The sequence below is a fragment of the Oceanicola sp. 22II-s10i genome (assembly GCF_002210105.1).
Lineage (GTDB): Bacteria > Pseudomonadota > Alphaproteobacteria > Rhodobacterales > Rhodobacteraceae > Pseudooceanicola.
In genome coordinates this window covers 276,820-387,995 of record NZ_AQQU01000002.1, presented here as the reverse complement: position 1 = coordinate 387,995, position 111,176 = coordinate 276,820, and the positions used below count along the sequence as shown (strand labels likewise).

The following is a 111,176-nucleotide window of genomic DNA, read 5'->3' as shown; positions in this document are numbered from 1 at the left end:
GGCTCCCGGTGTCGGGGGACACAGCCTCCCCGGTCCGAGAAATGCTCTCGGTCTTTGTCATCGCACTGTCCCCTCGTTGGGTCTGTCGCGGGCCTCAGCGCCCCGCGCTCTCCTGCCTCAGGGCGCGCAGCCCACGGGCCATCTCGCGCCAGATCTCGGCCGCCGGGTCCTCGCCCTTGGCCTCCACCCGCGCATCCGGCAGCATCGGGAAGGTCACCAGCGACACCTCCCAGAGCTCCACTTCGGTCAGGAGCCTGCGGCCCCCGTCATCCTTCACCGCGCGCTTCGTCCGGTATCCGATCGACAGCCCGTCGATCGCCCCGGCGGCCAGCAACGCGATCGCCTCGCGCCCGCGCCCCACGCTCTCCAGCACCCGGCCCTTCACATACAGACCGCGCCCGTCCTCGCGCACCTCGTCCCAGACCCCGATGGGCTGCGTCGGATCGTGCTGCCACAGCATCTTGACCCGCCGCCCGGCCCCCGCCAGCGCCGCCAGCGACACCGTGTAGGCCCCCTTGCCCACGACATCGCCGCCCTGGTCCGCCGCGCCGAAGACCGAGGCATAGCCCTCGATCACATGCCCCTCGCGCACCGCCAGCCCGTCGCCGAGCGCACAGAATTTCCGTTCCAGTTCCATCACCACCTCCGCCTCAGGGCACCTGTTCCAGCACCGACTGGAACGCCTGCGCCAGGATCACGCCAACGACCCCGTAGACCGTCAGCCACAGCCGCCGCTCCAGCCGCTCGATCATCTCCTCGATCTTGTCCAGCCGCCGTCCGAGGCTCTCCATCTGCACCCGGCTCAGCCGCTCATGCGCCTGCAGCCGCAGCCCCGGCGCGCAATCGAAGGACGCCCCGACCCAGTCGCCCGGCCCCCGCTCCTCACTCATCGGCCACCTCCACCGGCAGCCCCAGCAACGCCCGCTTCTCCCGCGCGCTCAGGAAATCCGCACCCGCGACGCGCGACCACTGCGCATCCCGCTCGGCGGCCAGAGCCGGCACCTGGTCGAGGTCGGGCTTCAGCTCCAGCACCTCGCCCGCAAAGCCCGACAGCCATTCCCCGACCCCCGCCGTCACCCGCGCCACCAGCGGCAAAACGGTCAGCCGATAGAACGCCCGGTGCGCCTCCTGGTAATTCGCATAGGTCGCCTCGCCCGGTATCCCCAGCAGCATCGGCGGCACTCCGAAGGCCAGCGCGATCTCGCGCGCCGCCGCCTCCTTGGTCTTGTGAAATTCCATGTCCGACGGGCTGAACCCCATCGGTTTCCAGTCCAGCCCGCCCTCCAGCAGCATCGGCCGCCCGGCATTCCGGGCGCCCTGGTGATGGCTCTCCATCTCGCTCACCAGCCGGTCGTATTGCTCGGTCGTCATCGACGACTGCCCCTCCGGCCCGCGATAAACAATCGCCCCCGACGGCCGCGCCGCATTGTCCAGCAAAGCCTTCGACCAGCGCGACGCCGCGTTGTGCACGTCCAGCGCCTGCGCCGCAGCCTGCAATGGGCTGAACCCGTAGTGATCGTCCTGCGGATGAAAGCTCTTCAGGTGACAGACCACCGCCCGTCCGCCGCTCACGTCGAACCGATGCTTCCGCCCGCCTACCGCGTATTCATAGGCCACCGGCCAGCCATCCGCGCCGGGCACCAGGCTCATCCGGTCGGACCGCAGCACATGCAGCTCCTCCGGCACACCCTCTTCGCCGACCGCCTCCAGGTACCCGTTCCCGGTCAACAGCAGCTGGCCATACAGCGCTTCGAACAGCGCCGCCCGCCCCTGCGCCGGGTTCGGCGCACGCATCAGGTCCAGCACCGGATGCATCTCGAACCGCTGCCGCGCGTCCTGCAGCACCAGCGGCAGGGCCGCCGCCGCCTCGGCGATCATCTTCACCGCGCGGAAGCCCACCGGGTTGCCCGCGAATCCCGTGCGGGTCAGGGTGGCGACGTCCCGCGGGCTCCACGCCACGCGCCCCGAGCCCGCCCAAGCCACCTTGCCGGTCGCGCTGGCCTTGACCTCGGGCACCGCAGCCTCGGCCCGCCGGAAATAGTCGATGACACCCATCCGCTTCTCCTGACCCGTTCCGGGCGGGGGCACTCTGGCCCGCCGCTCCGTTCCTCCGTCCACGCCCCTTTCGAAGCGCGCAGACAGGTTTTCGCCAAATTCGATTAAAAAGCTCCTCGACCACCGCACGGTGCCCGTTGCGCGCGCCTCACAGCGCCCGCACCCGCGGCTGCATCCAGTTCCCGCCGGGCACGATCATCAGCTCATGCAGCGCCCAGACCAGCGCATCCAGCCGGTCGGGCGACCCCTTGCCCTGATAGCCGCCGACCGCCATGGCGCACATCTGCTCCTCCAGCGCGCCCAGCCCCCGCGCATGGAACACCCGCCCCTGTTCGTAGAGCGCCGCCACCGGCTCCGCCCGCGCCGCCTTCCCGCGCGAGGCATGGACCTTGCGGAACGGCACCACCGGATCGACCTGCCGCACCACGCTCTCGACCAGATCGCCGCCCTGGTTCACCTCCGCCACCAGCCGCTCGGCCCCGTGCCGCCGCATCGCGTCGATCGCCGCCTCCGCCCATTTCGACGGCGTCGCGGCCCCGAGGCTCGCATCCTCCAGCACATAGGCCCGCCAGTTCCGCACATCCCCGCGCATCGTCACGCCCGCCACGACGATCCCGCATTCGTCCGACCCCTTGTGCCCCGTGACCGGCGGATCGACCGCCACAACCACGCGGTCCAGTTCCGGCACGATGTCGACGCAGGCACGCTCAAGCCCCGCCGCCGTCCACATCGCCCCCTCGGAATCCTCCAGCAGCAGCCCGTCCAGCTCCTGCCGCCCCAGCCGCGTCCCCTCGTAGCGCGCCCGGACCTCGGCCAGGAACGACTCCGCCAGGTTCGCCCGGTTCGCCTCGGTCGGTGCATGGGTCACCGCCGTCGACGGCGCATCCAGCAGCGTCTTCAGCACCCGCACGTTCCGCGGCGTCGTCGTGACGCAAACCCGCGGCTCCTCCCCCAGACGCAGCGCGAACTGCAGCATGTCCCAGGCATCCTGCCCCCGCCGCCACTTCGCCAGCTCGTCCACCCATGCCCCGTCGAACTGCGGCCCGCGCAGGCTCTCGGGATCATGCGCCGAGAACACCCGCGCCTCCGCCCCGTTCGGCCAGACCAGCCGCTTGCGCACGCTCTCCCACTCCGGACGCCGGTCCGGCGGCGAACAGGCGATGATCCCGCTCTCGCCGAACACCATCACGTCGCGCGCCTGCTCGATCGTCTCCGCCACCAGCGCCAGCCGCCTGCACCGCCCCGGATCGCCCGGCCGCGCGCCCTCCACCTGCGCCCGCACCCACTCGGCCCCGGCACGCGTCTTGCCCGCACCGCGTCCGCCCAGGATCACCCAGGCCCGCCAGTCGCCCTCGGGCGGCAGCTGGTGATCCAGCGCCCAGAACTCGAACAAAAAAGGGAGAGCCATAAGCTCTCCCTCATCCAGCCCGTTCAGGAACTCATCCTGAATGCTGACATCGGCGGAGGCGATCCAGCCTGCACCGGATCGAAGCCCGTGCCCCGTCGAGGTCGAGGACATACTGTCCCTCGCCTCCGCCTTGCCGTCGTTTGAAGTCATGAAGTTTCGCCTCCACATCGCCCGCCTTCCCCAGGAACTCGCGCACGCTCCGGACCGTCGCCAGCGCCTCTTTCGGCGCTCCGACGTCCCCGTCCCGCGCGCGGTCCTGAAGTCCGCGCATTTCGACCATCAGGTCCTGCAGCTGAAGCCGGACCGTCTCGACCTCCCAACCGAGCCGCTCCTCTTCCTTCGCCAGTTCACTTGCACTCATCCACTCACGCCCCCTTTGCGCTGGTCTGCCCCCCGGCGACGAAAACGAAAAAACGGCCTCGGGGTGCGAACCCCGGGCCGTTGCCCATTTCCTCCAGCGTGCCACAAGTCCTACTTCGGACCGTTCGCAAAGTCAAGGAAATCAAAGTTAACGGGCGCCGCCAAGCGCCCGTATTATTTACACTTTCTTAACTTCCAGGCCGGCGCACGAGCCTCACTGGTTGGCGCGTTCCGCCTCGATCCGCCGCCACTTCGCGACGTTCTCGTTGTGCTCTTCCAGCGTCCGGGCAAAGGCGTGACCGCCCGTGCCATCGGCCACGAAGTAGAGGTAATCCGTCTCCGGCGGATTGACCGCCGCCTCAAGGCTCGCACGGCCCGGATTGGCGATCGGCGTCGGGGGCAGCCCCGGAATAACATAGGTATTGTAAGGCGTTTCCGCCCGAAGCTCACTCTGCCGCAGCCCGCGCCCCAGCACGCCCTGACCCTTGGTGATGCCGTAGATCACCGTCGGGTCCGTCTGCAACCGCATCCCGCGATGCAGGCGGTTGACGAAGACGCTGGCCACGATGCCCCGCTCCTCCGCGACCCCGGTCTCCTTCTCGATGATCGAGGCCAGAATCAGCGCCTCTTCAGGCGTCGCTATCGGGATCCCCGCGGCGCGCGCCTCCCACGACCCGATCAGCAGCGCCTCCTGCGCGGCCTCCATTCGGGCCAGCAACTCGCCCCGGTCGGCCCCGTCGCTGACCTCGTAGCTGTCCGGCGCGAGCATCCCCTCGGCGGGAACCTCGGCCACCTCGCCCGTCATCACGTCGAACCGCTTGAGCGAATCCACGATCTGCCAGCTGGTCACGCCCTCGGCCACCGAGATCCGGAACCGCGTGTTCGGATCCTCGCGCACGGCGGTGTATTCCGCAGGCGCCTCGGCCTCGGCCGGGTTGAATTCGACCGTCTCGGTGAACTGGTTCGTCGCCGGATCGAGCTCGCGGACCTCAAGCAGCGACCGCGTCACGCCGATGCGATAGACGATCTCGGTCCCGCAGGTGCTGGCCCCGCCCCGCGTGACGATATCGACGATCTCTTCCATCGTCGCACCGGCGGGGATCAGGAAGGCCCCGGCCTTCAGCTGACCGGTCTTCTCGGTGTAATCGGCCCCGAGGCGAAAGATCATGCCATTCTTGATCGCGCCCTGGCCTTCCAGGTCTGCGCTGACGCGCGACATGTTCGATCCGCTCGGAACCCGCAGGCAGATCGCCTCGCTCAGCGGCCCCTCGGCGCGGTATTCATTCTGCCCCCAGATGATGACGCCGCCCATCAGAAAGACGGCGACGATCAGCATGGTCAGGGCGTTGGAGGCAATTGCCCGCCACATCTACCGGACTTTCCCGAACACGAGGCTCGCGTTGGTGCCACCGAAACCAAAGCTGTTGGACAGCGCGATGTCGATCTTGCGCTCCTGCTTGGCGTTCGGGGCAAGGTTCAGCTTGGTCTCGACCGCCGGATTGTCGAGGTTGATGGTCGGCGGCGCCACCTGATCGCGGATCGCGAGGATCGAGAAGATCGCCTCGATCGCGCCCGCAGCGCCCAGCAGGTGCCCGGTGGCCGATTTGGTCGACGACATGGTCGCCGCGCCCGCTGCCTCGCCCAGCAGACGCTCCACCGCGCCCAGCTCGATCACGTCGGCCATGGTCGAGGTGCCATGCGCGTTGATGTAGTCGATCTCGCCCGCCGAGATACCGGCGCGCTGCAGCGCCGCCGTCATCGACCGGAACGCCCCGTCGCCATCCTCGGACGGCGCGGTGATGTGATAGGCGTCGCCCGACATGCCATAGCCAAGGTACTCGCCATAGATCTTGGCCCCGCGCGCCTTGGCGTGCTCGTATTCCTCCAGCACGACGATGCCCGCGCCCTCGCCCATGACGAAACCGTCACGGTCCGCGTCATAGGGACGGCTGGCCTTGGTCGGATCGTCCTTGCGCTTGGTCGACAGCGCCTTGCAGGCGTTGAACCCGGCGATCCCGATCTCGCTGATGCTGGCCTCGGCCCCGCCCGCGACGACGATATCCGCATCGTCCCACTGGATCATCCGCGCGCCATCGCCAATCGCATGCGCGCCGGTCGAACAGGCGGTCACGGGTGCATGGTTCGGCCCCTTGAACCCGAACCGGATCTGCACCTGACCCGAGATCAGGTTGATCAGCGCGCCCGGAATGAAGAACGGGCTGACCCGGCGCGGCCCGCGCTCCTTGATCAGCACGGCGGTGTCGGCGATGGAGTTCAGACCACCGATCCCCGACCCGATCATCGTGCCGACGCGCAGCTTCTCGGCCTCGCTCAGATCGGCGATACCGGCGTCATGCACGGCCTGAATGGCGGCGGCCATGCCGTAGAGGATGAAATCGTCGACCTTCCGGCGCTCCTTCGGCTCCATCCAGTCGTCGGGATTGAAGGTGCCGCCGGTGCCGTCGCCATAGGGGATCTCGCAGGCGTAGTCGGTCGCCAGGTGGCTCGCATCGAACCGGCTGATTGTCCCCGCCCCGGATTGCCCGGCCAGCAGACGCGACCAGGTTTCCTCGACCCCGTTGGCCAGCGGAGATACCATCCCCAGCCCAGTTACGACCACACGACGCATGTTCTGCCCTCTCCCCGGCCTTTATCGAAACTGCTCATACCGCGCATTGCGACACCGGGGCAAGACCGCAGCCCCTGACGCCACATCACGGGAAAGGCAACGCCAAACGGCGCTCAGGACATCCCGAGCGCTTCCTTGTACATCTCCAGCACCGCCTCTTCCTCGGCGATGTCGTCCTTGTCGCGCTTGCGCAGCGCGATGACCTTGCGCATGACCTTGGTGTCGTAGCCGCGCGCCTTCGCCTCGGCCATGACCTCCTTGACCTGCTCGCCAAGGTCCTTCTTCTCGGCCTCCAGACGTTCGACCCGCTCGATGAACTGCCGCAGCTCGTTCGCCGTCACGCGGTAATTCGCTTCGCCAGCGCTCTCGATCACATCGTCCTGCATGTCACTCTCCTGCCGTGCTGCTCAGGGTCTTTCCCCTACCCGCAGGCCCGCCGTGCCGCAAGCCTCACGCGCTGGACGCGGCGCGCATTTTCGCTTAGGCGCGGGCGAGGCAGGCAGCGACAGGAAGGATGCCATGGAAATTCTCGTCTGGATCGGCGCCGCGATCTCGCTCATCGGGCTCTGCGGGCTCGTCCTGTCGATCGTCAGGGTCAACCGCGCCCGCCGTGCGGGCCTGAGCGACGAGGCCCTGCGCGCCGCCGTGCAGAAGGTCCTGCCGCTGAACCTCGGCGCCCTGTTCCTGTCGGTGATCGGGCTGATGCTGGTGATCCTCGGGATCTTCCTCGGCGGCTGAGCCGCGACCGCCTCAGCCGTTCAGGTCCGCGAAACTCCGCCCGTCCTTCTGCAGCTGCACCACCAGCGGATGCGGCGACCACAGGTCGGGGGCGACCGGGGCCAATGCCTTCATCGCCCGCACCAGCGTGAACAGCCCCATCATGTCCGCCGCGTTCATCGGCCCGCCGAGGGTGCGCGGGAACATGTAGCCGTGCACCATCGCCACGTCTATCGCCAGCGGCCGCGCCGCCACCTTGGCGTCCAGCAGGCGCGCGCCCTCGTTCACCATGGCGGCCAGGATCGAGGTCCAGATTTCCTCGCCCGACCAGGGGTGCCCGACCGGCGCCTCGCCGCCGCGCGCCTCGGTCACGAGGCTGGCCAGCGCCGCCGCCTCGGTCTCGTGGTCCGCGCCCTGCCCCGGCTTCAGCCCGGCCCGCGCGATCAGGCTGGACAGTCCGTCCTGCCGCCCGCGCCGGTCCTGCCGCGCCGCATGCGCATCGGCATCCATGTCGCCGAGCAGCCGGTAGACGCCACGCCCCATCCCGCGACGCTTCAGCGCCGCGTCGATGGCCTCGGGCTCCGCCCCCAAACGCACCAGCTCGTCCGCCGCGTCGAACAGCGCGCCGGCCATCGCCATGCCCACCATCCCGTCCGAGGGCTTGGTGCGGATGGCAAAGCGCCCGATCTGCGCCATCATCTGGCGCGCCCGCTGCCCCGCCGCACGCTCGGTGTCGTCCCGCACGGCCAGCTCGGCCAGGTGCACCGGCCAGGGCCGGCTCGGCAGATGCAGCCCAAGCACCCGCGGCGCCAGCGCCTCGGGGGCCAGCGCGGCCACGTCCAGGTGGCGCGTCGTGCTCAGCACCACCGCCCCTTCCCCGGCCAGGCCGGACAGGGCGGCCAGCGCGGCACGCTTGGTGTCCTCGGCATCCGCCGACAGGTCGAACAGGACTTCGGCCTCGCGCAGCGCGGCCTCGTCGCCCGAGGCGGCGAGGTTCTGCATCGCCCGGTCGGGATCCGCCCCCGGCACCGCAGGGCGTTGTGCGATCGTGTCCCGGACCACCTCGCAGAACCGCGACCGGACCGCCGCGTCCGGTTCGAACAGGATGACGCCCGCACCGCTCTGCACCAGTTGCGCCACCAGACGTGCCGAGCCGAGCCCTGTGCCGCGTAGCCCGACCCGGCTGACCTGCGGCCCGGAGATGCCTGAATTGACACGGGTTTCCGCCACCAGGGCATGGCGCAGCCCGCGTGAACGTTCGCTAGTCAGCAGTTCGTCGAACAAATCCGCCTCGAGCGCCGCGCCCGAGGCATAGGGGAACAGCGGCGCGGCCTCCAACGCCTGCAGGATCGCCCGTTCCGCCGCACCGCCGCCCGGCGGGACGAGCTTGCGGCGCGCGGTCAGCACCGCCTGATAGGCGGACAGGTCCCCGAACCCGTCCGTGCGGTCGCAGGTCCGGACCCAGTCGTCCCCCTGCGCAAGCTCCGATGCCAGCGCATGCGCCGCCGCCTCGGCCATTTCCGCAGGCAGGATCCGGTCGAACAGCCCCTCCGCCGTGTCGGAGTCCACCGCGTGGACACGACCGCCGATCAGCATGTCGACCGCGGGCCCGGCCCCGACGAGGCGCGGCAGGCGCTGCGTGGCCCCCGCCGAGGGACAGAGGCCGATCAGAGCCTCGCGCAGCGCGATTTCGGATCCCGAGACGGCCACCCGCGCGTGACAGGCCAGCGCCAGTTCAGCCCCCGCACCCGCCACATGACCCGAGATCAGGGCCACGACGGGCTTGCCCATCCCCTCGATCCGGTCGGCCAGCGCGCGGGGCGCGGGATCGGCCAGCCCGGTATCATATTCGCGCGGATTGACTTGGGCGGGAAAGCCGCCCGCAGCAGTGCCAAGGACCACGGCCCGCACCGCCGGATCGCCATCGGCCTGCCCGAGCGCGGCAAAGAGCGCCTGACGCATCTGCGCCGATAGGATGTTCACCGGCGGATTGTCGACGGAGATCACCGCGACCGCGCCATCCCTGCGGATCCTGACGGTTCTTGCCACTGTGCTGCCCAGCCGAACCGCATCCACCCACCGGATGCGACCCGGCCCCCTGATTGTCATTGCCCGCCACCCGGCAGGATCGCCGCAGCCTAGACCAGACGCAAGCGTCGGGACAATCGCAAGCGCGCCAAACCATTGTTGCCAAAGCGTGAACTATGTCGCGCAGGCAACGCTTGGCCGACGCCGGACCCGGCGGAAGGTATGGGATTACACCGGCAGGTTGTCGAACTGCGCCTCGATGGCTTCGTTCGTCAGCTCTTCCTGCAACTGGCGCAGGTGCTGCGGGATGCCGTTGCCACGCAGGCCGAATTCGCTCACCACGTGGTGCAGGTCGGACAGATGCTGGTGCCGCGTGCCCGGACGCGCCCCGGCGATTGCGGAAACGACATGCTCAGCCCTAGTTTCAAGGTCCGTCATTGGAATGCTCCTCCTGCCGGTCCGGCGCCCTTGCGCCGCCCGGTCATGCGTTTACGCTGTGCGTTGACAGCGACGACCCCTCCTCAGAAAGCCGCCGCTCCTCCAGCGGGCGATGACGCCCCCGTGATCTGACTACACGCGGAGCGGGATTCGGACAACGACGCATCGGGCACGACACACTTTTGTCGCGGCTTTCCGCGACGCGTGCACGCTGCACGGGCAGCTTTGCGCCAATCGCCCCCGTAACTGGCAAACAGAGCTTGCAACACATTCGCTTTATCATATATGTCTTGAGCAACAAACCGAGGGATCGCCATGAAACCTGATGTCACCGCCTTTTTCGACGAAGCCACCAACACGATTTCCTACGTGGTGCGCGACCCGCAGGGCAGCGCATGCGCCGTGGTCGATTCCGTGCTGGACTTCGACTATGCCTCGGGCCGCACCGACACCCGGTCGGCCGATGCGATCATCAAGTTCGTGCGGGACAACGGGCTCGACGTGCAGTGGCTGCTGGAAAGCCATGTCCACGCCGACCACCTCTCGGCCGCGCCCTACATCCAGGACAAGGTCGGCGGCAAGATCGGGATCGGCGACAACATCCGCATCGTGCAGGACACCTTCGGCAAGGTCTTCAACGAAGGCACCGAGTTCCAGCGCGACGGATCGCAGTTCGACCGCCTGTTCGTCGAGGGCGACAGCTTTCACATCGGCCAGCTGCGCGGCGACGTGCTGCACACCCCCGGCCACACCCCTGCCTGCCTGACCTATGTCATCGGCGACGCGGCCTTTGTGGGCGACACGCTGTTCATGCCCGATTTCGGCACCGCCCGCTGCGACTTCCCCGGCGGCTCCTCGCAGACGCTCTACAACTCGATCCAGAAGATCCTCGCCCTCCCGGACGAGACGCGCATCTTCGTCGGCCACGACTACAAGGCGCCGGGCCGCGACGAATACGCCTGGGAAACCACCGTCGGCGAGCAGAAGGCGCTGAACGTGCATGTCGGCGCGGGCAAGTCGGCCGAGGATTTCGTCAAGATGCGCGACGCACGTGACGCGACGCTGGCGATGCCCAAGCTGATCATCCCCTCGCTGCAGGTGAACATGCGCGCGGGGCAGATGCCCCCGGCCGACGAACAGGGCAACGTCTTTCTCAAGGTGCCCGTGAACAAACTCTGACCGATCCGGCCGGGGCCACCCCGCCCCGGCCGGATCCCTGACACCCTCGACAGGACAACACATGAACCCCGACTGGATCATGGGCCTTTCCGGAGGCCTCCTCATTGGTATTGCCGGAGCGGTCTTCCTGCTCGGCAACGGACGCATCATGGGCGCGAGCGGCATCATCGGCGGGCTCGTCGACGGCTCGGGCCGGTCGAACGCGATGGAACGGATCATGTTCGTCGCGGGCCTGTTCCTCGCGCCCCTCGCCGTGACGCTGTTCACCGGCGCGCCTGAAACGCATGTCACCTCGAACGTCTGGGTGATCGTCGCGGCGGGCCTGCTGGTCGGCGTCGGCACCCGGATCGCCAACGGCTGCACTTCGGGCCACGGGGTCTGCGGCATCTCGCGCTTCAGCTTCCGCGGGATCATCGCGACCGTGTTCTACATCCTCGCGGGCGGGCTGTCCGTCGTCCTGTTCCGCCACGTTCTGGGAGTGATCTGATGCGCAACCTCCTCGCCCTTCTCTCCGGCAGCCTGTTCGGGATCGGCCTGCTGATCTCCGGCATGACCGACACCACCAAGGTTCAGGGCTGGCTGGACATCTTCGGCGCATGGGACCCGACGCTGGCCTTCGTCATGGGGGGCGCCATCCTGCCGATGACGCTGGCGTGGTGGCTGACCAAGCGGATCCGCCCGCTCGTCGGCGGCAGCTTTCCGCCCGCCACCCTGCCGGAAATCGACCGCCGCCTGGTGATCGGCTCGGTCCTGTTCGGCGCGGGCTGGGGGCTGGCCGGGCTGTGCCCCGGCCCCTCGGTCGCCTCGCTGTCCTACGGCGGCACCGGTGGCATGATTTTCCTCGCCGCGATGCTGGCAGGCATGATGATCGCCCCGCCGCTCAAGGCGCGACTGGACAGCCCGGTGCCCGCCGCATAAGGCTTTCGTTCATGGATATCAGACCCGTCACCCCCCGCTACGCCGTCACCCCGCAGATCGCCATCGAGGATATCGCGGCGATCAAGGCCGCCGGTTTCACCCGCGTGATCTGCAACCGCCCCGATGCCGAGAACCCGCCCGAACTGCAGGCGGTCGCGGTCGAGGCGGCGGCAAAGGAGGCGGGGCTGGAGTTCGTGAACCTGCCCCTGACCTACCCCACCATGACGCCCGACACGATCGCGGCGCAGATGGCGGCGATCGAGGGCGGCGACAAGGTGCTGGCCTACTGTGCCTCGGGCACCCGCTGCACGACGATCTGGGCGCTTGGCCAGGCGACGGCGGGCGAGGACGTGGACGGCATCATCGCGACGGCGGCCAAGGCGGGATACGACCTGTCCAACCTGCGCCCGCGTCTGGACGACCTCGCGGGCTGACGCGGGAGGGGACAGCGGGACGGCTGTCCGGGCATGCCCGGTCGGGTGAGCCTTGTGTCCATCCCGGCTGGGAACGCCACTGGTCCTGTTGGCATTGCTCCACATTGTGGCTTCCCCTGCGGGCGCGCCGCGCGGCGATCCGTGTTGTGCGCGCCAATTGCCCTATTCCGACTTTGCACTTCGGGGCTGGCCACTGCGCCCTGAGTTGCCCCCCGTCCGTCGCCCCGCGGTAAGCAGCCCCTGTCCATGCTCCCCATGCTCGGCGGCGTCCCTGCCCCGGCGCCCGGCCCTCTGACCGGGCCCGGCCCGAAGCTTCGCCGTTCCCGCCGCGCGGGCGCGCGCCCCGCGACCGGACGCCGTCACTCAGGATCGTCCGGCTCCGCCAGAGGCGCGATCCCGTATCCCCCGCCGAACCCCTCCCCCAGCCCGTCGGGCAGCCCCAGATCGCTGAGGTCGGGCAGATCGTCCAGCGGCGCGACCGCCTCCGATTCAGGCAGGCCCGCAGGATCCGCCATGGCAGGCGGCGGCGCGGGCGGCGCGCGGCCCTGCGCCGTGGCCACCGGGGGCGGCGCCCCGGCATCGGCCAGATCGCCATCGGCCGTGGCCTCGGCAGTCACGGCACCGCCCGGCAGGCGGACGGCGCGAAAGCCGTTGATCTGCCCCAGACGCACCGTCATCACCTTTTGCCGCTGCGGGGTTTCCAGCACGGTTTCCGACAATGCGCTGCGCGGGACCGGGATCACGTCCCCCGGCCGCAACGCGGCCACCCGTGCATAGGGCATCCTGACCCGGTGCAGCACCGCGTCCAGACGCGCAGGGGCGCCAAGCACCGCCGCGCCAAGCGTCCCCGCGCCATCCCCGCCATCCCCCGTTCCGGTGTCGGCCGCGACCACCGGTTCGGGCAGGCAGAGGCTGACCGCCCCCTCGCGCAGGCCGGCCACGTCGAAGCTCATGCGGATACGCAGCACCTTGGATGCGTCGAGCGCGAGGCCGACCATCCGGGCGTTGTCCATCATCACCCCGAAGCGATAGCCGGTGAACCGCGCCTCGTCCGCTGTGCCCGCCAGCGCCCCGGCCAGGTTTTCGAGCGCGCGGTCGATCAGCGGCGCCAGCAGAGCCGCCTCGGTCCGGGTCGGACGGCGCGGGTCGACGGGACGCTTCAGCACCCGGCCCATGGTCAGCATCTCGGCCACGCCCGCGACCACCGGCAGGGACAGCGACATCACCCCGACCGCGCCGCCGGGCCCCTCGAGCAGCAGCAGCATGTCGTCGTCGTCCAGCCCAGCGACCAGATCGTCCGCCGACACCTCGGAGGTTTCGACCCCCGACACGGCCAGAGCAAGCCTCGCGGCCTCGTCCGCCGCGCGGGCGAAGGCCAGCCTGAGCGCGCGATCGGGCGACATGGCGCGGGCCTGCCGGACCTCGCGCCCGGCATCCGCCTTTCGGCGCAGAACCGCGCTGGATGTGTTGCCGTCCATATTCTCCGCCACCGTCCGAACGGGGATCGGCCGCGACCTTAGCCCGCGGTTGGTTACCAAGGGCTTTAGCCCGGCCTCATTGCGCGGCCATGGCGCTCCGGTCCGGCAGGGTCACGCGGAAGGCGGCGCCGCCCTGCCCCGGCAGATAGGTGATCGTCCCGCCGAGCCGGGCCATGATCTCGCGGCAGATCGCCAGCCCCAGCCCGGCGCCGCCGGCCTTGTGGTGTCCGACGCGGCTGAACTTCTCGAATATCAGGCCCTGCATGTCCTGTTCGACGCCGCTGCCGTTGTCGATGAAATCGACGCTCACCGTCCCGTCGCGCCGCCGCACGACGATGCGCAGCACCGGCGCCTCGGCGTCGCAGTATTTCTGGGCATTGGCGATCAGGTTGATAAAGACCTGCGACAGGCGGTCCATGTCGGTCTCGATCTCGACCAGTTCGTCGCCCCTGTCGCGGCGGATCGCCAGCCGGTCGCCCTGCCGTCCGGCCGAGACCGCGTGGCTCAGCGCCTCTTCAAGCGTCCCGCGGCGGAAGTTCAGGCTGACCTGCCCGTTCTCCAGCACGCTGAGGTCCAGCAGGTCGTCCAGCAGGCGCGTCAGGCGGATCGCCTCGTCGTGGATGATCGAGGCATAGCGCCCGCGCTCCTCCGGCGTCAGGCCGTCGGTGTCGCGCAGGATCTCGGAAAACGCCCGGACCGAGGTCATGGGCGTGCGCAGCTCGTGGCTGATCTGGGACAGGAAGGCGTCCTTCTGCACCGAGATCTGGGTCAGCTTCTCGTTCACCTCGCGCAACTGGCGTGCGGTGCGGGTCAGTTCCTCGGACTTGGCTTCCAGCTGGCTGGAATATTCCATCATCTGGGCGCTTTCGTCGGCCACCGCCATCAGCTCCTGCACCGACACGCCGGTGCCGCCGACGATCTGTCCCACCATGGCATGGGCCGTCGCAGCGCCCACCGACCCGGCCAGTTCCCGCTCCAGCCGCTGCAGGAAATCCGCGGTCGGATCGGGCAGATAGCCCGCCAGCCCCTGCCGCCGCGCCTCGTCGTGGAACAGCGCCTGCGCATCGGAGGGGCCAAGGATGCGCTGCGCCATGATCATCAGGTCCTCGGCCTGCGCGCGCCCGCCCTGCCAGCCCTGCGGCGCGCGGGAATGGTTGAAGACGTTGACGAACTGCGCGCCCTGCAGCCGTTCCATCGGCGAGGGGAAGGTGAAGATCGACACGACGAAGAACGCGCCCGCGTTGAACAGCATCGACCAGAAGACCCCGTGGACCAGCGGGTCCACCCCGTCGAGCCCGAACAGACCGTGCGGGCGCAGCCACGAGACCCCGAAGGGTCCCTCGGCCAGCACGCCCGCGCTCAGGATCACATCGGCGCCGAAGCTCGGCAGGAACAGGCACCAGAACCACATCACCGCCCCGACGCCGAGCCCGGCGAAGGCCCCGATCCGGGTCGCGCCGCGCCAGAGGATCCCGCCGACCAGCACCGGCAGGAACTGCGCCACGCCCGAGAACGAGATCAGGCCGATTGCCGCCAGCGCCGTGCCGCCGCCCGAGATGCGGTAATAGACATAGCCCAACAGGACCACCCCCACGATGGAGACCCGCCGCGCCAGCATGACGACGTGCCGCACATCGCCCGAGATCGACGCGCCGTCGCCGGTAAGGCGCAGCCAGATCGGCATGACGATATGGTTCGACACCATCGTCGACAGCGCGATCGAGGCGACGATCACCATCGAGGTGGCCGAGGAGAAACCGCCGAGGAAGGACAGCATCGCCAGCCCGTCCCGGCCCTGGCTGAGCGGGACGGTCAGCACGAAGAGGTCCGGGTTCGATCCCGCGGGCATCAGGTCCAGCCCCACGACCGCGATCGGCACCACGAACAGCGACATCAGCATCAGGTAGGCCGGAAAGGCCCAGGACGCGGTGCGCAGATGCGCCTCCATGTCGTTCTCGACCACCAGCACCTGGAACATGCGCGGCAGGCAGAGGAAGGCGGCGGCGGAGAGGAAGATCAGCCCGCCCCACCGGCTGCCGTCCGTGTGCCAGTAGCCGAGCGACGAGGCGTCGATCCGCTCCATCGTCGCGGCCAGCCCGCCGCCGACGCCCCAGACGACGAATATGCCGACGGCCAGAAGGGCGATCAGCTTGACCACCGCCTCGACCGCGATGGCCATGACGACGCCGTGGTGCCGCTCGTTGACGTCGAGGTTGCGGGTGCCGAACAGCACGGTGAAGAACGCCAGCCCCGCCGCGACCCAGAGCGCGGTCGACACGTTCTCCTCGGGCCGGGGGCGGAAACCCGGTTCGGCGGCGAAGATCGAAAAGCTCTCCACCACCGACTGCAGCTGCAGCGCGATGTAGGGCGTCGTGCCGATCACCGCCAACAGCGTCACGCAGACGCCCAGCGCGTTGGACTTGCCGTAGCGGGACGAGATCAGGTCGGCGATCGATGTGATGCGCTGGCTGCGCCCGATCCGCACCATCTTGCGCACCAGCCACAGCCAGCCGATCATCACGAGGCTGGGACCGATGTAGATCGTCAGGTATTCCAGCCCCGACCGCGCCGCGTAACCGACCGCCCCATAGAAGGTCCACGCCGTGCAGTAGATCGACAGCGACAGCGTGTAGACCAGCGGCGAGCGCAGCCAGTGCGCCTGTCCGCGCATCGCCACCCGCTCGGCCATGAAGGCCACGGTGAAGAGCACGGCCACGTAGCTCAGGCAGACGGCGATCAGGACGTTGAGCGAGGCCATCAGCGCCGCTCCTCACCGGGCAGCGGGCTGCGTGGGGCCTGCGGGTCGATCAGCTCCTCGGGCCGGTTCAGCGACAGCAGCGCCCCGGCGATCACCAGCGCGAACCACAGGCCGAAGATATAGAGGATCGCGAGCGACATCGGCACCGTGCTGCCGCTGCTGTCCCCCCAGAACAGCGGGACGAGCATCAGGATCAGCCCCGCGACAGGCAGCAGGCGGCTGAGGTCGGCCAGACGGCGCCGGCGGTAGGTCCGGCGTTCGTAGAACAGCGGTCCCGGCGCGTCCGGCATCGGCTCACCCCCCCGCGAGGTCGCGCACCGCCTCCAGCACCTCGGCGTTGGAGAAGGGCTTGGTCATGAAACGGGATGCGCCCGAGGCCTCGGCCATCTCGCGGTCGCGGGACTGGCCGCGCGCGGTCAGCAGCAGGATCGGCAGGTCGGCTGTGCCGCTTTCGGCGCGCAGGTCGCGCAGGATGTCATAGCCGGAGCGTCCCGGCAGCATCACGTCGAGGATCACGAGGTCCGGTGCACGGCGGCGGACGGTTTCCACGGCATCGACCCCGTTGGAATGCACCGCGACGCGCCAGCCGTCCCGAGACAGGATGAACCCGATGGCTTCGATTATGTTCGGCTCGTCCTCGATCACCAGAACGGTCTTGCTCATCCGGTCCTCCCCTCCCATCCGAGCGGCGCAGAACGCCTATTGGTAATTTTGTTATCCATCACACAATCGTCACTGTCAAAAACGGAATTCCGCATTGCGGGAAAACATTCGACCTACGCCCCCTCGGCCGTGATCGACGGCTCGCGCCGACCCCGGCAGCCGTCCAGCGGACAGATCCGGCAGGTCACGCCGACCCGCCGTGCGCCCTCGGGCGTTTCGACCGGGTCCGGCAGGATCAGCATATGCGCTTCGAACAGCGGCTCCACCCCCGCCGACAGTGGCCCGAGCGGCTCGGCCACCGCATGGGCGATGAAGCGGCCCTCGGACCGGCCGGCAAGGCGCAGGCGCTGGCGGATCGGGACGATGGGCCGGGTCAGTGCCTGGAACAGGGGCCAGTAGGGACAGGCCGCGCCGAAGCGGGGCAGCGGGAAGGACGGCAGCGGGCGGCGGAAGGTCAGCGTGCCCGAGACATCGCAGATCACGAGGCCGAAGGGCCCGCCCATGGGCGCGGTCAGCGCGTCGGGCAGCGTCGCAAGGCGGCGCATCATGCGCCCGGTGCCGACACCGAAACGGCCGGCCAGCGCCGCGGGGTCCAGCCGCTCCATCGCCGCCGCAGCGGTGGCGACCGCCTGAACGGGCAGTTGCGCCGCATCCTCGGCATAACGCTGCAGGATCACCCGCGCCATCGACTGGGCCGAGGCCGAGGTCAGGTCCCGCCCCTTCACGGCGCGGTCCAGCATCTCGTCCACCGTCGCCTCGCCGCCACGCTCCAGTTCCGGAATGTGGAACCCGCGCGCGGACAGGAACGCCTCCACCTCGTCCTGCGGGGCATTGAGCGTGGTGTCCTTGCGCTGCCCGGCATCGAGCTCCGCCACCAGCCGCTGCGCCCCCTCGGCCAGTCGCTGGGCGTCCTCGTTGATGTTGCGGTGAAAGCGGTCGCGCCATTCCGGTTCCAGCCCCTTTGTGTCGACGAGGATCGAGGCGGTGGAATGGATGGCCGTGACGGTCGACAGGACCTCGTGCAGCGAGGCGGCCAGGTGCGGGTCGTGGGTCAGCCGGTCGGTCAGCGCCTCGACCGTCTGTTCCAGCCCGGCGATGGTGCGGTGCTGGTCGGCGGCCAGCGCGGCCCATCCCGGAAAGCGGCCCGCCAGTTCCTCCACCCCGTCCAGTTCCGCGCCGCTGGCGGGCCGGTCGGCGGCGGCTTCGCGCAGGGTCGCGATCAGCGCAGCCTCGGCGCCTTCGGTCAGCAGCGACGGCTCCACCTCCAGCGCGGCGGCGATGTCGAGCAGCAGCTTGCCGCCGATTCTGCGGCGGTTGTGTTCGATCAGGTTGAGGTAGGAGGCCGAGATACCCGCCTTGCGCGCCAGATCGGCCTGACGCATCGCGCGGATCATGCGGCGTTCGCGGATACGGCTGCCTGTCAACGCGGATCTCGGCATCGGAAAATCCCTTGCGATTCAGCGCCTTTCTGCGGCGCACGAAAAAGTTATTTACGATGTATACACTCGCATTGTGCAGTTGTTTACAAAAAAATTGTTTACCCTAAGGCATTTGTTGATTGGTTTTCACGACCTGCGCGATAGTGCCTTTGCACGAACGTGCGATCCGGGCTGCGTGAGGAGATGCGTCCGGGATCACCGTAACGGGAGGATATCAATGTCCAACAAATTCACACGCCGCGGCGTGCTCAAGACCGGTGCCGGGGCCGGGGCCGGCCTTGCGCTGCCGACCATCTTTACCGGCAACGTCTGGGCTGCCGCGCACTCGGGCTACACCAACGCGCCGCAGGGTTCGTCGGTCACGCTCGGCTTCAACGTTCCGCAGACCGGCCCCTACGCTGACGAAGGTGCAGACGAACTGCGCGCCTTCCAGCTGGCCGTCGAGCACCTGAACGGCGAAGGCGACGGCGGCATGATCTCGACCTTCAGCTCCAAGACGCTGCAGGGCAACGGGATCATGGGCAAGAAGGTCGAGTTCGTCACCGGCGACACGCAGACCAAGTCGGACGCGGCCCGCGCATCGGCCAAGTCGATGATCGAAAAAGACGGCGCCATCATGATCTCCGGCGGCTCGTCCTCGGGCGTGGCCGTGGCCGTTCAGGGCCTCTGCCAGGAAGCCGGCGTCATCTTCATGGCGGGTCTGACCCACTCCAACGACACCACCGGCAAGGACAAGAAGGCGAACGGCTTCCGTCACTTCTTCAACGCCTACATGTCGGGTGCCGCGCTGGCACCGGTGCTGGAAAAGCTCTACGGCAAGGACCGTGCGGCCTACCACCTGACCGCCGACTACACCTGGGGCTGGACCCAGCAGGAGTCGATCCAGGCGGCGACCGAGGCGATCGGCTGGAAGACCATCAACAACGTGCTGACGCCGCTGGCGCAGACCGACTTCTCGTCCTACATCGCGCCGGTCCTGAACTCGGGCGCAGATGTTCTGGTCCTGAACCATTACGGCGGCAACATGGTCAACTCCCTGACCAACGCCGTGCAGTTCGGCCTGCGTGAAAAGCAGGTGAACGGCAAGAACTTCGAGATCGTCGTCCCGCTCTACTCCGAGCTGATGGCGAAAGGTGCCGGCAAGAACATCGCAGGCATCGTCGGCTCCCAGAACTGGGACTGGAAACTCGAGGATGAGGGCACCAAGGCCTTCGTGCAGTCGTTCGGCACCAAGTACGGCTTCCCGCCGAGCCAGGCCGCGCAGACCTGCTACGCGCAGACCCTGCTCTACGCCGATGCCGTGGAACGCGCCAAGTCGTTCAACCCCTGCGCTGTTGCAGAGGCCCTGGAAGGCTACGAGTTCGACGGTCTGGGCAACGGCAAGACGCTGTACCGCGCCGAAGACCACCAGTGCTTCAAGGACGTGCTGGTCGTGCGTGGCGCCGAGAACCCGCAGGACGAATTCCACCTGGTGGAGATCGTCGAGGTCACGCCCGTGGGCCAGGTCACCTACGCGCCGGACCATCCGATGTTCGCAGGCGGCGCCCTGGGCTCCTGCAACCCCGGCGCGTAAGCACCGGACCGGGAGGGCGCGCCCCTGCGCCCTCCCCTTCACATTCCCCTGTCGCAGCCATCTGACGCGGGCGCCATCGGCGCGCGCGATGCATTTCGGGATCGAGAGACATGGACGCCATAATCCTCCAATTGTTGAACGGGCTCGACAAGGGCTCGGCCTATGCGCTGATCGCCCTTGGTCTGACGCTCATCTTCGGCACGCTCGGTGTCGTGAACTTCGCGCACGGCGCGCTTTTCATGATCGGGGCGTTCTGTGCCGTCACGCTCAGCAAGCTGTTCAACATCAGCTATGAGACCGTCGATCCGACCCGCAAGGACTTCCTCGGCAACCCGCTGAAGATCAAGGAGCCCTACCTCGAACACTGGTTCGGGCATGACCTGGGCGCCACGCTGATCGACTGGGCGGTGCCACTCGCCATCCTGTTCTCCATCCCGATCATGATCGCCGTCGGCTTCATCATGGAGCGGGGGCTGATCAAGCACTTCTACAAGCGCCCGCATGCGGACCAGATCCTCGTGACCTTCGGCCTTGCCATTGTCCTGCAGGAACTGATCAAGCACTACTACGGTGCCAACCCGCTGCCGACGCCCGCGCCCGCAGCCCTGACCGGGTCGTTCGATTTCGGCGCGCTGATCGGGTTTGATCCGAACGTGGTCATCTATCCCTACTGGCGTCTCGTCTACTTCGCCTTCGCGGCGGTCGTGATCGGCGCGGTCTTCGCCTTCCTCCAGTTCACCACCTTCGGCATGGTCGTCCGCGCCGGGATGGCGGACCGCGAGACGGTGGGCCTTCTCGGGATCAACATCGACAAGCGCTTCACCATCATGTTCGGGATCGCCGCCGCCGTCGCGGGCATGGCCGGCGTCATGTACGCGCCGATCAACTCGCCCAACTACCACATGGGCATGGACTTCCTCGTGCTGTCCTTCGTGGTGGTGGTCGTCGGCGGCATGGGCTCGCTGCCCGGCGCCGTCGCCGCGGGCTTCCTGCTCGGTATTCTCGAAAGCTTCGCCTCGATGAACGAGATCAAGTCGCTGCTGCCCGGCATCGACCAGATCATCATCTACCTCGTCGCGATCATCATTCTGCTGACCCGTCCGCGTGGCCTCATGGGCCGCAAGGGCGTGATGGAGGAATAACCCATGCTTGGCCTCGACAAGAAAGACTTCACCCTTCTCCTCGTGGTGGCCGCGCTGGTCCTTCTGGCGCCGTTCATCCTGAACCCCTTCCCCGCAGACAGCGCGATGGCGCAGTTCAACGCGGGCTACCCCGACCTGATGCAGCGGTTCGTGATCTTCGGGATCTTCGCGATCGGCTTCAACATCCTGTTCGGCCTGACCGGCTACCTGTCCTTCGGCCACGCGGCCTTCCTGGGGGTCGGCTCCTACTCGGCGGTGTGGATGTTCAAGCTGCTCAGCATGAACGTCATCCCGGCGATCATCCTCGCCGTCATCGTCTCGGGCGTGTTCGCGCTGGTCATCGGCTTCGTGTCGCTGCGCCGGACGGGGATCTACTTCTCGATCCTGACGCTGGCCTTCGCGCAGATGTCGTTCAACCTGGCCTACTCGGTGCTGACGCCGATCACCAACGGGGAAACCGGGCTGCAGATCACCCTGAACGACCCGCGCATCCTCGGCGTCTCGGCCACGGCCGAAGGCGGGATCCCGGTCACCAATCTGTTCGGGCTGGAGATGCGCGGGACCGAGGTTCTGAACATCGGGCCCTGGGCGTTCCAGTTCAACAACGGCTACTACCTCTGCGGCGTCATCATGCTGATCGCCTTCTACATCTCGATCCGCATCTTCCGGTCGCCCTTCGGCCTGATGCTGCGCGCGATCAAGGCGAACAAGACGCGGCTGAACTACACCGGCCTGAACACCCGTCCCTACGCCCTCGCGGCCTTCGTGATCTCGGGGATGTATGCCGGTCTGGCCGGTGGCCTGCTCGCCTCCATGGACCCGCTGGCGGGTGCGGAGCGGATGCAGTGGACCGCCTCGGGCGAGGTCGTTCTGATGACCATCCTCGGCGGTGCCGGGACCCTGATCGGTCCGGTCGTCGGCGCGGGCTTCATCAAGTATTTCGAGAACATCTTCTCGAAGATCAACGAAAGCGTCCTGCACGGCTGGTTCAGCTTCCTGCCCGAAGGCATGGAAAACGGCGTGGTCTGGGTGACCGAGCACTTCGTCGGCCCCGGCTGGCACCTGACGCTGGGCCTGCTGTTCATGCTGGTCGTGACCTTCCTGCCCGGCGGCCTTGTCGAAGGCGGCCAGAAGCTGGCCGGTCTCTTCCGCCGCAAGTCGAAATCGGAGGCCCCGGACGGGGCCGCCCAGAAGCACCCCGCCGAATGAGGAGACAGCACCATGGGCATTCTTGAGATCAAGAACGTCAACAAGCGCTTCGGCGGCCTCAAGGCGCTGACCGACGTGAACCTGAGCGTGGCCGAGAACACCGTCCACGCGATCATCGGGCCGAACGGCGCGGGCAAGTCGACCCTGCTGAACTGCCTTGTCGGCAAGCTGATCCCGGACACCGGCAGCGTCATGTTCGACGGGCAGTCGGTGCTGGGGCGCACCCCCTACGAGATCAACCAGATGGGGATCTCCCGCGTGTTCCAGACACCCGAGATCTTCGGCGAGCTGACCGTCATGGAGAACATGATGATCCCCTGCTTCGCCAAGCGGGACGGGTCGTTCGAGCTGAACGCGATCACCTCGATCGCCTCGCAGAAGGACGTGCGCGAAAAGGCCGAGCACATGCTGGAGAGCATGAACCTGGCCGAGAAGCGGAACATGCACGCGGCGTCCATGTCGCGCGGCGACAAGCGGCGGCTGGAAATCGCGATGTGCCTCGCGCAGGAACCCCGGCTCTTGCTGCTGGACGAACCGACAGCGGGCATGGCGCGCGCGGACACCAACAACACCATCGACCTGCTCAAGCAGATCAAGGCCGAGCGCGACATCACCATCGCGATCATCGAACACGACATGCACGTTGTCTTCAGCCTGGCCGAGCGGATCACGGTGCTGGCGCAAGGCACCCCGCTGGTCGAGGACATCCCGGCCAACATCAAGGGCCATCCCAAGGTGCGCGAAGCCTACCTCGGCGAAACGCAAGTGGCGTAAGGAGACGATCAGATGAACGTCAAACCCGACTTTTCCAAGGGCAAGAACTACGCCGAAACAGCCCCGGCCTTCCTGTCGGTCTGGAACGTGGAGGCCTATTACGGCGAGAGCTACATCGTCCAGAACGTCAGCTTCAACGTGCACGAGGGCGAGATCCTCGCCCTGCTGGGCCGCAACGGCGCGGGCAAGACCTCGACCCTGCGCGCCATCGCCCGGATGGACGCACCGCAGGTGACGCATGGCGAGGTCTGGCTGGACCACAAGCCGCTGCACATGATGAAGAGCCACGAGGCGGCGCAAGCGGGCATCGGGCTCGTCCCCGAGGACCGGCGCATCATCCCCGGCCTGACGGTCGAGGAGAACCTGAAGCTGGCCCAGATCGCGCCGCCGATCGGCTGGTCGATCCAGCGCCTGTACGAACTCTTCCCGCGCCTCGGCGAACGCCGGATGCAGGAAGGCGTGACGCTGTCGGGCGGCGAACAGCAGATGCTGGCGATCGCCCGTGCCCTCGCCCGTGACATCAAGGTGCTGCTGCTGGATGAACCCTACGAGGGTCTGGCGCCGGTCATCGTGGACGAGATCGAAAAGACCCTGCGGATCATCAAGGAACAGGGGATCACCACGATCCTCGTCGAACAGAACGCCGTGCGTGCGCTGGAACTGGCCGACCGTGCCGTGATCCTCGACACCGGTTCGGTCGTCTTCGACGGCTCCGCCGCCGAGGTTCTGGGCAATGCCGACCTGCGCGCCGAGTATCTGGCGATCTGATCCCGGCCCGGCCTGCCGGTTGCAATCCGGCGGGCCGGGGTATTTGTTGAAGACCTCAGTGAAAAGTTTCACGCGAAAGGGAGGCGCGTCATGAACGAAGCCAGCAACCCGAAACTCTATCCGCCGTCGAACGACTTCGTGTCCAAGGCCCATGTGGATTCCGCCAAGTACGATGCGATGTACAAGGCGTCGATCGAGAATCCCGACACATTCTGGGCCGAGCAGGCGCGCGAACGGCTGGACTGGATCGAACCCTTCACCAAGGTCAAGAACACCACGTTCGAACTGGGCCGCGTCGACATCAAGTGGTTCGAGGACGGCGTCCTGAACGTCGCCGCCAACTGCATCGACCGCCACCTCGCCACGCGCGGCGACCAGACCGCGATCATCTTCGAACCCGACGACCCCGAAACGCCCGCACAGCACATCACCTACAACGAGCTGTCCGAGAAAGTCAGCCGGTTCGCCAACGTCCTGCTGAGCCAGGGCGTGATGCGCGGCGACCGCGTCATCATCTACCTGCCGATGATCCCCGAGGCCGCCTATGCCATGCTGGCCTGCGCGCGGATCGGCGCGATCCATTCGGTCGTCTTCGCGGGCTTCTCGCCCGACGCGCTCGCCAACCGGATCAACGACTGTCAGGCCAAGGTGGTCATCACCGCCGACACCGCCCCGCGCGGCGGCAAGCGGACGGCGCTGAAATCGAACACCGACGCGGCCCTGCTGCATTGCTCGGATAAGGTGCGTTGCCTCGTCGTCAAGCACACCGGCGACCAGACCACGTGGATCGCGGACCGTGACGTCGACGTGAAGGCGATGATGGAACAGGTCGCCCCCGACTGCCCCGCCCGTCCGATGAACGCCGAGGATCCGCTGTTCATCCTCTACACCTCGGGCTCCACCGGCAAACCCAAGGGCGTCGTGCATTCGATGGGCGGCTACCTGCTCTATGCCGCGATGACGCAGAAGCTGACCTTCGACTACCACGAGGGCGATGTCTTCTGGTGCGGCGCGGATGTGGGCTGGGTCACCGGGCACACCTACATCCTCTACGGTCCGCTGGCCAACGGCGCGACCACGCTGATGTTCGAAGGCGTGCCGACTTGGCCCGACGCCAGCCGTTTCTGGCAGGTGATCGACAAGCACAAGGTCAACCAGTTCTACACCGCCCCGACCGCGATCCGGGCCCTGATGGGTCAGGGCACCTCCTTCGTCGAGGGGCACGACCTGTCCTCGCTCAAGGTGCTGGGCACCGTGGGCGAACCGATCAACCCCGAGGCGTGGAACTGGTACAACGACAACATCGGCAAAGGGAAACTGCCGATCGTCGATACCTGGTGGCAGACGGAAACCGGCGGCCACATGATCACCCCCCTGCCCGGCGCGACCCCGACGAAACCCGGCTCGGCCACGAAACCGTTCTTCGGCGTCAAGCCGGTGGTGCTGGATCCGACCGCCGGCACGGTCATCGAGGACACGGAATGCGAAGGCGTTCTCGCCATCGCCGACAGCTGGCCCGGCCAGATGCGCACCGTCTGGGGCGATCACGAACGGTTCGAGCAGACCTATTTCTCGGACTACAAGGGCTACTACTTCGCCGGTGACGGCTGCCGCCGCGACGCGGATGGCTACTACTGGATCACCGGCCGGGTCGACGACGTGATCAACGTCTCGGGCCACCGGATGGGCACGGCCGAGGTCGAATCGGCCCTCGTCGCCCATGCCAAGGTGGCCGAGGCCGCGGTGGTCGGCTATCCGCACGACGTGAAGGGTCAGGGCATCTACTGCTACGTCACCCTGATGAACGACGTGGAACCCTCGGACGACCTCAAGAAGGAACTCCGCAACTGGGTCCGGACCGAGATCGGCCCGATCGCCAGCCCCGACCTGATCCAGTGGGCCCCCGGCCTGCCCAAGACCCGGTCCGGCAAGATCATGCGCCGCATCCTGCGCAAGATCGCCGAAAACGACTACGGCGCGCTCGGGGACACCTCGACACTGGCCGATCCGTCGGTGGTCGACGACCTGATCGAAAACCGCATGAACCGCTGATCCGGCGGCACATGCGAACCGGACGGGCGGGCCATCAGGTCCGCCCTTCGTTTTTTTGCCCCCGCGATGGAACCGGTGACTATGTGCCAATACCGCAACGTCACCGGCGATTCCCTGCGGACGGCACGGCGTTTCCGGGAACCCTGCCGACTTTCTCCAGTTGCTTACACGGGCAGGACGAAGACGCAGACGAAAGGAACGAGCCATGACAGAGCGGGCATACCTCGCCGGTCTACTCGCGATCTTGATCGCGATCCCGACGGGATCACCGGCCGCCAAGGCACAGGCGGACGTGTCACATTCGACCGTTTCAGCCGAAACGACGGAAGACGGCGCCGCCTTGGCGTCAGTCTCGCAGGAGGCCACGCTGACGGTCGGAGACCTGATCGGAGCCACCGTCAATTCGACGGCCGGCGACAACATCGGCGTGGTTGACGACGTCGTGCAGATGCGTGGCGAGGTGCTGGCGATCATCGGGGTCGGCGGGTTCTTCGGCTTTGGCAGCCGCGATGTCGCCGTGCCGCTGACCGAACTGGCGCTGCGCGACGACCGGCTGACCGCACCGGGCTACACCGAGGTGCAGCTTGAAAGCATGCGCGACTTCGACGCCGGTCAGTCCGAACGGCTGGACCGCGAAACCGCCATCCGGCTCGGCCAGTCCTGATTGGGGGGCCGCCGGCCCCGCGCCCCGGTTTGACGCATGTCGTCGCTTTCCATGGCCCTTTGCTTGGCCTATAAGCGCGGGCACAGGGCCCCCGAGAGGGTCCACGGCAAGCCAAGAGGACTTCATGAGCAAACAGTCGCACGACGCCGACGTCGCCTTCATCGAGGCCCTCGCGGCCGTTCTCAGACAGAACGACCTGAGCGAGATCGAGGTCAAACGCGAGTTCGGCGAAGACGACAGCATCAACGTCCGCGTCAGCCGCCAGGCCGCCGTCGTTACCACCATCGCCGCCCCGGCCGCACCCGCGGCTCCGGCAGCACCCGCCGCTGCGGCCCCGGCAGCCGCCGCCCCGGCCCCGGCCGAGGATCCCGCCAATCACCCCGGCGCCGTGACGTCGCCCATGGTCGGCACCGTCTACCTGCAGCCCGAACCGGGCGCCCCCGCCTTCATCAAGGTCGGCGACACCGTGTCCGAAGGCGACACGCTGCTGATCATCGAGGCGATGAAGACGATGAACCAGATCCCCGCACCGCGCTCCGGCACGGTCAAGCGCATCCTCGTCGAGGACAAGTCGGCGGTGGAATTCGGCGCGCCCCTCGTCATCCTCGAGTAAGGCGGTTCCGATGTTCGACAAGATCCTCATCGCGAACCGGGGCGAGATCGCGCTCCGCGTCATCCGCGCGGCGCGCGAGATGGGCATCCGATCGGTCGCGGTCCATTCGACCGCCGATGCCGACGCGATGCATGTCCGCATGGCCGACGAAAGCGTCTGCATCGGGCCGCCCGCCTCGTCGGAAAGCTACCTGCACATCCCCTCGATCATCGCCGCCTGCGAGGTCACGGGCGCACAGGCGATCCACCCCGGCTACGGCTTCCTGTCGGAAAACGCGGGCTTTGTGCAGATCGTCGAGGATCACGGCCTGACCTTCATCGGCCCGCGCGCGGAACACATCCGCATCATGGGCGACAAGATCACCGCCAAGGACACGATGAAGGCGCTCGGCGTGCCCTGCGTGCCCGGATCCGACGGCGGCGTGCCGACGCTGGCCGACGCGAAACGGATCGGGGCCGAGATCGGCTATCCGGTCATCATCAAGGCCACCGCCGGCGGCGGCGGACGCGGCATGAAGGTCGCGAAGACCGAGGCCGACATCGAACGCGCCTTCACCACCGCGCGGGCCGAGGCCAAGGCCGCCTTCGGCAACGACGAGGTGTATATCGAGAAATACCTCACCACGCCGCGCCATATCGAGATCCAGATCTTCGGCGACGGGCGCGGCCATGCCGTCCACCTCGGCGAACGCGACTGCTCGCTGCAGCGCCGCCACCAGAAGGTGCTGGAAGAGGCGCCCGGCCCCGTGATCACCCCGGAACTCCGGGCCGAGATCGGCGCCACCTGCGCCCGCGCCGTGGCCGAGATCGGCTATGCCGGCGCGGGCACGATCGAGTTCCTCTACGAAAACGGCGAGTTCTACTTCATCGAGATGAACACCCGCCTGCAGGTCGAACACCCGGTGACCGAGGCGATCTTCGGCGTCGACCTCGTGCGCGAACAGATCCGCGTGGCCGAAGGCTACCCGCTCTCCTTCACCCAGGACGACCTCACGATCAACGGCCACGCGATCGAGGTCCGGATCAACGCCGAACGCCTGCCCGACTTCGCCCCCCGTCCGGGCCGGATCACGCATTTCCACGCGCCCGGCGGGCTCGGCGTCCGCATGGACAGCGCGCTCTACGACGGCTATTCGATCCCGCCCTATTACGACAGCCTGATCGGCAAGCTGATCGTGCACGGCCGTGACCGGCCCGAGGCGCTGGCCCGCCTCCACCGCGCGCTTGGCGAGCTGATCGTGGATGGCGTGGAAAACACGCTTCCCCTGTTCAGCGCGCTGCTGGAAGAACCGGACATCCTGACCGGCAACTACAACATCCACTGGCTGGAACACTGGCTGGAACAGAATCTCCAGAAGGCCTGACGGGGCCCCGGCTTCTTCTGGTCTGAAATACCTTCGGGGGGCAGACATCCCCCCGCCCCTCCCCCCCTTCCCGCGGTCGCGGCGCACAGCGCGAGACGGGCGCGCAAGGGCCCGGCGAGCCCCCTCGCCTTCCCCTGATGTTCATGGCATCCTGACCCCGGACAATGCCATGAAAGATCACGACGGTCTCACCCCGAACCTGCTGCTGCACGCCTATACGGCGGGCATTTTTCCCATGGCCGAAGGCCGCGACGATCCCGAGATATTCTGGGTCGACCCGCGCCGCCGCGGCATCTTCCCGCTGGATGGGTTCTGCATCTCCCGCTCGCTGGCCCGGACCCTGCGCCGGGGCGATTACCGCGTCACCGTCAACCGGGACTTCGCGGGCGTGGTGGATGGCTGCGCCGACCGGCCCGAGACATGGATCAACGCCGAGATCGCCCGCCTCTACGACGCGCTGCACGATGCGGGCCATGCACATTCTGTCGAGGTCCGGGATCTGAACGGCGACCTGATCGGCGGCACCTACGGCGTCGCCATCGGGGCCGCCTATTTCGGCGAGAGCATGTTCTCGCGCCGCCGCGACGCGTCCAAGATCGCGCTGGCCTGGCTGATCGACCGGCTGAACCGCGCCGGGTTCACCCTGTTCGACACCCAGTTCCTGACCCCGCACCTCGCCTCGCTCGGCGCGATCGAGATCTCGCGGGCGGACTATCAAGCCCGCCTGCGCGACGCCCTGTCACGGCATGCGGATTTCAACGCGCCCGCCCTGCCCCGCGACGGTCAGAGCGTGCTGCAGCGCAGGACCCAGATGTCATAGCGGAAATGGTCCAGCGCGTTCAGCGCGGGGGCCGAGGCGATCATCCAGCCGCTGAACACCGGGTCGGTGCCCTTGGAGGGTTCGGAGATCACCAGATAGGCAAAGGCCTCGCCCTCGGGGTTGTCCTCGGGGTAGCGGCATTCGCGCAGTTCCACGACCAGCTTGCCGATCTGCACCGACCCGCCCGCGATCATGTCGAACTCGGACACCTGCCCGTTGATCTTGTCCAGCGCCTTGAGTCGCGCGCCAAGGCCCGTCGAGGTGCGCAGCTCCTCGGTGGTCGCGCCTTCGATCTCGTCCTGCACCTGTGCGGCGACGGGCAGCGCCAGCAGCAGCGCGATCAGGAAGGCGGCCAGGTGTCTCATTCCGACGACCCGCCCGAGGAGACGAATTTCAGCAGCAGCGAGATCAGGCTGACCGCGCCCTGCGTGTCCAGAACCTCGTCCCCGGCCTCCAGGTAGAACGGCGATCCGCCCGGCGACAGTTCGAGGAAGTTCCCGCCGAGCAGCCCCTCGCTCGCCACGATGACGGCGCTGTCGTCAGGAATGCGGATCGCCTCGTCCACGCTGAAGGTGGTGATGGCGCGGTAGGTGTCGGGGTTCAGGTCCACGCCCGTCACCGTGCCGACCTTGACGCCGGCCAGCCGCACGTCCGTCCCCACGCCGATCCCCTCGGCCGAACGGAAGGCGGCGGTCAGCGGATAGCCCGTCGTGCCCGACGACAGCCCCGCGATCTGCGCGGAGTAGATGCCGAACCCCACGGCCAGCGCCAGAACGGCGCCGCCGACGATGATCTCGGTGGTATTCTCTGCCATAAGCTGCGGCCCCTTATTCGGGGCTCCACGCCTCGTAGTCGCGGCGTTCGGCCGGGGCTTCGCGGCGGATCGAGCCCGCGGGTGCATAGGCCAGCGGCGTGCCCGTCAGGTTTTCCTTGTGCGGCTTTTCCCAAGCCTTGTGGGTCAGCGGCTTGTCGGTCGGCACCTCGTCGAACGTGTGGTGCAGCCAGCCGTGCCAGTCGGCGCTGACGCGCGACGCCTCGGCCTCGCCGTTGAAGATCACCCAGCGACGCTTGCCGTCCTTGGACCGGTAGAAGATGTTGCCCTCGTCATCCTCGCCCACCTTCACGCCCTTGCGGGCGGTGTAGAGCTGGGTGTTGAGGGTCGAGCCGTTCCACCATGTCGCGGCGCGCAGAAGAGTGTTCAGAAGCCCCATGGGACACCTCCGGGAATTGCCCCTCCGATATGGCGTATCGGGGGGGCGAGGTCCAGCCCTCAGCGGCCGGGTTCGTCCGAGCCGGCGATTTTTGCCGTCACCTCGATCTCGATCCGGTAGACCGGGTCGATGAGGCCGGCCTCGAACATCGTGGCCGCCGGGGGGTGTGCGCCGAAAACCTCGGCCAGCACCGGCCAGCAGGGCTCGAACTCGGTCCGGTCGGGCAGGATGTAGTGCACGCGGACGACATCGGACCACTGCGCGCCAGCTTCGGCCAGGGCCTTGCCGATGGTGTCCAGCGCCGCGCGGCACTGGTCGACTACGGTGGCGCCCTGCCCCACGGTGCCCGCGACGTGAACCCAGCCATCCGCCGTCACGACGGCGCGGCAATAGGCCATCTTGGGCTCGAAGGCGCTGCCGGAATGAATGCGTCTGTGTGTCATCTCGGTTGTCTCTCACTGGTTGGATGCGCCGCAGCTAGACCCGGTTTTCGCGCCGAAAGCCAGAGGCTTCCGTGCGGGGTGGATCCGGAAACGACGCGGGCCCGCGCAGTGCTGCGCGGGCCCGTCGGGTGTCACGTTGCGCGCAGGCTTCAGCCCGCGCTCGCCTCTTCCTTCTTGGCGTCGGCGTAGATCATCAGCGGCTTGGCTTCCGAGGTCACGGCCTCTTCGTTCACCACGACCTCTTCCACATTCTCCATACCCGGCAGGTCGAACATGGTGTCCAGCAGGATATCCTCGAGGATCGACCGCAGGCCGCGTGCGCCGGTCTTGCGGGCGATGGCCCGCTTGGCGATCGCGTTCAGCGCGTCGTCGGTAAAGGTCAGCTGCGCGTCTTCCAGTTCGAACAGGCGCTGGTATTGCTTTACCAGCGCGTTCTTGGGCTGGGTCAGGATGGTGACCAGCGCCTCTTCGTCCAGATCCTCGAGCGTCGCCAGAACCGGCAGGCGGCCGACGAATTCCGGGATCAGGCCGAATTTCAGCAGGTCCTCGGGTTCGAGTTCCTTGAACAGCTCGCCCACGCCCCGGTCGTCATTGTCCCGCACATCGGCGCCGAAGCCCATGGCCGAGCCCTTGCCGCGCTGCGCGATGATCCGGTCGAGGCCCGCGAAGGCGCCGCCACAGATGAACAGGATGTTGGTCGTGTCCACCTGCAGGAATTCCTGCTGCGGATGCTTGCGCCCGCCCTGCGGCGGGACGGAGGCGACGGTGCCTTCCATCAGCTTGAGCAGCGCCTGCTGAACGCCCTCGCCCGACACGTCGCGGGTGATCGAGGGGTTTTCCGACTTGCGGGTGATCTTGTCGACCTCGTCGATATAGACGATGCCGCGCTGCGCGCGTTCGACGTTGTATTCCGACGCCTGCAGCAGCTTGAGGATGATGTTCTCCACGTCCTCGCCAACATACCCGGCCTCGGTCAGCGTGGTCGCGTCGGCCATCGTGAACGGCACGTCGAGGATCCGCGCCAGCGTCTGTGCCAGCAGGGTCTTGCCGCAGCCCGTGGGGCCGATCAGCAGGATGTTCGACTTCGCCAGTTCGATATCGCCGGATTTCGACGAGTGGTTCAGACGCTTGTAGTGGTTGTGCACCGCGACCGACAGGACGCGCTTGGCCTTCATCTGGCCGATCACGTAGTCGTCCAGCACGCCGCAGATGTCCTGCGGGGTCGGTACACCGTCCGAGCTTTTCAGCCCGGTCGATTTCGTTTCTTCCCGGATGATGTCCATGCAGAGTTCGACGCATTCGTCGCAGATGAACACCGTGGGGCCTGCAATCAGCTTGCGCACCTCGTGCTGGCTCTTGCCGCAGAAACTGCAGTAGAGCGTGTTCTTGCTGTCGCCACCCGAGTTGTTCGCCATCTCGCACCTATCGCCCGTTTGCGGGCATTGTCGGTTAGGGGCCGGGGCCCGCCTTTGCCTGTGTTGCCGTACAGACTAGGACAGGCCCCCTGTCACCACAATGTCAAAAATGCCCCTGTCCCGGATGTGATCCGGGCGGCATCAGCTGTCGCCGTCGCCCGGTTTGATCCGGTTTTCGACGATTTCGTCGATAAGTCCCCATGCCTTGGCATCTTCCGGGGACATGAAGTTGTCACGCTCCAGCGCCCGTTCGACCGTTTCGAGGTCCTGACCGGTGTGCTTCACGTAAATCTCGTTAAGCCGTTTTTTCAGCTTCAGCGTCTCTTCGGCGTGGATCATGATGTCCGTCGCCTGACCCTGATAGCCGCCCGAGGGCTGGTGCACCATCACCCGGCTGTTCGGCAGCGAGAAGCGCATGCCCTTTTCGCCCGCCGTCAGCAGGAGCGAGCCCATCGAGGCCGCCTGCCCGATCACGAGGGTCGAGACCTTGGGCTTGATGTACTGCATCGTGTCGTAGATCGACAGGCCCGAGGTCACCACGCCGCCGGGGCTGTTGATGTACATGCTGATCTCTTTCGACGGATTTTCCGCCTCGAGGTGCAGCAGCTGCGCCACGATCAGCGAGGACATCCCGTCGTGCACCGGACCGGAGAGGAAGATGATCCGCTCCTTCAGCAGCCGCGAGAAGATGTCATACGCCCGTTCGCCCCGGCTGGTCTGTTCGACGACCATCGGAACGAGGTTGTTCATGTAGAATTCTGCCGGATCTCTCATCGCGACCTGCCCTTTTGCCACCTGATCCCTACCGATCAGTTCCTAAAGGAGTCTTAGTCACGCATATCCGGGGCTGCAAGGGCACGGGGGCGAATGTTCCTTGCGTCCGTGTCCTAGCGCCCGCCAAGCGCGCTCAGCGGAACGCGGTAAAGCTCCAGCGCGCCGATGGAAACATCGACAACATCGCCGCGCAGGACACTGAAAACAGGCCCGTTTCCGTTGGACGACACGGCGCGTGTGCCCTCCATGCGGATGGTCCGGGTCCGGCCGGGCAATTGCACCGTGATCTCGTGCACACCGCGGGCGATGCGCCGTGCGGAATAGCGACAGGTCTGGTTGATGATCCCGATCACGAACCGGCAGTCCAGCGTGCCGGACACCGGGCGGTCGGGATCGGGCCCGCCGGGGCGGTCCGGGCGCGCGGCGGGGGCAAGGTAGCGGGACGAGGCCCAGCCGACGCTGCGCGGACGGTCGGGGCGGTAGACCTCGCACCAGGCCGATCCGCTGCCGAAGGACCGGCACCCGAGGCTGGCGACCACGTCGCCCTGATCCAGCGTGAAGAGCACAGGGTTCGCGGTGGACGGACCCTGTCGCACGTTCAGCGTGTCCCCCGCGCGCAGGCCGGTGACACGCATGTAGGTGACGGTCCCGCCCTGCGGCGGCGGCGGGCTCGGCGGTCGCGCGCTGTCGATGCCGACGGTCAGGCTGTAGCGGGCGGTTTCGTTCCGCCGCGCTGCATCGCGGTCAAGGAAAACCCGGACGACATAGGTGCCTGTCGCCGGAAGGACCCCTGTGTACCGGCTGACCGAGGACGCGCGACCGCCGTCCAGCGTCATGGCCCGCCCCCTGCCGTCGGGCGCCTCGATGCTGAAGCGGAGCGCGGTGTTGCGCGAGGTGAGGTTCAGGTCGATCTCCTGCCCCCGCCGCGCGCCGATCCGGTAGGCGTCGATCTGCCGCCCCGAGACGCGGCCGGTGACGGTGGCCTGGCTGGTGCCCGACTGGAATCGGATGTCGCTGCTGCGGGTCTGAGCATGGGCCGCGGGCATGGCGGCCAGTCCCGAGAGTGCGACGGTGATGGCAAGACACAGGAATCGCAGGCGCTGGACGGGCATCGAAGCCTCCGGAAATGGCGCGGCCGTATCGGCGCTGAGGCAAGGATACGGCCGCACCGGTGAGTCCGGCAAGCGGTTCAGCCCGTGGCGTCGCGCGCCTTCATCTCGGCGATCGCCTGTTCCATCTTTTCGCGGTCCGGGCGCGGGCCGTAGGGATGGCTGGCGGACAGGCCGCCACAGACCGGGATCGCCTGCCCGTTCACGTAGCTGGCCAGCGGCGAGGACAGCCAGAGCACGGTCGAGGCGATCTCCTCAGGTTCGCCGCCGCGCTTCATCGGGGTCATGGACCCGATCCGCAGCGCCGTGCCGGTGGCCTTGGCATAGTCGTAGATCGGACGGGTCATGCCGGTCTCGATCAGGCCGGGACAGATGGCATTGACGCGCACCCCGGTCCCGGCCAGCTGATAGGATGCCGTCTGCGCGAGGTTGATGACCCCGGCCTTGGACGCCGAATACTGCGCCGGGCCTGCATTCGCCCGCATCCCGGCGACCGAGGCGGTCAGCACGATCGACCCGCCGCCGCGCTTCTGCATCGCGGGCGTGGCGTGTTTCACGGCCAGCCACGGGCCGATCAGGTTCACCCGCAGCACCTCGGTCCAGATCTCGGGCGAGACCTCGAACAGCGATCCCGGCCCGCCGGTGATACCGGCGTTGGCGTGGAAGATGTCGAGCCCGCCGAACAGCTCTTCGGCCTTTGCGACAGCGGCGGCGACATCCGCCTCCGATCCGGCGTCCATGCGCATCGCCTCGGCCCGGCCGCCAGCCTCTCGGATCTCGTCGGCGACCGCCTCCACCGCCTCGGCCATGTCGCAGCACAGCACCCCGGCGCCGGCCTCGGCCAGCATCCGCGCCGTGGCGCGCCCGATGCCCGATGCGGCGCCGGTGACGACGGCGCCCTGCCCGCTCAGATCTATGTTTATCCCGGTCATGGGAATTCCCTCCCTTTCTTCCTCGATTTATGCTGCAACCTGCCGATGACATGCGGCCCGGCGATTGGTAAAGACTAAGCGATGGATACGACGGCCAAACAACTGCCTCAGGCGCAGGACGACGCTTCCGATACCTCCGACAGGTTCCGGCGCAAGCGGGATACGATCCTCGACGCGGCGGCGGTGATCATCAACGAACGCGGGCTCAAGGGTCTGACTTTCGTCTCGGTTGCCGAAGCGGTCGGGCTGAACACCACCTCGGTCACCTATTACTTCAAGCGCAAGGAGATGCTGGCGGCGGCCACCATCGAGCGCACCATCGAACAGCTCGGCGAGATCATTGACAGCGCCGGGCAGGAACCGACGGCGGAGCTGCGGGTCAAGAGTTTCGTGCGGCGGTATCTGGAACTGGCCGGCGCCACCCGGCTGGGACAGGACCGGCCGACCGCCCTGCTGTCCGACCTGCGCGCGCTGGAGGAGCCGCAGCGCACCGATCTGCTCGAGGATTACCGGGTCAGGGTGCTGAAGCCCGCGGCGCAGTTCTTTGACCGCAGCCCCACGGGCGACGGGCCGGGGCTGAACTTTGCGCGCGCCCACATGATGGTGGATGCGCTCTACTGGTCGCGAGCCTGGCTGACGAAGTATTCCGTGGGCGACTACGAACGGGCGGGCCAGCGGCTGATGGACCTGTTCGCGCGGGGAATATTGCCCGACGGGGCCGACTGGACGGTGCGCGCCCCTGTGGCCGAGGTGCCGGACCACCCCGAAGGTGCAGACATCACGCCCGAAACCTACCTGCACGCGGCCACCCGGCTGATCAACGAACGCGGCTATCGCGGGGCGTCCGTCGAGCGGATCGCGGGTGAGCTGAACGTCTCGAAAGGCAGCTTTTACCACCACTTGCAGGGCAAGGATGATCTGGTGCTTGAATGTTTCCACCGCGGCTACGGGCGATTCAGCCAGGCGCAGCGGCGGGCGATCAACCTGCCGGGCAGCCATGCCGACAGGATCGCGGCCTGCATCGGCGACGTGCTGTCGATCCAGTTCGACGCGGAATTCCCGCTGGTCCGCATCACCGCGCTGCAGGCCCTGCCCGCCGACCTCAGACGGATCGTGCTGGACCGCTCCGACCGGATCGCGATGCGCTTTGCCGGCATGATCTCGGACGGGATCGCCGAAGGCTCCATCCGCCCGGTCGATCCGCTGATCGCGGCGCAATGGGTCACGGGGCTTATGAACTCGGCCAGCGACATGCGGCTCTGGGCCGAGGAGCGTGCGGACCGCGCGACGGCGATCCGGCTCTATTCCCATTCCATCGCACACGGGCTGTTCCGGCCGCTCTGAGCGGTCACTCGGCCGCCAGTTCCGCAGGCGCGCTGCCGGCCTGCTGCTCGGGCGGAAACACCACCCTCTCCGCCTTGGTCGCGAATTTCAGGGTGCCGTCGTCGATCCTGCCCCGCCGCAGCACCTTTCGGTCGTGCATGTAATCCTGCTTGGCCAGCCAAGGCGCCTCGGTCCCGCTCTTGGGCGAGCGGGCCTTGGCGCGCAGGACGTAGCCGCTGGTGAAGGGCGTCGAGGTGTCGATTTTGGCGAAATCCCCGGACGTGGCGGGCGCGCGGACCTGCGCATAGCCGTTGCGGTCCATGAACTTGAGCAGGCGGCAGGCGAATTCGGCCACCAGGTCGACCTTCAGCGTCCAAGAGGCATTCGTATAGCCCCGGAAATACACGAGGTTCGGGATGTTGGCGTACATCATCGACTTGTACATAAGCTGCCTGCCCGGCTCGACGCGCTGGCCGTCGACCTCCATCCGCATCCCGCCGAAATGGTCGAGGTCCAGCCCCGTCGCGGTGACGATCGTGTCGACCTCCACCTGCCGTCCGTCGGTCATCAGGATGCCGGTCGGGGTGAACCGCTCGATATCGCCCGTCACGATCTCGGCCTTGCCGGAGCGCAGCGCCGCGAACATGTCGCCGTCGGGCACGAGGCACAGGCGCTGCTGCCATGGCATGTATTTCGGCGTGAAATGGGTCTGCCAGTCGGGCACCTTGCCGCCGAGCTGCTTGCCGACCAGACCGATCAGCATCCGCCGCGCCGCCTTGATGTCCTTGGCAAACTTGCGCCGCATCAGCGCACCGCGGAAGATGATCCGCCAGCGGGCCAGCGAATAGCCGGTCCTGCCCGGAAAGAACCGTTTCAGCCGGTTCCCCCAGACATCGACAGAGGGGCGCGTGGCGATATAGGTGGGCGAGCGCTGGACCTGCACCACATGCGCGGCCGTTTCGGCCAGCGTCGGCAGCAGCGTCACCGCCGTCGCGCCCGAGCCGATGATCGCGATCCGCCTGCCCGCGTGGTCGTAGTCCTGCGGCCAGTGCTGGGGGTGGATGATCGTGCCGGTGAAATCCTCGTACCCGGCGAAGTCAGGCAGGTAGCCCCGGTCGTATTTGTAGTAGCCCGCCGCCATGAACAGGAAGCGGGTGCGGATCACCGTCTCGCCCTCCGGCGTGGCGCAGGTCAGGGTCCAGAGGTTGTCGGCGCTGTCGTAGACCGCGCTCAATACCCGATGTTCGAATCGGATCAGCGGGGTCAGCCCGTTCTCCTCCGCCGTCTCCTCCACATATTCGCGGATCAGGTGGCCGTCGGAAATCGCCTTGGCGTGTTTCCACGGTTTGAACGCATAGCCCATCGTGTGCATGTCACTGTCCGAGCGAATGCCGGGATAGCGGAACAGGTCCCATGTGCCGCCGATGGCCTTGCGGCGTTCGAGGATGGCAAAACTCTTGTCCGGGCAGCGATGCTTGAGATACCGCGCCACGCCGATGCCCGACAGGCCCGCACCGATGATGAGAACGTCCAGAACTTCCTGCGCCATCTGCATACCCGATCTTCGAAAACCTGTCCCTGCATAACCCCTGCGATCCCTCATGGGAACCACCCTTCCACGTTGCAGCGCAGCGAAACATGCGCTTTTCATCCTTTCCAACCCGCCATAACGTGGAGGAAACGCGAAGGGAGGACACGCGCATGCCCGAGGCCAAGGTCAACGGAATTACCATCTACTACGAGGATCACGGGCCGCAGGACGGCAAACCGATCGTTCTAATCTCGGGCGTGGGCACCCAGATGACCCGCTATCCCGCGCCTTTCGTCGAAAAGCTTCAGGCGCGCGGTTACCGGGTGATCCGCCTCGACAACCGCGACATCGGGCTGAGCCAGAAATTCACCGAGGCCGGCATCCCCGACTTCAAGGCGGCCACGGCGGCCAAGAAGGCGGGCACAAAGGCCGACCTGCCCTACCAGCTGTCTGACATGGCGGGCGACGTGGCCGGGTTGCTGGATCACCTCGGGATCCCCGCCGCGCATATCGTCGGCTCGTCCATGGGCGGGATGATCGCGCAGCTCGTGGCGATCGAGCATCCGGAGAAGACGCTCTCGCTCACCTCGATCATGTCAAACACCGGCAACCCCGACCTGCCCGGCGGCACGCCCGAGGCGATGGCGGCGCTGACCACGCCCAAGCCCGATCCGGCCAAGGATTTCGACGGCTTCGTCGCCGCCAGCATGAACACCGCCCGCGTGATCGGCAGCCCGTCGTGGCCGCTGCCCGATGACGTGATCCGCGCCAATATCGTCAGCGACTACGAACGCTCCTTCCACCCGACCGGCTTCTCGCGGCAATACGGCGCGATCCTCGGCACCTACGACCGCCGCCCTCACCTGCAGAAGCTCGACGTGCCGACGGTGGTGATCCACGGCGTGCAGGACCCGCTGGTGCCCGTGGCCGGTGGCCGCGACACGGCCGAGAACACGCCGGGCGCTGAGCTGGTCGAGATCGACGGCATGGGGCACAACATCCCGCCGCAGATCTTCGACCGGGTCATCGACGCGATCGAACTGGCCGCGCTCAAGGCGCCCGCCCCGGCATGAGCACCGGGGCGACGGTCGGGATCGTCGGCGGGTCGGGCATGCTCGGCCACGCCATCGCGACGGGCTGGCTGTCGTCCGGCGCGGTTTCTCCGGATCGGCTCTGGATATCCAACCGGAGCGGGTCGCGCGCAGGGTTCGAGGACTGGCCGGACGTTACCGTCACCGCCGACAGTCAGGCGCTGGCCGACGCCTGCGACGTGATCCTGCTCTCGGTCCCCCCGGCGCTGGCCGGAGGGATCGGGATCAGCGCCCCCGACAGGCTTGTCGCCTCGGTCATGGCGGGCGTCACGCTCGACCGCATCGCGGCATTGACCGGCACCACCCGCGTCGTCCGCGCCATGTCCAGCCCCGCCGCCGCGCTGCGGCTGGCCTATTCTCCCTTCGCCGCCTCCGGCGCCACCGAGGACGACAGGACGATGATCCGCCACCTGTTGTCGGCCATCGGCACGACCGACGAGGTGCCGGACGAGGCGCAGATCGACCTCTTCACCGCCATGACAGGCCCCGTCCCCGGCTTCGTCGCCTTTTTCGCCGCCTGCATGCAGGGCTACGCCACGGACCGGGGCGTCGCGCCCGAGGTGGCCGAACGCGCCGTCCGCCAGCTTTTCCTTTCCGCGGGGCAGATGATGGCCGATGGCCCCGCCCCCGACACCCACGTCCGCCAGATGATCGACTACGCGGGCACCACGGCCGCGGGCCTGCTGGCCATGCAGGAGACCGACATCGCCGAGGCCATCGCCAAGGGCCTCGACGCCGCCGTCGCGCGCACGCGGGGCATCGCGGGATAGCCCGCGGCGCCCGGCGGCCACTTTCCGGACCGCGAAAGGCGCAATCCGTGATAGCCTGACCCGGACGGAACCATGGGGGTGTGATGTGACCCAGTTTGCCGAGTTTGGTTCGCGGGAAAAGGACGGATGGTCGGACCCCGGAATCGTTGAAGCCTACGTCCGGCATTTCGCGCCGATCACCGATGCGGTCGGCACCGGGATGGCCCGCCGGTTCGTCCAGCCAACGGATACCGTGCTGGACCTGTGCTGCGGACAGGGCACGCTGACCGCACAGCTTGCGGCGACAGGCGCCGCGATCACCGGGATGGACTTCTCGCCCGAGATGCTGGCACTGGCGCGCCGGGCCGCACCCGAGGCCGAGATCGTGGAAGGCGACGCGATGGCGATGCCCTTCGCCGATGCGTCCTTCGACCGGGTGCTCTGCAATTTCGGCATGATGCATATTCCCGACCAGCCCAAAGCGCTTTCGGAAATCCGCCGCGTCCTGAAGCCGGGCGGCGGTTTTGCCATGGCCACGTGGGTCGGTCCCGCCGCCTCCCCCGCTTTCGCCGCCGTCTTCGGCGCGCTGAAGACCCATGCGGACTTCTCCGCCGCGCCGCCGCAGCCCGACCTCTTCGCCTTCGCGGATGCCGGTCAGGCCAAGGGCATGCTGGAGGCGGCGGGACTGGAGATGACCGGACACGAAACGCTCGACCACGCCTGGGTCATCGACAGTCCCGGCGAGCTGTTCGAGATTTTCCTGACCGCGACCGTGGGCGCGGGGATGCTGATCCGCAGCCAGACCAGCGAGACGATACAAAAGGTCGCCGACGCCATCGCGGCAACGGTCGCTGAAAAGCACGCCGACGGCGATGGCTACACCGTCCCCGTGCCGGTCGCGCTGATTTCCGCGACGCCGGCCTGAGCGGGTTCAGCCCTTCTTGGTGATCTGACGGATCAGCCCTTCCTGCGCCACGTTGGCGACCAGCCGCCCGTCCTGCGTGAAGATGCGCCCGCGCGCAAAGCCGCGCGCATTCCCGGTCCAGGGGCTGTCCATGACATAGAGCAGCCATTCGTCCATCCGCATGTCGTCATGCATCCACAGCGCGTGGTCGAGGCTGGCCACCATCAGGTCGCGGCGGCCAAAGCTGACCCCGTTCCGGGTCAGCGAGGACCCGATGATCCCCATGTCCGAGGTATAGGCCAGCGCAGCGCGGTGCAGCGCGGGATCGTCTGGCATGGCGATCCGCGCACGCATCCACGAATGCTGCTGCAGGATCTTGCCCGCGTCCTGGAACGGCGGGCGCGGCTCGCAGGGGCGGACCTCGATCGGACGCTCCTTGCGGAGGAACTTGCCATAGCCCTCGGGCAGGTTCGCCGCGTATTTCTCGGCCAACTGCTGTTCGTTCAGCAGGTCGTCGGGCGGCGGGACGTCCGGCATCTCTTCCTGGTGATGCAGGCCCGGCTCGGACACCTGGTAGGAGGCGGCCATGTTCAGGATCGGCTGGCCGTTCTGGATCGCCACCACGCGCCGGGTGTTGAAGCTGCCGCCATCGCGGTCCCGCTCGATCCGGTAGAGCACCGGCTGGGCGGCGTTGCCGGGGCGCATGAAATAGGCATGCAGCGAATGGGCCGCGCGGTCCGGATCGACCGTCCGCGTCGCGGCGGCCAGCGCCTGCCCGATCACCTGCCCGCCAAAGCTGCGGCCGGTGCCTTCGGGCGTGGCGATGCCGCGAAAGAAGTTCTGCTCGATCTGCTCGACGTCGAGGATCCGGGTCAGTTCGTCGTCACCCTCGGGGGCGCGGTTCGCGATGTCGCTCATCTGGAGGCTCCGTCATATTGCACTGCAGCACGGGACGCAGGCTTCGTCTGCCAAAGACGCGAGGATTGCAAGGGTATTTCACGCCTTTGCAGCAGGCAACAGACGCGTGGGAAGGGTTATTGACCCTTCGGTAGAATACCGCGATCCTGCGGCTCACGTCTGGAGGAGACACCATGAGCGACGACATTCTCAACCTCGGCGGCCGCCCCGCCCTGATCACCGGCGCGGGCCAGGGCGTGGGCCGCCAGATCGCCCTGCATCTGGCCAGCCACGGCTGCCCCGGCGTGGTGGTCAACGACTACCACCTCGACCGGGCCGAGGCCGTGGCCGAGGAGGTGCGCGCGCTCGGCGGCAAGGCACTGGCGGTGCAGGCGGACGTCACGGACCTGGAGGCGGTGAAGGCGATGGCCGCCAGGGGGGCCGAGGCCTTCGGCAATATCGGCATCCTCGTCAACAACGCGGGCAACATCGGCGTCAGCCCGACCGAGGACGCGCGCCAGCCGTTCTGGACCACCGGCCCCGAGGCATGGAACAGCTTCATCGGCGTGAACTTCTACGGCGTGATCAACGCGACCTCCGCTGTGATCCCCGGCATGATCGACCGGCAGGGGCCGGGGCGGATCATCACCATCATCTCCGAGGCCGCGCATTTCGGCGACTCGGGGCTCGAGATCTACGCGGGCGCCAAGGCCGGCGCCGCGGGCTTCATGCGCGGCTGCGCGCGGACGCTGGGGCGTCACGGGATCACCGCGAACTGCATCGCCATCGCCTTCACCGCCACCCCCGACGTGCGCAAGAAGTACGAGGCCGATCCGGAGCGGCTGAAGCGCATGATGCAGCGCTACATCGTGCGGCGTCCGGGCGAGCCGCAGGACATCGCCAACATGGCGCTGTTCCTCGCCTCGGACGCGTCCGAATGGATCACCGGCCAGACCTACTCGGTCTCCGGCGGCTTTCACCTCGGGATCTGAGACATGAGCACCCTGCCCCCCTCCCGCCTGCCGGCCACCATCACGTCCCGCCTGCGCCTTCCGGTCGTCTCGGCCCCGATGCTGCGCATCTCGGGTCCGGCGCTGGTGACCGCCTGCTGCAACGCGGGCGTCATCGGGTCCTTCCCGACGGTGAACGCGCGCACGACCGACCAGCTTGTCGACTGGGTCGCCGAGATCCGCGCGGGGCTGTCCCCCGACGCCGCGCCCTGGGCCGCGAACCTGATCATGCGCAACCCGCGCGTGCAGGAGGATGCGAAGATCATCGCCGATGCGGGCGTCGAGATCGTCATCACCGCCGTCGGCTCGCCCAAGCCGGTGATGCCGCTCTTGAAGGAAGCCGGCACGCTGGTCTTCGCCGACATCGCCACGCTGCACCACGCCAAGCGCGCGGTCGAGGCGGGGGTCGATGGCCTCGTCCTGCTGTCGGCCGGCGCCGGCGGCCAGACCGGCTGGGCCAACCCCTTCGCCTTCGTCCGCGCGGTGCGGTCCTTCTACGACGGGCCGGTGATCCTGTCGGGCGGGCTGACCGACGGCCCCTCGATCCGCGCGGCGCGGGTGCTGGGGGCGGATCTCGCCTACATGGGCACCCGCTTCATCGCCTCGGACGAAAGCATGGCCGAGGACGGCTACAAGCAGATGCTCTCCGACTGCTCGCTCGACGACGTGGTGACGACCAAAACCTTCACCGGCCTCGACGCGAACTTCCTCAAGCCCGCGATCCTTGCCACCGGCCTGACCCTCGACGACCTCGACGAGACGATGACCCAGGCCCGCGCGGCGGAGATGTACGGCGCGGGCGGCACCGAGCGTCCGAAACGGTGGAAGAACATCTGGGCGGCCGGGCATTCCGTCTCGGGCGTCACCGGCACCCGCCCGGTGGCCGAGATCGTGGCCGAGATGGCCGCCGAGTACGACGCAAACTGATCCCCGCTTCATCTGGCCGGATAAACTCCCGCCGGAGGCTTGGACTGCGAGGGGTCGATCCCCTCGCAGTCCAACACCCGCGCGACGCCGGAGGCGGCGCAAACGAAATGGGTCGGGAGGGGTGTGACCCCTCCCGACCCATGCCTCCGGCGGGAGTTTATCCGGCCAGATGAAGCGGGTGGAGGCACCAGGCCTCAGGCTGCGGAGTGCTCCATCAGCGGGTGGTGACAGGCGACCGTGTGGCCCGGCGCGATCTCGCGGATGGCGGGGACCTCGTCGGTGCAGCGTGCCGTGGCGAAGGGGCAGCGGGTGCGGAAGCGGCAGCCCGACGGCGGGTTCACCGGCGAGGGCAGTTCGCCGGGGATCAGCTCCACCCGGTCGCGCAGGGCGTCGGGGTCGGGTTCCGGGACCGCCGCAAGCAGCGTGCGCGTGTAGGGGTGCACCGGCTTGCGGTAGATGGTCTCCGCATCCGCCAGTTCGCAGAGCTTGCCGAGGTACATCACCGCGACCCGGTCCGAGACGTGCTTCACCACCGCGAGGTCGTGGCTGATGAAGAGCATGGTCAGGCCCAGTTCGCCCTTGAGCTTCTCCAGCAGGTTCAGCACCTGCGCCTGAACCGAAACGTCGAGCGCCGAGACCGCCTCGTCGCAGACCAGCAGTTCCGGCGAGAGGATCAGCGCGCGAGCGATCGAGATCCGCTGGCACTGGCCGCCCGAAAACTCGTGCGGGCGGCGCTCCATCGCCTGGTCCGGGTTGATGCCGACGAGGTCCAGCATCTCGGCCACCTTGGCGGTCTGCTCCTCCTTCGTGCCGATGCCTGCGATCTCGAGCGGCGCCGCCACGATGTCGCGGATCGTCTGGCGCGGGTTGAGCGAGGCGATCGGGTCCTGGAAGATCATCTGGAACTTGCGCCGCGCATGCTGGAGCGCGGCGCCGCGCAGCGTCGTCAGCTCCTGCCCGTCCAGACGGACCGAGCCGGAGGTCGGACGCGGCAGCTGCATCACGGCGCGGGCGGCCGAGGACTTGCCGCAGCCGGACTCGCCCACGAGGCCCAGCGTCTCGCCGCGCTTCACATGGGCGGTGAACTCCGTCACTGCATGCACCTTGGCGCGGCGGCTCAGCGGGTATTCCACCGTCAGGTTGTCGATGGAGAGGAAGCTGTCGATGTTCGGTGTCGGCGCGTTCATGCGGCGGCCTCGGTGTTGAGCGGTTTGATGCAGGCCCACTGGTGGTCGGCGGTGCCGGTCAGCTCGGGCACCGCGCGGTTGCAGGCGTCCTCGGCATGGCGGCAACGGGGCGCGAAGGGGCAGCCCGGCGGCGGGTTGATGAGGTCGGGCGGCCGCCCCTCGATCGCGTCGAGCTTGCGGTGCGGCGGATCGGTCACCCGCGGGATCGAGCTGAGCAGCGCCGCCGTGTAGGGCATCCGCGTTTCGGAGAACAGCGACCGGACCGGGGCCTTCTCCACGATCTTGCCGGCATACATCACCGCCACGTCGTCACAGCGCCCGGCGACGACGCCCATGTCGTGGGTGATCAGGATCATCGCCATGTTCCGCTCGCGCACCATGCGCTGCAGCAGGTCGAGGATTTCCGCCTGCACCGTCACGTCGAGCGCGGTGGTCGGTTCGTCGGCGATCAGCAGGTCGGGTTCGCAGGCGATGGCGATGGCGATGGCCACCCGCTGGCGCATGCCGCCCGACAGCTGGTGCGGATACTGATCCACGCGGACGTCGGGCTGCGGCAGGCCGACGGCCTTGAGCAGGTCCACCGCCTTGGCCCGCGCGTCGCGCTTGGACATCTTCAGGTGGAACATCAGCACTTCCATGATCTGCTTGCCGATGCTGAGCGTCGGGTTCAGCGCCGTCATCGGATCCTGGAACACGATGGCCATTTCCGGCCCCCGCATCCGGCGGAGCTGGTTTTCCGTCATCGCCGTCAGGTCCTTGCCGTTCAGCAGGATCTGGCTGCCCGGCCCGGTCATCGAGGTGCCGGGCAGAAGCCGCATGATCGAGCGCGACAGGACCGACTTGCCGGAGCCGGATTCGCCCACGACCCCCAGCGTCTTGCCGCGTTCGAGGGTGAAGCTGACCCCGTCCACCGCCTGCAGCATGCCGCGGCCGGTGGCGAAGGCGGTGCGCTGGTTGCGCACGTCGAGAATGATCTCTCCCATCGGGTTCCTCCTCAGATCGCGCCTTCGCGGACATCCGCGAGACGGCGGCGGATCGCGTCGCCCACCAGGTTGAACGACAGCACCGTCAGGAACATGACGATGGTCGGATACATCGAGATATGCGGGCTGACGCTGAGGTGCTCACGCCCCTCGGCGATGATCCCGCCCCAGGACGGCGTCGGCGCCTTGACCGACAGGCCGAGGAAGGACAGCGCGCCCTCGATCACGATGGCGATCGGGATGTCGATCAGGATGAAGGCGATCAGCGGCCAGATGATGTTGGGCAGGACTTCCTTGGTCAGGATGCGGAAGTCGGACGCCCCCATGGCCCGTGCCGCCAGCACGAACTCGCGCCCCGCGTAGTTCAGCGTCGCCGCCCGCGTGATCCGCGCGGCGGTCGGGATGAACAGCAGCCCGAGCGAGAAGCAGACCATGAAGAGCGAGCCGCCGAAGACCACGGCGAAGAGCAGCAGGACGACGAGGCCGGGGATCGCCAGCCAGCTGTCGATGGCGATGCCGATGACTTCGTCCGCCCAGCCACGGTAGTAGCCGGCGATCATGCCGAGGATCATCCCCGCGCCCACGCCGATGAACGGCGCGGCGAAGCCGACGGTCAGCGACACCCGCGCGCCCCAGATGATGCGGCTGAGCAGGTCGCGGCCCAGCACGTCGGTGCCGAGGGGGTGACCTTCGACCGGCGGGGACTGGAGGTAAACCCAGTCGATTTCATCCGCCGGCGGCAGGCCCCAGAACGGGGCGCCGATGGCGGCGATAGCCACGATGATCAGCCAGACCAGCGGGATCCAGAAGAACAGGCCGAACTTGTTCCGCTTGCGATACATCGCGATGGCGGCGGCGTGGCGGTCCTGCTGCGCGGGGGCCGTGGCCGCCGCGCGCTTGCCGGAGGATTGCGAAAGCTCAGCCATGTGCGCCTCTCGTGCGGACCCGCGGATCGAGCCAGGCATAGGCGATGTCCACGAGGAAGTTTGCGGTGACGAAGGCCAGCGCGAAGAAGGTCACGCAGCCCTGGATGACGATGAAGTCGCGGGTGTAGACCGCGTGGATCAGCAGCCGCCCGACGCCGGGAATGCCGAAGATCTGTTCGATGATGATGGTCCCGCCGAGCAGGCGCGCGACCTGCAGGCCCAGAAGCGTGATCATCGAGAAGGACGAGGGCCGCAGCGCGTGCACCAGCAGGATGCGCAGGTTCGACATCCCCTTGGCGCGGGCCAGCGCGATGTAGTTTTCCTGAAGCACCGCGATCATCTCGACCCGCAGCGTCCGCATCAGGATGGTCCATTCGACCAGCGCCAGCGACAGCGCGGGCAGGATCATCGGCCTGAGGTTCTGCCAAAGTCCCTCGGACAGCGGCTCGTAGCCCGTGGCGGGCAGCCAGCCGAGGTGCAGCGAGAAGAAGTAGATCAGCAGGATCGCCGTCATGAACGACGGCATGGAAACGCTGGCGAAGGCGATGGTGCCGATGATCCTGTCGCCCCGCCCGTTGGGCCGGAAGGCCGAGATCATGCCGGCTGGGATCGCCAGCAGCAGCGCCAGTATCTGGGCCAGGATCATCAGTTCGAACGAGACCGGGAAACGGTCGGTGATCGCCTCCCACACGTCTTCGTCGCTGATGTAGGAGGTGCCCCAGTCACCGGTGAAGATGCCGGTGACCCATTCGACATAACGGATCAGGACCGGGCGGTTCAGGCCCAGTTCCTCGCGGATTTCCTGAACCTCCTCCTCGGAGCTGTCCATGCCCGCGATTTCATAGGCGACATCGCCCGGCAGCACGTTCACCAGAAGGAACGTGATCAGGGTCACGACCCCCAGGACGATCAGTAGTCTCTGGAACCGCTTGATCAGGTAGTTCATCGCCTCTCCCCCGGCATGTCGTCCGGCCTGTTGTCAGGGCACCGGCGGCGAGTCCCGTCGCCGCCGGCCATCTTTCATCCGCGCGTCACTGGTCCAGCCAGGCGCGGGTCACATTCACTGCGCCGCCATAGGGTTCCGGCACGTTCTTCACGTAAGTCTTGGTGAAGGCGTAGTAGCGCCCGCCCCCGCGATAGAGGATGCGCGCCCGCTCGTTCATCCGGGCGACCATCTGGCATTGCAGGTCCATCCGTTCCTCCAGCGTCGTGGCCGTGCGCATCTTGTCGCCAAGCTCGGTCAGCTGGTCGTCGTCGAAGCCGGTCAGGTTGTAGGACGTGTCGGGCCGCGTGTAGCTGTAGAGCTGCGGGCCGATGTCCGGCGCGTCGCCGATCCGCCAGCCGGTCAGGTCGAAATCGCCCCCGTAGGTGCGTTTCACAAGCGTCGTCTGGTCGACCGGCTGAAGCTCCAGCTCGATCCCGGCGGCACGCGCGGTCTGCTGGTAGATCTCGCCCAGTTCCCGGCCGCGCGGGGTGGTGGTGTGGATCATCACCAACTTGATCGGATCCTGATCGCCGGTCTCGTCACGGTAGGCCTGGATGTATTCCTTGGCCTTGGCGATGTCGAAGTCGCGATAGTTCACGTCGCCGCATTCGACATTGCCGCCCAGCGGATGCTCGATGTTGGGCCGGGTGTCCTGCCAGCTGATCTTGGTCACCGCCGCCTGGTTCCACGCGTGGGCCACGGCGAAACGCAGGTTGTCGTTTGCCAGCTGCTTGCCCGGCTTGCCGTTCAGGTTGATCGTCGCGCCGCCTGCCCCTTCGGACACCAGCGTCACGAGGTCGGGGTCCTTCTGCGCCTGGATGATCGTCGGACCGCGGTCGGACCAGATCACGTCCACCTCGCCCGATTGCAGCGAGGCGAAGCGGGTCTGGGTGTCGGGCAGGATGCGGAATTCGATCTTGTCGAGGTTGATCTCGTCCGCGTTCCAGTAGTCGGGGTTCTTCTCCATGACCAGACGGTCGCCCGACCGCCATTCGACCAGCTTGAACGGGCCGGTGCCGATTGGCTTGCGCTGCTGTTCACCGGCCTCGACCTGTTCGGACGAGGGGATCATCGACACGTATTGCGTCGCCGACAGCCACGGCAACAGGGCCGCCCAGGCATGTTTCAGGTGGAATTCGACGGTGTAGTCATCGACCGCGACGACCTCGTCGACCACCGAGATGTAGTTCCGCGACCGCGACTTGTTCTCGGGATCCAAGATGCGGTTGAAATGGTGCGCGACGTCCTCGGACGTGAAGTCGGACCCGTCGTGATACTTGACGCCTTCGCGCAGCTTGAACGTCCAGACGGTGCCGTCGTCATTGGCGCTCCACTCGGTCGCCAGCAGCGGTTCGGGCTGGCCCGTCTCGTGGTTCCAGCCAAGCAGCGGTTCCTCGATGGTCATCAGGACGGTCTGGTCGGTGGCCCCGGCCGCGCCGGATTCGACCGGATCGCCGCCTTCGAAATCTGTTTCGATGGCGACATGCAGCGTGCCGCCCTTCTTCATCTCGCTGTCCTGCGCATAGGCCGGTGCCGCCAGCGCCATGCCGGCAGCCAGCGCCGCCGTCGCAGTCGCCGTGCGCAGGTGCGCAGCAGGCAAGATCATGATCTTCCGCATTGGTTTCCTCCTCCGTTGTGCGCGGGTTTCTCCTCAGAACCCGCAGGATCAGCGTAGGGAAATGGGCGTCGCCTGTATACCCGTGGGGGTGGTTTCAAAGCCGCCACCCGGAACACAATGTTGCGGGTGGCGGCAGTTTTCGAGAGTGTGAAAAGTCTTTTGAAACCGAGGGATAGAGACCGCCGCGCTGGTCAGCGCGGCGGTGCGATCCCGGCCCGTCACGGGTGTCGGATCACTCTTCGACCCAGGCCCGCGTCACGTCCACCACGCCGCGGTAGGGCGGCGGCACGTTCTTGACGCGCGGGTTGGTGAAGGCGTAGTAGCGCCCGCCGCCCCGATACTCGATCGAGCCGTCGTCGTTCATCATCGAGACCATCTGGCACTGAAGCTCCAGACGCTCTTCCATCGTGGTCGCCACGCGCATCTTGTCGGCCAGCGCGTCCAGTTCCGGGTTGTTGAACCCGGTCAGGTTGTAGGACGAGCCGATCTTGGCATAGGCGTAGAGCTGCGGCCCCATGTCGGCACCGTCCGCGATCCGCCATCCGGTGATGTCGAAATCACCCTTGAAGGTCCGCGCCACCAGCGTCGACTGATCGACCGGTTCCAGCGTCAGGGTGATGCCGGCCGCCTTGGCCGTCTGCTGATAGATCTCGCCCAGTTCACGCCCGCGCGGGGTGGTGGTGTGGATCATCACGATCTCGGGGACTTCGGTCTTGCCGGTTTCCTGCAGATACTGCGCGACGTATTCCTTGGCCTTGGCGATGTCGAACTTGCGATAGTTCGCCTCGCCGCAGTCCTTGGCGGCCCCAAGCGGGTGCGTGACCGCCGGACGGGTGTTCTGCCAGGAGATCTTGACCAGCGCGTCCTGGTTCCAGGCATGCGCCAGCGCCTTGCGCAACGTGGCGTTCGACAGCGGTTCCTTCTTGCCGTTCATCAGGTTGATGGCGGCCCCTGCCCCGTCGGTCGTCAGCGTGACGATCTTGGGATCGTTCTGCGCCTCGACGATGGTCGGGCCACGGTCGGTCCAGATCACGTCCACTTCGCCCGACTTGAGCGAGGCATAGCGGGTCTGGGTGTCCGGCAGGATGCGGAAGTTGATCTTGTCGAGGTTGATCTCGTCCGCGTCGCGGTAGCCGTCCCACTTTTCGACCACGATGCGGTCGCCCGAGGCCCATTCCACGAACTTGAACGGCCCGGTGCCGATCGGGTTGCGGTTCTCGTTGTCGGACTCGACGTTCTCCTTGGAGCGGATCGGGCCGGACATGGAGGTCGTCGCGAGATACGGCAGCAGCGCCATCCACGGGTGCTTCAGGTGGAATTCCACCGTCATCGGATCGACCGGGACCACCTTGTCGATCGAGGCGATGAACGACCGCGAGGACGACTTCATCTCGGGGTCGAGGATGCGGTTGTAGTGATAGGCCACGTCTTCGGAATCGAAGTCGCTGCCATCATGGAACTTGACGCCCTCGCGCAGCTTGAAGGTCCAGACGAGGTTGTCGTCGCTCACCGACCATTCGGTGGCCAGCAGCGGTTCCGGCTGGCCGGTTTCCGAATTCCAGCCCAGGAGCGGTTCGTAGATGGTGCGCGAGACGATCTCGCCGGTCTGGCCAAAGACGCCGCCCTTGACGGTGTCGAAGCCGCGCACATCGGTTTCGATGGCGACGTTCAGCGTGCCGCCTTTCTTGACTTCCTGTGCCGAGACAGCCGGTGCAGCCGCCACCAGCGCGCTCAGCGCAACCCCGGTGAGTGCGCCCATGATGCGCCCGGACTTCGGCAGACGAAGTGTCCGCATTTCGGTGATCCTCCCTGATCGTTGTGCCCCGTTGTTCGCTGGGGTCTGTGCGAATTGTGACGCCATTTGGCTTCTGTGTGAATACCCAATCTTCGAAACTCGGGCCAACCGCGGCATGTGACTTTGCGCAGCCGGCGGCGAGGGGAGAGGCGCCGGACAGGCCGGATCCCGCTTGCGAACTAAAATTCCGCATATGTGCAATGACTTGATAAGTAACGCGTTAACGGCGTCCAGCGCCGAGGCGACGTCACGTCACCCTGCGCATCTCGCAAACGTGTTCCCGGACGCGCCATCGCCGCAACGCAGAAAGCGTGAAACTGTCATACAAATTTCGCGCGACCATACCGGATCTTTGAAAATCAGATTCAGACGGTCGCGCGCCGTTTCCGGCTCAGGGCGTCATGATGTCGAATCCGCCATCCGGCTGGTCGTGCAGCGCGATCCAGCGCGTCACCAAGGCCCTGTCGCCCTCGACCGAGGCCCCCTTCTCGACCGCATCGTCCAGCGAGAGATCCCCCGCGACGAGCGCGTCCAGAACCCCCTGCGCGATGGTCAGCGTGGCGGCGGCGGTGGCGGACTGCGCCCCGACCCGCGCGAATTCCGTTTGCCGCGCGACCGAGACCAGCACCTCCGTCCCGCCCATCCGGATGTTCAGCGCGAAATCCTCTCCGCGCGCGCGGTCGGGGTTCAGCTGGGCCGCCAGCGCGTCGAACCAGTCCACCGGCTCCATCATCGCGCCGAGATCCGTGTTCCGCCGCCGCGCCTTCAGCCGCGGGTCCACCCCGCGCTCCAGCTCCTGCGCGCCGGTGAGGTAGATGTTGCGCATGATCCCGCTTTCGTGGCGGAAGCCCTGGTGGCGGTGCACGCCGGCCAGCAGGGTCTTCGCCGCGTCACCGCCCTGCCCCGCAAAGATCAGGTGGTTCAGCAGCGTCGCGGCCCATTGCAGCTGATCCGCGGCAATCGCCGCGCGCGCCTTGTCCAGCACCGCATCGGGCCCGCCCATGGCCTCGACCATGTGGGTCCCGAGGTCCTCGGGCGGCAGCGGTTCGAGCTGCGTCGGCACGCCATCGAAAAAGCCGAAATAGCGCTGGTAGACGGCCCGGACATTGAAGCTGAGCGACCCGTAATAGCCCCGCGCATGGAACCGGGTCGACAGCCAGTCGGGTTCTTTCACCAGATGCGAGATCTCGTTCGGCGTATGCCCGAGGTTGGCCAGCCGGATCGCCTGGTCATGGGTGTATTTGTACATGTCGCGCTGTTCGTGCAGGTAGCCGCGCAGGGCCTCCCCGCCGAAGACCGGCCAGTTGTGGACGTTGATCAGATACTCCGCCTCGTCCGCGAACATCTCGATCGCCCGGTCGATCGTCCGCGCCCAGAGACGGCCGTCCCGCACCTCGGCCCCGCGCGGCGGGATCAGGTTGTGGAAGGTCTGGTTGCAGACCTCGGCCATGCACAGCACCTTGTAATCCGGCATGTAGAAGGCGAATTCCGCCGGCGCCTCGGTCCCGCTTGCCATCAGGAAGCGGAACCGCACGCCGTCGATCACCCGCTCCTCGCCGGTTTCGCGGATCAGCTCGGTCGGGCGGGCAAAGGTCTGGGTGCCCCGCGCCAGCGCCTTGCCGATGCCGCCGTCCACCGCCCCCTCTGGGCCGGTCGGCAGGAAGTTCCCGAACTGGTAGGTCGCGCGCCGCCGCATCGGCGTGCCGCCCATCACCCCTTCGGACGCGACGTATTCGAGGAATTCGTCGGGCACGTAGATCGGCGGCGGGTTCGCGCTGTCCGCGATCACCCCCTGCAGGCCGCCGTAGTGGTCCGGGTGGCTGTGCGTCACGAGGATCGCCGCGACTGGACGTTCGCCCAGCGTGTCATTCGCCAGCTTCAGCGCCGCCGCGCTGGTTTCCGCGACGGTCAGCGGGTCGACGATGATCCATCCGGTTTCGCCCCGGATCAGCGTCACGTTGGCATAGTCGCAGGCCCGCGCCTGGTAGACGCCGTCGCAGACCTCGAACAGGCCCGAGATCGCGTTCAGCTGCGCCAGCCGCCAGAGCGAAGGATTGACCGTCGGCGGGCAAGGCGCATCGAGGAAATCCCAGTTGTGGATGTTCCACGCGGTCGAGCCGTTGCGCGTCTCGATCCGGCCCTCGGGCAGCGGAGCAAGGAACCCGCGCCGTGCCGCTTCGAAATCCGCCTGGTCGCCGATCGGCAGGCGCTCCGCCACTTTCGCATTCGCCCGTGCCGTCGCCTCCGACAGCGCCTCGGTCAGTTTCTGCTCCATCCCGCCCCTCCTCTGGCCTTGGCCGCAACACCGCGGCACGGACACTGTGGCATCGGACTCCGCCATAGGGAACCGCCCCCGCGTTCGGACCGCGGAATGGTTCCCTCGCCGGCAGGATCCGGCGCTCCTCGGACGTGGTCGGGCCAACGGGACGGGGACGGCGCGGGGCCCCGGCGGACCTGCCGCGTTTTGGGGCTGTTCCGAAAACCGGGCCATTTCCGGATTGGCGAACGCGGACAGTATGTCAGGGACGCTCTCCCCGGCCGATCCGACTCTCAGCACCACATTCGGGACGACCGCCCGAGACCGTCGCAGGCATGCGAGGCGGCCCTGGACAGCGCCTGCCACCGGTGATCAACGGCTCATCATCAGTGGCGCTTTCCGGGATGAGCTTCTCAACGAGACGCTATTCCCGTCGCTGACCAATGCCAGCCGGCAGGTCCTGGCATGGCAGCACGACTACTATCACCACCGCCCTCCCTCCTGCCTGGGGAATATCCCACCAGTCGAGTTCGTGGCTAAGAAGGGGCCGGCAATGCGCGCCGCATGGACCCAAGAATTAACCTGCGGACTTTCCGCTAATTCGGAGGAGAGTTGGGTCACCGGGCACATTCGGCCCTATCGGTAAGCGGGACCGACCATCGCAGTGACGCGGGAAGTGGCGGACTCTGCACGGGACGATGAGGGACCAGCTGACGGACCGACCGAAGCAGATCTCAGAAATGCCGGGAAGTTCAGGCAGTTACTTGCCGTAAATGGTGCGGTCGAGAAGACTCGAACTTCCACGGGTGTTACCCCACAGCGACCTCAACGCTGCGCGTCTACCAATTCCGCCACGACCGCACGTGATCAGGTAGTGCGGGGCCGTATAGCCGCCCTGTATCGCGATGTGAAGGGGCAAAACGCGGGGCCAATGGCAGATTTTTCCGGGCACCCGAAGCAGACCGCCGGCCCCCTCGGGGACCGGCGGAAAAGCGGGGCGGAGGGGCCCGGAGGCCCCGCACGATCACTGCAGCGAGAAGCTGGGCAGCGCCGCCGGTGTCGATGTCGCGGGGGCCGTGCCGGGGCCGCCGCTGACGGCCGCGCGCAGCAGCTCCACCCGGTCGGTCTGGCCCGGCACGAAGACCGGCGCGGCGCCGCTGTCCAGCGCCGCCAGCGCGTGGTCATACCAGCCGCTTGCCCGGTCCGCCGATTGCGCGGCGCCAAAGCCCTGCGACAGGTGATGGCCGACCAGTTCCGCATAGGGCGCCTGCCCGGCAGCCGTCAGCAGCAGCGCCGCGCCGAGCGCCACGTCCAGCTTGTCCCGACGATACCCTGTGTAGAGGCAGATCGTACCGGTGCTCTGCAACTGCTCGATCGTCATGTTCGCGCCCAGCACGAACTTCTGCGTCTCGGCCAGCACCTGCGGCGCGGGCTTGGTGTCCAGCGCCGCCACGTAGGGGGCCAATGCGGGGCCGAAGGCGTCGCACTGCTGTTCGATCTGCGCGGTCGAGAGGCCCTGAACGGATTTCACCATCTCCTCGCCCTGCGCGATGGCGTAGGTGCGGGTCAGGCAGAACTGTTCCGACAGCGCGAGCTCGGGGTCGGTCATCGTGCCCGCGGTGATGAAGCCGCCGTTGGAACTGGTCAGCAGGTTGACCTTGGAACAGTAGCTGGCCAGCGAGGGCTGGTCCGCCACGCCGCCCGCCATCGGCAGGGCCATCAGCCCGCCCGCCGGTGCGGGGGCGGCAGGGGCCGCCGGAGCCGGCGCCGGGGCCGCCGCCATCATCGCGGGCGGCTGGAGCGGCGCTGCGGGCGCAGGGGCCGGTGCGGGCGCAGGGGCCGCGGCGAGCATGCCGCCGCCGCCACCACCGGCCAGCGGGTCGGTCATGGAGCAGCTGGACTGGTGGCACTGGAACATCGCGGGCGTCGCGGTGTTCGACAGCTGCGCATTTCGCATGTAGCGGAATTCATTGCGGCGGTAGCCGTCGGGCTGGCTGGCGAAGACCAGCACGGCGCACTGGGTCTGGCCGCACCAGAAGCTCGACCCGGTGACGGCGGTGTCGATCACATAGTCGTTGCGCCCGTCGCCGTTCAGCTCGGCCAGCTGGATGAAGCCGGTCCGCTGCAGCAGCTGTTCCGCCGAGGGCTCGGAGCTGTCGGCGATCTCGTCGATGGCGTTCGACACCTCGATCGGCAGGCCGGCATAGCCGGTGGTCCGCGCCGTCTGGGTCCCGAACTTCTGATCGCGCCAGACCACCAGCAGGCTGCGGACGCCGTTCGGGTCGCGCTGCATCGCCTTGATGACGTCCGGCCCGCCGATCTGTGCCCGGCTGTAGGAGCTAAGGAGGTGATCGCGTTCGAACGTGGTCAGGTTCCCGGTGGCGGGCCAGCCGAGATAGCCCTGGTAGGCCGCGACGGCGGAGCGCGACCGCGACCCCATCACGCCATCCGGCGTGCCCGCGTTGAAACCGAAGTAGTTCAGCGCCGTCTGCGTCTCGCGGTTGGCGCTGCGCGCGGCGGTGTTGCGGTTGGTCGAGGAGGACGAGGAGTAGGTGCGCTTGCGCTGCTGGCCTGCCCCGCTCATGATGGCGCCGCCGATGATGCCGCCGACGATCGCAGCCCCGAGGTCGCTTGCCATGGACTGAACCGGGGCGCCGGCAATCAGGGTTGCGGCAATCGCGGTCTTAATGGACTTGGAGAACATACCCGAAAATCCCTATCTATCTCTTTAATGGACTCAGGTTACGCGACGAAAATGAATCAGGCGAATGAATTGACGCATCCCGGCGCGGAAAATGCGCATCAGCCGGTGGAATGGATCACCTCGACCGGTCTGGTGTCCTACGAGGACGCGCTGGCGGCGATGGAGGCCCGCGCCGATGCCATCGCGCGCGGCGAGGCGTCCGAGGCGATCTGGCTGCTGGAGCATCCGCCGCTCTACACCGCCGGGACCTCGGCGCGGCCCGAGGACCTGATCGAGCCGGACCGTTTCCCGGTCTACGAGGCGCGGCGCGGCGGGCAGTACACCTATCACGGGCCGGGGCAGCGGATCGTCTACGTGATGCTGGATGTCGGCAAACGTGGCCGCGACGTCCGCTGCTTCGTCCGGCAGCTCGAGGACTGGGTGATCGCCACGCTGGCCGAGTTCAACCTGAAGGGCGAAATCCGCCCCGGCCGTGTCGGCGTCTGGATCGCCCGGCCGGACAAGACCCCCCTGCCCGACGGCACCCCGCGCGAAGACAAGATCGCGGCGATCGGCATCCGGCTCAGGAAATGGGTCAGCTTCCACGGGATCTCGATCAACGTCGAACCGGACCTGAGCCATTTCGGCGGGATCGTCCCCTGCGGCATCACCGGGCATGGCGTCACCAGCCTTGTCGATCTCGGCCTGCCGGTGACGATGGACGATCTGGATGTCGCGTTGAAACGTCAGTTCGGTCCGGTGTTCGGCTGAACCGCTACGGACCCGCGCGGCGCTTCTCGGCCAGTTCCGAGGCCAGTTCGCCGTAGAGCGCGCGGCGTTCCTCTTCGGAGAGGAAGGCGCCGATCTCGACCGTGCGGCCATTGCCGGTCAGCGTGACATACCACGGCACCTTGCCGCCGGTCCGGTGCAGCTCGGCGCGGGCCCAGTAGGTGTTGCACAGCCATTCCTGCCGGGACCCGTCCGGGTTGCGGCGGCGGAGCGCGGTTTCCTCGGGCCCGATTTCCAGCGTCTCGACGATCTCGCCAGACCGGTAACTCAGCCGCAGCCCGAACCACAGCGCCGCCAGCGCGGCGAGGCCGAAGGGCAGCAGCCCCCACAGCAGCACCGTCCCGATCATCGCGAAGAGCGGCACGGTCAGCAGGGTGAAGAACAGTCCGATTACAACGGCGAAACCGCCCATGGGCAGCGACCGGTGCGGCCAGAGCGTCAGGTGACGGCGGCTGTCGCTCCATTCATAGGGCAAGGGCTCAGGCCCTCCGCCACGACAGCAGGGCCAGCGCGATGAAGGCCACGGCGGCAAAGGCCATCGCGGGCGCCTCGACCGCGTGCAGGGGCGCGAGGATGGCCAGCGGGTCGCCGGGGCCGCCCAGACCGGGGGCGAAGGCGTCCGAGGTGCGGGAATGGAAGGGCGCGATGGCGGTGACGTAGTAGATCAGGAACAGCACCACGACCGGCAGCGTCGGCATGGGCCGCCCGTGCCGCCGCATGTAGCGCAGGATCGCCGCCCCGCCCGCGCCGAGCGCCACGACGATCAGCGCGAGGACGCCGGCGGTGAACAGCCCCGCCCCCTGCGCCCCGCTGGGATCGACGCCAAGCGCCATCGACATGCCGATGTCGAAGATCGCCACCGGCGCAAAGGCCGCGGCCGCCCCGGCGAACAGCGCCGCCGTCATCAGGCGCCGGTCCACCCGCGCCGCCCACAGGACGGCCAGCACCGGCACGCCGATCAGCCAGACCGCACGCAGGACGGGGGCCGCGGCGGCCATACCCTGTGCTCCGCTCATGTTCCTGTCTCCGTTTCCGTCATTGAAAGCAAAAGGGCCCCGGCGCTGTGCCGGGGCCCCTTCTGGTCCGTGTCGGGGATCAGGCCCGGCTCAGTGAGCGTGGCCCTTGTCCCAGTCCTCCTGCTTGGGGAGGATTTCGAACGTATGCTCCGGCGGCGGGGACGGCAGGGTCCACTCCAGCGTGTCGGCATATTCGTTCCAGTAGTTGTTCTCGGTCACTTTCGCACCGGCCCGCAGCGAATAGATCACCACGCCGAAGAAGAAGATGAACGAGGCGAACGACAGGAAGGCGCCGAGCGAGGAGACATAGTTCCAGGTCGCGAAGGCTTCGGGGTAGTCGATGTAGCGGCGGGGCATCCCCTGACGGCCCAGGAAGTGCTGGGGGAAGAAGGTCAGGTTGGCACCGATGAACATCGCCCAGAAGTGCAGCTTGCCTGCCCATTCCGGGTAGTGACGGCCGGTCATCTTGCCGAAGTAGAAGTAGATGCCCGCGAAGATCGCGAAGACGGCGCCCAGCGACATCACGTAGTGGAAGTGCGCCACGACGTAGTAGGTGTCGTGATAGGCGCGGTCGATACCGGCCTGCGACAGCACCACGCCGGTCACGCCGCCGACGGTGAACAGGAACAGGAAGCCGAAGGCCCAGAGCATCGGCGTCTTGAACTCGACCGAGCCGCCCCACATCGTCGCGATCCACGAGAAGACCTTCACCCCGGTCGGAACCGCGATGACCATCGTGGCCAGCATGAAGTAGGACTGCTGGGTCAGCGACATGCCGACGGTGTACATGTGGTGCGCCCACACGACGAAGCCGAGCAGACCGATCGCGATGATCGCCAGAACCATCGGCAGGTAGCCGAAGATCGGCTTCTTGGAGAAGGTCGCGATCACGTGGCTGATGATGCCGAAACCGGGCAGGATGATGATGTACACTTCCGGGTGGCCGAAGAACCACAGGATGTGCTGGTAGAGGATCGGGTCACCGCCGCCCGACGGATCGAAGAACGTCGTGCCGAAGTTCCGGTCGGTGAGCAGCATGGTGATCGCGCCTGCGAGGACCGGAAGGGCCAGCAGGATGAGCCATGCGGTGACGAAGATCGACCACGAGAACAGCGGCACCTTGAACAGCGTCATGCCGGGGGCGCGCATGTTCAGGAAGGTGGTGATCATGTTGATCGCGCCGAGGATCGACGAGGCACCCGAGACGTGGACCGCGAAGATCGCGAGGTCCATCGACATGCCGCCTTCTGACGTCGAGAGCGGTGGATAGAGCACCCAGCCCACGCCGGACCCGAGTTGTCCGTTGCCACCCGGAGCGAGCAGCGACGCGACACCCAGCAGGGTGCCGGCGAAGTACATCCAGAACGACAGGTTGTTCATCCGCGGGAACGCCATGTCCGGCGCGCCGATCTGCAACGGCATGAAATAGTTGCCGAAACCGCCGAACAGGGCCGGGATCACGACGAAGAACATCATCAGGACGCCGTGATAGGTGATCATCACGTTCCAGAGGTGTCCGTTCGGGGTACAGGGCGCGTCGGAGGCGAAGAAACGTGCGCCCTCCAAGCACATGTACTGAACGCCCGGCGACATGAGCTCCATGCGCATGTAGACGGTGAACGTGACCGAGATCAGACCCGCGATCGCCGAAACGACGAGGTAGAGGATCCCGATGTCCTTGTGGTTGGTCGACATGAACCAGCGGGTAAAGAACCCGCGGTCGTCGTGATGATCATGGCCGTGAATGGCTGCGTCCGCCATGCCCTCGCCTCCTGCTGGATGTCCTTGGATCGGAAAGCCAGAGGGAGTCGGGCCATCCGAATTATGCGTGTTCTAGAATGCCAAGGGCTTGTGGGCAATGCACGGATTTGATGCAGATCAAGTTATTCTGTCGCACCTTGCCGCCCCGCCGCGGGAACCGGGCCGCCCTGCCGCGGGTTCGCCTGTGCAACCGGGAGGACGCATCATGATCCGCAAGGGCACCGAGGTGACGTGGAAATGGGGCAACGGCAGCGCCACCGGCAAGGTGGTGGAAAGCTTTGCCCGCAAGGTCACCCGCACGATCAAGGGCGAGGAGATCACCCGCGACGGTTCTGACGACGACCGCGCCCTGCTGATCGAACAGGACGACGGCGACCGCGTGCTCAAGCTGGTGTCCGAAGTGGATCGGGCCTGAGCCATGGGCCTCGTGTTCTATCCCGACACCCGCCCCGGCATCTCGCGCCGCCGCTGCGGGCGCGGGTTCAGCTACACCGCGCCGGACGGCACCCGGATCGACCGCGGGCCCGAGCGGCAGCGGCTGGAGGCGATGGCGGTGCCCCCCGCCTATGACAAGGTCTGGATGTCCCCGCGCGAGAACGGGCACCTGATGGCAACCGGTTTCGACGCGCGGCTGCGCAAGCAGTATCGCTATCATCCCGACTGGTCCGCGCAGCGGTCCGCCGCCAAGTATGACCGGCTGGCCGAGTTCGGGGCCACCCTGCCCCGCATCCGCGAGGCGCTGAAACGCGATCTGCGCGAACCGCCCGGCGACATGGACTTTGCCCACGCGGCGGCCCTGATGCTGATCGACCGGCTGGCAATCCGCGTGGGCACCGAAGCCTATGCCGAGGAGAACGGCACATACGGCGCCACCACCCTGCGCCGCCGCCACCTGCGGGTGAAGGACGGCGTGCTGCACCTGAGCTACACCGCCAAGGGCGGCCGCCGCCAACGTCAGGTCATCCGGTCCCGGCGCCTGCAGAAGGCTCTGCAAAAGGCGCGCGACCTGCCGGGGGCAGAGCTGTTCACCTGGGTCGCGGAGGATGGCACGGTGCGCAGCGTGGGCTCCGGTTCTCTGAACGCCTACCTCGCCCGGATCGGTGGGGATGCCGGGTTCACGGCCAAGTCCTTCCGCACATGGGCCGGCACCCTCGCCGCGTTCGAGGCGCATTTGGACGATCCCGAGGGCACCATCGCCGCAATGACCGGCGCGGCCTCGGATCGGCTGGCGAATACGCAGGCGGTGTGCCGGACCAGCTACATCCACCCCGATGTCATCGACCTCGCCGGCAGCGGCGAGCGGTTCCGGCTGGCCCGTCCCCGCCGGGGGCTCAGCCGCACGGAATCGGCTCTGTTGCGGTTTCTGGAGTAAGTCGGTCCGCGGAGCGTTGAACGCGGCCCGAGGCGTGCGACCTGACACATTCCGGGATATTCTTGCGGCTCACTCACAATGGTACCCTGTGACCGGAAAGGCAGGTGTACGATGACAGACTTGCAGTCCATTGCGGACCACTGGGGTAAGGGTGACGTATACGCCCGCATACTCGATCAGATGGCGCTGGCCGGGATCAACCCCGACACCGTGACGCTCGAACAGCTGGCGCCCGTCGATCATTTCCACGCCCGCGGCTTCCCCGCCACGGTCGAACTTGCCGATGCCCTGCCCATAAAGCGCGGCGACCGGCTGGTCGACATAGGGTGCGGACTTGGCGGTCCCGCCCGCTACATTGCGAAACGCTTTGACTGCCACGTGGACGGTGTCGACATCACCGCCCCGTTTGTCGAGGCGGCCAACAAGCTGAGCGTTCTTGTCGGCATGACGGGCGCCGTGACCTGCGTGACTGGCGACGGACAGGCCCTGCCCTACGGGGATGCCATGTTCGATGGCGGCTACTGCCAGCATGTGCTGATGAACGTCGCGGACCGGGACGCGTTCTTCCGCGAGGCCCACAGGGTGCTGAAGCCCGGCGCCTTTCTCGCGCTGACCGAGCACGGGCTGGGCGAAACCGGCGACCCGCATCACCCCGTGCCGTGGTCCGAGGATGGCAGCGGCGCCTACCTGATGCGCCCGGACGACACGGTGGCCGCATTGGAGAAGGCCGGGTTCACCGGGATCACGGTGACGGATACGGGCGAGAAGTACCTGCAGGGCTACAGAACCGCCATCGAGCTTGCGGAAAAGGGCCAGGCGCCCGTGTTCGGCACGCACATACTGCTGGGCAAGCTCGCCCCGCAAATTGTACGCAACGCCGCCCGCAACATCGAAGAACGGCGAACCCATCCAGTCCAGATCGTCTCCCGCAAGGCTGGCTGAACGCCTCACGTGCCGACTTTCACTGCATCGCGGCTCGGCGATCCAGGCGCCCGGCCAATGAAAAAGGCCGCCCCGAAGGACGGCCTGTTCCCCGTGTCCGGCAGCGCCTCAGTTCGAGACGGCGCCGTTGGCGTCGGTGGCGAGGTAAGCCGCGACGTCTTCCTGATTCTTCCGCATCTTGAAGGTCATCTTGGACTTCGCGCCCTTGTCGCCGAGATACTCCTGAAGGAACTCTTTCGGGTCCTCCATGTATTCGGCGATGTTTTCGGCGGTCCAGACGAGGCCCTTTTCACCGGCGGCAACGATATCGTCACCGTATTTGAAGTCTTCGCCCGTGCCTGCGGTGCGGCCGATCACGCCATAAAGGTTCGGCCCGGTCTTGCCACCCTTGACGATGACGTCATCGGCGCTGGCGATGGTGTGGCAGGATTTGCACTTGCCGAATTCCTTCTCGCCCTTTGCGACATCGCCCTCGGCGAAGGCCGGGGCGGACAGGGCGACGAGGGCGGCGATTGCGGTGACTGCGAATTTCGAGGTCATGATGACTCCTCCACTCAGATTAAGCGCGTCTGCGCCGTTCTAGCCGAAGGCACCGGGGCGCGACAGGTGGGACGGGCCGCGCAATTGTCGCAGGCCCGGCCGGAGCGTCGCGCTCAGCCGCAGAGGCGCGACTTGACCATCGGCCCGACTGAGCCGAAGTCCATCTGCCCGGTGTAGCGCGACTTGAGCACGCCCATCACGCGGCCCATGTCGCGGACCGTCTCGGCGTTGATCTCGGCGATCGCCTTGTCCACGGCGCAGACGACCTCTTTCTCGTTCAGCTGGCGCGGCAGGAATTCCTCGATCACCTTGATCTCGCCCAGTTCGTTCTCGGCGAGGTCGATGCGGCCGCCCTCTTCGTAGGCGCGCGCGCTTTCCTGGCGCTGCTTCACCATCTTGCCGAGAATCGCCAGTACTTCGGCATCGCCGACACCGTCCTCGCGGCCCTCGCCGCGCGCCTCGATGTCCTTGTCCTTGATTGCTGCATTGATAAGCCGCAGCGTGCTCAGCCGTTTGGCGACACGTTCCTTCATGGCCTCCTTGAGGGCCGTGTTGATCCGTGTGCGCAATTCCATCGGTCCCATCCCCTGGATCGAGTGACAAGATGCCTTTCTACCCAAACGCACGTCCCAAAACAACTGTTCCCGTGCGGCAGCAGCGCTTATTGCTGCGACGCGGCATCACGGCGCCTTGAAGCCTTGACCCCTATCGCCTGCGACACTAGGTTCGCGCCAATTTGCCGCCAGCTAGGACTCACCCCATGCCGTTTTCCCACGGACAGAAACCGACCGCCTGCCTCGCACTGGCCGATGGCACCATATTCTATGGCAAGGGCTTCGGCGCGACGGGCGAAACGCAGGCCGAACTGTGCTTCAACACCGCGATGACCGGGTATCAGGAGATCATGACCGATCCCTCCTACGCCGGGCAGATCGTGACCTTCACCTTCCCGCATGTCGGCAATGTCGGCGTGAACCCCGAGGATGACGAGACGGGCGATCCCGTCGCGGACGGCATGGTGGTCAAGTGGGACCCGACCGAGCCGTCGAACTGGCGCTCGGCCGGGCGACTGTCCGACTGGCTGGCCGCGCGTGGCCGGATCGCCATCGGCGGCATCGACACCCGTCGCCTGACCCGCGCGATCCGCCAGCAGGGCGCGCCGCACGTCGCGCTGGCCCACGATCCCGAAGGCAACTTCGACCTCGAGGCGCTGGTCGCCCGCGCCCGCGCCTTCCCCGGCCTCGTCGGCAAGGATCTGGCCAAGGGCGTGACCTGTGCCCAGTCCTATCGCTGGGATGAAATGAGGTGGGCCTGGCCGCAGGGCTTCGTCCGGCAGGACAACGCCCGGCACAAGGTCGTCGCGCTGGATTACGGCGCCAAGCGCAACATCCTGCGCTGCCTCGCCTCGGTGGGCTGCGAAGTGACCGTGCTGCCCGCGACAGCGACCGCGGAAGAGGTTCTGGCGCACAACCCGGCGGGCGTGTTCCTGTCGAACGGCCCCGGCGACCCGGCGGCGACCGGCGAATATGCCGTCCCGATGATCCGCGAAGTGCTGGAGCGGACCAGCCTGCCCGTCTTCGGCATCTGCCTCGGCCACCAGATGCTGGCGCTGGCGCTCGGTGCGCGGACGGTCAAGATGAACCACGGCCACCACGGTGCGAACCACCCGGTCAAGGATCTGGAGACCGGCAAGGTCGAGATCACCTCGATGAACCACGGGTTCGCCGTGGACAGCCAGACCCTGCCCGAGGGCGTCAAGGAAACGCACGTGTCGCTGTTCGACGGATCGAACTGCGGCATCCGTGTCGAAGGCCGCCCGGTGTTCTCGGTCCAGTATCACCCCGAGGCGAGCCCCGGCCCGCAGGACAGCTTCTACCTGTTCGAACGCTTCGTCGCCTCGATGGACGCGGCGGCCTGAGCCGCAGGCGCCGCGCAAGGTTAATCGCCGGCCCGGCGATTAACCCTTTGTTTACTCGTCGTTAGCCGCAGATTAATGCACTCCGTGCACTCTCCCGTCGTATCGGCAGGAGGGTATATTGGCGTCGTCGGACCCCGAGTCTCTGGACTGGCACGACGGCCTGCACCGGGCGGCGCCGTCCCCTGCTGTCATGCAGGCCCAATCATCGGCGGCACTGTCCGCCTCGCCGTCACTCCATGCTCCGGGTGACGCGGCAACGCTGCGCGAACTCTTTGCCTCGGGCCGGATTGGCGAAACCCGGATGCTGGACCTCGCGGCACGGGCGCTCGGGACCAGCCGCATATCGCTGCATCTGACACCACCGGACCCGGCCCTGTCCGGCCTTTTGCCGCTGCGCGACTGCCTGCGTCACGCGATGGTCCCGGTGCGGCGGGATGCGCGCGGTCTGACGCTGGCCACCGCCTATCCCGAAACCGCGTCACGGCTGACAGACATCCTGAGCAAGGATATCGGGCCGGTGCGACTGGTCTTTGCCCCGCGCCAGGACGTGCATGACCACCTTTCCGCCGTGCATCGCGACCGGATGATCGCGCGCATCGCCGCCCGCCCCGCGCCGGAGTTCAGCTTTCGCAGCCATGCGCCCGGCCGTCTGGCCCTTGCCGCGCTCCTCTTCTGCGCGGCGCTTCTGTGCGTGATGGCCGTCGCTCCGGGCGCCGTATTCGGCGCCATATTCCTCTGGGCCGTCGTCACGCTCGTCGTCGCCATGACGCTCAAGACCGCCGCCGCCATCGCCCGGCTGACCACACAGGCCCGCACTCCGCCGCCGGTCCCGCCGCTGATCCGCCTGCCGCTCGTCTCCATCCTCGTGCCGCTCTATCGCGAACGTCGGATCGCGGAACACCTGATCCGCCGGCTGGAGGCGATCGAATACCCGCGCGGACGGCTCGACGTCCTGATCGTGTTGGAGGAAACGGACGAAACCACGGCACAGGCCGTGGCCGAGGCACAGCTGCCACCGTGGATCCGCGTCGTCACCGTGCCTGACGGCGCGCCCCGGACAAAGCCGCGCGCGATGAACCATGCGCTCGACTTCTGCCGGGGCGAAATCATCGGCATCTACGACGCCGAGGACGCGCCCGATCCGGATCAGATCCTCAAGGTCGCCGCCCATTTCGCCGCGGCCCCGCCCGAGGTCGTCTGCCTGCAGGGTGCGCTGGATTACTACAACCCCCGCCAGAACTGGATCGCGCGCTGCTTTACGGTCGAATACAACACGTGGTTCCGACTGCTCCTGCCCGGCATGGGGCGGCTCGGCTTCGGCCTGCCGCTTGGCGGAACCACGCTGTTCATCCGGCGCGCACCGCTTGAGGAGGTCGGGGCATGGGACGCGCATAACGTGACCGAGGATGCCGATCTGGGCTTCCGGCTCTGCCGCATGGGCTACCGGACCGAGGTCATCGACACCACGACACGGGAAGAGGCGAACTGCCGCCCCCTGCGCTGGATCAGGCAGCGATCGCGCTGGATCAAGGGCTACTGCGTGACCTACCTCGTCCACATGCGCCGGCCTCTGCGGCTGTTGCGTGACCTCGGCCCCTGGCGGTTCGCGGGCTTTCAGGCGCATTTCGTGACAGCCCTGTCACTGGCCTTCTGCGGCCCGATCATCGCGTCGGGCTGGGCGCTTTCGCTGGGCCTGCCGCATCCCGCAAAAGGCGTGATAGACACGGGCTGGATCACGGGACTGAGCCTGCTGTTCATCGTGACCGAGGCGCTGAACCTCGGGCTGGCGCTGATCGGCACCCGCCGGGCGGAACACCGGCACCTCTGGCCCTGGGTGCCGACGATGGTGTTCTACGCGCCGCTGACCTGCATCGCGGCCAGCAAGGCGCTGGCGGAACTGATCGTCGCGCCGTTCTACTGGGACAAGACAAGCCACGGCCTGTCCCTGCCCGAGCGCGGGACCAGTACCGGGGCCGGCGATCAGACGACCGGCGACACGCCGCCGGAATCGAGCTTGAGCCGGGTCACGAAGGCCTTGGAGATGTGATCGCGCAGCGCGTCCCCGGCCGCGGTCTCGTCGCGGTTGGCGATGGCGGTCACGATGGCCTCGTGTTCGGCCAGCGCCACCGAATCCCTTCCCTGCGCGGCCAGAGATGTCGTGGCCAGCAGCGCCATCGACCGGTGGACGAGGTCCAGCTGCTGGACGAGGAAACGGTTGTGGCTGGCCAGATGCACCTGCTTGTGGAACCGCCGGTTGGCACGGGCCAGCGCCCCCGGATCGCCGAGCAGCGCGCGGTCGGCCTCGACCATGTCGGACAGCACGCGGATCTCCTCGGCCGTGGCATGACGCGCCGCCAGCTTGGCCGCCAGCGCCTCAAGCTCGGCCCGGACGACGTAAAGCTCGGCCAATTGGTTGTGATCGAGCGAGGCGACGATCAGCGACCGCCCGTCGCGGGTCAGCAGGGACTGAGTTTCCAGCCGCTGCAGCGCCTCGCGGATCGGGGTGCGCGACACACCGAAGCGGTCGGCCAGTTCGCTTTCCACCAGCCGGTCGCCGGGTTTGTAGTCGCCCACATCGATCGCCTCGAGGATCAGCGAATAGGCATCCGTCTGCTGCGGCTTCATGGCCCGAGGCTTTCCCGTCGTGTCCTTCATCGCGCGACAGTAGACGCCCCCCGCCGGTTTCGGCAAGCGGCGCCTTGTCCCACCCTTGTCCCACCCCGTGCCGGCCCCTAGTGTCGCGCCATGACCAACGCGCCGCTCTCCATCGACCTCGCCCCGCAATTCGCCCATGTCGAGACTTGGGTCTTCGACCTCGACAACACGCTCTACCCGCCCGAGGCGCGGCTCTTCGACCAGATCGAGGTGCGGATGACCGACTGGGTGATGACCACGCTCGGCGTCGACCGGGACGAGGCGGACCGCCTGCGCGGGCAGTACTGGCGCGACCACGGCACGACGCTGGCCGGTCTGATGCGGCTGCACGACGTCGATCCCCTGCCCTACCTGACCCATGTGCACGAGATCGACCTGTCCGGTCTGGCCCGCGATCCAGACCTCGCCGCGCGCATCCGGGCGCTGCCGGGGCGCAAGATCGTCTATACCAACGGCTGCGGCCCCTATGCGGAACGGGTGATCGAGGCGCGCGGGCTGACGGGGCTGTTCGACGCGGTCTACGGGGTGGAGCACGCGGGCTTTCATCCCAAACCGGACCGGACGGCCTTCGACACGGTCTTCGCGCTCGACGGGCTGGATCCGAAGCGGGCGACGATGTTCGAGGACGATGCCCGCAACCTCGCCGCCCCGCACGAGATGGGGATGCGCACTGTGCATGTCGCCCCGGCGGCGGCCCCGGCCCCGCACATCCACCACCACACGGACGACCTGCCGGGCTTTCTGGCGCGGATCATCTGACGCAGGCGACAGGGTGTCGCGCCGGGGCGCCGTGTCGCGTTGAGCGCGGGCGGCCAAGGCATATCTGGGCTGCATCTTATGTCCTGAGGCCCCCATGTCCCACGCCATCGCCCCCGCCGCCCCGCGCGGCATCCTCTACCGCCTTCCCGTCCTCGGCCGCATCGCCCGCGAGCTGTACGCGGATTTCGAGGGCAACGTCTGGTATCTGCTGGTGATCCTGCTGACCCTCGTGGTGCTGGCGGTGAAGACCTGGGGCATCATGGCGCTGAGCCTGATCGCGCTGGCACTGGTCCCGGTGATGTTCACGGTCCTGATCCTGATCACGGTCGGCAAGTAGCACGGAACGGCTGCGCCGACCGGGACGCTTTGCCGCTTTCGCCCGCCCCGCCGCCGCCCTAGATAGAGCGGCAGGAGGCGTCACGATGGACCAGCATTTCGACATCGTCATTTCCGGCGGCGGCCCCGCCGGCCTGACCGCGGCCTGCCTGTTCGGGACCGAGGGGTTCCGGGTGCTCTGCGTCGACCCCGCCCCGCCGGTGACCGAGGAAGGGGCCGCGGGCGCGGACATGCGCACGACGGCCTACCTGCAGCCCGCCCGCGCGCTGCTGGAGGATGCCGGGCTCTGGCCTGCGCTGGCGCCCCATGCGGCGCCGCTCCGGATCATGCGGATCGTGGATGCGGGCGGCGCGGAGCCGGTGGCGCGACAGGTGCGGGATTTCGATTCAGCCGAACTGGGCGGCGCGCCCTTCGGCTGGAACCTGCAGAACTGGCTGCTGCGGCGTGAGATGGTGGCCCGGATCGAGGCGCTGCCGAACGTGGATTTCCGGCCCGGTTGCGCGACGGTGTCGCTGTTCACCCGCACCGCCGAGGCGCGCGTCGGGCTGTCCGATGGGTCGCGCGTGCGCACGAAACTGGTCATCGCCGCCGACGGCCGCGGCTCGCCGATGCGCGAGGCGGCAGGGATCGGGATGAAGGTGACGCGCTACGGGCAGAAGGCCCTGGCCTTTGCCGTGACGCACCCGATCCCGCACGAGAACGTGTCGACCGAGATCCACCGCTCCGGCGGGCCGTTCACGCTGGTGCCACTGCCCGACCGCGACGGGCGGCCCTCATCGGCCGTGGTCTGGATGGAGGACGGGCCGGAAGCTGTGCGGCTGGCGGGACTGGAGACCGGGGCCTTCGAGGCGGCGCTGTTCGAGCGGTCCTGCGGAATCCTCGGGCCGCTGAAGCTGGAAACGCCCCGCGCGGTCTGGCCGATCGTCACGCAGGTGGCCGAGCGGATGGCCGGCGAGCGCGTCGCGCTGATGGCCGAGGCCGCGCATGTCGTGCCGCCGATCGGCGCACAGGGGCTGAACATGTCGCTCGGGGATTTGCGGGCGTTGCGGGACCTCGTTGTCGCGCATCGCGACGATCCGGGCGCTGCGGCGGTGCTGGAGAGCTATCACGCCGCGCGGCACCGCGAGGTCGTGATCCGCGCCACCGGGATCGACGCGCTGAACCGCGCGAGCCAGGTCCATGCGCGGCCTTTGCGCGACTTGCGGGCGGCGGGGCTGGCGGCGCTTTACGGCTCGGCCCCGGTGCGGAAGATGCTGATGCAGATGGGGCTGGGTGCGCGCGGGGCCGACGCAGTCTGATCGGCCCGGTCGCGATCCAGATGTGCGCCTGCGGCGCGCGCCTTTACTTGTCTGCCGACGAGGGGGCTTTGCCCCCTCGAACTCCCCCAAAGTATTTGTGACCAGAAGAAGCAGGGGACCTGTGCTCAGCCCAGGGGGCCGGGCAGACGTTCTTCGGAGAGCATGACGTTGGCGTCGACGCTGGCGACGCCCGGCAGGGTCATGATCCGGCGGCGCAGGACGCGTTCGAAATCGGCGATGTCGCGGGCGGTGACGCGGAGGCGGTAGTCGTAGAGGCCGAGGATGTGCTCGACCGACTGGACTTCGGGGATGGCCGAGACGGCGCGTTCGAAATCGTCCATGCTGGCGCGGCCACGGGTGGCGATCTTGACGCCGAGAAAGACCGTGACGCCGAAGCCGAGGGCCGCGAGGTCGAGGTCGACGCGGCGGCCGGCAAGGATGCCGGCCTCTTCGAGGCGGCGGATGCGGCGCCACGTGGCGGGCTGCGACAGGCCGAGGCGGCGGCCGAGGGCGCCCGCGGTCTGGGTGGCGTCGTCGGAGAGCGCGCGCAGGATGGCGCGGTCGCGGTCGTCGAGTGCGATCATATCGGCAGGGTCTCGTCGTGCTTGAGGCGCGCGATGTGCATCAGCGCCTCGACATCGGTGATATGCGGCAGGGTCAGGATGCGGTCGCGGTAGATCTCCTTGTAATGGGCCATGTCGCGGGCGATCAGGCCGAGGCGGACATCGACCTGGCCGAGGAAGGTCTGGATCTCCAGCACCTCGGGCACCTGCCTTGCGGCGGCGAGGAAATCGTCGAACGCGCGGGGCTGCGTCTTGTCGAGGGTGAGGCGGAGCGAGACCTCGACCTCCCACCCGAAGGCGCGCCAGTCGATCACCGCGCGGGTGCCGCGGATCACCCCCGCCTCGCGCAGCCGTTCGAGGCGGCGCCAGCATGTGGCGGCGTTCAGGCTCGCGCGGTCGGCCAGTTCGGCCGAGGTCGCGGCGGGATCGGCCTGAAGGTGGCGCAGGATGCGGCGGTCCGCATCGTCGAGCATGATTGTTGACATGTATGGCTATCCGGCGAATGGATTTCGCGCTATGTCGCGTATTTCCTCAAGAATTGCAAACCAAATCGCGCCATTCCGCCTATCCTGCGCGCCAGAACCGCCCCGGACCTGTCGAGGGTGGCAACATAGGAAGGAACAGACCATGCGCGTGTATTACGACCGCGATTGCGACATAAACCTGATCAAGGACAAGAAAGTGGCGATCCTGGGCTATGGCTCCCAGGGCCACGCCCACGCCCTGAACCTGCGCGACAGCGGCGCCAAGAACCTCGTCGTCGCCCTGCGCGAAGGCTCCGCCTCCGCCAAGAAGGCCGAGGGCGAAGGCCTGAAGGTCATGGGCATCGCCGAAGCCGCCGCATGGTGCGACCTGATCATGTTCACCATGCCGGACGAACTGCAGGCCGAGACCTATCGGAAATACGTCCACGACAACCTGAAGGAAGGCGCCGCGATCGCCTTTGCCCACGGTCTGAACGTGCATTTCGGCCTGATCGAGCCGAAGCCCGGCGTTGACGTCATCATGATGGCGCCCAAGGGCCCCGGCCACACCGTGCGCGGCGAATACACCAAGGGCGGCGGCGTGCCCTGCCTCGTGGCCGTGCACAACGACGCGTCGGGCAAGGCGCTGGAGCTGGGCCTGTCCTACTGCTCGGCCATCGGCGGCGGCCGCTCGGGCATCATCGAGACCAACTTCCGCGAGGAATGCGAAACCGACCTGTTCGGCGAGCAGGCCGTCCTGTGCGGTGGTCTGGTCGAGCTGATCCGCATGGGCTTCGAAACGCTGGTCGAGGCGGGCTACGAGCCCGAGATGGCCTATTTCGAATGCCTGCACGAGGTGAAGCTGATCGTGGACCTGATCTACGAAGGCGGTATCGCGAACATGAACTACTCGATCTCGAACACCGCGGAGTACGGCGAATACGTGTCGGGCCCGCGGGTCCTGCCCTACGACGAGACCAAGGCCCGGATGAAGGCGATCCTGCGCGACATCCAGACCGGCAAGTTCGTGCGTGACTTCATGCAGGAAAACGCCGTCGGCCAGCCGTTCTTCAAGGGCACCCGCCGCCTGAACGACGAGCACCAGATCGAGCAGGTCGGCGAGAAGCTCCGGGCGATGATGCCCTGGATCTCGGCCGGCAAGATGGTCGACAAGTCGAAGAACTGAGTTTTACGCGCTGCGGGCGGCCGGATGCCGCCCCGGCCCCGGACTCACGCGTCGACGCCGCCTTTCAGACGGAAGGCGGCGTCGATCTTTTTGGCGTCGGTGCACCATTTCTGTTTGGGCGTTTCGCTGACCAGCGTCCAGACGGCCGTGCGCTCCTCGGCATGGACGAGGATGCGGTCGGGCGCGCGGTCCACGATCTCGGGCGGCAGCAGGTTGAGGAAGATCAGCAGGGCTTCGGCGGTCAGGCACATGTTCAGGTCTCCTGTGCGGTGTGGCCTCCCCTGCCCCAAGCATGCGCCCTGATGTCCCTTGCGCCGAGTCATTCCGCGACATGTTGTGTGTTTGTCAGCGTATTTACCAAGCAATCATGAAAATTTGCTCAATTTACAGCCATGACCGCAGTGCGGGAGCCAGTCATCGGATGCAACCCCGCCAGTCGGGGCGTTATGTTGTAACACCAAAGCAGCACCCCATATCCCGGCGATGACCGAAACCGTGACCCTCAGACAGGGACTGCCGGACGAGATGCAGTTCCTGCTTCGGGCGCATCCGCGCGAAACCTGGCCGGATCACCCGAACTTCGCCCGCTCCGTCCAGAACTGGATGGGCGCCCATGCCACGTTCCGCACACTGGCCTCCTATGTCACGGAGGACACCGCGCGGTTCCTCGACAAGGAGATCGACGAACGGACCTATGCGCACACGCTGGCGAAATACGGCCATATCCTGATCCGCAACCTGCATGGGCACCACACGTGGGAGGACCGCACCTTCTTCCCGGAGCTCGGCGCGGCCGAGGGGCGGCTGCAGCGCGGGCTGGACATTCTGGAGGCGGATCACGAGGCGCTGGACGCGACGCTCGACAGTTTCGCGCGCGGGGCCAACCGGGTGGTGCAGCTGGCGCAGCTGTCGCCGGTGGATGTCGCGCGCGAGGTGCCGGGGGTCGAGAAGGACGCCGCGACGATCGCGGCGCTGCTCGACCGGCATCTGGCGGACGAGGAGGACCTCGTCGTGCCGATCATCCTCGAGCACAGGTTGCGCGGATAACGGCGGGGGCCCTCAAGGGGCCCCTGCCGCACCGTGTCAGGCGGCCTCGACCGCCGCGCAGAGTGTGGCGACGACGTCTTCCATCAGCCGTTCGTCGTCGCACTCGGCCATGACGCGGATCAGCGGCTCGGTCCCCGACTTGCGGATCACGAGGCGGCCGTTCTTGGCCAGCCGCGCCTCGGCCGACTTGATCGCGGCGCGGACGCTGTCTGTCGACAGCGGATCGGTGCCGGCGGCGTAGCGGACGTTCTGCAGTTTCTGCGGAACGCGGTCGAACTGGCGCGCGAGGGCCGAGGCGGGCTTTCCGCTCTTCACCATCGCCACGATGAACTGCAGCGCGGCCATCAGGCCGTCGCCGGTGGTGGCGTAGTCGGTCATCACGATGTGGCCCGACTGTTCGCCGCCGAGGTTGAAGCCCCCGGCACGCATCCGCTCCACGACGTAGCGGTCGCCGACCTTGGTCCGCTCCAGCCGCAGGCCACGGGCGCGCAGGAAATGTTCCAGCCCGAGGTTCGACATCACCGTCGCAACCAGCGCGCCGCCACTCAGGCGGCCCTCTTCGGACCAGCGGGCGGCCAGCAGCGCCATCACCTGGTCGCCGTCCGCGATATGGCCGTTCTCGTCGATCAGGATCACCCGGTCCGCGTCCCCGTCGAGGCAGACGCCGAGGTCCGCGCCATGCGCGACCACCGCCGCCGCCGCCGCCTCGGGCTTGGTGGAGCCGCATTTCTCGTTGATGTTGAACCCGTCCGGCGTGGTGCCGAGCGGCACGACATCGGCGCCGAGCTCCCACAACAGGTCCGGCGCGGTGCGGTAGGCGGCGCCGTTGGCGCAGTCCACGACGACCTTGATCCCGTCCAGCCGGATGCCCGTCGGCAGGGTCGATTTCAGGCGCTCCATGTAGCGGAAGCGGCCTTCGTCGATCCGCTTGGCGCGGCCTATGTTGCGGGCCTGTGCGGGTTCGACGCCCCTGGCGACCAGTGCCTCGATCTCGGCCTCGGCCTCGTCCGACAGCTTGAACCCGTCGGGGCCGAAGAACTTGATCCCGTTGTCCGCCGCCGGGTTGTGGCTGGCCGAGATCATGACGCCGAGGTCGGCGCGCATGGACACGGTCAGCAGCCCGACCGCCGGGGTCGGCACGGGGCCGAGCAGCAGGACGTTCATGCCGGTCGAGGTGAGACCGGCGGTCAGCGCGTTCTCGAACATGTAGCCCGACAGGCGCGTGTCCTTGCCGATCACCACCCGGTGCGCCCGGCTGTCGTCGCGGCGGAAGTAACGCCCCGCCGCCGCGCCGATGCGCAGGGCGATGTCGGCGGTCATCGGGGCGGTGTTGGCCTGCCCGCGAATGCCGTCCGTGCCAAAGAGTTTACGAGTCATTGTCCTGCCCTGCCCCCGCGTGCCAGATCGCCTGCTGCACCAGCAGCGCCTGCCGCGTTTCCGCCGTGTCGTGCACACGCAGGATTTGTACCCCCTGCGCCGCGCCATGCAAGGCCACGGCGAGCGATCCCGGCATTCTGGCGTCGGCCGCCTCGGCCCCGCTCAGCGTCCCGATGAACCGCTTGCGCGACGCGCCCAGCAGGACCGGCAGCCCGAAGGAATGCAGGGTGGTCAGGTTGCGCAGCAGGTCGAGGTTGTGATCCAGCGTCTTGCCGAAGCCGATGCCGGGGTCGACGATGATGGATGCCTCGCCGACACCGGCCTTCAGGGCCGCCTCAATCCGCTCGGCCAGATGCGCGTGCACCTCGGCCACCACGTCCGAATAGCGGGCGTGCTGCTGCATGGTTTCCGGATCGGCGACCGAATGCATCAGGCAGACCGGCACGCCCCTGTCGGCCACCAGCCGCGCCATGTCGGGATCGTAGCGCAGCGCGGTGACGTCGTTCACCATGTCCGCCCCCGCCTCCAGCGCGGCCTCGGCCACCTTGGCCTTGCGGGTGTCGATCGAGATGGGCGTCGTGATCCCTTCGGCCCGGATGGCGCGGATCACCGGGGCGGTGCGGGCGATTTCCTCGTCCACGGGCACCTCGCGCGCGCCGGGGCGGGTGCTTTCGCCACCGATGTCGATGAACGCGGCCTCAGCCGCCATGTCGCGGGCGCGGGCCACGGCATCGGTCAGGGCAAGGTGCCGGCCCCCATCCGAGAAACTGTCGGGGGTGACGTTCAGGATGCCCATGATCCGGGGCCCGTCCATCGGCACGCCGCAGACCGGCACGCGGGGGGCCGAGAACGCGGCAGGTGTCTCCGACGCATCCACCGCCTGTCCCCCCAGGGCGAGTCCGTCGCGCCACCAGACCGCCGCGCTGCCTGCCAGCGGCTGTGCTTCGGCGGGGCGCGGCGTATGCGTTTGCGCCAGCGGGCGCAGCAGGTCGCTCAAGGCCCGACCTCCGCCGTCACCGCGCGGACCGGCACCGGGGCCAGCGGGGCGCGGTCGCCCACGACGACCAGTTCCCGCGCGCCCATCAGGCCCGCGAACCATGCCGCCAGCGCGGCGGTGTCGCGGACAGAGCCGTGCGGCCCCTCGGGCGCGTCGAGCACGATCTTGGACGGCGCCCAGACCGAGATCTGCCCGTGCTTCATCGCCCAGTCGAGTTCGGTGCGGGTGTTCACCACCACGCAGCGCCGATCCCGCCCGGCCAGCACCCAGGCCTGTTGTTCGATGGCCAGCAGGTCGATCCGCCGCTGCGCCAGCTTCGCCGCACTTTCGGGCTGAGGCACGGGCGGCAGGCCCACGGTCAGGATCACCGGCGCCCCGCCCGCCGCCAGCCGGTCCAGCCAGCCGCCGAGTGCGGGCGACATCACCGCGTCAGCCGACAGATGCACGACGACCGGATGCTGCCCCGCCTCGTGCGGTTCATCCGCCGCAAGCGGCGCATCCTCGTGCGAGCGGACGATTTCCACCCCGAGCGCGCCGGGGCCGCGGTCCAGCTTCTCGATCCTGACGTAGACACGGACCGCCAGATCCTCCTGCAGGATCCGGTGCGCGATGTTCTCGGCCAGCGTTTCCAGCAGGTTCAGGCGTTCGGCATGCAGCTCGGCCGCGATCGCCTCGGTCACTTTGTCATAGGACAGGATGCGGTCCACGTCGTCGGCCAGATCGTCGTCCGGCCGCGCCACCTCGACCACCACGTTGAAGCGCAGGCGCTGCGTCGTGCCGCGTTCGGCCTGAAACGCCCCGATCTCGACCTCGGCCACGTGATCGCGCAGCGAGATCCGGTCGAGCGGGTCCTCGCCGGACAGGGCCACGGCGCGTTCGTAGGGATGGCCGAAAGCCTGGGAAATGCGGTCGCTCATGCCGGTCCGTCCTTGTCGCGACCCATACCTGCCACGTCAGGCGCGGCCTATCAGGACAAAAGGCGGCAGGCCAGCCGCCATTTGCGGCGACCGGCGGACGTCGATGCGCTCAGTTCGACGAGACGCGAACGTGGCGGCGATAGAAGTGGTGCACGCCGATCGACGCGGTCAGCGCGAACTTGCGCGCCCAGGACGGCGAGACGTGGGCGGTGTGATAGTAGGTCGCCCCGTCGGTAAGTGCACGCGGCGCGCCCGCGACCATCGCGGCGGCGACCTTGGCCACGCGCTGATAGGCGCGCGGTTCGGCGATCACCTCGGCATGGCCGTCGCAGGTGTAGGTGAACTGGCACGCGTACTTGCGCCCGGTGCCCTGGTGGATCACCCCGCAGATCGAATTCGGAAACGCCGGGCTGTCGACGCGGTTCATGATGACCTCGGCCACCGCGAACTGGCCCTTCACCGTTTCGCCGCGCGCTTCGAAGTACAGCGCCTCGGCCAGGCAGGCCCATTCGGAGTCACCGGTCGCGCGCGGCTGCTTGGACAGCCATGCGCGGGAATATTCGATAATCGGACGGCCCATATCCAGCCGATCGCCCGCCGGGGCGTTCAGCATGGCGCTGAGCGTATTGTTCGGAAGCGCGAGGAGCGCCTTACGCTCCTGACCGAGGGCCGCAGCGATCGGGCTCTCTTCGGCACGCACAACTCCGGCAAGCGCACACAAAATGAGCACCGCACGTATGATGGACATAGCAGCAAAATCCCTTACCTCACGCCTCCCCCAGAAGGCGCACGGCGACCACGCCTAGTCCAAAATGTCGTTCAGATCCACCCAAGGGCAGGTAACACCCTTTCCAGCGGGTTGAATGCGGCGGCGAATTGTTGCCGGTTCGTTATATAATCAAACGATTTTTTCCGGGTTTTCACCCATCCGGTCCCGCAGGGCAAACTGCGCTGCGGCCAGCCTTGCGACCGGTACGCGGAAGGGGGAACAGGACACATAGTCGAAGCCCGCCTGCCTGCAGAAGTCGATTGATTCGGGGTTTCCGCCGTGTTCACCACAAATCGAAAGCACAAGATCCTTTCGTGCGGCTCGCCCTCTGGTAGCGCCGGTGCGTAGCAATTCGCCAACACCTTCGGTGTCCAGAACGTGGAACGGATCCTCGGCATAGACCCCCTGCTGGACGTAGGCGGACATGAACCGCCCGGCGTCGTCGCGCGACAGGCCGTAGGTCATCTGGGTCAGGTCGTTGGTGCCGAAGGACAGGAAGGCGGCATGCGGCGCGATCTCGCCCGCCCGGAGCGCGGCGCGCGGCGTCTCGACCATGACGCCGAGGCGGTAGGCGAAGTCGCGGCCCGTCTCGTTCCGCACGGCGGCGGCGACGGCGTCGATGCGGGTCTTGACCAGCTCGACCTCGCGCTTGGCGCTGACCAGCGGGATCATGATCTCGGGCACCACCGGATCGCCCTCGCGGCTGGCGGCGACCGTCGCCTCGAAGATGGCGCGGGCCTGCATCTCGTAGATCTCGGGCACCGTGATCCCGAGGCGCACGCCACGCATCCCCAGCATGGGGTTGTATTCCGACAGCTGTTCGATCCGGTGCTCCACGTCCGAGCGGGGCAGCGACAGCGCCTCGGCCAGTTCGCGGATGCCGACCTTGTCCGAGGGCAGGAATTCGTGCAGCGGCGGGTCGAACAGCCGGATGCAGACCGGCTGGCCCTGCATGATGCGGAACAGCTCGATGAAATCCGCGCGCTGCATCGGCAGCAGCCGGTCCAGCGCCGCGCGCCGGTCCTTGGCGGTGTCGGCAAAGATCATCTCGCGCATCACGATCAGGCGGTCGGCCTCGAAGAACATGTGTTCCGTCCGGCACAGCCCGATGCCCTGCGCGTTGAAGTTGCGCGCGGTCTGCGCATCGGCGGGGGTGTCGGCATTGGCGCGCACGCCGATGTCGCGGAACTCGTCCGCCCATGTCATCAGCGTCTGGAACGCCTCGTCCTGCGCGGCCTCCAGCAGCGGCGTCTCGCCCGCCAGAACCTCGCCCCGCGTGCCGTCCACTGTGATGACGTCGCCCGCCTTGAAGCTGCGGCCGTCCGGCGTGGTGATCTTTTCACCCCGCATCGAGAACTTCAGATCGGACGCCCCCACGACGCAGGGCAGGCCCAGACCGCGCCCGATCACGGCGGCATGGCTGGTGATCCCGCCGCGTTCGGTCAGCACGCCGACGGCGGCGTGCATCCCGCGGATGTCCTCGGGCGTGGTTTCGCGCCGGACGAGGATACAGGGTTCGTCCCGCGCGGCACTGGCCTGCGCGGCGGAGGCGGTGAAGACGATGCGCCCGGTCGCGGCGCCGGGGCTGGCGGCGATGCCGCGTGCGACCACGTCGCGCTTGGCCTCGGGGTCGACCTGCCGGTGCAGCATCTCGTTCAGCGCGCGCGGCTCGACCCGCAGGACGGCCTCTTCGCGCGGGATGATGCCCTCTTCGGCCAGCGCGACCGCGATGCGGACGGCGGCGCGGGACGAGCGGCGGATGCGGACGCCGTCGAGGACATGCACCTTGCCGTTCTCGATGGTGAACTCGGTCTGCATTTCCTCGCGCAGCCGTTCGCGCATCGTCTCGGTGTAGGTGATGAGGTTCTGGAATGCCTCAGGCGCCAGTTCCTCCAGCGAGGGGCCGCGCGGGTCACGCGCCAGATAGACCGCCCCCGCCTCGCCCGACAGGGCCTCGCGGCCCTGGCTCTGGCTGCGGTAGCGGCCGGTGATCTTGGACAGGCCGGTGGTCGAGCTGACAAGCTGGATCACGCCGGACCCGCATTCGCCCTGCCCCAGCCCGAGCGCCATTGACTGCACGACGAGGCCCAGACCGGCATCCGCCGGCGCGCCCTTGGCCTGCCGCAGCAGGCGTGCGGTGGTGCCCTCCCACGCCCGCGCCATCGACCGCAGCACGGCGGCCAGCTGGACGGCCGGTTCCTGCGGGAACGGCTCTTCGGTTTCTTCCTCGTAGGCGTGCAGCGCGGCGGAGAGCGCGTCGATGCCGTCCAGTTCCAGACCGTCGAACATGTCCGGGTCCAGCCGGGCGACATGAATGGAGAAGGCCTGCACGAAGCGGGCGTAGAGACGGGTCGCGGCCTCGGACCCGATACTGTCGCTCAGCTCGACATAGGAGGCGTCGTTCAGGCCGATGTTCAGCACGGCGCTCGGCCCGCCCCAGTCGGGATCCTCGGAGGACGGGCGCACGCAGAGCAGCGGCATGGGGCCGAACGGCTCCAGCAGCGCGTTCATGTCCAGCCGTTCGCCCTGTGCGATGGAATGCACGGCGTCGAACGACAGCGCGACGGTCTTGGGAACCGGCAGATCGAGCCGCACGAGACGCTGCAGGCATTTGGCGCGGCCACCGTGATGTTTGACGGTGACCGGCGCGGTCGGTGTGATCAGGCAGATGTCAGACGAATTTTGCTGCATTGCGGCACCCCGCTTGGAAGTGGACGCAGCATAGGCAGGATTGCGCACCGCGCAAGGCGCGATTTCCGGACTTCCCATGCGTCACCCCGCCCTTTCGGACGGGGTGCGACATTCATTCCCAGCAGCCGACGAGGACGGTCATGGCCCGCGCCTCGCGCGCGATGTCCTCGGGGGGCATGTCCTGATCGGACGCCCCTGTGCGGGGGCTGACGCCGGCAGCGGTCAGCGCCTGCATGACCTTCGCGCCGTCCAGCGCAAAGACCACGTCCTCGGGCAGTTTCTGCTCGGCGTCGCCGCGCGGCAGCAGCATCCCGATCACCCGGCCCGCCTTGTCATAGACCGGCCCGCCCGCATCGCCGGGCTGGGCGGTCAGGGTCAGACGGCGCAGCGTGTCCTCGCCGTGCAGGCCGCGCACGTCGGCCAGCGTGCCGAAGGTCAGGCTGGGCGCCGGCAGGACACCCTCGTAGGGATAACCGGCGACCGAGACCTCGGACTGCAGGCGCGGGGTGACGGTGGCGAACACCGCCTGCCCGATCGGCGCGATCGTCGTGTCGGCCTTGAGGATGGCCAGCCCGGACTCCGCGTCGCGCGACACCACGCGGGCGTCGATCTTCTGGTCCAGCGTGACGCGCCCGCACTGCGCGACCGCCGCGGCGGCGGTCACGACCGTGCCGGTGCCGTCCACGTAGAAGCCCGAGCGCGACAGGAGCGGCTTGCGCACCTCCAGCCCGGAGACCAGATCGACACGCTGCGACTCGTCCATTCCGGCCGAGGCGGGCAGCACGGCGTCGAGCGTGCGGAACGATCCGCGCATCTCGCCCAGAAGCCGGGTCCGCCGTTCCTCGTCGCCCGCGGGCCAGACCAGCGTGAAGCCCTTGATCGCCCCGCCCTCCAGCGCCGCCTCGGTGTAGGAGACGATCTGCGAATTGCGCCCGGTGATGGTGAACGAGGTGTCACGCCGCTCGCGCTCGCCGTCTTCGGGGATGATGTCGAGCGTCTGCATGATGTCATACAGGCCATAGAGCGTGTCCCGGTCGCCCGCCTGAGAGATCAGGACGACCCGCACCGGGCTGCCGTCGGCCGAGGTGTAATGCGCAAAGGGCGCGACGTGGTTGTCGAGGCTGACGCGCGCGGTCGGCATCATCATCTCGATCCCCGCCATCTCGTCCGTGACGCGGTGCAGGCCCAGGCCGTCCAGGACGGCATTGTATTGCGCGATCAGTTCCGCCCGCTGCGCGGTGGTCAGGATGCCCGTGGGTTCGTGGTTGTTCGCGTCCTGCCATGCGGCCATGGACCGCCGGGTGCCCGCGCCGAAGGCGCCGTCGATGGCGGCGGTGTAGTAACCGGCCCATTGCAGGGCGATCTGCAGCTGCTCGCGCTCCTCGCGGGTCAGCAGTGCCTCGCTGCGGCGGGCCTCGGCCGGGGTTTCGTCCGGCAGCGCCGGGGTCTGAACCTCGGGCTGCGGGGCCGGAGTCGGGGCCGGGTCGGCCTGCGCCTGTGTCTGCGTTTCAGGCTGCGCGTCCGGCTGGGGCGCGGGTGTGGCGGTTTCCGCGGGCGTGTTCGAGTCCTGCGGCAGCACCGGCGCGCTGTTCAGGCTGTTGGCCCCGACCGGAAAGAACTGCTGCCGGTAGGCCGACGGAAAGGCGATGTAACTGTCACGCGGGATCGCGCCCTCGCGCCGCAGCACGCTCAGCACCTGCGCCGCGTCGTCGCGCGTGTAGGGCCCGAGCGCGATGGCGTACCAGCCCCCGTCCAGAGCGAAACCGTTCACGTCCTGCAGGCGGTCGGCATAGCGGCGGATGGCGCTCTGCGCTTCGGCGAGGGTCGGCTGCGCCTCGATCTGGACCCAGACGAGATCCTGCTGGGCGGCGGCGGGTCGAACAAGGAAAGTTACCGCGAAGACCAGCGCGATAAGAATGCGATACATGTCGGAAAATGCCTTTCGGGACGTCTTTTATTGCTCGGTTGGTTCCTCATAACAAATTCGTGGCCACCTGCACGTTAAAATTACCGTGCGCAGGCTTCCGCGCCCTGCGACGGCGCGTCATCCGCACGCATGTTGACCCGGCCCCGCCGCCGGACTAGTCCATGCGCCGAGTTCCAGCCGGACGAGGACCGACATGGCCGAGGCGAATGCGAAACCCAAAAGCTTCCAGGAGATCATCCTGAGGCTTCAGACCTACTGGGCGTCCAAGGGCTGCGCGATCATGCAGCCCTATGACATGGAGGTCGGCGCGGGCACCTTTCACCCGGCCACGACACTGCGCTCGCTCGGCTCGCGGCCCTGGGCCGCGGCCTATGTCCAGCCGTCCCGGCGCCCGACCGACGGGCGCTACGGCGAGAACCCGAACCGGCTGCAGCACTACTACCAGTACCAGGTGCTGATCAAACCGAGCCCGCCCGACCTGCAGGACCTCTACCTCGGCTCGCTTCAGGCGATCGGGATCGACATGGACCTGCACGACATCCGCTTCGTCGAGGACGACTGGGAAAGCCCGACGCTCGGCGCATGGGGTCTGGGCTGGGAGGTCTGGTGCGACGGCATGGAGGTGTCGCAGTTCACCTATTTCCAGCAGGTCGGCGGCCATGACTGCCATCCGGTCTCGGGCGAGCTGACCTATGGTCTCGAACGGCTGGCGATGTACGTCCTCGGCATCGACCACGTCATGGAAATGCCGTTCAACGACCCGCAGTCCCCGATCCCGCTGAGCTACGGCGACGTGTTCCGCCAGACCGAGCAGGAATATTCCCGCTGGAACTTCGACGTGGCCAACACCGAGATGCTGCTGAAGCATTTCGAGGATGCCGAGGCTGAGTGCGAGGCGATCCTGTCGCGCGAGGCCGAGGACCCCAAGACCGGCAAGCGCATCGTGATGGCGCATCCGGCCTATGACCAGTGCATCAAGGCCAGCCACCTGTTCAACCTGCTGGACGCGCGCGGCGTGATCTCGGTCACCGAGCGGCAGGCCTATATCGGCCGCGTCCGGGCGCTCGCCAAGAAATGCGCCGACGCCTTCGTGACGACCGAGGCGGGCGGCTGGACGGCGGAGACGGCGGCTTGACCGGCAAGATCCTTGCCATCGTCATCGTCGTCTGCGCGCTGGCGGCGGGCGCGGGCCTCTATTACCAGCAGGTCTATGCCTATTACGACGACGTCACCTCGCTGGGCGAAGGCGACGTGGTGCTGACGCCGACAAGCGGGGGCGACCCTGTCCCCCTGCCCCACGCCGACTGGCAGGCGATCGACGCCGACAGTTCGCCGATCCGCTACCGCAGCTGCTTCAGCCTGTCGGGCGATTTCGACTCCGACGGATGGGAACCCTACCCCGGCGCGGAACCCCGTGTCGCGCCCGGCTGGTTTTCCTGCTTCGACGCCGAAGAGATCGGCGCGGCGCTGGAGGAAGGCACGGCGAAAGCCTACCTGTCGATCAAGGATGTCCATTACGGCATCGACCGCGTCGTCGCGATCCTGCCGGACGGGCGCGGCTTTGCCTGGCACCAGATCAATCACTGCGGCGAGGTGGTCTTTGACGGCCAGCCCGCGCCCGAGGGCTGCCCCCCGCCCCCCGACGGCACCGCGCGCCGTTAACGTTATCTGGGGAACCGAACCCGCCTCTCGCGCGCTGTCCCCGCGAGAGGAGTTCCCCATGTCCAAAGATCTCGCACCCGGGTGGGTCGTCCCCGTCATGCGTCTCGGTTATTCGGCCCGCGGTATTGTCTACATCGTCGTGGGTGGCCTCGCCCTGCTTGCAGCCTGGAAAGGCGGCGACGCGGAAGGCACGCAGGGCGCGCTGGCCCAGCTCAAGGCCCAACCGTGGGGCACGCCGCTCCTCTTCCTCATCGCCGCGGGGCTCTTCGCCTACACCGTCTGGCGGCTGATCTGCGCGTGGATGGACCTCGAAGACCGTGGCCACGGCGTCAAGGGCGTGATCGCCCGCACCGGCCAGACCGTCACCGGCCTGATCCACGCGGCGCTTTCCTTCTCCGTCGTGCGCCTCGCGCTCGGCGACAGCAGCGGCGAAGGCGGCGGGACGGAAAGCCTGACCTCCAAGGTTCTGGCCATGGAGAACGGCAAGCTGATCGTCATGGTCATCGGCGGGATCACGATCTGCGCCGGTCTCTACTACGGCTACAAGGCCATCGCGGAGAAGTACAAGGAACACATCCGCTGCACCGCCACGACCGAAAAGCTCGATCCCGCCATCAAGGCCGGCCTGATCGCGCATGGCGTGGTGATCGTGCTGATCGGCACCTTCCTCTACTACGCCGGCCAGAGCACCGACCCCGGTCAGGCGGGCGGCATCGGTCAGGCGTTCGAGACGGTGCGCGCCCAGCCCTATGGCCGCATCCTGCTCGGCCTGCTGGCGCTCGGCACCCTCGGCTTCGCGCTCTACTGTTTCGTCGAGGCGATCTATCGCGTCGTGCCGCGCGCCACGGATGACGAGATCACCACGCTGGCCACCCGCGCCAAGGCCAAGGCGCGGGGCGAGATGCACCGTGCCGCCGCGCAGGTGCACTGACCCACTGGACCCTCGAGGCCACTGACGCTAAGCACCCGTGACACCGGGCGGCGCACCCCTTGCGCCGCCTGAGCCACGAATGGGTGAGACGCGATGCCCGATCTTCTGATCGAACTCTTCTCCGAGGAAATTCCGGCCCGCATGCAGGCCGACGCCGCCGCGACACTGAAGAAGCGGATGACCGACGGTCTGGTCGAGGCCGGTCTCACTTATGCCCATGCCGCCGCCTTCCACACGCCCCGCCGCCTGACGCTGGCGGTCGAGGGTCTGCTGGCCGAAAGCCCCACCATCCGCGAGGAACGGCGCGGGCCCAAGGCCGACGCGCCGGAAAAGGCGATCGAGGGCTTCCTGCGTGGCGCGGGCATCACCCGCGACCAGGTCGAGGAGCGTGAGGACAAGAAGGGCAAGGTCCTGTTCGCGATCATCGAACGGCCCGGCCGCCCCGCCGCCGACATCGTGGCCGAGGTGCTGGAACAGACGATCCGCAGCTTCCCCTGGCCCAAGTCGATGAGATGGGGCGCGGGCCCGCTCCGCTGGGTGCGGCCGCTGCATTCGATCCTCGCCATCCTGACGACCGAGGCAGGCAAGATCGTCGTGCCGCTCGATATCGACGGGATCCATTCGGGCGACACGACCGAGGGCCACCGCTTCATGGCGCCGGGCCGCTTTGCCGTGAACGGGTTCGAGGATTACGCCGCAAGGCTCAAGCGCGCCCACGTGGTGCTGGACCCGTCCGAGCGTGCCGAACACATTCTGAACGACGCGCAGAACGCCGCCTTCGCCGCCGGGCTGGAACTGGTCGAGGACCGGGGCCTGCTGTCCGAGGTCGCGGGGCTGGTCGAATGGCCGGTGGTCCTGATGGGCGCCATCGCGCCCGACTTCCTCGACCTGCCGCCCGAGGTGCTGCAGACCTCGATGAAGGAACACCAGAAGTTCTTTTCCGTGAAGAACCCGAAATCGGGCCGCTTCGAACGCTTCGTCACCGTCGCGAACCGGGAAACGGCGGACAACGGCGCGACCGTGCTGGCCGGGAACCTCAAGGTGCTGTCGGCGCGCCTGTCGGACGCCAAGTTCTTCTGGGAAAACGACCTGCGCATCGCCAAGCGCGAAAAGATGCAGCCCTGGCTGGATCAACTGGCGAACGTGACCTTCCACGCCAAGCTCGGCTCGCAGGCCGCCCGGATCGACCGCATCGCGGCGCTCGCCCGCCAGATCGCGCCGATGACCGGGGCCGATCCGGACCTCGCCGAACAGGCCGCACGGGTTGCCAAGGCGGACCTGTCGTCCGAGATGGTCTTCGAATTCCCCGAGCTTCAGGGCCTCATGGGCCGCTACTACGCCGAGGCCGCCGGCCTGCCCGCCGAAGTCGCCGCCGCCGCGCAGGAGCACTACGCGCCGCTCGGGCCGTCGGACGCGGTTCCGGCCGCCCCGGTTTCCGCCACCGTTGCGCTGGCCGACAAGCTCGACACGCTGACGGGCTTCTGGGCCATCGACGAGAAACCGACGGGTTCGAAGGACCCGTATGCCCTGCGCCGCGCCGCACTCGGTGTGATCCGGATCGTGCTGTCGAACGGCCTGCGCCTGCACCTCGACCGGCTGATCGACGCGCAGATCCTTCGCCACCAGATCGCGCCGGTGCATGACGACGCCCTGCTGGACGAGATCCTCGCCGAGATCGCGCATCACGGCGTCTTTGGCGCGGCGGTCCACGCGATCATCGACCGCATTCCCGGCGACAAGCCCGACTGGCTCGAGAGGATCACCGGCCACACGCCGGACCTGTCCGACGACCTGCTCGCCTTCTTCCACGACCGTCTCAAGGTCCACCTGCGCGACGAGGGCGTCCGCCACGACGTGATCGACGCCTGCCTCGCCATGCCGAACCGCGACGACCTCGCGCTGGTGGTGAAGCGCGCGACGGCGCTGTCGGACTTCCTCAGGACCGAGGACGGCGGCAACCTGCTGCAGGGCTTCAAGCGCGCCAACAACATCCTCACCCAGGCCGAGGAGAAGGACGGCGTCGCCTACGAATTCGGAGCCGATCCCAAGTTCGCCGAGACGGACGAGGAACGCACCCTATTCGCCGCCCTCGAAACGGCAAAGCCCAGGATCGACACCGCCATGCAGGCCGAGGATTTCGCCGCCGCCATGTCCGCCATGGCCGCCCTGCGCGCGCCGATCGACGCCTTCTTCGAGGCGGTGCAGATCAACACCGACAACCAGGTCGTCCGCCGCAACCGGCTGAACATGCTGTCGACGATCCGCACCACCTGCCTGACCGTCGCGGATCTCACCAAGCTCGAAGGCTGACAACCACCCCGGCTTCATCTGGCCAGACAAACTCCCGCCGGAGGCCGAAGCATCCGGGCTCGATGCCCGGATGCTTCGATCCCGCGCGACGGCCCCCCGGCCGGCGCAATCAGCTCCGCCAGAAATTCACCGTCAGGATGACGTAGACCGCCATCAGCTCCAGCCGTCCGACCAGCATGGCGACCGCCAGGATCCACTTCGCCGTGTCGTTCAGCGGCGCGAAGGTGCCCGCCGGGCCGATGATCTCCCCCAGGCCCGGCCCGATGTTCCCGATCGCCGTCGCCGCGCCCGAGATCGAGGTGACGAAATCCAGCCCGGTCAGCGCCAGCGCCACCGACAGCACGCCGAGCGTCACCACGAAGAACACGAAGAAGGTCATCACCGACCCCAGCACCTCGTCCGACAGCCGCCGGCCGTCGTAGCGCGGGGTGACGATGGCATGGGGCGCGTGGATGCGCTGGATCTGCGCCCGGACCGAAGCGATCAGGATCTGGTAGCGGAAGATCTTGACCGAACAGGCAGTCGAGCCCGCGCAGCCGCCGACCAGCCCGATGAAGAAGAAGATGGTGATCAGGAACGGCCCCCAGGTCATGTAATCGACGCTGGCATAGCCGGTGCCCGAGATGATCGAGGTGATGTTGAACAGCGCCTCGCGCAGGCTCTTTTCCCAGTGGTGCGGAAAGATGTGCAGCAGCGCGACCCAGCTGACCCCGATCAGAACCAGCATCACCCACATGAACCCGCGCACCTGAACGTCCCGGAACAGGGCCGTCCGGTTGCCGTTCAGCATCTGCACGTAACGCACGAAGGGCAGCGCGGCGAGGATCATGAAGACCGAGGCCGCGTATTCCATCGGCCCGGAGAAGGCACCGAAGGACGCGTCGCGGGTCGAGAACCCGCCCGTCGAAACGGTCGTCAGCGCATGGACGGTGGCGTCGAAGGTGCCCATCCCCAGCAGGATGTATGTCAGTGCGCAGGCCAGCGTCAGCCCGACGTAGATCACCGAGATCTGCGAGGCGATGGCGGTGGCGCGGGGCAGGATCTTGCCCATCGTCTCGAAGGCTTCGGAACGGAACACCTGCATCCCCCCGACCCGCAGCTCGGGCAGGAAAACCATCGCCACGACGATGATGCCGATCCCGCCCAGCCACTGCAGGATACCCCGCCACAGCAGGATCCCGCGCGGCAGGCTGTCGAGGCCGGTGAAGACGGTGGAGCCGGTGGTGGTCAGGCCCGACATCGCCTCGAAGAAGGCGTCCACGGGGCGCGCGTCGGTCGCGCCCAGCATGAACGGCAGCGCGCCGAAGAGCGGCAGCACGACCCAGACCAGCGTGGTGAGCAGGAAGGTCTGCTGGAGCGTCAGCCCCTCCTTCAGCCCGTTCCGGCAGGACAGCGCGGTGATCCCGCCGCACAGGACCGAGATCAGCATGGATTCGAAGAAGACCGGCCAGTGGCCCCGCCCCTCGGCGATGTCGACGATCAGCGGAATGATCATCGTGGCCCCGAGGACCGCGGTCAGCAGACCGATCACATATCCTACGGGGCGCATGTCGAACATTGGGCGAGGCTTGGCTGAGGGGGGTGTTTCTGTCAAGCGGTGGTGCGGGTGGCCGGGGGCGCGAGGGGGCTGTCTGCCCCCTCTTGCGGGCGATGCCCGCAATTCACCCCCGAAGGTATTTGGAACCAGAAGAAGCAGGGGACCTGCGAGACACTCCGCAAGGTGTGACGAGCGGCTGGCGGGTCAGGCGGGGACGGAGAGGCCGCCGATTTCCTCGATCAGGCGCAGGACCTCGGGCAGGCCATCGCCGGTCTTGAGGTTGGTGAAGACGAAGGGGCGGCCCTGCCGCTGCTTCGTGGCGTCGCGTTCCATGACCTTCAGGTCCGAGCCGACATAGGGCGCGAGGTCGGTCTTGTTGATGACGAGGATGTCGGAGCGGGTGATGGCCGGGCCGCCCTTGCGCGGGATTTCCTCGCCCGCGGCCACGTCGATCACGTAGATCGTCATGTCGACCAGTTCCGGCGAGAAGGTGGCCGACAGGTTGTCGCCGCCCGATTCCACCAGCACGAGGTCGAGGTCCGGGAAGCGCGCCCGCAGCTTGGCGATGGCGTCGAGGTTGATCGAAGCGTCCTCGCGGATCGCCGTATGCGGGCAGCCCCCCGTCTCGACCCCCATGATCCGGTCCGAGGGCAGCGCCTGCATCCGGACCAGCGCCTCGGCGTCTTCCTGCGTGTAGATGTCGTTCGTCACCACCGCCATCGAGACGTGGTCGCGCAGCGCACGCGAGATCGCCGCCGTCAGGGTCGTCTTGCCCGCGCCGACCGGGCCGCCGAGGCCGATGCGCAGGGGACCGTTGGGAGAGGTCATGTCAGCTGTCCTTTCGATGAAGCCGGGTCAATGCACGTCACCCAGACGTTCGCTGAACGTCAGCAGGATCCGGTGCGCGTCGATTTCCGAGGTGCCGATCCGCCAGATGCCCTTGCTGCGTCCGGGCACGGGCGTGCCGTCCTTGTCCTTGAGCCGGAACATCAGCCGCACCCAGACTACCGTCTCGGGTTCCAGCTGGGCGCGCCAGTCCTCGTGCTTCGGCTCCATCCACCAGGGTGTTCCGGCGGCGGGATCGGCGATCTGCTCGAAGCGGGGTTCGGGTTCCGCCTGCCAGTCCAGCGCGCCGTCCTCCCAGTCCTGCAGAATGGGAATGGAGCGGGGTCCGATGAGGGCTATGGAATGCGTGTCCCGCGCACGGGCGAACCATGACCCGTTGTAGAGCGGGGTAAGCCTGACGAAGTCGGTCATGAGCGGAAGAGCCGCGTCCCCTGGGTTTCGTGTCGCATGGAGGCGATGTCGATCATCGGCACCGCGCCCCCGATCCGCTCAGGATCGCCCGGCGCGGCCTGTTCCGCAAGGGTTTCGATGAGGGGGCCCAACCCGGCGAGGCATTTCTGCGCCTCGGTCTGGCCGAGGGGCACCAGCCGGGTGGCGGCGGAAACGAGGTTGGCGGCGAAGGCCTGCAGGAACAGCCGCAGCGTCAGGTCGAGCGGCAGATCGAGCGCGGCGGCGGCGCGGCCGAGCGCGACCGGGTAGGCCATCGCGGGCAGGTCGAGGCCGTGGAGCGCGTTGACGGTGGCGGTGAAGGCGCGGCCCTGCCCCATCGTCTCCTCGCGCCGTTCACGCGAGGGGGCGAGCGCCTCGGCCAGATCGGCGAGGTCCGGCAGGCCGACGGGCTCGGCGCGGTAGGCGGCGGCGAGCAGGATCGCGTCGTTGCGGCCGGCGCCCTGCGTCAGGCAGGTGTCGAGCCAGCGCGCCACGGCGGAGACATCCGGCAGACGTCCCGCCGCGACCTCCCACTCCATACCGTGGGAATAGGCGAAGGCCCCCACCGGGAAAGCGGGGGACAGCCATTGATGCAGGATCAGGGCAGGATCAGTGGCCATGACCGTGGGAATGGCCGTGGCTGTGGCCGTGCGCATGATCGTGGTCATGGTCGTGCCCATGATCGTGGTCGTGATGATGGGGGTGCCGGTGCGGACCGCCCTCGGCCTCGCCGTGGCTGTGGCCATGGGTGCGGCCGTGGCCGTAGGCCCCGCCTTCGGGCCGGAACGGCGCGGTGAGGTCGGTCAGCGTCGCGCCGAGACGGGCCAGCATGTCGGACATCACCCGGTCGCGCCTTATGCGCAGGCCGTCGGATGAAATCTCGCAGGGGGTGTGCCGGTTGCCGATGTGCCAGGCCAGACGCGGCAGGTCGGGGCCGGAGACCTCGGTCAGCGGTTCGGCATCCGCGACGACGGCGACATGGCGCCCGTCGTCCAGAACGAAGGCGTCGCCTTCGTCCAGCGATACGGTCTGGTCCAGATCGACGAGGATGCGCAGTCCGCCCTCGCCCGTCAGCACCTTGCGGCGCAGGAACCGGCCGTCATAGTCGAGCCGCACGCGATCCGCGGGCGTCCCGTCATAGGCGCGCACGACGTGGTGCGCGGGGACCGGGGCGGCGGCGCTCATCGCCCCTGCCCCGGTTCGGACCCGTCAGCGATCAGATGTAGAACAGATCGCGGAATACGTAGGCCGGAATGCCATCGCGGGTGATACCGCGTTTCGCCAGTTCGGCGTCGGACAGTGCGTTCAGCTTGTGGATCTGTGCCACGCGCGACCGGCTTTCCACATAGGCGTTGAAGCCCTGGGCGAATGCCGAGAAGAACGTGTCCAGACGGCCGCGAAAGCCGGAACGGGTGTCGATAACTTGTGCCTGTGCCATTGGAAACCTCTGTATGCGTCAGGTTCGGTTTCCTCCCTTGACGCTTAAGATAGGTCAGCTTGGCTTCCCTTGCCACGGACAATCCCTCAATCCCGCCATGCAAATGCTGCAACGCAGAAACTCCTGTCATTCCCTGTAGAGGTCCAGGTCGCCGAAGCGGCCGATGGTGCTCTGAAGATAGTCGATCCGCCCGCCCTCGCCGTCGGGCGAATTGGTGATGAAGCCGAACCCGAGGTCGGGCAGGTAATAGGACGCCTCCTGCCAGTCGGCCTCGTCCTCGTATTTCGCCGTCAGCGTGAAGGGGATCGCGCGATAGGTGCAGGGGCCGATGCCGATCTCGGTTTCCTCGCCGAAGGCATAGACATGGGTCTCGGGCCATGTCGCGCCCTCCTGCCCGCTGGCAATTGCCTTGACCTCCCAGGTCAGGCCCGCCTCGGGCACCGGCATGTCGTCCGGCGTCATGTCGAAGGCAAAGCTGACGCGGCTCGGCGCCGTCGAGCTGTTGGTATAGACGCGCTCCAGCACGTAGACGCCGCGCGCCATCAGCACCAGCGTCGTGACATTCCCGCCGTCGCGGTAGCTGTAGGCGGTCAGTTCCGGACTGATGACCTGGAACAGGTCCATCTGCCCCCATTGCTGGTGCAGGGTGATGCCGGTCGCGGCATCGGCGGCTGTCGGGCAATCGGCCTGTGCCGCGCTGGACAGCGCGACGGCACAGGCGAAGGATCGAAGCAGTAACATACGGATCAGAAAAGGAAATACCGCTGCGCCATCGGCAGCACCTCGGCGGGCTGACAGGTCAGCAGCTCGCCATCGGCGCGCACCTCGTAGGTCTCGGGGTTCACCTCGACCTTGGGCATGGCATTGTTGTGGATCAGGTCCTTTTTCCCGATGTTGCGGGTGTTCAGAACCGCCACCGTCTCCTTGGCGAGGCCAAGCGCCTTGCCGATCCCCTCGGCTTGCGCGGCGGCAGAGACGAAGGTGATGGCGGAGTTTTCGACCGCGCGGCCATAGGCGCCGAACATCGGGCGGGAATAGACCGGCTGCGGCGTCGGGATCGAGGCGTTCGGATCGCCCATCTGGGCACAGACGATCATGCCGCCGATCAGCACCATCTCGGGCTTCACCCCAAAGAAGGCCGGGTTCCACAGGACGAGATCGGCGCGCTTGCCCTCCTCGATGCTGCCGATCTGGTGGCTGAGGCCGTGCGCGATGGCCGGATTGATCGTGTATTTCGCGATGTAACGGCGGACGCGGAAGTTGTCGTTGTCGCCGGTCTCCTCGGCCAGCCGCCCGCGCTGCTTCTTCATCTTGTCGGCGGTCTGCCAGGTGCGGATCAGCACCTCGCCGACGCGGCCCATGGCCTGGCTGTCGCTGGCGATGATCGAGAACGCGCCCATGTCGTGCAGGATGTCCTCGGCCGCGATGGTCTCTCGGCGGATCCGCGACTCGGCAAAGGCGACGTCCTCGGGGATCGACTTGTCGAGGTGATGGCAGACCATCAGCATGTCGAGGTGTTCGTCCACCGTGTTCACGGTGAAGGGCCGGGTCGGGTTCGTGGACGACGGCAGCACATGAGCTTCGCCGCATATCTTGATGATATCGGGGGCATGTCCGCCGCCTGCGCCCTCGGTGTGGAAGGCGTGGATGGTGCGGCCCTTCATGGCCTTGACCGTGTTCTCGACAAAGCCGCTCTCGTTCAGCGTGTCGGTGTGGATCATCACCTGCACGTCGTAGTCGTCGGCGACCGACAGACAGCAGTCGATGGCGGCGGGCGTCGTGCCCCAGTCCTCGTGCAGCTTCAGCGCGCAGGCCCCGGCCTTGATCTGCTCCTCCAGCGCGGCGGGGAGCGAGGCGTTGCCCTTGCCCGCGAAGGCGAGGTTCATCGGAAACGCATCCGCCGCCTGTAGCATCCGCGCCATGTGCCACGGCCCCGGCGTCACGGTCGTCGCCAGAGTGCCATGCGCGGGGCCGGTGCCGCCGCCCAGCATGGTGGTCAGGCCGGAATGCAGCGCATCCTCGATCTGCTGCGGGCAGATGAAGTGGATGTGGCTGTCGAATCCGCCCGCGGTCAGGATTTTCCCTTCGCCCGCAATGACTTCGGAGCCGGGGCCGACGATGATGTTGACGCCGGGCTGGGTGTCGGGGTTGCCCGCCTTGCCGATCTTGGCGATCCGCCCGTCCTTCAGCCCCACGTCCGCCTTGTAGATCCCCGAATGATCGACGATCAGCGCGTTGGTGATGACCGTGTCGACCGCCCCCGCCGCCCGTGTCGCCTGCGACTGACCCATGCCGTCGCGGATCACCTTGCCGCCGCCGAATTTGACCTCTTCCCCGTAGGTTGTGAGGTCATTCTCAACCTCGATGATGAGGTCCGTATCCGCCAGCCGCACGCGGTCGCCGGTCGTTGGGCCGAACATCGCGGCATAGTCGCCACGGGAAATCTGGGTGGGCATTGCGCTGTCTCCTGAACTCTGAGGCGCGTGTCAGACGGGCATCGTGGGCGGTGTGGCGGGCTTGCGGCGCGCGCGCGAGGGTGCGGCGGCAGCCTTGGGGCGTCCCGCACGGGGCTCGGGCGCCGGCGTCGCCTTGGGCGGTGTGACCCGCTCCTCTCCGGACTGAGCGGCCAGAGCGGCGAAAAACGGGTTCGGCTGCAACATGGCGCGGGTAAAGACGGTCATCACCCTCAGCTGCTGCTCGGCCATGCGGGTGCAGACCCGGACGTAGGCGGCCGGAATGGCGGTAAATGCGTCTGGCGTGAACATCTTCTACCCTTTCCTGTGCCCGGCGGCGGATCAGAGATCGCCCATAACCGCCTGGTTGAAACCGAAAATCCTGCGATCGCCCGAGATCGCGATCAGGTTGACCTCGCGCCGCTGGCCCGGTTCGAACCGCACCGCGGTCCCCGCCGCGATGTCCAGCCGCATGCCCCGCGCCGCCGCCCGGTCGAAATCGAGCGCCGGGTTCGTCTCGGCGAAGTGGTAATGGCTGCCGACCTGCACGGGACGGTCCCCGGTGTTCGCCACCATCAGCGTGATCGCATCGCGCCCTTCGTTGAGTGTCAGCGTGCCCTCGGCGGGAAAGACCTCACCGGGGATCACGGCGCGGTGCCTCTGCACGGACCGGGATCGGGATCGGTTGCGGCTGGGGCCCGGCAAGGCCGAGGCGGATGGCAATTTCCTTAAGCAGATCAATCATTTTCATCCCCTGTCTGACGTCGTTCAACGGATCGGATTATGGACGGTGACCAGCTTGGTCCCGTCCGGAAAGGTCGCTTCGACCTGCACTTCGTGGATCATCTCGGCGATGCCCTCCATGCACTGGTCAGCGGTGATGACATGGGCACCGGCCTCCATCATGTCGGCGACCGAGCGGCCATCGCGCGCGCCCTCGACCACCGCGTCGGTGATCAGCGCGATCGCCTCGGGGTGGTTCAGTTTCACCCCCCGCGCCAGCCGCTTGCGCGCCACTTCGGCGGCCATCGCGACCAGCAGCTTGTCCTTCTCTCTCGGTGTCAGTTGCATGTCAGAGCATCCACGGTCTTGGTATGTCGTCACCCGTCAGCAGACGGATCGCTGGGATCAGGGCGCGGCGCAGCGCAAAGCCGTCCGCCGCCACGAAGCGCGCCACCAGCACGCCGTCGCGCGGAGCGCTGGCCGCACCAGCTTCGCCCATCAGGTCATTGAGTTGGCTACAAAAATCCTCGGCCCCAGGCGCGACAAGCACCATCGAGGCCAGCGCCATGCCGCCGTCGGCCACCGCCGGATCGGCCAGCCGCGCGGCGATGTCGCCGCTCAGCCGCAGGCTATCCGCATAGATCAGCCGCCCGTCGCGGCGGATGCGCCAGTGGTCGGTCAGCGATGCGTCATGCACCACCTCGCCCATGGCGGCCCGGCCAAAGATCACCGGCTCCACCGCCAGAAACCGCCCGTCGCCCGCGACATCCGCCTCGATCCGCCGCTCCAGCGCGGCGCCCTCGAACAGGATCGTCTCCTGCGGCAGCCAGTCCAGCCGCGCGCCCCCGGCCACGCTCAGCCGCGAGGTCAGCCGCCCGACCTCGTCCGGCTGCGCGCGATAGGCCCGTTCCGCCGCCTGGCTGGTCATGACGAGGTGCGCCCCCGTCTCGGCCCCCGCGGTCAGCAGGAACCGGTCGCCGCCGGTGATCCCGCCCGCCGTGTTCAGGAACACGGCCTGCAGTGACTGGCGCGCGCCATGGGGGAAGAGCGCCTTGAAGGACCCCTGCTGCCGCAGACGCCCGATCCGCGAGCGTCCGCCGCGCGGCACGGCCGTCACGACGATCTCGCCCCGCGCACGCGGCGGGCGCAGACCGTGGTCCGGCAGGTCGATCGAAGCGGCAGCGTTTATCTCGGAATCTCCCCTTTGCCGCAGCTTAGGGGGATTCCCCGCCGAGGGGGAAGCGCTGGCTGTGTTTTGCATAACAAACAGGCCGCCGCGGATCGCGACAGCCTGTTTCCTGAGCGAATTCAGTCACTCAGCCGGGATGATGCAGGGTGCTGAACAACCGGGGGTCGAGGCTGGCCTGCGCGAATGTCGGGCCTTCGGTCACGACCGAGACCGCATCGTGGCTGTGCAGGCTTTCCTGATGGCTGGCCACGACACGGAAATCGCCGACCCGTGCGTCGTCCTCGAGCTGTTGCGAGAAGAGCCGCGCGGCGTCCTCGACAAAGATCGGGTTGGCGGCGTTCAGCTCGGCAAAGGCCTGTTCGTCCTCGCGCTTGACCATGACCTGCGTCTCGGTCGGCACGGCGACGCGCGCCATGTCGATCAGGTCCTCGAACCACAGCGTCTCGTCGCCCTCGACCACGACGGAAATCCGCGCGACCGAGCGCTGCGAATGTGGCGTCGCCAGTTGCCCGCGCTCGCGCCGGGCATGTTCGGAGAGCTCCAGCGAACAGGGGCAGGTCGACGAATAGACGTAGTCGAGATGCATGATCTTCAGCCGCTGACCGGCCTGTTCGACCAGTTCCAGCGCGATGTCGTAATACTGGTAGCCCTCGAGGCCCGACCGCAGCGACTGGCGCTTGACCGGGTAGGAGAACCGCATCTGGATCCGGGCGTCGAGGCTTTCCAGATCGGTTTTGTAATCCTCAAGAGCGTCCTCGATCACGCTGAACGAGAAGGATTTTTCCGAATGGGCATAAAAGCTCCGCATGATGCGGGACATGTTGATGCCCTTCTTGTTCGCCTCGAGGCTGACACTGCCGGTGACACTGGTTTCCAGCGTCATCTCGCCACCAGACCGGGTGCGGAAGCGAATCGGCAGGCGGAAGTTCGAGATGCCGACATGCTGCAGCGTCCTGCGCGCGCCGCGGATCAGGCTGGCGGGGCCGTTCTGCAGGTCGGGCAGCGTGGCGCGATAGGCGTCGTCGGCGATGAAGTTGTCGGGATAAACCCGCGACATCACGGGATATTCGCCCTGAGCCGGCAGCAGTTTCGCGATCACCGGGTCCAGCGATGCGATGTCGCTATCGCTCGCCGTCTCGGCCCAGGCCCGCAGCTTGTCCAGCGCCGCGCGTGCTTCGTCGCGATCGGGCCGCCGGGCCATATCCTTGGGATGAATGTTCATCGACAGCCCCCTTTCCGCGTGAGCCGGACCTTAATCTAGGTCCGGGATGCGGGTTTTTCCATCACTGAAACCCAATACGACAGAAATGGATGACCGGATCACCTAAATCCGGTCGAGCGCCTGCATCAGATCCGCGATCAGATCCTCGGGGTCTTCCAGCCCCACCGACAGCCGGACCAGTCCCGGCCCGATGTTCAGCGTCACCTTCTGTTCGTCGGGCAGCCGCTGGTGCGTGGTGGTGGCGGGATGGGTCACGATGCTTTTCGAATCCGCGAAGTTGTTGGAGATCTTCAGAACCTCCAGCGCGTTCAGGAAGGTAAAGCACGCCTCCTTGCCGCCCTTCACGTCGAAGGCGATGACCGTGCCGCCCGACGGCGACTGCGCCATCGCCACCTTGTGCTGCGGATGCGAGGGCAGCTGCGGATAGCGCACGCCCTCGATCTTGGGATGCCCCTCCAGCGCCTCGGCGATCTGCATGGCCGACGCCGCCTGCGCCCGGACGCGGAGGTCGAGCGTGTCGAGCGATTTCAGATGCACCCACGCGGTGAAGGGGTTCATCGCGCCGCCGGTGTGCTTGAGGTAGCTTTCGATCGGGCCGCGCACCAGCTCGCGCGAGCCGCAGATGATACCGCCCAGCATCCGCCCCTGCCCGTCCACGTGCTTGGTGGTCGAGAACACGCAGAGATCGGCCCCGCAGGCTTTCGAGTAGGAGAAGATCGGCGTCGACATCGCATCGTCGGCCACAACCAGCGCCCCGTGCTCGTGGGCCAGGTCGCAGACGAATTTCAGGTCCACCACCTCGAGCGTCGGGTTCGACATGGTTTCGAGGAACACCAGCCGCGTGTCGGGCCGGATCGCGGCCTCCCACGCGGCGCGGTCGGTGCCGTCGACCAGCGTGATCTCCACCCCGAAGCGGGCCAGCACCTCTTCCAGCACGTAGAGGCAGGAGCCGAAGAGCGCGCGCGCCGACACAACGTGGTCGCCCGCCTTGAGCAGCGCCATCAGCGCACCGTTCACCGCCGCCATGCCCGAGGCGCAGGCGAACCCGTCCTCGTAACCGGTGATGGCCGACATCCGGTCCTCGAACATGCGCACGGTCGGGTTGCCGTAGCGGGCATAGATGAACTCGTCGTCGCCCGACTTGATGAACCGCTGCTCGGCCGCCTCGGCGCTGTCGTAGACGAAGCCCTGCGTCAGGAAGATCGCCTCGCTCATCTCGCCATACTGCGAGCGGCGCGATCCGCCGTGCACCAGTGTCGTGCGCTTTTTCCAGTCCTTGCTCATCTCAGCCTCCTGGCCCTCGGGCCAACAAAAAACCCCCAGACGCAGGTCACGCGAATGGGGGTCCCGTTCGATGACCTCTTTAGCGGCATGTTTAACGTGGCCCGCAATCCGGTAACAAATCGCCACGGCAGCGGGGGTAAGACGGCCCGTCCGCCACGTCAAGACCATTTTGCCGCAGCCCCGCCGCCGTCATGGTTCTGTCACCACAGCGTTATCCAGATTTTGCAGGCGCAGCATATCCCGCCACCAGATGCAGCATCTCGCCACGGGGGCCGGGGATGGGACTTGTCAGGATCGACGCGGGGCCGCAGGGGCTGACGTGGCACGACACCGGCCAGCCCGCCCTGCCCGGCCTCGCCCGCACCGCCCGCGGCACCGGGCCGGTGGTCATCATGATCCACGGCTTCACCTTCGCGCCGGGCGATCCCAGGCACTGCCCGCACCGGCACATCCTGTCGGATCACGACCGGCATCCCTGCTGGAAGGCGGCAAGCTGGCCGCGCGCGCTTGGACTGACCGGCGACGGCGCGCTTGGCATCGCGTTCGGCTGGCAGGCGCGCGGGACGATCTGGCAGGCCTATACCGAGGCGGGCCGTGCCGGGCTGGCGCTGGCGCGACTGATCGCGGAGCTGCGGCGCGTGGCCCCTGAGCGGCCGGTCCGGCTGATCGCGCATTCGCTGGGGGCGCGGGTGGCGCTGTCGGCGCTGCCCCACCTCGCCCGCGGCGCGGTGGACCGGACGCTGTTGCTGACACCGGCCGAACGGCTGGACCTCGCGAGCGCCGCGTTGGCCTCCGAGGCGGGGCGCAGTGCGGGTGTCGTCACCGTAGCGTCGAGCGAGAACCGCCTTTACGAACAGCTTCTGCGTGCCGCCCTGCCCGCCACACCCGTGGTCACGGCCGAGGGCATACCCGGTGGCCGCACCCTGCGGATCGACGATGACGTCACGCTCGGCGCGCTCGCCCGTCTCGGCCATCCGGTCGCCCCGCGCAGCCGCCGCAGCTGTCACTGGTCCAGCTATCTGCGCCCCGGCCTCTTCGACCTTTACCGCGCCCTGCTGAGCGCCGAGACCCCGCTGCCGCTGGCCGCACTCGGGCCGGTCGGAACCCCGGAGACGGACCCGCAGCCGCTGCATATCTGGCCCGCGCCGGGACGGGCTATACCATCGGCCGCCCATGCCTCATGATGCGGGCAGCAACAGGAGGCCCGCATGCCCGATCCCATTGATCTCTACTACTGGCCGACCCCGAACGGCTGGAAGATTTCCATCGCGCTGGAAGAGATGGAGCTGCCCTACAACGTCCACCTCGTGAACATCGGCAAGGGCGAACAGTTCACGCCCGAGTTTCTGGCGATCTCGCCCAACAACCGCATGCCCGCGATAGTTGATCCGGAGGGGCCGGACGGCGCGCCCGTGTCCATCTTCGAAAGCGGCGCGATCCTGCAATATCTTGCCCGCAAGACCGGAAAGTTCTGCGGCCCGACCCAGCGGGACCGGATCGCCGTGGACCAGTGGCTGATGTGGCAGATGGGGGGCCTCGGCCCGATGGCGGGACAGGCGCATCACTTCCTCGCCTACGCGCCCACCATGGATCCGCCGAACGACCTGCCCTACGCCAAGGACCGCTACCGCAACGAGGTCAGCCGCCTGTACCGCGTGCTGGACACCCAGTTGAAGGACAACGAATTCGTCGCGGGTGATTTCTATTCCATCGCCGACATGGCGATCTTTCCCTGGGCCAGCCTGTGGGAAAAGCAGGAACAGGACCTGTCGGAAAAGCCCAACCTGCAACGCTGGCTGGACACCGTCGCCGCGCGTCCGGCGGTGGACAAGGGGCGCAACCTGCATATCGACCTGCGCAACTCCGGCCCGCGCAGCAAGGAGTCGCAGAAGATGCTCTTCGGCCAGAAGGGCTGAGCCCTTCGCCGCACCCTGGCCAGCCACCTGACCCGCACGTCAACCGCAAGTTGCAGATTAACTAAATACTCACCTTACTGCATTGATCTTTTGCGCAAATTTCCCGATGTGCTAGTATTCGTGTCAAAGAATACGAGCGGTAAAAAGGTCCGGGCCATGCACCCGGATTGCGGGGCAGATGGCAACGACAAACCTTTACGGTTTCTCGATTTCGTCGTTCATCATCGACGGCGGCGGATCAAGTGTGTCCGTCGGCAGCTTTGTCACGCTCGATCCTGACTGGGACTATGCCTTCGACGCCCTGCATTTCAGCGTTACGGATACCGAAGGTGTCTGGCACGGCAACGGCGTGGACCCGTCACAGGCCACGGTTGTTACGGACTACACCGGCAGCACCGTCGCGAGCGGCGAAAGCTACCTGGGCGAGGTCATCACGCTCAACGACGGGAACGGAACCGTCGTCCATGTCTACACGGTTTATATCGGCGGTGCCCTCGTCGGTGCGGTGACCGACAGCCTTATCGAACCGGGGGTGATGTGGCAGGTCACCGGACTGACGGCGGTCACCACCAGCAACGACCCGAGATATTCGGATCTATACAGCCAGACCTATGATCCCGACGTCGCCAACAACCTCTCTGGCGGCAACTACAACGACTCGATCCACGCGGGGGCGGGCAACGACACTGTCTGGGCGACGAACGGCGATGACTCGGTCTCGGGCGGCAGTGGCGATGACCTGATCGGCGGAGACGCGGGCAACGACACGCTGGATGGTGGCGAAGGGGCCGACACGATCTGGGCCGGCGGCGGCAACGACAGCGTCACCGGCGGCGACGGCAACGACCTGATCGGCGGCGACGCGGGCAACGACACGATCTACGGCGGGGCCGGCAACGACACGATCTGGGAATCGACCGGCGACGACTACATCGACGGTGGCGACGGCGACGACCGGATCGACGGCTCCAGCGGGGCCGATACGATCTATGGCGGGCTAGGCAACGATTCCATCACGGGTGGCGACGGCAACGACCTCATCTACTACGGCGAGGGCGCCGACAGTGTGGATGGCGGCGCAGGCAACGACACCATCGACGATGTCGCCGGGATCAACAGCTACAACTACAACAACTACCTGTCAGGCGGCGACGGCAACGACGAGATCTATGCCGGGGACGGTCAGGACACCGTTCTGGGCGGCAACGACAACGACTCGATCTATGCCGAGGGCGGCAACGACAGCATCGACGGCGGCAGTGGCAACGACTCGCTTTCCGGGGGCGACGGCAACGACACGATCCAGGGCGGCGATGGCGTCGACACGATCAGTGGCGGTACGGGCAACGACAGCCTGTCCGGCGGAACCGGGAACGACGTCTTCCGGGTGTCGGCGGGCGACGGTCAGGACACGATCACCGATTTCGACATGGGCGACGCCGACCTCGACGGCTTCACCAACGATCAGCTCGACATCACGGGCCTGCTGGCCGACGACAACCAGCAGGCCAAGATCTGGGACGCCGTGGTCAGCAACGACGGCTCCGGCAATGCCGTCCTGACCTTTCCGCGCGGCGAGAGCGTCACGCTCTACGGTGTCAGCCCGGCACAGGCCGACAGCATGGCCGAGCTCCAGTCGATGGGTGTGCCGTGCTACCTGTCCGGGACACGGATCATGACGCCTTCGGGCGAGGTCCCCATCGAAACATTGCGTCCCGGCGATATAGTGAGCACCTTCGACCGCGGCCCGCAGCCGGTCCTGTGGGCGGGGGTGCGGCACCTCGGGCCGGAGGAGCTGATGGCACGGCCCGACCTGCTGCCGATCCGGTTCCGCGACGGTGTGCTTGGCAACCGTGGCGATCTGCTGGTGTCGCCTCAGCACGGGATGTATCTGCCCGGCCAGGACGGCGCCACGCTTGCACGCGCGGTGCATCTGGAACGCAGCGGCGACGGGCGCGTGCGCCGGGCGCGCGGACGGCGGCATGTCAGCTACCATCACCTGCTGCTGCCGCAGCACTGCCTGATCGTGGCGAACGGGGCGATCGGGGAAAGCCTCTATCCCGGCCGCCACGCGCTCAAAGGGCTGGACCGCGCGGCCAAGGCGGAGCTCTTCGACCTGTTTCCGGGACTGCAGCGGATCATGGCCACCGGTCCCGCGGAGCGCGTCTACGGCGCGACCGCACTACCCTTCGTCAGCGGCGGCGTGCTGGCCCGGTCCGGTGCACCGGTGCTGCCGTCACGGACGGCGGACCGGATGCCTGTCCGGCTGGCGAGCTGATCCGCGCGGACGCTACTTCTCGTCCGCCTCGCCGTGGTCCTTGAACAGCTTGCCCTGCGTCATGAAGAACCCGAACATCGCCGCCGTCAGGCCGAAGGTCTTGAACCAGACCCAAGTCTCGGTGCTCTGTGTCCGCCACACGACCTCGTTCGCGACGGCCAGCGCGAAGAAGAAGGCACACAGCCTGCGGGTCAGCTTCATCCAGCCGTCGTGATCCAGCGGGATCGCTTCCTCCATCACCTGCTGCAGCCAGCTTTCGCCCCTGAGCAGCCCGATGCCGAGCGCGGTGCCGAACATCAGATAGATCAGCGTCGGCTTCATCTTGAAGAAGCGGTCGTCGTTCAGCCAGACGGACAGCCCGCCGAAGACGGTGATCAGCACCGCCGTCACGATCTGCATCCGCGACAGCTTGCCGGTGATCCGCCACAGCAGCCATGTCGACAGCAGGATCAGCGGGATGAACCCGGCGGTGACGAGGATGAAGCCCTCGTACTCGCGCCCGCCGATGGTGAAGGTCCGGTCCTTGATCAGCAGGTAAGCGACGAAGAAGGCCGCGATCGGGCCCAGTTCGAGGGCGGGTTTCACCCAGCCTGCCGGTTTCTTCTCGTCCATCTGTCCGTTCATCCTCCGAATTCCACGACCACGGCACCGGCGGCGATCAGCGTCATCAGCGCGATCCGACGCGGCCCCACGGTTTCCTTCAACACCAGCCAGCCGATCAGCGCGGCGAAGACCGGCGAGGTTTCCCTTAGCACCGCGGCCTCACCCACCTTGTCCAGTCGGGTGGCCAGCATGACAAGCCCGAATGAGCCATATGCGACGATCGCCCCCATGAACCCCACGCGGGCCAGATCCCGGATCGGCGGCCGCGCGGCGGGTGCCATCCGCCGCCAGCGCGCCGCCGCGATAAAGGGAAAGTCGAGCCCCGCGATGACATAGAACCACGCGAGGAAGGTAAAGGGGTTCGGCACCGCCCGGATCGCGTAGGCGTCGTAGGTCGTGTAGACCGCCACCAGCGCCCCCGTCCCCGCCGCCAGCCACAGCGCGGGCACCAGCGTGTCGCGCGCCACCTTGATGTGGATGAGGTTGTAGATGGCGAGGCCGAAGATCCCCGCCAGCAGCACGCCGACGCCCAGCCACTGGATGCCGGTGAAGGTCTCGCCGAAGATCACGTAGGCGCCCATGACGGTAAAGACCGGGCCCGTGCCGCGCACCACCGGGTAGACGACCGTGTAGGCCGCCCGCGAATAGCTCAGCGCGACGCCCATCTTGTAGACGAAGTGGATGGGCAGCGTCCCCAGCAAAAGCCACCACTGGTTGCCTTCGGGCAGCGGGAACAGGAACAGCGCCATCGGCAGGGTCATCGTGACCAGCCAGACGTCGATCGCGCCGCGCGACAGCCAGGGGTCGATCTTGCCCTTCTGCAGCGCGCCGAAGACTGCGTGCAGGAAGGCCGCCGTCAGCGCGAGGAACGGCGCCAGCGCCGCCCCGGCCTCGGTCCCGTCGAGCGAGGCGAGCCATTCACCCATGGTGCAACATCCCCTGCCCCGTGAAACCAGCGCCGCCCTTCCGCGTTTCAGATGTCAGGGAGCAGACAATGACCGGTTTCTTCGAAGAATTCCTCGCCAGTCCGGTGCCGGGCCTGAACTGGCTGCACGTCACCTTGCGGCTGGCCATCGCGATCCTGCTGGGCGGCCTGCTCGGCTGGGAACGCGAGGCGGTGCGCAAGGAGGCGGGGCTGCGGACGCACATGATGATCTCGCTCGCCGCCTGCCTCTTCGCGCTGATCACGCTGGGACTGATGGCCTCGCCGCTGGCCGATGACGACAGTATCCGCAAGGACCCGATCCGCGTGATCGAGGCGGTGACGGCGGGCGTCGCCTTCCTTGCCGCCGGGACGATCTTTACCCGTGGCGGCGACGTGAAGGGGCTGACGACCGGCGCGGGCATGTGGCTGGCGGGCGCGATCGGCGTGGCGACCGGCCTCGGCAACATCGGCCTCGCCTGCCTCGCGACGCTGCTGGCGCTGACCGTGCTGAGGTTGTTCAAGCTTCTGGAACGTCGCGCCGAGCGGCACGAGGACTGACAGCCCGATCCTGCGGCGCAGTTCACCCGGTCACGCCTCCGCCCCGGTGAGCGCCCGCGCGAAATCGTCCGGGTCGAAGGGCGCGAGGTCGTCGATCTGCTCGCCCACGCCGATCGCGTGGATCGGCAGGCCGAACTTGTCGGCCAGCGCCACGAGGACGCCGCCCTTGGCGGTCCCGTCGAGCTTGGTCATCACGAGGCCCGAGACATCGGCCAGCTTCTGAAAGATCTCGACCTGGCTCAGCGCGTTCTGGCCGGTGGTGGCGTCCAGCACCAGCAGCGTGTTGTGCGGCGCCTCGGGGTCCTTCTTGCGGATCACGCGGACGATCTTGGAGAGTTCCTCCATCAGGTCCTGCCGGTTCTGCAGGCGCCCCGCGGTGTCGATCATCAGCAGGTCCGCGCCCTCCTGCTCGGCCCGCGTCATTGCGTCGAACGCGAGGCTGGCGGGGTCGGTGCCCTGCGCGGCCTTCATCACCGGCACCCCGGCGCGGTCGCCCCAGACCTGAAGCTGTTCGACGGCCGCGGCGCGGAAGGTATCGCCCGCGGCGATGATCACCTTCTTGCCCGCCGCGTTGAACTGGCTCGCCAGCTTGCCGATGGTCGTGGTCTTGCCCGACCCGTTCACACCGACGACCAGCACCACCTGCGGTTTCTTTGCATAAAGCGGCAGCGGATGCGCCACCGGCTCCATGATCCGCGAAATCTCCTTGGACAGCAGCGCCTTGATCTCGTCGGTCGAGACCCGCCGCCCCATCCGCCCCTCGGCGAGGTTCGAGGTCACGCGCAGCGCGGTGTCGACGCCCATGTCCGAGGCGATCAGCAGTTCCTCAAGGCTCTCCAGCATGTCGTCATCGAGCACCCGGCGCACAACCGGCTTTGCGGGTTCGGCGGGCTTTGCCGGCGCGGCAGGCGCGGCGTCACGGCCGAAGAAACGTCCGAAGAAACCGCCGCCCTTCGCCTCGCCCTTCGTATCCGGCATGCTTTGCTGCGGCAGCTCGTCGGGGGTGCCGACCGGGATCTCGGCGGGCGCCGAAGGGCTAGGCACCTCCTGCGGGGCTGGCGTCGGGATGAAATCGGGGGGCGAGGCCGGAACCTCCTCGGGCCCCGGCGACGGCAGTTCGGGCTGCGGCGTCTCTGGCTGTTCCTGCGGCAGGTCCGGTTCGGGGACCGGCAGCGGCTCGGGCTCGGGCCGGGGCTCGTCCGGCTCGGGGACCGGCTCCGGTTCCTTCTCGGGCTCCGGCTGCGGCGGCTCGGGAACCGGGTCGGGCTCAGGCGCGGGCGTCGGGGTTTCAGGGGTCTCCGGATCCGCCGCGCCGCCGTCCTCGACGATCGCGTCCAGACCTTCCTCCAGCCGCGACGAAGACTTGAACAGCCGGTCCTTGAGTTTCGAGAAGAACGCCATCCCGGCCGCTCCCATGTCCTTTGATCCAGAAGACACCTAATGCGAAAGGGGGGCGGATGAAAGGGCATGAAGGCCCGGTGAATTGAGGCCCGCCCGCGCCGCAATCGCCGCAGTAACTTCCCCGTTGCGCCCGAAATTGATCCAATTCGGGCGGTAATCCTGTCCGCAACAGGCTAAGACAAGACGATCGAGTACGAGGTACACTATGGCCGCATTTTCCGTGGCAACCCTGCTGCCCCTGCCGCTGCTGCTGCTGGCCGCCACCCATGGCGGCCTCTACGGCGTCGCGGCGCTGGTCTATCTGACCGTCTTCACCGCGATGATGGACAAGCTGCTGCCCAAGAACTGGCGCAACCGGAACCCCTCGGCCGAGTTTCCGGCCAGCGAGGGTCTGGCCCTCGTCCTCGGCGTCGCGCATATCTGGATGGTGATCGCCGCGATCTTCCTGATCGGCGGCGGCGCCGTGACCGGGATCGACGCGGTCATCGCAGCCCTCGCCTTCGGTTACTGGTTCGGCCATGTCAGCCACCCGAACGCGCACGAGCTGATCCACCGCTCGGACAAGCAGGCGCGCCAGCTCGGCCGGCTGGTCTATATCTCGATGCTCTTCGGCCACCATGCCTCGGCGCATCCCAAGGTGCACCACTTCCACGTGGCCACCGACCTCGACCCCAACTCGGCCCGCGCGGGCGAAGGCTTCTACCGCTTCGCGCTGCGGGCATGGACGGGCTCGTTCTGGGCCGGCCTCCGCGCCGAACACCGCGACCTGCGGCGCGCCGGACGCTCGCCCTTCTCGACCCCCTATTTCGGCTATATCGCGGGCGCCGGGCTGATCCTGCTGATCGCCTATGCCATTGCCGGATGGCGCGGCGTGGCCGTCCACCTCGGCATCTCGGCCTTCTTCCAGATGCAGATCCTGCTCTCGGACTACGTCCAGCACTACGGCCTGCGCCGCGGCATCGCCGGGAATGGCCGCTACGAACCCGTCGGCCCCCAGCATTCGTGGAACAGCCCCCATGCCGTCACCGGCGCGCTGATGCTGAACGCCCCGCGTCATTCCGACCACCACATGCATCCGATGCGCCCCTTCCCGGCGCTGCAGCTCGACGATGCGGTGATGCCGATCCTGCCCTATTCGCTGCCGGTCATGGCGACCATCGCGATGGTGCCCACGTGGTGGCGCCGGATCATGGACCCCCGCGTGATGAGCTGGGATCATTCCGGCGCGGCCTTCGACTATGGCTACGGCGAGGAAGAACCGGCCTGAGCGCCGCCCCCGAAACCGTGAACGCGGATGTCATTGGAAACACTGACGCGAATCCGGCATGGTGCGCGCATGATGATCCGCACGCTACTGCTCACCGCCCTCCTGCCCCTCTCTGCCATCGCCGCCGAAAGCCCGATGACGGCCGAGGAATTCGACAGCTATTCGCAGGGCAAGACCTTCTACTACGGGGCCGAGGGCCGCGCCTACGGGGTCGAGGAATACCTCTCGGACCGCCGCGTCCGCTGGTCCTTCCTCGACGGGCGCTGCAAGGAAGGCCACTGGTACGAGGCGAACGGTCTGATCTGCTTCGTCTACGAGGACGGCCCCGACGATCCGCAATGCTGGACCTTCTTCCAGCGCCCCGCCGGCATCGTCGCCCGGTTCGAGAACGACCCGTTGGCGACCGAGCTCTACGAGGTCGAGAAATCGACCGAGCCGATGCAGTGCATGGGCCCCGACGTCGGCGTGTGATCCCTAGAACAGCGAGCCCTGATCGGGCCCTTCGTCCTTGCGCCGCCCCTTCGCGGGCGCCGCGCCGCCGATCCTGATCCGCCCGTCCGCGAACTGGACCTCCAGCGCCCCCGCCGCTTCGGCCTCGGCCTTTCGCGTCAGCACCGCGCCCGAGCCACCGTCGCGCACGACGGCATAGCCCCGCTCCAGCGTCGCCTCGTAGCCCATCGTCTTCCGCAGACGGTCCACCGCCTCCAGCCGGTCGCCCAGCCGGGCCACCCGCGTCTCGCCCGCGCTCTTCAGCCGGGCGACCAGTGCCGCCAGATCCCGCCGCTTGCGCGTGATGTCCTGCCGGATCGGCTCCACCCTCAGCCGCGCCGCCCGCGCTTCCAGCGCCTCGCGCCGCCGCTGCGTGCCGCGCGTCAGCGCCGGCTCCAGCCGTTGCGCGCGATCCGCCAGACGCTCCTTCGCCGCATCGACCCGGCCGCGCAGCACGCCCGGCCTGAGCGAGCCTGACGCCTCGGACAGCGCCACCCGCCGCCGCTGCACCCCGTGGGTCAGCGCCGAAGGCAGCCGTTCCGCCCAGTAGTCCAGCCTCTGCCGCGGGGCATCCAGCAGCGCCTCGACCCGAGGCAGCGCCCGCGACAGGTCCCTTAGCCGCTGGCCGCGCAGCACGATCCCCTGTGTCTCGGCATGGACCAGCCGCGCTGACATCCCGTCGAGCCAGGCCATCAGCTCCACCCGCACCGGCACCGCCCGCTCGGCGGCCCCCGTCGGCGTCGGCGCGCGGTAGTCCGAGACGTAGTCGATCAGCGTCGTGTCCGTCTCGTGCCCCACGGCCGAGATCAGCGGGATGTCGGAGGCCGCCGCCGCCCGCGCCACGATCTCCTCGTTGAAGCCCCAGAGATCCTCGATCGACCCGCCGCCGCGCGCCACGATGATCAGGTCGGGCCGCGGCATCGCGCCCCCCGGCGTCATCCGGTTGAACCCCTCGATCGCGCGGGCCACCTCGGGCGCGCAGTTCTGGCCCTGCACGGCGACCGGCCAGACCAGCACCTTGCGCGGGAACCGGTCCCTGAGCCGGTGCAGGATGTCCCGGATCACCGCCCCCTGCGGGCTGGTCACGACACCGATGATCTCGGGCAGGAACGGCAGCGGCCGCTTGCGCTCGACGGCAAAGAGCCCCTCCGCCTCAAGCTTCTTCTTGCGCGCCTCCAGCATCGCCATCAGCGCGCCCGCACCCGCGGGCTCCACGCTCTCGACGTTCAGCTGGTACTTGGACTGCGGCCCGAAGGTCGTCATCCGCCCGGTGGCGACGACCTCCATCCCCTCCTCGGGCTTGTGCCGGAACTTCGACACCTGCCCCTTCCACGACACGCAGGCGATGACGGACCGGTCGTCCTTCAGGTCGAAATACATGTGCCCGGTGCGCGCCACGACGACACGCCCCACCTCGCCCCGCACCCGGACGAAGGAAAACTCCCCCTCGATCACCCGCTTCACGGCGCCGGTGATCTCGGAGACCGAATATTCCGGCGTATTCCCCGGCCCGTCCTCGAACAGCTCGTCCATCGCCCGCCTCATCTCTTTCCCGATACCTACCCCCGGCGCGGCCCCGACGACAAGAGCGGGGTCCCCTGCTTCTTCTGGTTCCAAATACCTCGGGGGTCCGGGGGCAGAGTCCCCGGCGGATCGCCCTCGCACGGCGGCCTCGCCTTGATTTCGCGCAGGACGCACCGGCCGCCCCGGCGCACGCTTGCCCTCGCGCCCCCCGCCGCCTAGAACCCGGCGCAACAGCATCCGGGCGGGACCTGACCTCATGAACATCCTCATCCTCGGCGGCGGCGGCCGCGAACATGCCCTCGCATGGGCCGTCATGCAGAACCCGAAATGCGACAAGCTGATCGTCGCGCCGGGCAATGCGGGCATCGCCGCCATCGCCGAATGCGCCGCGCTGGATATCATGAACGGCACCCTCGTCGCGAACTTCTGCGAGGAGAACGCCATCGACTTCGTCATCGTCGGCCCCGAGGCCCCGCTGGCCGAAGGCGTCGCCGACGACCTGCGCGCGGCGGGTTTCCGGGTCTTCGGCCCCTCGCAGGCCGCCGCCCGGCTGGAGGCGTCCAAGGCCTTCACCAAGGAGATATGCGACGCCGCGGGTGCCCCCACGGCCGCCTATGCCCGGTTCACCGAAGCCGCCCCCGCCCGCGCCTATGTCGAGGCGCAGGGCGCGCCGATCGTGATCAAGGCCGACGGCCTCGCCGCAGGCAAGGGCGTGATCGTGGCAATGGACCTGGAAACGGCGCTGGCCGCCATCGACGACATGTTCTCGGGCGAATTCGGCGCGGCCGGGGCCGAGGTGGTGATCGAGGAGTTCATGACCGGCGAAGAGGCGTCGTTCTTCGTCCTCTGCGACGGCGAGACCGCCCTGCCGATCGGCACCGCGCAGGACCACAAGCGCGCCCATGACGGCGACGAGGGCCCCAACACCGGCGGCATGGGCGCCTATTCCCCGGCGCCGGTCCTGTCGGACGAGGTGCAGCAGAAGACGATGGACCGCATCGTCCGCCCGACGCTGGCCGAGATGGTGAAACGCGGCACGCCCTATCAGGGCGTCCTGTTCGTGGGCCTGATGATCGAGGACGGCGAACCGCGCCTCGTGGAATACAACTGCCGCTTCGGCGACCCGGAATGCCAGGTCCTGATGATGCGCCTCGGCGCGCAGATCCTCGACCTGCTCGACGCCGCCACCGACGGGCGGCTGGCCGAGACGCAGGTGAACTGGGCCGCCGACCATGCGCTGACGGTGGTGATGGCGGCGAAGGGCTATCCCGGCAGCTACGACAAGGGCACGCAGATCCGCGGCCTGTCGGCCCTGCCCGAGACCTCGTTCGAGATGTGCTTCCACGCCGGGACCACCGCCGGCACCGGCGACCAGAAAGGCCGCACGCTGGCCACCGGCGGCCGCGTCCTGAACGCCACGGCCCGCGGCGCGACCCTGCAGGAGGCCCGCGACCGCGCCTATGCCATGGTCGACGCCATCGACTGGCCCGAAGGCTTCTGCCGCCGCGACATCGGCTGGCGCGTGCTCGGCTGAGGCCCCGCGCCGATCCCCTGACACATCCGGCCGGACACACTCCGGGGGGGCCGGGCCTTCGGCCCGGCGCGGGCAGAGCCCCCGCACCTGCGGTGTCGTTACATGCAGCCGGTCAGTGTGCGATCATCACGTGACGGACCACCGTGTAATCCTCGAGCGCGTACATCGACATGTCCTTGCCGTAGCCGGACTGCTTCAGCCCGCCGTGCGGCATTTCGTTCACCAGCATGAAGTGCGTGTTCACCCATGTGCAGCCATATTGCAGCCGCGCCGATGCGTCGAGCGCGCGGCCGATGTCGCGGGTCCAGACGGACGACGCCAGCCCGTATTGCGACTGGTTCGCCCAGTCCAGCACCGTGTCCGGGTCGTCGAACCGTGTGACCGAGACGACGGGGCCGAAGACCTCGCGCTGGACGATCTCGTCCTCCTGCCGGGCGCCCGCGACCACCGTCGGGCGATAATAAAAGCCCGACCCGCCATGTGCGCTGCCGCCCGTCGTGATTTCCACATGCTTCAGGTCCGAAGCGCGCTGCACGAAGCTGGCCACCCGATCGCGCTGGCGGGCCGAGATCAGCGGCGGGATCTCGTTCAGGCTGTCGTCGGGATTGTCGTAGACGATCGACGCGACCGCCCCCGACAGATCCGCGACGAAGTTGTCGTAGATCTTCGATCCCGCGTAGATCCGGCATGCCGCGGTACAGTCCTGACCGGCGTTGTAATAGCCGAAGGCCTTCAGTCCCTCGACCACCGCGCTCAGGTCGGCATCGTCATAGACAATGACCGGGGCCTTGCCGCCCAGTTCCAGATGCGTCCGCTTGACCGATTTCGATGCGGCCTGCAGGACCTTCTTGCCGGTGGCCACGTCCCCGGTGATCGAGACCATGTCGACATCCGGATGGTTGATCAGCGCGTTGCCCACGCTGGCGCCCTGCCCGACGATGATGTTCACCACGCCCTCGGGCAGGATGCCCGACAGGACATCGGCCATCAGCAGCGCGGTCAGCGGTGTCTGTTCGGACGGCTTCAGCACGACCGTGTTGCCCCCCGCCAGCGCGGGGGCCAGTTTCCACGCCATCATCATCAGCGGATAGTTCCAGGGCG

The 111,176-nt window shown here is 67.5% G+C and carries 112 protein-coding genes, 1 tRNA gene and 1 riboswitch (2 of these 114 only partly in view); of the genes, 44 read left to right on the top strand and 69 right to left on the bottom strand.

Translation table 11 applies throughout. The annotated features are described in order from the left end of the window. From ATO6_RS09895 to ATO6_RS09855, 9 genes are all read right to left on the bottom strand, one after another. Positions 1-61, bottom strand: partial view of a phage major capsid protein gene (locus ATO6_RS09895; RefSeq protein WP_088623826.1) — the start only. 1,127 nt of this gene lie to the left of the window's left edge; only the first 61 of its 1,188 coding nucleotides appear in the window; the start codon lies at positions 59-61; its stop codon lies off the left edge, out of view. A 33-nt stretch (positions 62-94) separates the two neighbouring features. Then, on the bottom strand, positions 95-637 hold the full coding sequence (locus ATO6_RS09890; RefSeq protein ID WP_088623825.1) for an HK97 family phage prohead protease: 543 nt from the start codon (positions 635-637) through the stop codon (positions 95-97). A 13-nt stretch (positions 638-650) separates the two neighbouring features. After that, on the bottom strand, positions 651-890 hold the full coding sequence (locus ATO6_RS09885; protein ID WP_088623824.1) for a hypothetical protein: 240 nt from the start codon (positions 888-890) through the stop codon (positions 651-653). Continuing rightward, positions 883-2,055 (bottom strand): phage portal protein, encoded by a 1,173-nt coding sequence (locus ATO6_RS09880; RefSeq protein WP_088623823.1) that lies wholly within the window; start codon positions 2,053-2,055, stop codon positions 883-885. The genes ATO6_RS09885 and ATO6_RS09880 overlap by 8 nt, the downstream gene beginning before the upstream one ends. Before the next feature lie 148 nt (positions 2,056-2,203). Further along, a complete protein-coding gene (locus ATO6_RS09875; RefSeq protein ID WP_254919108.1) occupies positions 2,204-3,463 on the bottom strand; it encodes a DNA-packaging protein in 1,260 nt (419 codons plus the stop codon). A 31-nt stretch (positions 3,464-3,494) separates the two neighbouring features. Continuing rightward, positions 3,495-3,824, bottom strand: a complete 330-nt coding sequence (locus ATO6_RS25045) for a hypothetical protein (RefSeq protein WP_088623821.1) — start codon at positions 3,822-3,824, stop codon at positions 3,495-3,497. Positions 3,825-4,037: 213 nt separating this feature from the next. Beyond that, positions 4,038-5,192, bottom strand: a complete 1,155-nt coding sequence (gene mltG / locus ATO6_RS09865; RefSeq protein ID WP_088623820.1) for an endolytic transglycosylase MltG — start codon at positions 5,190-5,192, stop codon at positions 4,038-4,040. Then, positions 5,193-6,452 (bottom strand): beta-ketoacyl-ACP synthase II, encoded by a 1,260-nt coding sequence (fabF, locus tag ATO6_RS09860; protein ID WP_088623819.1) that lies wholly within the window; start codon positions 6,450-6,452, stop codon positions 5,193-5,195. 113 nt (positions 6,453-6,565) lie between these two features. After that, positions 6,566-6,838: a DUF2312 domain-containing protein gene (locus ATO6_RS09855; RefSeq protein ID WP_088623818.1), complete on the bottom strand. Its 273-nt coding sequence runs from the start codon at positions 6,836-6,838 to the stop codon at positions 6,566-6,568. A gap of 133 nt (positions 6,839-6,971) precedes the next feature. Here ATO6_RS09855 and ATO6_RS09850 point away from each other — a divergent pair, with 133 nt between their 5' ends. Next, entirely contained in the window at positions 6,972-7,190 is a 219-nt protein-coding gene (locus tag ATO6_RS09850) for a hypothetical protein (protein ID WP_088623817.1), read from the top strand. Positions 7,191-7,202: 12 nt separating this feature from the next. On the opposite strand, the gene ATO6_RS09845 is transcribed toward ATO6_RS09850, so the two are convergent. Then, entirely contained in the window at positions 7,203-9,218 is a 2,016-nt protein-coding gene (locus ATO6_RS09845; protein ID WP_176440876.1) for an enoyl-CoA hydratase-related protein, read from the bottom strand. A 207-nt stretch (positions 9,219-9,425) separates the two neighbouring features. After that, complete coding sequence (locus ATO6_RS09840) at positions 9,426-9,635, bottom strand: hypothetical protein (RefSeq protein WP_088623815.1); 210 nt, start codon at positions 9,633-9,635, stop codon at positions 9,426-9,428. A 315-nt stretch (positions 9,636-9,950) separates the two neighbouring features. On the opposite strand from ATO6_RS09840, the gene ATO6_RS09835 reads away from it, so the two are divergent. From ATO6_RS09835 to ATO6_RS09820, 4 genes are all read left to right on the top strand, one after another. Continuing rightward, positions 9,951-10,814 (top strand): MBL fold metallo-hydrolase, encoded by an 864-nt coding sequence (locus tag ATO6_RS09835; protein ID WP_088623814.1) that lies wholly within the window; start codon positions 9,951-9,953, stop codon positions 10,812-10,814. 61 nt (positions 10,815-10,875) lie between these two features. Next, on the top strand, positions 10,876-11,301 hold the full coding sequence (locus ATO6_RS09830) for a YeeE/YedE family protein (RefSeq protein ID WP_088623813.1): 426 nt from the start codon (positions 10,876-10,878) through the stop codon (positions 11,299-11,301). Next, complete coding sequence (locus ATO6_RS09825) at positions 11,301-11,732, top strand: DUF6691 family protein (protein ID WP_088623812.1); 432 nt, start codon at positions 11,301-11,303, stop codon at positions 11,730-11,732. The genes ATO6_RS09830 and ATO6_RS09825 overlap by 1 nt, the downstream gene beginning before the upstream one ends. An 11-nt stretch (positions 11,733-11,743) precedes the next feature. After that, positions 11,744-12,166, top strand: coding sequence for a TIGR01244 family sulfur transferase (locus tag ATO6_RS09820; protein ID WP_088623811.1), 423 nt, complete (start codon positions 11,744-11,746; stop codon positions 12,164-12,166). 359 nt (positions 12,167-12,525) lie between these two features. Here the strand turns inward: ATO6_RS09820 and ATO6_RS09815 are convergent, their stop codons facing one another. From ATO6_RS09815 to ATO6_RS09795, 5 genes are all read right to left on the bottom strand, one after another. Then, positions 12,526-13,644, bottom strand: coding sequence for a FliM/FliN family flagellar motor switch protein (locus ATO6_RS09815; RefSeq protein ID WP_088623810.1), 1,119 nt, complete (start codon positions 13,642-13,644; stop codon positions 12,526-12,528). A gap of 76 nt (positions 13,645-13,720) precedes the next feature. Then, complete coding sequence (locus ATO6_RS09810; protein ID WP_088623809.1) at positions 13,721-16,402, bottom strand: ATP-binding protein; 2,682 nt, start codon at positions 16,400-16,402, stop codon at positions 13,721-13,723. Continuing rightward, positions 16,402-16,692, bottom strand: a complete 291-nt coding sequence (locus tag ATO6_RS09805; RefSeq protein ID WP_088623808.1) for a hypothetical protein — start codon at positions 16,690-16,692, stop codon at positions 16,402-16,404. The genes ATO6_RS09810 and ATO6_RS09805 overlap by 1 nt, the downstream gene beginning before the upstream one ends. Positions 16,693-16,696: 4 nt before the next feature. Further along, positions 16,697-17,065, bottom strand: coding sequence for a response regulator transcription factor (locus ATO6_RS09800; protein WP_088623807.1), 369 nt, complete (start codon positions 17,063-17,065; stop codon positions 16,697-16,699). Positions 17,066-17,178: 113 nt separating this feature from the next. After that, the gene (locus ATO6_RS09795; protein WP_088623806.1) at positions 17,179-18,504 is read right to left on the bottom strand and encodes a helix-turn-helix transcriptional regulator; all 1,326 of its coding nucleotides are present in this window, start codon (positions 18,502-18,504) and stop codon (positions 17,179-17,181) included. Between the two features lie 217 nt (positions 18,505-18,721). Between ATO6_RS09795 and ATO6_RS09790 the strand changes: the two genes are divergently transcribed. The 10 genes from ATO6_RS09790 (at position 18,722) to aat (ending at position 29,482) form a co-directional block, all read left to right on the top strand. Then, a complete protein-coding gene (locus ATO6_RS09790) occupies positions 18,722-20,077 on the top strand; it encodes a substrate-binding protein (protein ID WP_088623805.1) in 1,356 nt (451 codons plus the stop codon). 110 nt (positions 20,078-20,187) lie between these two features. Continuing rightward, positions 20,188-21,219, top strand: coding sequence for a branched-chain amino acid ABC transporter permease (locus tag ATO6_RS09785; RefSeq protein WP_088623804.1), 1,032 nt, complete (start codon positions 20,188-20,190; stop codon positions 21,217-21,219). A 3-nt stretch (positions 21,220-21,222) separates the two neighbouring features. Beyond that, on the top strand, positions 21,223-22,428 hold the full coding sequence (locus ATO6_RS09780) for a branched-chain amino acid ABC transporter permease (RefSeq protein ID WP_088623803.1): 1,206 nt from the start codon (positions 21,223-21,225) through the stop codon (positions 22,426-22,428). 12 nt (positions 22,429-22,440) lie between these two features. Beyond that, entirely contained in the window at positions 22,441-23,202 is a 762-nt protein-coding gene (locus tag ATO6_RS09775; RefSeq protein ID WP_088623802.1) for an ABC transporter ATP-binding protein, read from the top strand. A 12-nt stretch (positions 23,203-23,214) separates the two neighbouring features. Further along, positions 23,215-23,970, top strand: coding sequence for an ABC transporter ATP-binding protein (locus tag ATO6_RS09770; RefSeq protein WP_088623801.1), 756 nt, complete (start codon positions 23,215-23,217; stop codon positions 23,968-23,970). A 90-nt stretch (positions 23,971-24,060) separates the two neighbouring features. Continuing rightward, positions 24,061-26,022: an acetate--CoA ligase gene (acs, locus tag ATO6_RS09765; protein ID WP_088623800.1), complete on the top strand. Its 1,962-nt coding sequence runs from the start codon at positions 24,061-24,063 to the stop codon at positions 26,020-26,022. A gap of 205 nt (positions 26,023-26,227) precedes the next feature. Beyond that, the gene (locus ATO6_RS09760) at positions 26,228-26,686 is read left to right on the top strand and encodes a PRC-barrel domain-containing protein (protein WP_088623799.1); all 459 of its coding nucleotides are present in this window, start codon (positions 26,228-26,230) and stop codon (positions 26,684-26,686) included. Positions 26,687-26,810: 124 nt separating this feature from the next. Next, positions 26,811-27,299 (top strand): acetyl-CoA carboxylase biotin carboxyl carrier protein, encoded by a 489-nt coding sequence (gene accB / locus ATO6_RS09755; protein ID WP_088623798.1) that lies wholly within the window; start codon positions 26,811-26,813, stop codon positions 27,297-27,299. A 10-nt stretch (positions 27,300-27,309) separates the two neighbouring features. Continuing rightward, positions 27,310-28,662: an acetyl-CoA carboxylase biotin carboxylase subunit gene (accC, locus tag ATO6_RS09750; RefSeq protein WP_088623797.1), complete on the top strand. Its 1,353-nt coding sequence runs from the start codon at positions 27,310-27,312 to the stop codon at positions 28,660-28,662. 169 nt (positions 28,663-28,831) lie between these two features. Beyond that, positions 28,832-29,482 (top strand): leucyl/phenylalanyl-tRNA--protein transferase, encoded by a 651-nt coding sequence (gene aat / locus ATO6_RS09745; RefSeq protein ID WP_088623796.1) that lies wholly within the window; start codon positions 28,832-28,834, stop codon positions 29,480-29,482. On the opposite strand, the gene ATO6_RS09740 is transcribed toward aat, so the two are convergent. The 8 genes from ATO6_RS09740 to ATO6_RS09705 all read right to left on the bottom strand — a co-directional run bounded on the left by ATO6_RS09740 (position 29,446) and on the right by ATO6_RS09705 (position 35,366). Continuing rightward, on the bottom strand, positions 29,446-29,847 hold the full coding sequence (locus tag ATO6_RS09740; RefSeq protein WP_088623795.1) for a DUF2155 domain-containing protein: 402 nt from the start codon (positions 29,845-29,847) through the stop codon (positions 29,446-29,448). The genes aat and ATO6_RS09740 overlap by 37 nt on opposite strands. Then, complete coding sequence (gene mlaD, locus ATO6_RS09735; RefSeq protein WP_088623794.1) at positions 29,844-30,296, bottom strand: outer membrane lipid asymmetry maintenance protein MlaD; 453 nt, start codon at positions 30,294-30,296, stop codon at positions 29,844-29,846. The genes ATO6_RS09740 and mlaD overlap by 4 nt, the downstream gene beginning before the upstream one ends. A 13-nt stretch (positions 30,297-30,309) precedes the next feature. Further along, on the bottom strand, positions 30,310-30,693 hold the full coding sequence (locus ATO6_RS09730; protein ID WP_088623793.1) for an NADH:ubiquinone oxidoreductase subunit NDUFA12: 384 nt from the start codon (positions 30,691-30,693) through the stop codon (positions 30,310-30,312). A gap of 59 nt (positions 30,694-30,752) precedes the next feature. After that, a complete protein-coding gene (locus tag ATO6_RS09725; protein ID WP_088623792.1) occupies positions 30,753-31,136 on the bottom strand; it encodes a RidA family protein in 384 nt (127 codons plus the stop codon). A gap of 149 nt (positions 31,137-31,285) precedes the next feature. After that, positions 31,286-32,551, bottom strand: coding sequence for an ATP-dependent Clp protease ATP-binding subunit ClpX (gene clpX, locus ATO6_RS09720; protein WP_088623791.1), 1,266 nt, complete (start codon positions 32,549-32,551; stop codon positions 31,286-31,288). A gap of 141 nt (positions 32,552-32,692) precedes the next feature. After that, positions 32,693-33,325, bottom strand: coding sequence for an ATP-dependent Clp endopeptidase proteolytic subunit ClpP (gene clpP / locus ATO6_RS09715; RefSeq protein ID WP_088623790.1), 633 nt, complete (start codon positions 33,323-33,325; stop codon positions 32,693-32,695). 113 nt (positions 33,326-33,438) lie between these two features. Beyond that, on the bottom strand, positions 33,439-34,437 hold the full coding sequence (locus tag ATO6_RS09710) for an SH3 domain-containing protein (RefSeq protein WP_088623789.1): 999 nt from the start codon (positions 34,435-34,437) through the stop codon (positions 33,439-33,441). Between the two features lie 77 nt (positions 34,438-34,514). Then, positions 34,515-35,366, bottom strand: coding sequence for an SDR family NAD(P)-dependent oxidoreductase (locus ATO6_RS09705; protein ID WP_088623788.1), 852 nt, complete (start codon positions 35,364-35,366; stop codon positions 34,515-34,517). A gap of 81 nt (positions 35,367-35,447) precedes the next feature. On the opposite strand from ATO6_RS09705, the gene ATO6_RS09700 reads away from it, so the two are divergent. Beyond that, positions 35,448-36,710, top strand: a complete 1,263-nt coding sequence (locus ATO6_RS09700; protein WP_088623787.1) for a TetR/AcrR family transcriptional regulator — start codon at positions 35,448-35,450, stop codon at positions 36,708-36,710. Positions 36,711-36,714: 4 nt separating this feature from the next. Here the strand turns inward: ATO6_RS09700 and ATO6_RS09695 are convergent, their stop codons facing one another. Next, on the bottom strand, positions 36,715-38,238 hold the full coding sequence (locus ATO6_RS09695) for an NAD(P)/FAD-dependent oxidoreductase (RefSeq protein ID WP_088623884.1): 1,524 nt from the start codon (positions 38,236-38,238) through the stop codon (positions 36,715-36,717). 152 nt (positions 38,239-38,390) lie between these two features. Between ATO6_RS09695 and ATO6_RS09690 the strand changes: the two genes are divergently transcribed. The 3 genes from ATO6_RS09690 to ATO6_RS09680 all read left to right on the top strand — a co-directional run bounded on the left by ATO6_RS09690 (position 38,391) and on the right by ATO6_RS09680 (position 40,985). Further along, positions 38,391-39,293 (top strand): alpha/beta fold hydrolase, encoded by a 903-nt coding sequence (locus ATO6_RS09690; RefSeq protein WP_088623786.1) that lies wholly within the window; start codon positions 38,391-38,393, stop codon positions 39,291-39,293. After that, positions 39,290-40,081 (top strand): pyrroline-5-carboxylate reductase, encoded by a 792-nt coding sequence (locus ATO6_RS09685; RefSeq protein WP_088623785.1) that lies wholly within the window; start codon positions 39,290-39,292, stop codon positions 40,079-40,081. The genes ATO6_RS09690 and ATO6_RS09685 overlap by 4 nt, the downstream gene beginning before the upstream one ends. A gap of 85 nt (positions 40,082-40,166) precedes the next feature. Continuing rightward, positions 40,167-40,985 (top strand): class I SAM-dependent methyltransferase, encoded by an 819-nt coding sequence (locus ATO6_RS09680; protein ID WP_088623784.1) that lies wholly within the window; start codon positions 40,167-40,169, stop codon positions 40,983-40,985. Between the two features lie 6 nt (positions 40,986-40,991). On the opposite strand, the gene ATO6_RS09675 is transcribed toward ATO6_RS09680, so the two are convergent. Then, positions 40,992-41,882, bottom strand: coding sequence for an acyl-CoA thioesterase II (locus ATO6_RS09675; RefSeq protein ID WP_088623783.1), 891 nt, complete (start codon positions 41,880-41,882; stop codon positions 40,992-40,994). A 173-nt stretch (positions 41,883-42,055) separates the two neighbouring features. Between ATO6_RS09675 and ATO6_RS09670 the strand changes: the two genes are divergently transcribed. Both ATO6_RS09670 and ATO6_RS09665 read left to right on the top strand, forming a co-directional pair. Further along, positions 42,056-42,853, top strand: coding sequence for an SDR family NAD(P)-dependent oxidoreductase (locus tag ATO6_RS09670; protein WP_088623782.1), 798 nt, complete (start codon positions 42,056-42,058; stop codon positions 42,851-42,853). A 3-nt stretch (positions 42,854-42,856) separates the two neighbouring features. Continuing rightward, positions 42,857-43,798: a nitronate monooxygenase family protein gene (locus ATO6_RS09665; protein ID WP_088623781.1), complete on the top strand. Its 942-nt coding sequence runs from the start codon at positions 42,857-42,859 to the stop codon at positions 43,796-43,798. Between the two features lie 194 nt (positions 43,799-43,992). On the opposite strand, the gene ATO6_RS09660 is transcribed toward ATO6_RS09665, so the two are convergent. From ATO6_RS09660 to ATO6_RS09630, 7 genes are all read right to left on the bottom strand, one after another. Further along, a complete protein-coding gene (locus tag ATO6_RS09660) occupies positions 43,993-44,985 on the bottom strand; it encodes an ABC transporter ATP-binding protein (protein ID WP_088623780.1) in 993 nt (330 codons plus the stop codon). Beyond that, the gene (locus ATO6_RS09655; protein ID WP_088623779.1) at positions 44,982-45,968 is read right to left on the bottom strand and encodes an ABC transporter ATP-binding protein; all 987 of its coding nucleotides are present in this window, start codon (positions 45,966-45,968) and stop codon (positions 44,982-44,984) included. Before ATO6_RS09655 ends, ATO6_RS09660 begins: the two co-directional genes overlap by 4 nt. 11 nt (positions 45,969-45,979) lie before the next feature. Then, positions 45,980-46,894, bottom strand: coding sequence for an ABC transporter permease (locus ATO6_RS09650; RefSeq protein WP_176440875.1), 915 nt, complete (start codon positions 46,892-46,894; stop codon positions 45,980-45,982). Beyond that, the gene (locus ATO6_RS09645; RefSeq protein WP_088623777.1) at positions 46,887-47,840 is read right to left on the bottom strand and encodes an ABC transporter permease; all 954 of its coding nucleotides are present in this window, start codon (positions 47,838-47,840) and stop codon (positions 46,887-46,889) included. The genes ATO6_RS09650 and ATO6_RS09645 overlap by 8 nt, the downstream gene beginning before the upstream one ends. An 85-nt stretch (positions 47,841-47,925) precedes the next feature. Further along, positions 47,926-49,497 (bottom strand): ABC transporter substrate-binding protein, encoded by a 1,572-nt coding sequence (locus tag ATO6_RS09640; protein WP_088623776.1) that lies wholly within the window; start codon positions 49,495-49,497, stop codon positions 47,926-47,928. 232 nt (positions 49,498-49,729) lie between these two features. Then, the gene (locus tag ATO6_RS09635; protein WP_176440874.1) at positions 49,730-51,292 is read right to left on the bottom strand and encodes an ABC transporter substrate-binding protein; all 1,563 of its coding nucleotides are present in this window, start codon (positions 51,290-51,292) and stop codon (positions 49,730-49,732) included. Between the two features lie 391 nt (positions 51,293-51,683). Further along, complete coding sequence (locus tag ATO6_RS09630; protein WP_088623774.1) at positions 51,684-53,567, bottom strand: alkyl/aryl-sulfatase; 1,884 nt, start codon at positions 53,565-53,567, stop codon at positions 51,684-51,686. 241 nt (positions 53,568-53,808) lie between these two features. Between ATO6_RS09630 and ATO6_RS25580 the strand changes: the two genes are divergently transcribed. Then, positions 53,809-54,195 (top strand): integrase core domain-containing protein, encoded by a 387-nt coding sequence (locus tag ATO6_RS25580; protein WP_088623773.1) that lies wholly within the window; start codon positions 53,809-53,811, stop codon positions 54,193-54,195. Positions 54,196-54,323: 128 nt separating this feature from the next. On the opposite strand, the gene ATO6_RS09620 is transcribed toward ATO6_RS25580, so the two are convergent. Together ATO6_RS09620 and ATO6_RS09615 are read right to left on the bottom strand one after the other, a co-directional pair. Further along, positions 54,324-54,410, bottom strand: a tRNA-Leu gene (locus tag ATO6_RS09620). A 163-nt stretch (positions 54,411-54,573) separates the two neighbouring features. Further along, a complete protein-coding gene (locus tag ATO6_RS09615; RefSeq protein WP_254919107.1) occupies positions 54,574-56,187 on the bottom strand; it encodes a peptidoglycan-binding domain-containing protein in 1,614 nt (537 codons plus the stop codon). Between the two features lie 117 nt (positions 56,188-56,304). On the opposite strand from ATO6_RS09615, the gene lipB reads away from it, so the two are divergent. After that, entirely contained in the window at positions 56,305-57,003 is a 699-nt protein-coding gene (gene lipB / locus ATO6_RS09610) for a lipoyl(octanoyl) transferase LipB (RefSeq protein WP_088623771.1), read from the top strand. Positions 57,004-57,007: 4 nt separating this feature from the next. On the opposite strand, the gene ATO6_RS09605 is transcribed toward lipB, so the two are convergent. The 3 genes from ATO6_RS09605 to ctaD form a co-directional block, all read right to left on the bottom strand. Then, positions 57,008-57,496: a DUF2244 domain-containing protein gene (locus tag ATO6_RS09605; RefSeq protein ID WP_088623770.1), complete on the bottom strand. Its 489-nt coding sequence runs from the start codon at positions 57,494-57,496 to the stop codon at positions 57,008-57,010. A gap of 4 nt (positions 57,497-57,500) precedes the next feature. Next, a complete protein-coding gene (locus tag ATO6_RS09600) occupies positions 57,501-58,037 on the bottom strand; it encodes a hypothetical protein (protein WP_141101959.1) in 537 nt (178 codons plus the stop codon). A 90-nt stretch (positions 58,038-58,127) separates the two neighbouring features. Then, the gene (gene ctaD / locus ATO6_RS09595) at positions 58,128-59,798 is read right to left on the bottom strand and encodes a cytochrome c oxidase subunit I (RefSeq protein WP_088623768.1); all 1,671 of its coding nucleotides are present in this window, start codon (positions 59,796-59,798) and stop codon (positions 58,128-58,130) included. Between the two features lie 205 nt (positions 59,799-60,003). Here ctaD and ATO6_RS09590 point away from each other — a divergent pair, with 205 nt between their 5' ends. The 3 genes from ATO6_RS09590 to ATO6_RS09580 all read left to right on the top strand — a co-directional run bounded on the left by ATO6_RS09590 (position 60,004) and on the right by ATO6_RS09580 (position 62,112). Further along, positions 60,004-60,213, top strand: a complete 210-nt coding sequence (locus ATO6_RS09590) for a DUF2945 domain-containing protein (RefSeq protein WP_088623767.1) — start codon at positions 60,004-60,006, stop codon at positions 60,211-60,213. A 3-nt stretch (positions 60,214-60,216) separates the two neighbouring features. After that, complete coding sequence (locus ATO6_RS09585) at positions 60,217-61,170, top strand: DNA topoisomerase IB (RefSeq protein WP_088623766.1); 954 nt, start codon at positions 60,217-60,219, stop codon at positions 61,168-61,170. 111 nt (positions 61,171-61,281) lie between these two features. Beyond that, a complete protein-coding gene (locus tag ATO6_RS09580) occupies positions 61,282-62,112 on the top strand; it encodes a class I SAM-dependent methyltransferase (RefSeq protein ID WP_088623765.1) in 831 nt (276 codons plus the stop codon). Between the two features lie 108 nt (positions 62,113-62,220). Here ATO6_RS09580 and ATO6_RS09575 read toward each other — a convergent pair whose 3' ends face one another. After that, the gene (locus tag ATO6_RS09575) at positions 62,221-62,652 is read right to left on the bottom strand and encodes a cytochrome c family protein (protein ID WP_088623764.1); all 432 of its coding nucleotides are present in this window, start codon (positions 62,650-62,652) and stop codon (positions 62,221-62,223) included. Between the two features lie 113 nt (positions 62,653-62,765). Then, a complete protein-coding gene (locus ATO6_RS09570; RefSeq protein WP_088623763.1) occupies positions 62,766-63,227 on the bottom strand; it encodes a GatB/YqeY domain-containing protein in 462 nt (153 codons plus the stop codon). Positions 63,228-63,412: 185 nt separating this feature from the next. On the opposite strand from ATO6_RS09570, the gene carA reads away from it, so the two are divergent. Beyond that, positions 63,413-64,570 (top strand): glutamine-hydrolyzing carbamoyl-phosphate synthase small subunit, encoded by a 1,158-nt coding sequence (gene carA, locus ATO6_RS09565; RefSeq protein WP_088623762.1) that lies wholly within the window; start codon positions 63,413-63,415, stop codon positions 64,568-64,570. 118 nt (positions 64,571-64,688) lie between these two features. Further along, the gene (locus ATO6_RS09560; RefSeq protein ID WP_088623761.1) at positions 64,689-66,617 is read left to right on the top strand and encodes a glycosyltransferase family 2 protein; all 1,929 of its coding nucleotides are present in this window, start codon (positions 64,689-64,691) and stop codon (positions 66,615-66,617) included. On the opposite strand, the gene ATO6_RS09555 is transcribed toward ATO6_RS09560, so the two are convergent. Further along, the gene (locus ATO6_RS09555) at positions 66,551-67,195 is read right to left on the bottom strand and encodes a GntR family transcriptional regulator (protein WP_088623760.1); all 645 of its coding nucleotides are present in this window, start codon (positions 67,193-67,195) and stop codon (positions 66,551-66,553) included. The two genes, ATO6_RS09560 and ATO6_RS09555, sit on opposite strands and share 67 nt — an antisense overlap. Before the next feature lie 120 nt (positions 67,196-67,315). On the opposite strand from ATO6_RS09555, the gene ATO6_RS09550 reads away from it, so the two are divergent. The 3 genes from ATO6_RS09550 (at position 67,316) to ATO6_RS09540 (ending at position 69,618) form a co-directional block, all read left to right on the top strand. After that, a complete protein-coding gene (locus ATO6_RS09550) occupies positions 67,316-67,984 on the top strand; it encodes a pyrimidine 5'-nucleotidase (protein ID WP_088623759.1) in 669 nt (222 codons plus the stop codon). A 94-nt stretch (positions 67,985-68,078) separates the two neighbouring features. Beyond that, positions 68,079-68,321 carry a hypothetical protein gene (locus ATO6_RS09545; protein ID WP_088623758.1) on the top strand — a complete coding sequence of 81 codons (243 nt, stop codon included), beginning with the start codon at positions 68,079-68,081 and terminating at the stop codon, positions 68,319-68,321. An 85-nt stretch (positions 68,322-68,406) separates the two neighbouring features. Next, complete coding sequence (locus tag ATO6_RS09540; RefSeq protein ID WP_088623757.1) at positions 68,407-69,618, top strand: UbiH/UbiF family hydroxylase; 1,212 nt, start codon at positions 68,407-68,409, stop codon at positions 69,616-69,618. A 125-nt stretch (positions 69,619-69,743) separates the two neighbouring features. Here the strand turns inward: ATO6_RS09540 and ATO6_RS09535 are convergent, their stop codons facing one another. Beyond that, complete coding sequence (locus tag ATO6_RS09535) at positions 69,744-70,202, bottom strand: Lrp/AsnC family transcriptional regulator (RefSeq protein ID WP_088623756.1); 459 nt, start codon at positions 70,200-70,202, stop codon at positions 69,744-69,746. After that, positions 70,199-70,654 carry an Lrp/AsnC family transcriptional regulator gene (locus tag ATO6_RS09530; RefSeq protein ID WP_088623755.1) on the bottom strand — a complete coding sequence of 152 codons (456 nt, stop codon included), beginning with the start codon at positions 70,652-70,654 and terminating at the stop codon, positions 70,199-70,201. Before ATO6_RS09530 ends, ATO6_RS09535 begins: the two co-directional genes overlap by 4 nt. A gap of 154 nt (positions 70,655-70,808) precedes the next feature. Here ATO6_RS09530 and ilvC point away from each other — a divergent pair, with 154 nt between their 5' ends. After that, a complete protein-coding gene (gene ilvC, locus ATO6_RS09525; RefSeq protein WP_088623754.1) occupies positions 70,809-71,831 on the top strand; it encodes a ketol-acid reductoisomerase in 1,023 nt (340 codons plus the stop codon). 44 nt (positions 71,832-71,875) lie between these two features. Here ilvC and ATO6_RS09520 read toward each other — a convergent pair whose 3' ends face one another. Next, positions 71,876-72,082, bottom strand: a complete 207-nt coding sequence (locus ATO6_RS09520) for a hypothetical protein (RefSeq protein WP_088623753.1) — start codon at positions 72,080-72,082, stop codon at positions 71,876-71,878. 244 nt (positions 72,083-72,326) lie between these two features. Between ATO6_RS09520 and ATO6_RS09515 the strand changes: the two genes are divergently transcribed. Then, on the top strand, positions 72,327-72,878 hold the full coding sequence (locus tag ATO6_RS09515) for a hemerythrin domain-containing protein (RefSeq protein ID WP_254919106.1): 552 nt from the start codon (positions 72,327-72,329) through the stop codon (positions 72,876-72,878). A gap of 36 nt (positions 72,879-72,914) precedes the next feature. Here the strand turns inward: ATO6_RS09515 and glmM are convergent, their stop codons facing one another. From glmM to ATO6_RS09485, 6 genes are all read right to left on the bottom strand, one after another. Then, the gene (gene glmM / locus ATO6_RS09510) at positions 72,915-74,255 is read right to left on the bottom strand and encodes a phosphoglucosamine mutase (RefSeq protein WP_088623752.1); all 1,341 of its coding nucleotides are present in this window, start codon (positions 74,253-74,255) and stop codon (positions 72,915-72,917) included. After that, positions 74,245-75,252: a dihydropteroate synthase gene (gene folP / locus ATO6_RS09505; protein WP_254919105.1), complete on the bottom strand. Its 1,008-nt coding sequence runs from the start codon at positions 75,250-75,252 to the stop codon at positions 74,245-74,247. The genes glmM and folP overlap by 11 nt, the downstream gene beginning before the upstream one ends. Beyond that, positions 75,249-76,169: a dihydroneopterin aldolase gene (locus ATO6_RS09500; protein WP_088623750.1), complete on the bottom strand. Its 921-nt coding sequence runs from the start codon at positions 76,167-76,169 to the stop codon at positions 75,249-75,251. The genes folP and ATO6_RS09500 overlap by 4 nt, the downstream gene beginning before the upstream one ends. A gap of 109 nt (positions 76,170-76,278) precedes the next feature. After that, positions 76,279-76,782, bottom strand: coding sequence for a cell wall hydrolase (locus ATO6_RS09495; protein WP_254919112.1), 504 nt, complete (start codon positions 76,780-76,782; stop codon positions 76,279-76,281). Between the two features lie 285 nt (positions 76,783-77,067). Further along, positions 77,068-79,629 (bottom strand): putative PEP-binding protein, encoded by a 2,562-nt coding sequence (locus ATO6_RS09490; protein WP_088623748.1) that lies wholly within the window; start codon positions 79,627-79,629, stop codon positions 77,068-77,070. A gap of 112 nt (positions 79,630-79,741) precedes the next feature. Next, positions 79,742-81,556 carry a trypsin-like peptidase domain-containing protein gene (locus ATO6_RS09485; protein WP_088623747.1) on the bottom strand — a complete coding sequence of 605 codons (1,815 nt, stop codon included), beginning with the start codon at positions 81,554-81,556 and terminating at the stop codon, positions 79,742-79,744. A 193-nt stretch (positions 81,557-81,749) separates the two neighbouring features. On the opposite strand from ATO6_RS09485, the gene ATO6_RS09480 reads away from it, so the two are divergent. From ATO6_RS09480 to glyS, 4 genes are all read left to right on the top strand, one after another. Next, positions 81,750-82,691 (top strand): glycine--tRNA ligase subunit alpha, encoded by a 942-nt coding sequence (locus ATO6_RS09480; protein ID WP_088623746.1) that lies wholly within the window; start codon positions 81,750-81,752, stop codon positions 82,689-82,691. Then, positions 82,688-83,218 (top strand): DUF6446 family protein, encoded by a 531-nt coding sequence (locus tag ATO6_RS09475; RefSeq protein WP_088623745.1) that lies wholly within the window; start codon positions 82,688-82,690, stop codon positions 83,216-83,218. The genes ATO6_RS09480 and ATO6_RS09475 overlap by 4 nt, the downstream gene beginning before the upstream one ends. 58 nt (positions 83,219-83,276) lie before the next feature. Then, positions 83,277-84,149 carry a DUF1206 domain-containing protein gene (locus ATO6_RS09470; protein WP_088623744.1) on the top strand — a complete coding sequence of 291 codons (873 nt, stop codon included), beginning with the start codon at positions 83,277-83,279 and terminating at the stop codon, positions 84,147-84,149. Positions 84,150-84,242: 93 nt separating this feature from the next. Then, positions 84,243-86,459, top strand: a complete 2,217-nt coding sequence (gene glyS, locus ATO6_RS09465) for a glycine--tRNA ligase subunit beta (RefSeq protein WP_088623743.1) — start codon at positions 84,243-84,245, stop codon at positions 86,457-86,459. 109 nt (positions 86,460-86,568) lie between these two features. Here glyS and ATO6_RS09460 read toward each other — a convergent pair whose 3' ends face one another. From ATO6_RS09460 to metZ, 14 genes are all read right to left on the bottom strand, one after another. Then, positions 86,569-88,017 carry a TrkH family potassium uptake protein gene (locus ATO6_RS09460; RefSeq protein ID WP_088623742.1) on the bottom strand — a complete coding sequence of 483 codons (1,449 nt, stop codon included), beginning with the start codon at positions 88,015-88,017 and terminating at the stop codon, positions 86,569-86,571. 183 nt (positions 88,018-88,200) lie between these two features. Further along, a complete protein-coding gene (ureG, locus tag ATO6_RS09455) occupies positions 88,201-88,824 on the bottom strand; it encodes an urease accessory protein UreG (protein WP_088623741.1) in 624 nt (207 codons plus the stop codon). Positions 88,825-88,851: 27 nt separating this feature from the next. After that, positions 88,852-89,253: a hypothetical protein gene (locus tag ATO6_RS09450; protein WP_088623740.1), complete on the bottom strand. Its 402-nt coding sequence runs from the start codon at positions 89,251-89,253 to the stop codon at positions 88,852-88,854. Beyond that, on the bottom strand, positions 89,250-89,891 hold the full coding sequence (locus tag ATO6_RS09445; protein ID WP_088623882.1) for an urease accessory protein UreF: 642 nt from the start codon (positions 89,889-89,891) through the stop codon (positions 89,250-89,252). Before ATO6_RS09445 ends, ATO6_RS09450 begins: the two co-directional genes overlap by 4 nt. Further along, positions 89,881-90,456: an urease accessory protein UreE gene (locus tag ATO6_RS09440; RefSeq protein WP_088623739.1), complete on the bottom strand. Its 576-nt coding sequence runs from the start codon at positions 90,454-90,456 to the stop codon at positions 89,881-89,883. Before ATO6_RS09440 ends, ATO6_RS09445 begins: the two co-directional genes overlap by 11 nt. Before the next feature lie 31 nt (positions 90,457-90,487). Beyond that, positions 90,488-90,709: a hypothetical protein gene (locus ATO6_RS09435; RefSeq protein WP_088623738.1), complete on the bottom strand. Its 222-nt coding sequence runs from the start codon at positions 90,707-90,709 to the stop codon at positions 90,488-90,490. 126 nt (positions 90,710-90,835) lie between these two features. Next, positions 90,836-91,450 (bottom strand): hypothetical protein, encoded by a 615-nt coding sequence (locus ATO6_RS09430; RefSeq protein ID WP_088623737.1) that lies wholly within the window; start codon positions 91,448-91,450, stop codon positions 90,836-90,838. Positions 91,451-91,455: 5 nt separating this feature from the next. Further along, the gene (ureC, locus tag ATO6_RS09425; RefSeq protein ID WP_088623736.1) at positions 91,456-93,165 is read right to left on the bottom strand and encodes an urease subunit alpha; all 1,710 of its coding nucleotides are present in this window, start codon (positions 93,163-93,165) and stop codon (positions 91,456-91,458) included. Positions 93,166-93,195: 30 nt separating this feature from the next. Next, on the bottom strand, positions 93,196-93,474 hold the full coding sequence (locus ATO6_RS09420) for a hypothetical protein (RefSeq protein WP_088623735.1): 279 nt from the start codon (positions 93,472-93,474) through the stop codon (positions 93,196-93,198). A 30-nt stretch (positions 93,475-93,504) separates the two neighbouring features. Beyond that, entirely contained in the window at positions 93,505-93,810 is a 306-nt protein-coding gene (locus ATO6_RS09415; RefSeq protein ID WP_088623734.1) for an urease subunit beta, read from the bottom strand. A gap of 120 nt (positions 93,811-93,930) precedes the next feature. Next, a complete protein-coding gene (locus ATO6_RS09410; RefSeq protein WP_088623733.1) occupies positions 93,931-94,233 on the bottom strand; it encodes an urease subunit gamma in 303 nt (100 codons plus the stop codon). Position 94,234: 1 nt separating this feature from the next. Beyond that, positions 94,235-95,002: an urease accessory protein UreD gene (locus tag ATO6_RS09405; protein ID WP_254919104.1), complete on the bottom strand. Its 768-nt coding sequence runs from the start codon at positions 95,000-95,002 to the stop codon at positions 94,235-94,237. A gap of 199 nt (positions 95,003-95,201) precedes the next feature. After that, positions 95,202-96,296, bottom strand: a complete 1,095-nt coding sequence (gene folE2, locus ATO6_RS09400) for a GTP cyclohydrolase FolE2 (protein ID WP_088623731.1) — start codon at positions 96,294-96,296, stop codon at positions 95,202-95,204. Between the two features lie 102 nt (positions 96,297-96,398). After that, entirely contained in the window at positions 96,399-97,580 is a 1,182-nt protein-coding gene (gene metZ, locus ATO6_RS09395; RefSeq protein WP_088623730.1) for an O-succinylhomoserine sulfhydrylase, read from the bottom strand. Positions 97,581-97,638: 58 nt separating this feature from the next. Continuing rightward, a riboswitch (SAM riboswitch) is annotated at positions 97,639-97,716 on the bottom strand. Between the two features lie 142 nt (positions 97,717-97,858). Between metZ and ATO6_RS09390 the strand changes: the two genes are divergently transcribed. The 3 genes from ATO6_RS09390 to ATO6_RS09380 all read left to right on the top strand — a co-directional run bounded on the left by ATO6_RS09390 (position 97,859) and on the right by ATO6_RS09380 (position 101,774). Beyond that, positions 97,859-98,764 carry an alpha/beta hydrolase gene (locus tag ATO6_RS09390; RefSeq protein WP_088623729.1) on the top strand — a complete coding sequence of 302 codons (906 nt, stop codon included), beginning with the start codon at positions 97,859-97,861 and terminating at the stop codon, positions 98,762-98,764. A gap of 24 nt (positions 98,765-98,788) precedes the next feature. Continuing rightward, on the top strand, positions 98,789-99,496 hold the full coding sequence (locus ATO6_RS09385) for a glutathione binding-like protein (RefSeq protein ID WP_088623728.1): 708 nt from the start codon (positions 98,789-98,791) through the stop codon (positions 99,494-99,496). Between the two features lie 178 nt (positions 99,497-99,674). Then, positions 99,675-101,774 (top strand): Hint domain-containing protein, encoded by a 2,100-nt coding sequence (locus ATO6_RS09380; protein ID WP_088623727.1) that lies wholly within the window; start codon positions 99,675-99,677, stop codon positions 101,772-101,774. Positions 101,775-101,786: 12 nt separating this feature from the next. Here ATO6_RS09380 and ATO6_RS09375 read toward each other — a convergent pair whose 3' ends face one another. Both ATO6_RS09375 and ATO6_RS09370 read right to left on the bottom strand, forming a co-directional pair. Further along, entirely contained in the window at positions 101,787-102,386 is a 600-nt protein-coding gene (locus ATO6_RS09375; RefSeq protein ID WP_088623726.1) for an inner membrane-spanning protein YciB, read from the bottom strand. Positions 102,387-102,394: 8 nt separating this feature from the next. Next, entirely contained in the window at positions 102,395-103,303 is a 909-nt protein-coding gene (locus ATO6_RS09370; protein ID WP_088623725.1) for an EamA family transporter, read from the bottom strand. A 68-nt stretch (positions 103,304-103,371) separates the two neighbouring features. Here ATO6_RS09370 and ATO6_RS09365 point away from each other — a divergent pair, with 68 nt between their 5' ends. After that, positions 103,372-103,860 (top strand): MgtC/SapB family protein, encoded by a 489-nt coding sequence (locus tag ATO6_RS09365; RefSeq protein ID WP_088623724.1) that lies wholly within the window; start codon positions 103,372-103,374, stop codon positions 103,858-103,860. Positions 103,861-103,890: 30 nt separating this feature from the next. Here the strand turns inward: ATO6_RS09365 and ftsY are convergent, their stop codons facing one another. Beyond that, positions 103,891-105,261, bottom strand: coding sequence for a signal recognition particle-docking protein FtsY (gene ftsY, locus ATO6_RS09360; RefSeq protein ID WP_088623723.1), 1,371 nt, complete (start codon positions 105,259-105,261; stop codon positions 103,891-103,893). 205 nt (positions 105,262-105,466) lie between these two features. Here ftsY and ATO6_RS09355 point away from each other — a divergent pair, with 205 nt between their 5' ends. Beyond that, entirely contained in the window at positions 105,467-106,528 is a 1,062-nt protein-coding gene (locus tag ATO6_RS09355; RefSeq protein ID WP_088623722.1) for an alkane 1-monooxygenase, read from the top strand. Positions 106,529-106,600: 72 nt separating this feature from the next. Next, positions 106,601-106,999, top strand: a complete 399-nt coding sequence (locus tag ATO6_RS09350; protein ID WP_088623881.1) for a hypothetical protein — start codon at positions 106,601-106,603, stop codon at positions 106,997-106,999. Between the two features lie 3 nt (positions 107,000-107,002). Here ATO6_RS09350 and xseA read toward each other — a convergent pair whose 3' ends face one another. Beyond that, positions 107,003-108,550, bottom strand: coding sequence for an exodeoxyribonuclease VII large subunit (gene xseA / locus ATO6_RS09345; protein WP_088623721.1), 1,548 nt, complete (start codon positions 108,548-108,550; stop codon positions 107,003-107,005). A gap of 247 nt (positions 108,551-108,797) precedes the next feature. Between xseA and purD the strand changes: the two genes are divergently transcribed. Continuing rightward, positions 108,798-110,075: a phosphoribosylamine--glycine ligase gene (purD, locus tag ATO6_RS09340; RefSeq protein WP_088623720.1), complete on the top strand. Its 1,278-nt coding sequence runs from the start codon at positions 108,798-108,800 to the stop codon at positions 110,073-110,075. Between the two features lie 112 nt (positions 110,076-110,187). On the opposite strand, the gene ATO6_RS09335 is transcribed toward purD, so the two are convergent. Next, positions 110,188-111,176, bottom strand: partial view of a gamma-aminobutyraldehyde dehydrogenase gene (locus tag ATO6_RS09335; RefSeq protein ID WP_088623719.1) — the 3' portion only. It continues 436 nt past the right edge of the window; the window shows 989 of its 1,425 coding nt (coding positions 437-1,425); its start codon lies off the right edge, out of view — the gene reads right to left on this strand; it ends in the stop codon at positions 110,188-110,190.

Excerpts from the sequence above, each read along its gene's own strand:
- ATO6_RS09365 (WP_088623724.1), top strand. The coding sequence starts at position 103,372 with ATGACCGGTTTCTTCGAAGAATTCCTCGCCAGTCCGGTGCCGGGCCTG.
- ATO6_RS09600 (WP_141101959.1), bottom strand. The coding sequence starts at position 58,037 with ATGAGCGGAGCACAGGGTATGGCCGCCGCGGCCCCCGTCCTGCGTGCG.
- ATO6_RS09665 (WP_088623781.1), top strand. The coding sequence starts at position 42,857 with ATGAGCACCCTGCCCCCCTCCCGCCTGCCGGCCACCATCACGTCCCGC.
- ATO6_RS09430 (WP_088623737.1), bottom strand. The coding sequence starts at position 91,450 with ATGTTACTGCTTCGATCCTTCGCCTGTGCCGTCGCGCTGTCCAGCGCG.
- ATO6_RS09855 (WP_088623818.1), bottom strand. The coding sequence starts at position 6,838 with ATGCAGGACGATGTGATCGAGAGCGCTGGCGAAGCGAATTACCGCGTG.
- ATO6_RS09695 (WP_088623884.1), bottom strand. The coding sequence starts at position 38,238 with ATGGCGCAGGAAGTTCTGGACGTTCTCATCATCGGTGCGGGCCTGTCG.
- ATO6_RS09850 (WP_088623817.1), top strand. The coding sequence starts at position 6,972 with ATGGAAATTCTCGTCTGGATCGGCGCCGCGATCTCGCTCATCGGGCTC.
- glyS (WP_088623743.1), top strand. The coding sequence starts at position 84,243 with ATGCCCGATCTTCTGATCGAACTCTTCTCCGAGGAAATTCCGGCCCGC.
- ATO6_RS09810 (WP_088623809.1), bottom strand. The coding sequence starts at position 16,402 with ATGGCCTCGCTCAACGTCCTGATCGCCGTCTGCCTGAGCTACGTGGCC.
- ATO6_RS09880 (WP_088623823.1), bottom strand. The coding sequence starts at position 2,055 with ATGGGTGTCATCGACTATTTCCGGCGGGCCGAGGCTGCGGTGCCCGAG.
- ATO6_RS09785 (WP_088623804.1), top strand. The coding sequence starts at position 20,188 with ATGGACGCCATAATCCTCCAATTGTTGAACGGGCTCGACAAGGGCTCG.
- clpP (WP_088623790.1), bottom strand. The coding sequence starts at position 33,325 with ATGAGAGATCCGGCAGAATTCTACATGAACAACCTCGTTCCGATGGTC.
- ATO6_RS09440 (WP_088623739.1), bottom strand. The coding sequence starts at position 90,456 with ATGAGCGCCGCCGCCCCGGTCCCCGCGCACCACGTCGTGCGCGCCTAT.
- ATO6_RS09375 (WP_088623726.1), bottom strand. The coding sequence starts at position 102,386 with ATGGACGAGAAGAAACCGGCAGGCTGGGTGAAACCCGCCCTCGAACTG.
- ATO6_RS09535 (WP_088623756.1), bottom strand. The coding sequence starts at position 70,202 with ATGATCGCACTCGACGACCGCGACCGCGCCATCCTGCGCGCGCTCTCC.
- ATO6_RS09660 (WP_088623780.1), bottom strand. The coding sequence starts at position 44,985 with ATGAACGCGCCGACACCGAACATCGACAGCTTCCTCTCCATCGACAAC.
- purD (WP_088623720.1), top strand. The coding sequence starts at position 108,798 with ATGAACATCCTCATCCTCGGCGGCGGCGGCCGCGAACATGCCCTCGCA.
- ATO6_RS25045 (WP_088623821.1), bottom strand. The coding sequence starts at position 3,824 with ATGAGTGCAAGTGAACTGGCGAAGGAAGAGGAGCGGCTCGGTTGGGAG.
- ATO6_RS09615 (WP_254919107.1), bottom strand. The coding sequence starts at position 56,187 with ATGGCAAGCGACCTCGGGGCTGCGATCGTCGGCGGCATCATCGGCGGC.
- ATO6_RS09445 (WP_088623882.1), bottom strand. The coding sequence starts at position 89,891 with ATGGCCACTGATCCTGCCCTGATCCTGCATCAATGGCTGTCCCCCGCT.
- ilvC (WP_088623754.1), top strand. The coding sequence starts at position 70,809 with ATGCGCGTGTATTACGACCGCGATTGCGACATAAACCTGATCAAGGAC.
- ATO6_RS09770 (WP_088623801.1), top strand. The coding sequence starts at position 23,215 with ATGAACGTCAAACCCGACTTTTCCAAGGGCAAGAACTACGCCGAAACA.
- ATO6_RS09590 (WP_088623767.1), top strand. The coding sequence starts at position 60,004 with ATGATCCGCAAGGGCACCGAGGTGACGTGGAAATGGGGCAACGGCAGC.
- ATO6_RS09635 (WP_176440874.1), bottom strand. The coding sequence starts at position 51,292 with ATGCGGACACTTCGTCTGCCGAAGTCCGGGCGCATCATGGGCGCACTC.
- ATO6_RS09800 (WP_088623807.1), bottom strand. The coding sequence starts at position 17,065 with ATGAGCAAGACCGTTCTGGTGATCGAGGACGAGCCGAACATAATCGAA.
- ATO6_RS09570 (WP_088623763.1), bottom strand. The coding sequence starts at position 63,227 with ATGGAATTGCGCACACGGATCAACACGGCCCTCAAGGAGGCCATGAAG.
- ATO6_RS09840 (WP_088623815.1), bottom strand. The coding sequence starts at position 9,635 with ATGACGGACCTTGAAACTAGGGCTGAGCATGTCGTTTCCGCAATCGCC.
- ATO6_RS09490 (WP_088623748.1), bottom strand. The coding sequence starts at position 79,629 with ATGCAGCAAAATTCGTCTGACATCTGCCTGATCACACCGACCGCGCCG.
- ATO6_RS09815 (WP_088623810.1), bottom strand. The coding sequence starts at position 13,644 with ATGGACGGCAACACATCCAGCGCGGTTCTGCGCCGAAAGGCGGATGCC.
- ATO6_RS09805 (WP_088623808.1), bottom strand. The coding sequence starts at position 16,692 with ATGCCGGACGCGCCGGGACCGCTGTTCTACGAACGCCGGACCTACCGC.
- ATO6_RS09730 (WP_088623793.1), bottom strand. The coding sequence starts at position 30,693 with ATGGGGCTTCTGAACACTCTTCTGCGCGCCGCGACATGGTGGAACGGC.
- ATO6_RS09780 (WP_088623803.1), top strand. The coding sequence starts at position 21,223 with ATGCTTGGCCTCGACAAGAAAGACTTCACCCTTCTCCTCGTGGTGGCC.
- ATO6_RS09630 (WP_088623774.1), bottom strand. The coding sequence starts at position 53,567 with ATGGAGCAGAAACTGACCGAGGCGCTGTCGGAGGCGACGGCACGGGCG.
- ATO6_RS09760 (WP_088623799.1), top strand. The coding sequence starts at position 26,228 with ATGACAGAGCGGGCATACCTCGCCGGTCTACTCGCGATCTTGATCGCG.
- ATO6_RS09380 (WP_088623727.1), top strand. The coding sequence starts at position 99,675 with ATGGCAACGACAAACCTTTACGGTTTCTCGATTTCGTCGTTCATCATC.
- ATO6_RS09775 (WP_088623802.1), top strand. The coding sequence starts at position 22,441 with ATGGGCATTCTTGAGATCAAGAACGTCAACAAGCGCTTCGGCGGCCTC.
- carA (WP_088623762.1), top strand. The coding sequence starts at position 63,413 with ATGCCGTTTTCCCACGGACAGAAACCGACCGCCTGCCTCGCACTGGCC.
- ATO6_RS09685 (WP_088623785.1), top strand. The coding sequence starts at position 39,290 with ATGAGCACCGGGGCGACGGTCGGGATCGTCGGCGGGTCGGGCATGCTC.
- ATO6_RS09450 (WP_088623740.1), bottom strand. The coding sequence starts at position 89,253 with ATGACCGACTTCGTCAGGCTTACCCCGCTCTACAACGGGTCATGGTTC.
- ATO6_RS09470 (WP_088623744.1), top strand. The coding sequence starts at position 83,277 with ATGTCCAAAGATCTCGCACCCGGGTGGGTCGTCCCCGTCATGCGTCTC.
- ATO6_RS09435 (WP_088623738.1), bottom strand. The coding sequence starts at position 90,709 with ATGGCACAGGCACAAGTTATCGACACCCGTTCCGGCTTTCGCGGCCGT.
- folE2 (WP_088623731.1), bottom strand. The coding sequence starts at position 96,296 with ATGAACATTCATCCCAAGGATATGGCCCGGCGGCCCGATCGCGACGAA.
- ATO6_RS09545 (WP_088623758.1), top strand. The coding sequence starts at position 68,079 with ATGTCCCACGCCATCGCCCCCGCCGCCCCGCGCGGCATCCTCTACCGC.
- ATO6_RS09485 (WP_088623747.1), bottom strand. The coding sequence starts at position 81,556 with ATGTATCGCATTCTTATCGCGCTGGTCTTCGCGGTAACTTTCCTTGTT.
- ATO6_RS09390 (WP_088623729.1), top strand. The coding sequence starts at position 97,859 with ATGGGACTTGTCAGGATCGACGCGGGGCCGCAGGGGCTGACGTGGCAC.
- ATO6_RS09575 (WP_088623764.1), bottom strand. The coding sequence starts at position 62,652 with ATGACCTCGAAATTCGCAGTCACCGCAATCGCCGCCCTCGTCGCCCTG.
- ATO6_RS09495 (WP_254919112.1), bottom strand. The coding sequence starts at position 76,782 with ATGCTGAACGCCCCGGCGGGCGATCGGCTGGATATGGGCCGTCCGATT.
- mlaD (WP_088623794.1), bottom strand. The coding sequence starts at position 30,296 with ATGGCAGAGAATACCACCGAGATCATCGTCGGCGGCGCCGTTCTGGCG.
- ATO6_RS09655 (WP_088623779.1), bottom strand. The coding sequence starts at position 45,968 with ATGGGAGAGATCATTCTCGACGTGCGCAACCAGCGCACCGCCTTCGCC.
- ATO6_RS09385 (WP_088623728.1), top strand. The coding sequence starts at position 98,789 with ATGCCCGATCCCATTGATCTCTACTACTGGCCGACCCCGAACGGCTGG.
- ATO6_RS09710 (WP_088623789.1), bottom strand. The coding sequence starts at position 34,437 with ATGCCCGTCCAGCGCCTGCGATTCCTGTGTCTTGCCATCACCGTCGCA.
- ATO6_RS09585 (WP_088623766.1), top strand. The coding sequence starts at position 60,217 with ATGGGCCTCGTGTTCTATCCCGACACCCGCCCCGGCATCTCGCGCCGC.
- glmM (WP_088623752.1), bottom strand. The coding sequence starts at position 74,255 with ATGACTCGTAAACTCTTTGGCACGGACGGCATTCGCGGGCAGGCCAAC.
- ATO6_RS09795 (WP_088623806.1), bottom strand. The coding sequence starts at position 18,504 with ATGCCGAGATCCGCGTTGACAGGCAGCCGTATCCGCGAACGCCGCATG.
- ATO6_RS09740 (WP_088623795.1), bottom strand. The coding sequence starts at position 29,847 with ATGAGACACCTGGCCGCCTTCCTGATCGCGCTGCTGCTGGCGCTGCCC.
- fabF (WP_088623819.1), bottom strand. The coding sequence starts at position 6,452 with ATGCGTCGTGTGGTCGTAACTGGGCTGGGGATGGTATCTCCGCTGGCC.
- ATO6_RS09550 (WP_088623759.1), top strand. The coding sequence starts at position 67,316 with ATGACCAACGCGCCGCTCTCCATCGACCTCGCCCCGCAATTCGCCCAT.
- ATO6_RS09830 (WP_088623813.1), top strand. The coding sequence starts at position 10,876 with ATGAACCCCGACTGGATCATGGGCCTTTCCGGAGGCCTCCTCATTGGT.
- ATO6_RS09705 (WP_088623788.1), bottom strand. The coding sequence starts at position 35,366 with ATGACCGGGATAAACATAGATCTGAGCGGGCAGGGCGCCGTCGTCACC.
- ftsY (WP_088623723.1), bottom strand. The coding sequence starts at position 105,261 with ATGGCGTTCTTCTCGAAACTCAAGGACCGGCTGTTCAAGTCTTCGTCG.
- ureG (WP_088623741.1), bottom strand. The coding sequence starts at position 88,824 with ATGACCTCTCCCAACGGTCCCCTGCGCATCGGCCTCGGCGGCCCGGTC.
- accC (WP_088623797.1), top strand. The coding sequence starts at position 27,310 with ATGTTCGACAAGATCCTCATCGCGAACCGGGGCGAGATCGCGCTCCGC.
- ATO6_RS09725 (WP_088623792.1), bottom strand. The coding sequence starts at position 31,136 with ATGACACACAGACGCATTCATTCCGGCAGCGCCTTCGAGCCCAAGATG.
- aat (WP_088623796.1), top strand. The coding sequence starts at position 28,832 with ATGAAAGATCACGACGGTCTCACCCCGAACCTGCTGCTGCACGCCTAT.
- ATO6_RS09790 (WP_088623805.1), top strand. The coding sequence starts at position 18,722 with ATGTCCAACAAATTCACACGCCGCGGCGTGCTCAAGACCGGTGCCGGG.
- ATO6_RS09890 (WP_088623825.1), bottom strand. The coding sequence starts at position 637 with ATGGAACTGGAACGGAAATTCTGTGCGCTCGGCGACGGGCTGGCGGTG.
- ATO6_RS09530 (WP_088623755.1), bottom strand. The coding sequence starts at position 70,654 with ATGCTCGACGATGCGGACCGCCGCATCCTGCGCCACCTTCAGGCCGAT.
- ATO6_RS09460 (WP_088623742.1), bottom strand. The coding sequence starts at position 88,017 with ATGTTCGACATGCGCCCCGTAGGATATGTGATCGGTCTGCTGACCGCG.
- ATO6_RS09555 (WP_088623760.1), bottom strand. The coding sequence starts at position 67,195 with ATGAAGCCGCAGCAGACGGATGCCTATTCGCTGATCCTCGAGGCGATC.
- ATO6_RS09480 (WP_088623746.1), top strand. The coding sequence starts at position 81,750 with ATGGCCGAGGCGAATGCGAAACCCAAAAGCTTCCAGGAGATCATCCTG.
- ATO6_RS09370 (WP_088623725.1), bottom strand. The coding sequence starts at position 103,303 with ATGGGTGAATGGCTCGCCTCGCTCGACGGGACCGAGGCCGGGGCGGCG.
- ATO6_RS09650 (WP_176440875.1), bottom strand. The coding sequence starts at position 46,894 with ATGGCTGAGCTTTCGCAATCCTCCGGCAAGCGCGCGGCGGCCACGGCC.
- ATO6_RS09640 (WP_088623776.1), bottom strand. The coding sequence starts at position 49,497 with ATGCGGAAGATCATGATCTTGCCTGCTGCGCACCTGCGCACGGCGACT.
- ATO6_RS09875 (WP_254919108.1), bottom strand. The coding sequence starts at position 3,463 with ATGGCTCTCCCTTTTTTGTTCGAGTTCTGGGCGCTGGATCACCAGCTG.
- ATO6_RS09690 (WP_088623786.1), top strand. The coding sequence starts at position 38,391 with ATGCCCGAGGCCAAGGTCAACGGAATTACCATCTACTACGAGGATCAC.
- ATO6_RS09700 (WP_088623787.1), top strand. The coding sequence starts at position 35,448 with ATGGATACGACGGCCAAACAACTGCCTCAGGCGCAGGACGACGCTTCC.
- ATO6_RS09580 (WP_088623765.1), top strand. The coding sequence starts at position 61,282 with ATGACAGACTTGCAGTCCATTGCGGACCACTGGGGTAAGGGTGACGTA.
- ATO6_RS09540 (WP_088623757.1), top strand. The coding sequence starts at position 68,407 with ATGGACCAGCATTTCGACATCGTCATTTCCGGCGGCGGCCCCGCCGGC.
- accB (WP_088623798.1), top strand. The coding sequence starts at position 26,811 with ATGAGCAAACAGTCGCACGACGCCGACGTCGCCTTCATCGAGGCCCTC.
- ATO6_RS09835 (WP_088623814.1), top strand. The coding sequence starts at position 9,951 with ATGAAACCTGATGTCACCGCCTTTTTCGACGAAGCCACCAACACGATT.
- metZ (WP_088623730.1), bottom strand. The coding sequence starts at position 97,580 with ATGAGCAAGGACTGGAAAAAGCGCACGACACTGGTGCACGGCGGATCG.
- ATO6_RS25580 (WP_088623773.1), top strand. The coding sequence starts at position 53,809 with ATGTCAGGGACGCTCTCCCCGGCCGATCCGACTCTCAGCACCACATTC.
- ATO6_RS09825 (WP_088623812.1), top strand. The coding sequence starts at position 11,301 with ATGCGCAACCTCCTCGCCCTTCTCTCCGGCAGCCTGTTCGGGATCGGC.
- lipB (WP_088623771.1), top strand. The coding sequence starts at position 56,305 with ATGAATCAGGCGAATGAATTGACGCATCCCGGCGCGGAAAATGCGCAT.
- ATO6_RS09420 (WP_088623735.1), bottom strand. The coding sequence starts at position 93,474 with ATGTTCACGCCAGACGCATTTACCGCCATTCCGGCCGCCTACGTCCGG.
- ATO6_RS09500 (WP_088623750.1), bottom strand. The coding sequence starts at position 76,169 with ATGAGCGACCGCATTTCCCAGGCTTTCGGCCATCCCTACGAACGCGCC.
- mltG (WP_088623820.1), bottom strand. The coding sequence starts at position 5,192 with ATGTGGCGGGCAATTGCCTCCAACGCCCTGACCATGCTGATCGTCGCC.
- acs (WP_088623800.1), top strand. The coding sequence starts at position 24,061 with ATGAACGAAGCCAGCAACCCGAAACTCTATCCGCCGTCGAACGACTTC.
- ATO6_RS09645 (WP_088623777.1), bottom strand. The coding sequence starts at position 47,840 with ATGAACTACCTGATCAAGCGGTTCCAGAGACTACTGATCGTCCTGGGG.
- ATO6_RS09520 (WP_088623753.1), bottom strand. The coding sequence starts at position 72,082 with ATGTGCCTGACCGCCGAAGCCCTGCTGATCTTCCTCAACCTGCTGCCG.
- ATO6_RS09410 (WP_088623733.1), bottom strand. The coding sequence starts at position 94,233 with ATGCAACTGACACCGAGAGAGAAGGACAAGCTGCTGGTCGCGATGGCC.
- ATO6_RS09355 (WP_088623722.1), top strand. The coding sequence starts at position 105,467 with ATGGCCGCATTTTCCGTGGCAACCCTGCTGCCCCTGCCGCTGCTGCTG.
- ATO6_RS09820 (WP_088623811.1), top strand. The coding sequence starts at position 11,744 with ATGGATATCAGACCCGTCACCCCCCGCTACGCCGTCACCCCGCAGATC.
- ureC (WP_088623736.1), bottom strand. The coding sequence starts at position 93,165 with ATGCCCACCCAGATTTCCCGTGGCGACTATGCCGCGATGTTCGGCCCA.
- xseA (WP_088623721.1), bottom strand. The coding sequence starts at position 108,550 with ATGGACGAGCTGTTCGAGGACGGGCCGGGGAATACGCCGGAATATTCG.
- ATO6_RS09350 (WP_088623881.1), top strand. The coding sequence starts at position 106,601 with ATGATCCGCACGCTACTGCTCACCGCCCTCCTGCCCCTCTCTGCCATC.
- ATO6_RS09675 (WP_088623783.1), bottom strand. The coding sequence starts at position 41,882 with ATGAGCGACATCGCGAACCGCGCCCCCGAGGGTGACGACGAACTGACC.
- ATO6_RS09885 (WP_088623824.1), bottom strand. The coding sequence starts at position 890 with ATGAGTGAGGAGCGGGGGCCGGGCGACTGGGTCGGGGCGTCCTTCGAT.
- ctaD (WP_088623768.1), bottom strand. The coding sequence starts at position 59,798 with ATGGCGGACGCAGCCATTCACGGCCATGATCATCACGACGACCGCGGG.
- clpX (WP_088623791.1), bottom strand. The coding sequence starts at position 32,551 with ATGGCGAACAACTCGGGTGGCGACAGCAAGAACACGCTCTACTGCAGT.
- ATO6_RS09670 (WP_088623782.1), top strand. The coding sequence starts at position 42,056 with ATGAGCGACGACATTCTCAACCTCGGCGGCCGCCCCGCCCTGATCACC.